Source organism: Streptomyces sp. NPDC096012 (assembly GCF_040426375.1).
In the GTDB taxonomy this organism is placed as follows: Bacteria; Actinomycetota; Actinomycetes; order Streptomycetales; family Streptomycetaceae; genus Streptomyces.
Window position 1 is genome coordinate 186,736 of sequence record NZ_JBEOTD010000006.1, and the last position, 85,630, is coordinate 272,365.

The 85,630-nt window shown below is 72.1% G+C and carries 76 protein-coding genes and 4 pseudogenes (1 of these 80 cut by a window edge); 26 read left to right on the forward strand and 54 right to left on the reverse strand.

The annotated features are described in order from the left end of the window. From ABVB68_RS09375 to ABVB68_RS09400, 5 genes are all read right to left on the reverse strand, one after another. A protein-coding gene (locus ABVB68_RS09375) for an amidohydrolase family protein (RefSeq protein ID WP_353600416.1) crosses the window boundary here: on the reverse strand, positions 1 to 363 show its 5' portion. 303 nt of this gene lie to the left of the window's left edge; 363 of the gene's 666 nt are visible here — the first part of the coding sequence; it begins with the start codon at positions 361 to 363; its stop codon lies beyond the left edge, outside the window. A gap of 7 nt (positions 364 to 370) precedes the next feature. Further along, positions 371 to 1,570: a cyclic dehypoxanthinyl futalosine synthase gene (gene mqnC, locus ABVB68_RS09380; protein ID WP_353600417.1), complete on the reverse strand. Its 1,200-nt coding sequence runs from the start codon at positions 1,568 to 1,570 to the stop codon at positions 371 to 373. Positions 1,571 to 1,642: 72 nt separating this feature from the next. Further along, positions 1,643 to 2,374, reverse strand: a complete 732-nt coding sequence (locus tag ABVB68_RS09385; protein ID WP_503006055.1) for a prepilin peptidase — start codon at positions 2,372 to 2,374, stop codon at positions 1,643 to 1,645. Between the two features lie 435 nt (positions 2,375 to 2,809). Next, positions 2,810 to 4,999, reverse strand: coding sequence for a serine/threonine-protein kinase (locus tag ABVB68_RS09395; protein WP_353600418.1), 2,190 nt, complete (start codon positions 4,997 to 4,999; stop codon positions 2,810 to 2,812). A gap of 50 nt (positions 5,000 to 5,049) precedes the next feature. Next, a complete protein-coding gene (locus tag ABVB68_RS09400; protein WP_353600419.1) occupies positions 5,050 to 5,898 on the reverse strand; it encodes a menaquinone biosynthetic enzyme MqnA/MqnD family protein in 849 nt (282 codons plus the stop codon). Positions 5,899 to 6,184: 286 nt separating this feature from the next. Here ABVB68_RS09400 and ABVB68_RS09405 point away from each other — a divergent pair, with 286 nt between their 5' ends. Then, the gene (locus tag ABVB68_RS09405; protein WP_003998944.1) at positions 6,185 to 6,388 is read left to right on the forward strand and encodes a cold-shock protein; all 204 of its coding nucleotides are present in this window, start codon (positions 6,185 to 6,187) and stop codon (positions 6,386 to 6,388) included. Positions 6,389 to 6,751: 363 nt separating this feature from the next. On the opposite strand, the pseudogene ABVB68_RS09410 reads toward ABVB68_RS09405, so the two are convergent. The 3 genes and pseudogenes from ABVB68_RS09410 to ABVB68_RS09420 form a co-directional block, all read right to left on the reverse strand. Then, positions 6,752 to 7,484, reverse strand: a pseudogene (locus tag ABVB68_RS09410) (serine/threonine-protein kinase); the annotation flags it as partial. A gap of 125 nt (positions 7,485 to 7,609) precedes the next feature. Continuing rightward, positions 7,610 to 7,861 carry a DUF397 domain-containing protein gene (locus ABVB68_RS09415; RefSeq protein WP_353600420.1) on the reverse strand — a complete coding sequence of 84 codons (252 nt, stop codon included), beginning with the start codon at positions 7,859 to 7,861 and terminating at the stop codon, positions 7,610 to 7,612. Next, positions 7,858 to 8,712, reverse strand: coding sequence for a helix-turn-helix domain-containing protein (locus tag ABVB68_RS09420; RefSeq protein WP_353600488.1), 855 nt, complete (start codon positions 8,710 to 8,712; stop codon positions 7,858 to 7,860). Before ABVB68_RS09420 ends, ABVB68_RS09415 begins: the two co-directional genes overlap by 4 nt. A 110-nt stretch (positions 8,713 to 8,822) precedes the next feature. Here ABVB68_RS09420 and ABVB68_RS09425 point away from each other — a divergent pair, with 110 nt between their 5' ends. Continuing rightward, a complete protein-coding gene (locus ABVB68_RS09425) occupies positions 8,823 to 9,311 on the forward strand; it encodes an ATP-binding protein (protein ID WP_353600421.1) in 489 nt (162 codons plus the stop codon). Here the strand turns inward: ABVB68_RS09425 and ABVB68_RS09430 are convergent. The 3 genes from ABVB68_RS09430 to ABVB68_RS09440 all read right to left on the reverse strand — a co-directional run bounded on the left by ABVB68_RS09430 (position 9,241) and on the right by ABVB68_RS09440 (position 13,957). Continuing rightward, complete coding sequence (locus ABVB68_RS09430; protein ID WP_353600489.1) at positions 9,241 to 10,143, reverse strand: LysR family transcriptional regulator; 903 nt, start codon at positions 10,141 to 10,143, stop codon at positions 9,241 to 9,243. The two genes, ABVB68_RS09425 and ABVB68_RS09430, sit on opposite strands and share 71 nt — an antisense overlap. 141 nt (positions 10,144 to 10,284) lie before the next feature. Next, positions 10,285 to 12,252: an AMP-dependent synthetase/ligase gene (locus ABVB68_RS09435; RefSeq protein WP_503006053.1), complete on the reverse strand. Its 1,968-nt coding sequence runs from the start codon at positions 12,250 to 12,252 to the stop codon at positions 10,285 to 10,287. A 418-nt stretch (positions 12,253 to 12,670) separates the two neighbouring features. Continuing rightward, the gene (locus ABVB68_RS09440; protein WP_353600491.1) at positions 12,671 to 13,957 is read right to left on the reverse strand and encodes an acetyl-CoA C-acetyltransferase; all 1,287 of its coding nucleotides are present in this window, start codon (positions 13,955 to 13,957) and stop codon (positions 12,671 to 12,673) included. Between the two features lie 128 nt (positions 13,958 to 14,085). Here ABVB68_RS09440 and ABVB68_RS09445 point away from each other — a divergent pair, with 128 nt between their 5' ends. Then, complete coding sequence (locus tag ABVB68_RS09445; protein WP_353600422.1) at positions 14,086 to 15,387, forward strand: 3-oxoacyl-ACP reductase; 1,302 nt, start codon at positions 14,086 to 14,088, stop codon at positions 15,385 to 15,387. Continuing rightward, the gene (locus tag ABVB68_RS09450; RefSeq protein WP_353600423.1) at positions 15,387 to 16,367 is read left to right on the forward strand and encodes a MaoC/PaaZ C-terminal domain-containing protein; all 981 of its coding nucleotides are present in this window, start codon (positions 15,387 to 15,389) and stop codon (positions 16,365 to 16,367) included. Before ABVB68_RS09445 ends, ABVB68_RS09450 begins: the two co-directional genes overlap by 1 nt. 382 nt (positions 16,368 to 16,749) lie before the next feature. On the opposite strand, the gene ABVB68_RS09455 is transcribed toward ABVB68_RS09450, so the two are convergent. From ABVB68_RS09455 to ABVB68_RS09495, 9 genes are all read right to left on the reverse strand, one after another. Then, the gene (locus ABVB68_RS09455; protein WP_353600424.1) at positions 16,750 to 17,400 is read right to left on the reverse strand and encodes a TetR/AcrR family transcriptional regulator; all 651 of its coding nucleotides are present in this window, start codon (positions 17,398 to 17,400) and stop codon (positions 16,750 to 16,752) included. A 46-nt stretch (positions 17,401 to 17,446) separates the two neighbouring features. Further along, on the reverse strand, positions 17,447 to 17,746 hold the full coding sequence (locus ABVB68_RS09460) for a DUF4229 domain-containing protein (protein WP_353600425.1): 300 nt from the start codon (positions 17,744 to 17,746) through the stop codon (positions 17,447 to 17,449). A gap of 102 nt (positions 17,747 to 17,848) precedes the next feature. Beyond that, positions 17,849 to 18,373, reverse strand: coding sequence for a GNAT family N-acetyltransferase (locus tag ABVB68_RS09465; protein ID WP_353600426.1), 525 nt, complete (start codon positions 18,371 to 18,373; stop codon positions 17,849 to 17,851). A gap of 502 nt (positions 18,374 to 18,875) precedes the next feature. After that, positions 18,876 to 19,805 carry an amidohydrolase family protein gene (locus ABVB68_RS09470; protein ID WP_353600427.1) on the reverse strand — a complete coding sequence of 310 codons (930 nt, stop codon included), beginning with the start codon at positions 19,803 to 19,805 and terminating at the stop codon, positions 18,876 to 18,878. A 259-nt stretch (positions 19,806 to 20,064) separates the two neighbouring features. Continuing rightward, a complete protein-coding gene (gene mqnE, locus ABVB68_RS09475) occupies positions 20,065 to 21,228 on the reverse strand; it encodes an aminofutalosine synthase MqnE (protein WP_353600428.1) in 1,164 nt (387 codons plus the stop codon). Positions 21,229 to 21,266: 38 nt separating this feature from the next. Beyond that, on the reverse strand, positions 21,267 to 21,722 hold the full coding sequence (locus ABVB68_RS09480; protein WP_353600429.1) for an Lrp/AsnC family transcriptional regulator: 456 nt from the start codon (positions 21,720 to 21,722) through the stop codon (positions 21,267 to 21,269). Between the two features lie 73 nt (positions 21,723 to 21,795). Next, entirely contained in the window at positions 21,796 to 22,470 is a 675-nt protein-coding gene (locus tag ABVB68_RS09485) for a UbiX family flavin prenyltransferase (RefSeq protein ID WP_353600430.1), read from the reverse strand. A gap of 91 nt (positions 22,471 to 22,561) precedes the next feature. Next, the gene (mqnP, locus tag ABVB68_RS09490; protein WP_353600431.1) at positions 22,562 to 23,464 is read right to left on the reverse strand and encodes a menaquinone biosynthesis prenyltransferase MqnP; all 903 of its coding nucleotides are present in this window, start codon (positions 23,462 to 23,464) and stop codon (positions 22,562 to 22,564) included. Beyond that, positions 23,461 to 24,918 carry a menaquinone biosynthesis decarboxylase gene (locus ABVB68_RS09495; protein WP_353600432.1) on the reverse strand — a complete coding sequence of 486 codons (1,458 nt, stop codon included), beginning with the start codon at positions 24,916 to 24,918 and terminating at the stop codon, positions 23,461 to 23,463. The genes mqnP and ABVB68_RS09495 overlap by 4 nt, the downstream gene beginning before the upstream one ends. Positions 24,919 to 24,994: 76 nt before the next feature. On the opposite strand from ABVB68_RS09495, the gene ABVB68_RS09500 reads away from it, so the two are divergent. Continuing rightward, positions 24,995 to 25,300 (forward strand): PLD nuclease N-terminal domain-containing protein, encoded by a 306-nt coding sequence (locus ABVB68_RS09500; protein ID WP_353600433.1) that lies wholly within the window; start codon positions 24,995 to 24,997, stop codon positions 25,298 to 25,300. Positions 25,301 to 25,369: 69 nt separating this feature from the next. Here ABVB68_RS09500 and ABVB68_RS09505 read toward each other — a convergent pair whose 3' ends face one another. After that, the gene (locus ABVB68_RS09505; protein ID WP_353600434.1) at positions 25,370 to 26,113 is read right to left on the reverse strand and encodes a carbonic anhydrase; all 744 of its coding nucleotides are present in this window, start codon (positions 26,111 to 26,113) and stop codon (positions 25,370 to 25,372) included. Positions 26,114 to 26,453: 340 nt separating this feature from the next. On the opposite strand from ABVB68_RS09505, the gene ABVB68_RS09510 reads away from it, so the two are divergent. The 3 genes from ABVB68_RS09510 to ABVB68_RS09520 all read left to right on the forward strand — a co-directional run bounded on the left by ABVB68_RS09510 (position 26,454) and on the right by ABVB68_RS09520 (position 31,599). Beyond that, positions 26,454 to 27,860, forward strand: a complete 1,407-nt coding sequence (locus ABVB68_RS09510) for a condensation domain-containing protein (RefSeq protein WP_353600435.1) — start codon at positions 26,454 to 26,456, stop codon at positions 27,858 to 27,860. A 71-nt stretch (positions 27,861 to 27,931) separates the two neighbouring features. After that, a complete protein-coding gene (locus tag ABVB68_RS09515) occupies positions 27,932 to 30,052 on the forward strand; it encodes a hypothetical protein (RefSeq protein WP_353600436.1) in 2,121 nt (706 codons plus the stop codon). Continuing rightward, positions 30,052 to 31,599, forward strand: coding sequence for a type 1 periplasmic-binding domain-containing protein (locus tag ABVB68_RS09520; RefSeq protein WP_353600437.1), 1,548 nt, complete (start codon positions 30,052 to 30,054; stop codon positions 31,597 to 31,599). The genes ABVB68_RS09515 and ABVB68_RS09520 overlap by 1 nt, the downstream gene beginning before the upstream one ends. On the opposite strand, the gene ABVB68_RS09525 is transcribed toward ABVB68_RS09520, so the two are convergent. From ABVB68_RS09525 to hemL, 8 genes are all read right to left on the reverse strand, one after another. Beyond that, entirely contained in the window at positions 31,596 to 32,039 is a 444-nt protein-coding gene (locus ABVB68_RS09525; protein ID WP_353600438.1) for an SRPBCC family protein, read from the reverse strand. The genes ABVB68_RS09520 and ABVB68_RS09525 overlap by 4 nt on opposite strands. Before the next feature lie 56 nt (positions 32,040 to 32,095). Next, positions 32,096 to 33,193 (reverse strand): c-type cytochrome biogenesis protein CcsB, encoded by a 1,098-nt coding sequence (gene ccsB, locus ABVB68_RS09530; RefSeq protein WP_353600439.1) that lies wholly within the window; start codon positions 33,191 to 33,193, stop codon positions 32,096 to 32,098. Then, positions 33,190 to 35,097, reverse strand: a complete 1,908-nt coding sequence (gene resB / locus ABVB68_RS09535; protein ID WP_353600440.1) for a cytochrome c biogenesis protein ResB — start codon at positions 35,095 to 35,097, stop codon at positions 33,190 to 33,192. Before resB ends, ccsB begins: the two co-directional genes overlap by 4 nt. A gap of 4 nt (positions 35,098 to 35,101) precedes the next feature. Continuing rightward, positions 35,102 to 35,866 (reverse strand): cytochrome c biogenesis CcdA family protein, encoded by a 765-nt coding sequence (locus ABVB68_RS09540; RefSeq protein WP_353600441.1) that lies wholly within the window; start codon positions 35,864 to 35,866, stop codon positions 35,102 to 35,104. A gap of 1 nt (position 35,867) precedes the next feature. Next, positions 35,868 to 36,458: a TlpA family protein disulfide reductase gene (locus ABVB68_RS09545; protein WP_353600442.1), complete on the reverse strand. Its 591-nt coding sequence runs from the start codon at positions 36,456 to 36,458 to the stop codon at positions 35,868 to 35,870. Between the two features lie 115 nt (positions 36,459 to 36,573). Further along, entirely contained in the window at positions 36,574 to 37,866 is a 1,293-nt protein-coding gene (locus ABVB68_RS09550; RefSeq protein WP_353600443.1) for a polysaccharide deacetylase family protein, read from the reverse strand. A 149-nt stretch (positions 37,867 to 38,015) separates the two neighbouring features. Then, on the reverse strand, positions 38,016 to 38,675 hold the full coding sequence (locus ABVB68_RS09555; RefSeq protein WP_353600492.1) for a histidine phosphatase family protein: 660 nt from the start codon (positions 38,673 to 38,675) through the stop codon (positions 38,016 to 38,018). A gap of 59 nt (positions 38,676 to 38,734) precedes the next feature. Then, positions 38,735 to 40,051: a glutamate-1-semialdehyde 2,1-aminomutase gene (gene hemL / locus ABVB68_RS09560; protein ID WP_353600493.1), complete on the reverse strand. Its 1,317-nt coding sequence runs from the start codon at positions 40,049 to 40,051 to the stop codon at positions 38,735 to 38,737. Positions 40,052 to 40,631: 580 nt separating this feature from the next. Between hemL and ABVB68_RS09565 the strand changes: the two genes are divergently transcribed. Both ABVB68_RS09565 and ABVB68_RS09570 read left to right on the forward strand, forming a co-directional pair. Next, complete coding sequence (locus ABVB68_RS09565; protein ID WP_003974483.1) at positions 40,632 to 41,069, forward strand: hypothetical protein; 438 nt, start codon at positions 40,632 to 40,634, stop codon at positions 41,067 to 41,069. A 549-nt stretch (positions 41,070 to 41,618) separates the two neighbouring features. Next, entirely contained in the window at positions 41,619 to 41,888 is a 270-nt protein-coding gene (locus ABVB68_RS09570) for a hypothetical protein (RefSeq protein WP_353600444.1), read from the forward strand. A 370-nt stretch (positions 41,889 to 42,258) separates the two neighbouring features. On the opposite strand, the gene ABVB68_RS09575 is transcribed toward ABVB68_RS09570, so the two are convergent. From ABVB68_RS09575 to ABVB68_RS09590, 4 genes are all read right to left on the reverse strand, one after another. Continuing rightward, positions 42,259 to 43,728 (reverse strand): sensor histidine kinase, encoded by a 1,470-nt coding sequence (locus ABVB68_RS09575; RefSeq protein ID WP_353600445.1) that lies wholly within the window; start codon positions 43,726 to 43,728, stop codon positions 42,259 to 42,261. Then, positions 43,729 to 44,481 carry a response regulator transcription factor gene (locus tag ABVB68_RS09580; RefSeq protein ID WP_503006057.1) on the reverse strand — a complete coding sequence of 251 codons (753 nt, stop codon included), beginning with the start codon at positions 44,479 to 44,481 and terminating at the stop codon, positions 43,729 to 43,731. Between the two features lie 349 nt (positions 44,482 to 44,830). Next, positions 44,831 to 45,403, reverse strand: a complete 573-nt coding sequence (locus tag ABVB68_RS09585) for an FMN reductase (protein ID WP_353600447.1) — start codon at positions 45,401 to 45,403, stop codon at positions 44,831 to 44,833. Further along, positions 45,400 to 46,485, reverse strand: a complete 1,086-nt coding sequence (locus ABVB68_RS09590; protein ID WP_353600448.1) for an LLM class flavin-dependent oxidoreductase — start codon at positions 46,483 to 46,485, stop codon at positions 45,400 to 45,402. Before ABVB68_RS09590 ends, ABVB68_RS09585 begins: the two co-directional genes overlap by 4 nt. A gap of 174 nt (positions 46,486 to 46,659) precedes the next feature. Here ABVB68_RS09590 and ABVB68_RS09595 point away from each other — a divergent pair, with 174 nt between their 5' ends. Together ABVB68_RS09595 and ABVB68_RS09600 are read left to right on the forward strand one after the other, a co-directional pair. After that, on the forward strand, positions 46,660 to 46,998 hold the full coding sequence (locus ABVB68_RS09595; protein WP_353600449.1) for a YnfA family protein: 339 nt from the start codon (positions 46,660 to 46,662) through the stop codon (positions 46,996 to 46,998). A 58-nt stretch (positions 46,999 to 47,056) separates the two neighbouring features. Beyond that, positions 47,057 to 47,833 (forward strand): SDR family NAD(P)-dependent oxidoreductase, encoded by a 777-nt coding sequence (locus ABVB68_RS09600; RefSeq protein ID WP_353600450.1) that lies wholly within the window; start codon positions 47,057 to 47,059, stop codon positions 47,831 to 47,833. A gap of 332 nt (positions 47,834 to 48,165) precedes the next feature. Here the strand turns inward: ABVB68_RS09600 and ABVB68_RS09605 are convergent, their stop codons facing one another. Continuing rightward, positions 48,166 to 49,359: an RtcB family protein gene (locus ABVB68_RS09605; protein ID WP_353600451.1), complete on the reverse strand. Its 1,194-nt coding sequence runs from the start codon at positions 49,357 to 49,359 to the stop codon at positions 48,166 to 48,168. Between the two features lie 229 nt (positions 49,360 to 49,588). On the opposite strand from ABVB68_RS09605, the gene ABVB68_RS09610 reads away from it, so the two are divergent. The 3 genes from ABVB68_RS09610 to ABVB68_RS09620 all read left to right on the forward strand — a co-directional run bounded on the left by ABVB68_RS09610 (position 49,589) and on the right by ABVB68_RS09620 (position 52,873). Further along, positions 49,589 to 50,458: a DUF3558 domain-containing protein gene (locus ABVB68_RS09610; protein WP_353600452.1), complete on the forward strand. Its 870-nt coding sequence runs from the start codon at positions 49,589 to 49,591 to the stop codon at positions 50,456 to 50,458. Between the two features lie 128 nt (positions 50,459 to 50,586). After that, entirely contained in the window at positions 50,587 to 51,492 is a 906-nt protein-coding gene (locus tag ABVB68_RS09615; protein ID WP_353600453.1) for a DUF3558 family protein, read from the forward strand. A 121-nt stretch (positions 51,493 to 51,613) separates the two neighbouring features. Beyond that, complete coding sequence (locus ABVB68_RS09620) at positions 51,614 to 52,873, forward strand: DUF2637 domain-containing protein (RefSeq protein WP_353600454.1); 1,260 nt, start codon at positions 51,614 to 51,616, stop codon at positions 52,871 to 52,873. A 98-nt stretch (positions 52,874 to 52,971) separates the two neighbouring features. Here ABVB68_RS09620 and lysS read toward each other — a convergent pair whose 3' ends face one another. Further along, complete coding sequence (gene lysS, locus ABVB68_RS09625) at positions 52,972 to 54,714, reverse strand: lysine--tRNA ligase (protein WP_353600455.1); 1,743 nt, start codon at positions 54,712 to 54,714, stop codon at positions 52,972 to 52,974. 127 nt (positions 54,715 to 54,841) lie between these two features. Here lysS and argS point away from each other — a divergent pair, with 127 nt between their 5' ends. After that, positions 54,842 to 56,614: an arginine--tRNA ligase gene (argS, locus tag ABVB68_RS09630; protein WP_353600456.1), complete on the forward strand. Its 1,773-nt coding sequence runs from the start codon at positions 54,842 to 54,844 to the stop codon at positions 56,612 to 56,614. A 208-nt stretch (positions 56,615 to 56,822) separates the two neighbouring features. Next, positions 56,823 to 57,533 carry a chaplin gene (locus tag ABVB68_RS09635; RefSeq protein WP_353600457.1) on the forward strand — a complete coding sequence of 237 codons (711 nt, stop codon included), beginning with the start codon at positions 56,823 to 56,825 and terminating at the stop codon, positions 57,531 to 57,533. 497 nt (positions 57,534 to 58,030) lie between these two features. On the opposite strand, the gene ABVB68_RS09640 is transcribed toward ABVB68_RS09635, so the two are convergent. Continuing rightward, the gene (locus ABVB68_RS09640) at positions 58,031 to 59,008 is read right to left on the reverse strand and encodes a helix-turn-helix transcriptional regulator (protein WP_353600458.1); all 978 of its coding nucleotides are present in this window, start codon (positions 59,006 to 59,008) and stop codon (positions 58,031 to 58,033) included. Between the two features lie 72 nt (positions 59,009 to 59,080). On the opposite strand from ABVB68_RS09640, the gene ABVB68_RS09645 reads away from it, so the two are divergent. After that, positions 59,081 to 59,467, forward strand: a complete 387-nt coding sequence (locus ABVB68_RS09645; RefSeq protein WP_353600459.1) for a VOC family protein — start codon at positions 59,081 to 59,083, stop codon at positions 59,465 to 59,467. A 249-nt stretch (positions 59,468 to 59,716) separates the two neighbouring features. Beyond that, positions 59,717 to 60,535 carry a DUF4253 domain-containing protein gene (locus ABVB68_RS09650; RefSeq protein ID WP_353600460.1) on the forward strand — a complete coding sequence of 273 codons (819 nt, stop codon included), beginning with the start codon at positions 59,717 to 59,719 and terminating at the stop codon, positions 60,533 to 60,535. A gap of 112 nt (positions 60,536 to 60,647) precedes the next feature. On the opposite strand, the gene ABVB68_RS09655 is transcribed toward ABVB68_RS09650, so the two are convergent. Beyond that, positions 60,648 to 62,210 carry a transcriptional regulator gene (locus ABVB68_RS09655; RefSeq protein WP_353600461.1) on the reverse strand — a complete coding sequence of 521 codons (1,563 nt, stop codon included), beginning with the start codon at positions 62,208 to 62,210 and terminating at the stop codon, positions 60,648 to 60,650. A 214-nt stretch (positions 62,211 to 62,424) separates the two neighbouring features. Between ABVB68_RS09655 and ABVB68_RS09660 the strand changes: the two genes are divergently transcribed. Beyond that, the gene (locus ABVB68_RS09660; RefSeq protein WP_353600462.1) at positions 62,425 to 63,174 is read left to right on the forward strand and encodes a DUF4232 domain-containing protein; all 750 of its coding nucleotides are present in this window, start codon (positions 62,425 to 62,427) and stop codon (positions 63,172 to 63,174) included. Between the two features lie 35 nt (positions 63,175 to 63,209). Here the strand turns inward: ABVB68_RS09660 and hemB are convergent, their stop codons facing one another. Next, positions 63,210 to 64,202, reverse strand: coding sequence for a porphobilinogen synthase (hemB, locus tag ABVB68_RS09665; RefSeq protein ID WP_353600463.1), 993 nt, complete (start codon positions 64,200 to 64,202; stop codon positions 63,210 to 63,212). A 262-nt stretch (positions 64,203 to 64,464) separates the two neighbouring features. On the opposite strand from hemB, the gene ABVB68_RS09670 reads away from it, so the two are divergent. After that, the gene (locus ABVB68_RS09670) at positions 64,465 to 65,457 is read left to right on the forward strand and encodes a phospholipase D-like domain-containing protein (protein WP_353600464.1); all 993 of its coding nucleotides are present in this window, start codon (positions 64,465 to 64,467) and stop codon (positions 65,455 to 65,457) included. 53 nt (positions 65,458 to 65,510) lie between these two features. Here the strand turns inward: ABVB68_RS09670 and ABVB68_RS09675 are convergent, their stop codons facing one another. Further along, positions 65,511 to 66,485, reverse strand: coding sequence for a helix-turn-helix domain-containing protein (locus tag ABVB68_RS09675; RefSeq protein ID WP_353600465.1), 975 nt, complete (start codon positions 66,483 to 66,485; stop codon positions 65,511 to 65,513). A 265-nt stretch (positions 66,486 to 66,750) separates the two neighbouring features. Further along, positions 66,751 to 66,906 (reverse strand): annotated as a pseudogene (locus ABVB68_RS36875) (ATP-binding protein); the annotation flags it as partial. A gap of 18 nt (positions 66,907 to 66,924) precedes the next feature. On the opposite strand from ABVB68_RS36875, the pseudogene ABVB68_RS09680 reads away from it, so the two are divergent. Together ABVB68_RS09680 and ABVB68_RS09685 are read left to right on the forward strand one after the other, a co-directional pair. Continuing rightward, positions 66,925 to 67,050, forward strand: a pseudogene (locus ABVB68_RS09680) (transcriptional regulator); the annotation flags it as partial. Beyond that, positions 67,047 to 67,223, forward strand: a complete 177-nt coding sequence (locus ABVB68_RS09685) for a DUF397 domain-containing protein (RefSeq protein WP_353600466.1) — start codon at positions 67,047 to 67,049, stop codon at positions 67,221 to 67,223. The pseudogene ABVB68_RS09680 and the gene ABVB68_RS09685, both read left to right, overlap by 4 nt. A 165-nt stretch (positions 67,224 to 67,388) precedes the next feature. On the opposite strand, the gene ABVB68_RS09690 is transcribed toward ABVB68_RS09685, so the two are convergent. From ABVB68_RS09690 to ABVB68_RS09710, 5 genes are all read right to left on the reverse strand, one after another. Beyond that, positions 67,389 to 69,098: a bifunctional uroporphyrinogen-III C-methyltransferase/uroporphyrinogen-III synthase gene (locus ABVB68_RS09690; RefSeq protein ID WP_353600467.1), complete on the reverse strand. Its 1,710-nt coding sequence runs from the start codon at positions 69,096 to 69,098 to the stop codon at positions 67,389 to 67,391. After that, positions 69,095 to 70,099 (reverse strand): hydroxymethylbilane synthase, encoded by a 1,005-nt coding sequence (gene hemC, locus ABVB68_RS09695; protein WP_353600468.1) that lies wholly within the window; start codon positions 70,097 to 70,099, stop codon positions 69,095 to 69,097. The genes ABVB68_RS09690 and hemC overlap by 4 nt, the downstream gene beginning before the upstream one ends. Beyond that, positions 70,096 to 71,811 (reverse strand): glutamyl-tRNA reductase, encoded by a 1,716-nt coding sequence (locus tag ABVB68_RS09700; protein ID WP_353600469.1) that lies wholly within the window; start codon positions 71,809 to 71,811, stop codon positions 70,096 to 70,098. Before ABVB68_RS09700 ends, hemC begins: the two co-directional genes overlap by 4 nt. Beyond that, a complete protein-coding gene (locus ABVB68_RS09705; protein ID WP_353600470.1) occupies positions 71,808 to 72,572 on the reverse strand; it encodes a redox-sensing transcriptional repressor Rex in 765 nt (254 codons plus the stop codon). The genes ABVB68_RS09700 and ABVB68_RS09705 overlap by 4 nt, the downstream gene beginning before the upstream one ends. A 280-nt stretch (positions 72,573 to 72,852) precedes the next feature. Then, positions 72,853 to 73,134, reverse strand: a complete 282-nt coding sequence (locus tag ABVB68_RS09710) for a glutaredoxin family protein (RefSeq protein ID WP_353600471.1) — start codon at positions 73,132 to 73,134, stop codon at positions 72,853 to 72,855. Positions 73,135 to 73,262: 128 nt separating this feature from the next. On the opposite strand from ABVB68_RS09710, the gene ABVB68_RS09715 reads away from it, so the two are divergent. The 3 genes from ABVB68_RS09715 to ABVB68_RS09725 all read left to right on the forward strand — a co-directional run bounded on the left by ABVB68_RS09715 (position 73,263) and on the right by ABVB68_RS09725 (position 77,068). Beyond that, positions 73,263 to 74,192, forward strand: a complete 930-nt coding sequence (locus ABVB68_RS09715) for an HAD family hydrolase (protein WP_353600472.1) — start codon at positions 73,263 to 73,265, stop codon at positions 74,190 to 74,192. Positions 74,193 to 74,805: 613 nt separating this feature from the next. Beyond that, positions 74,806 to 75,585 carry an ECF subfamily RNA polymerase sigma factor, BldN family gene (locus tag ABVB68_RS09720; protein WP_353600473.1) on the forward strand — a complete coding sequence of 260 codons (780 nt, stop codon included), beginning with the start codon at positions 74,806 to 74,808 and terminating at the stop codon, positions 75,583 to 75,585. 247 nt (positions 75,586 to 75,832) lie between these two features. Then, positions 75,833 to 77,068, forward strand: coding sequence for a DUF5667 domain-containing protein (locus tag ABVB68_RS09725; protein WP_353600474.1), 1,236 nt, complete (start codon positions 75,833 to 75,835; stop codon positions 77,066 to 77,068). A 150-nt stretch (positions 77,069 to 77,218) separates the two neighbouring features. Here the strand turns inward: ABVB68_RS09725 and ABVB68_RS09730 are convergent, their stop codons facing one another. From ABVB68_RS09730 to ABVB68_RS09770, 9 genes and pseudogenes are all read right to left on the reverse strand, one after another. Then, on the reverse strand, positions 77,219 to 78,304 hold the full coding sequence (locus ABVB68_RS09730; protein ID WP_353600475.1) for a lysophospholipid acyltransferase family protein: 1,086 nt from the start codon (positions 78,302 to 78,304) through the stop codon (positions 77,219 to 77,221). A gap of 14 nt (positions 78,305 to 78,318) precedes the next feature. Next, a complete protein-coding gene (locus ABVB68_RS09735) occupies positions 78,319 to 79,380 on the reverse strand; it encodes an NAD-dependent epimerase/dehydratase family protein (RefSeq protein WP_353600476.1) in 1,062 nt (353 codons plus the stop codon). A 217-nt stretch (positions 79,381 to 79,597) separates the two neighbouring features. Next, positions 79,598 to 79,696 (reverse strand): 30S ribosomal protein bS22, encoded by a 99-nt coding sequence (locus ABVB68_RS09740; protein ID WP_003948845.1) that lies wholly within the window; start codon positions 79,694 to 79,696, stop codon positions 79,598 to 79,600. A gap of 133 nt (positions 79,697 to 79,829) precedes the next feature. Then, positions 79,830 to 80,042, reverse strand: coding sequence for a helix-turn-helix domain-containing protein (locus ABVB68_RS09745; protein ID WP_046417307.1), 213 nt, complete (start codon positions 80,040 to 80,042; stop codon positions 79,830 to 79,832). Between the two features lie 129 nt (positions 80,043 to 80,171). Next, positions 80,172 to 80,987 carry a phosphatase gene (locus ABVB68_RS09750; protein ID WP_353600477.1) on the reverse strand — a complete coding sequence of 272 codons (816 nt, stop codon included), beginning with the start codon at positions 80,985 to 80,987 and terminating at the stop codon, positions 80,172 to 80,174. Between the two features lie 383 nt (positions 80,988 to 81,370). Beyond that, entirely contained in the window at positions 81,371 to 82,543 is a 1,173-nt protein-coding gene (locus tag ABVB68_RS09755; RefSeq protein ID WP_353600478.1) for an acetoin utilization protein AcuC, read from the reverse strand. After that, on the reverse strand, positions 82,494 to 83,711 hold the full coding sequence (locus tag ABVB68_RS09760) for an MFS transporter (protein ID WP_353600479.1): 1,218 nt from the start codon (positions 83,709 to 83,711) through the stop codon (positions 82,494 to 82,496). Before ABVB68_RS09760 ends, ABVB68_RS09755 begins: the two co-directional genes overlap by 50 nt. A gap of 342 nt (positions 83,712 to 84,053) precedes the next feature. Beyond that, positions 84,054 to 84,776, reverse strand: a pseudogene (locus ABVB68_RS09765) (VC0807 family protein); the annotation flags it as partial. Positions 84,777 to 84,869: 93 nt separating this feature from the next. Continuing rightward, positions 84,870 to 85,514 (reverse strand): HAD family hydrolase, encoded by a 645-nt coding sequence (locus tag ABVB68_RS09770; protein ID WP_353600481.1) that lies wholly within the window; start codon positions 85,512 to 85,514, stop codon positions 84,870 to 84,872. Between the last annotated feature and the right edge of the window lie 116 nt (positions 85,515 to 85,630).

Genomic DNA, 85,630 nt, shown 5'->3' on the forward strand with positions numbered 1-85,630 from the left:
CGCGGTCGTGCCGTAGCGGAGCATCCGCTGCAGACCGCGCCGGACGCTGCCCGCCCAGCGGGTCTCGGTGAGGTCGCCCAGTGCGGCCAACCGCTCGCCCCACAGGGGCAGTTCACCGAGTTCGCCGGCCTCGCGCGGGTCGGGGTGGTAGCACTGGCGCAGCAGCCACAGCGGGTGCCACTGGCGCAGCCCGGGTGTGAGCACGCCCGGCCAGCGCCGCGTCCGCGCGCCCGGCGCACCGGCGGCGACCTGCTCGTACGGCCCGACCGCCGTGATCCGGTCGCCGTCCACCAGGACCGCTCCGTCCGCCACGGGTGCCGTGCCCACCGGCAGGACCAGTGGGGCGGCGTGGATCGTCAGCACCGTCGGCTCAGTCGGACACGAGCAGCTTCAGTTCGGGGTGGGCCGTGCCGCCCTCGATCGCCGTGGAGGAGATGTGGGAGACCACGCGGTCGTCGACGGGGTCGTTCGCCGGGTCGTCGTGCACGACGAGGTGCTCGTACGTCGTCGCGCGCTGCGCCGGTACCCGGCCCGCCTTGCGGATCAGGTCGATGATCTCCAGGCGGTTGGAGCGGTGCTTGGCGCCGGCCGAGGAGACCACGTTCTCCTCCAGCATGATCGAGCCGAGGTCGTCCGCGCCGTAGTGCAGGGAGAGCTGGCCGACCTCCTTGCCGGTGGTGAGCCAGGAGCCCTGGATGTGCCGGACGTTGTCGAGGAAGAGGCGGCTGATCGCGATCATCCGCAGATACTCGAAGATCGTGGCCTGGGTGCGGCCCTTCAGGTGGTTGTTCTCGGGCTGGTAGGTGTACGGGATGAAGGCGCGGAAGCCGCCCGTGCGGTCCTGTACGTCCCGGATCATGCGCAGGTGCTCGATGCGCTCGGCGTTGGTCTCGCCCGTGCCCATGAGCATGGTGGAGGTGGACTCCACGCCGAGCCGGTGCGCGGCCTCCATGATCTCCAGCCAGCGCTCGCCGCTCTCCTTCAGCGGGGCGATGGCCTTGCGGGGCCGCTCGGGGAGCAGTTCCGCACCGGCGCCGGCGAAGGAGTCCAGACCGGCCTCGTGGATGCGGGTGATGGCCTCCTCGACCGACACACCGGAGATCCGGGCCATGTGCTCGACCTCGGAGGCGCCCAGCGAGTGGATCACCAGCTGCGGGAAGGCGTCCTTGATGGCCTTGAAGTGCTTCTCGTAGTACTCGACGCCGTAGTCCGGGTGGTGGCCGCCCTGGAACATGATCTGGGTGCCGCCCAGTTCGACGGTCTCCGCGCACCGGCGCAGGATGTCGTCGAGGTCGCGGGTCCAGCCCTTCGCGGTGTCCTTGGGGGCCGCGTAGAAGGCGCAGAACTTGCACGCCGTGACGCACACGTTCGTGTAGTTGATGTTGCGCTCGATGATGTACGTCGCGATGTGCTCGGTGCCCGCGTACATGCGGCGGCGTACGGCGTCGGCGGCGGCGCCCAGGGCGTGCAGGGGCGCGTCGCGGTAGAGGACGAGTGCCTCTTCCGGGGTGATCCGCCCACCGGCTGCGGCACGGTCGAGGACAGACTGGAGGTCGGCCTGCTCTGTCACCAGGGCGTCCCTTTCGTCAAGGGGTGTGGACGGACCGAACCAGCCTACGCCAGCCGTTTCGCACCGAAGACGTCAGGCCGTGTACGCGCCGACCAGCAGCCCGGCGAGGGCACCGGCCAGCAGGAACGGGCCGAACGGGATCGCCGTCTTACGGCCCGCCCGCCGGACGACGACGAGCGCGCCGCCGTAGAGGGCGCCGAGCAGGAACCCGGCGAAGGTGCCGAGCAGGACGGTGGACCAGCCGTACCAGCCGAGTACGGCGCCCGCGCCCACGGCCAGTTTCACGTCGCCGAAGCCCATGCCCGCCGGGTTGACGCGGAACAGGACGTAATAGCCGGCGCCGAGGGCGAGGGCGCCGTAGAGCGCGGTGAGCCAGTGCCCGGCGTGCTCGGGCAGCAGCGCGGCGAGGCCCAGCAGTGCGAGCGCGGCCGCGGCGAGCGGCAGGGTCAGCGGGTCGGGCAGCCGCTGCACCCGGACGTCCACCACGGCCAGCAGGACGCCGACCGGCGCGAGCAGCAGCCAGACCGCCAGCTCGGGCCGGGTGCCGGTGGCGGCGGCGAGCGCGGCGCAGATGAGTGCGGTGACGGCGGCCGGCAGGAGCGGGGTGGTGCCGTACGGCGTGCTGAGGCTGTCGCGGTACGGCGCGGAAGGCGCGCTACGCCGAAGGCCGGCGCCGGCGTGCGTGCCGCCGTGCACGTCGACTTCCGCGGCACCGTGCGCGTCAACTTCCACGCCGCCATCCGCAGCACCCCCCACGGCACCCCCAGCGTCGGCCTCCGCGCCGCCATCCGCGGCACCCCCCACGGCACCCCCAGCGTCGGCCTCCACGCCGCCATCCGCAGCACCCCCCACGGCACCCCCAGCGTCGGCCTCCGCGCCGCCATCCGCGGCACCCCCCGCGTCGGCCTCCGCGGCACCGTTCGCGTCAGCGTCGGCGGCACCGTTCACGTCAGCCTCCGCGGCACCCCCCGTCTCGGCCTCCGCTCCACCATCCGCCGCGCCGTCCGCGCACGCACCGCACCGCGTGCCACCCAGCCATCCCCGGATCGGGTGACCGGCCGGGCACCGGTCCCGCCAGGGCTCGCCCGTCGGTACGGCGAACCGGAGGGCGGCGCGCGGCAGCAGGGCTCCGGCCAGCGCGCCCCACAGCCCGGCGACGGTCACCAGCAGGCTCGTGCTCGTCTCGACCGTGCTCATCGGGTCACGCCTCCACTCGGCATCGCCGCACCCCCGCCGTCGCTAGTGGACCCTCGACATCCGCGAAACCGGTTTGCCTTCGTCCGAACTGTCCGATGTGTACCGCAGATCGTGGCCGACCGGTGTCAACTCCACCTGGTGCGGGGAGGGGTTGCAACCGGCGTGGTTGCCGGGGGCGCCCACCGAGGTCGCGAGGATCCGGGTCCCGGTCACCTTCTTCAGGAGGAGCGTGTCGTCGCAGACGGCGCCGATCTGGTCGGTCTGCCGCAGTCGCCCCATCTCCTGGCCCACGCGCGCCTGCCGCACGGTGAGCCGGAAGGTGCCCATGGGGAGGGCGCCGCCGAGACCGGTGGCCTGCCCCTCCCAGGTACCGAGGTAGCGGGCCGGAACGGCGCCCGGCTGGTCGTCCTTCCCTCCGGGACTGCCGTCGGAGGCGGTCGGTGCCGGGGATTGGGCGGCGCCCCCCGAGGTCGGGTCCGACGAACGGGCGGTGCCGCCCGAGGTCGGGGTCGAGGAGTAGGCGGAGCCGCTTCCCGCCTGGGTGTCGTCGCCGCCCGCCTGGAACCACGGCCGCATCAGCATGCCGAGCCCCAGGGTGGCCACGGCCAGCGCCCCGGCGACGGCCACCGCCACCGTGCAGCTCAGCCGGCGCCCACGGTCGCCTTCCACGGGCCCGGAGGCCGCGGCCACGCTGAGGGAGACGCGGCCGGGAGGCGGCACATCCCACGGCACGGGCACACCCGCCGACGCCCCGGAGGCGGCTGCGGCGTCCGCCCCGGGGCCGGTTCCGGCCGCAGACCCGGAAGGCACCCCGGCTGGGGACCCGGAATCGGCCCGGGCCACCCCCGAAGCGGTTTCGGCGGCCGCCCCGGGGCCGATTCCGGCCGCAGACCCGGAAGCCCTCCCGGCCCCGGACCCGGAAGGCCCCCCGGTCGCGGACCCGGACCCGGAAGCCCTCCCGGCCGCAGACCCGGGATCGGCTCCGGCCACCCCCGAAGCGGTGTCGGCGGCCGTTCCGGACGGGGCCGTCACCGGCGCGCCCGTCGGCATGACGGGTGCCGGGCCGAACACACCGGCCCACGCCGGCGCGACGCGTCCGGCGGATCCGGCGCTCCCCGCGCTGTCGGGCCCGGACCCCCGCGCGCTGTCGGGCCCGGACCGCCCCGAACTGTCCGGCCCGGCCGGCCCGGCGAGGTCGGCCCCCGCCGCCTCCGCAGCGCCCGGCCCCGCCGCCTCCGCGGCGCCCGGCCCCGGCTCCCCCCTGCCGTCGGCGCCTCGCTCCCCCACGGCGATCGACAGGCCGCTGAAGTCCACCGGGCCCGAGTGGGGCGGCTCGCTCGTGTCCAGGTTGAGGAGATGTACGGCGCTGCGGCTGACCTGTTCCACCAGTGGGCCGGGCAGCCAGCCGCCCGCGATCAGGCGGGCGGTGCCTTCCGGGGCGAGTCGTCGGGCCAGCTCGGCGGGGGCGGGCCGGGCCGCCGGGTCCTTGGCGAGGCAGGCCGCCACCAGCTCTCGCATCTCACCGTCGAGGGAGCCGAGTTCGGGCTCCTCGTGGACGACCTTGTAGAGCAGGGCAGCGGAGGAGTCGCCCCGGAAGGGCGGTTCACCGAGAGCCGCGCAGGCGAGGACGGCGCCGAGGGAGAAGACGTCGGCGGCGCCGCTGACGCCCCTGCCGAGGACCTGCTCCGGCGACATGTAGCCCGGCGACCCGATGGAGACGCCGGTGGAGGTCAGGGACGCCGTCGCGGCCATGGCCCGGGCGATGCCGAAGTCGATCAGCAGGGGGCCGTCCAGGGTCAGCAGGACGTTGGACGGCTTCACGTCGCGGTGGACGAGACCCAGTTCGTGCACCGCCGTCAGCGCCTCGGCGAGGCCCGCGCCCAGGGCCCGTACGGTGTGCGCGGGCAGTGGGCCGCCGCCGGTGACGGCCGCCGCGAGGGACGGGCCGGCCGCGTAGGCGGTGGCGACCCAGGGGACCGGCGCGTCCGGGTCCGCGTCCAGCACGGGCGCGGTCCAGGCACCGCCGACCCGGCGTGCGGCCGCCACCTCGCGCCGGAAGCGGGCGCGGAACTCCTCGTCCCGGGCGAAGTGCGGGTGCACGATCTTCACGGCGACCGTGCGGCCCCCCGCACTGCGGCCCAGATAGACCCGGCCCATGCCGCCGGAGCCCAGCCGGCCGAGCAGCCGGTAGGGCCCGATGCCGGCCGGCTCGTCGGCTTCCAGCGGCTGCATGGCGCACTCTCCCCCCAACGCCTTGTGCGCAGCAGCCTAGTGACTCGCCATCAGGGCCGCAGCAGGTCCACCTTCACGTCCGCGGGGAAGCCGGTCGTCGGGCCGACCCGGCGGGCGAACTCGGCGACGGCCGCCAGCTGCGAGGGGCCGAAGCTGAAGTCGAGGGTGGTGAAGTACTGCGCCAGGGTCGCCTCGTCGAACGCCTCCCAGCGGGCGGCCTGTTCGGCGACCTTGCCGACCTCCTCCAGGGAGAGGTCGCGGGAGGCGAGGAAGGCCTCGTGGACCTGCCCGGTGATGGCCGACTCGCGCTCCAGGTAGTCGCGGCGGGCCGCCCAGACCGCGAAGACGAACGGCAGGCCGGTCCACTCCTTCCAGAGCGCGCCGAGGTCGTGCACCTGGAGGCCGTAGCGCGGCCCGTCCAGGAGGTTCGCGCGCAGGGCGGCGTCGCCGATGAGTACGGCGGCCTCCGCCTCCTGCATCATCAGGCTGAGGTCGGGCGGGCAGGTGTAGTAGTCGGGCCGCACGCCGTAGCGGTCGGCCAGCAGGAGCTGGGCCAGCCGGACCGAGGTGCGGGAGGTCGAGCCGAGGGCGACCCGGGCGCCGTCCAGCCGGTCGAGGGGCACCTGGGAGACGATCACGCAGGACATCACCGGGCCGTCGCAGCCGACGGCGATGTCCGGGAAGGCGACCAGCTCGTCCGCGTGCTTGAGGAACTCGACCAGGGTGATGGGCCCGATGTCGAGATCGCCGCGCACCAGCTGCTCGCTGAGCTTCTCCGGGGTGTCCTTGGTCAGCTCGAAGTCGAGGAGCGTGCCGGTTCTCGCGAGCCCCCAGTAGAGGGGCAGGCAGTTCAGGAACTGGATGTGGCCGACGCGCGGCCGGGTGCGGGAATTGTCCACATCGCGAGGCTAGACCCCGTGCGGTGGCGCGCGCGGACCGACCCCACCGCCGGACGGGCTAGCGAACGTTCAAACATCCGGGTGAAGTGATCTTGGCCTCTATTGCTTTCGGGTCCCTGCATGCTAGGCTCGCCGCAAGTTGCAGTTTGGTTTCCCTTGCAGTACAGAGCCTGCGGAGCATGTGACCGCGGGCTCTCGTCGTTTTCAGACGAATGCAGTTGTGCAGCACCGTTTCGCACGTGCAGGTTCTGGAGCAGGGCAACCCTTTTGGGCCCAAGGAGGGCTTATGGCTACCGGAACCGTGAAGTGGTTCAACGCCGAAAAGGGCTTTGGCTTCATCGCCCAGGAGGGCGGCGGCCCCGACGTCTTCGTTCACTACTCCGCGATCAACGCCAGCGGCTTCCGCTCCCTCGAGGAGAACCAGGCCGTTAGCTTCGACGTGACGCAGGGCCCGAAGGGTCCTCAGGCGGAGAACGTCACCCCCGTCTGATCACTGCCTGATCGCAGAACCTGAGAGCAGTACCCAAGGAGCCCCGCGCCTCACGGCAACGGGGCTCCTGCCTTTTCCGGCCCCTTTCCGGCACCTTCCGGCGGCCTTGCGGCCGGCCCTTTATGTGAATTCCCGGCGAATTCTCTCCGTGCGCCGCACGACGGGGGCAAAGGCCGTGCCCGGCACCAGCGCCCCGTACGAGTGAGCCGCGTTTGACGGCGGGTCGTGTCGGCGCGCTCGGCGGCACCGGCCGCCGGTCCCGCTCGCCCTCGCCGGCCTGTTCCCGCCCCGCCGCCCGGCCGTCCTCGGAGCCGCCGTGTCAGGCGGCCCCGCGCCAGATCGTCAGCTCCCCGTCGAGGAAGGGAGCGTCTCGGGCAGCGGGGACAGATCGGGCTCGGAGTGAACGATCCGGTACAGCAGGTTGACTCCGGAGCCCTCGCCGTACAGCGGCCTGCCCAGCGCCGCGAACGCCGCCGTCTGAGCCAGCGCGAAGACGTCGGTGGCCGCCGTGACCTCGTCCCCGGACGCATGTTCCGGAGCCATGTACGCGGGCGTGCCGATCGTGTTGCCCGTCGCCGTGTACGACGTCCCGTCCGCCGCCAGCGCGATACCGAAGTCGATCACCGCGGCCCGTCGGCGGCCAGCAGCACGTTCGACGGCTTCAGGTCCCGGTGCACGATGCCCTCGGCGTGGATGGCCTGCAGCGCCTCGGCCACGCCCGCCATCAGCCACAGCACCGCGGGCACCGGCAATGGCCCGCGCCGTGCGACGGCCTCCGTGAGGGACGGCCCCGGCACGTACAGCGTGGCCAGCCACGGCGGTACGCCGTCCGCGTCCGCGTCGATCAGCTCGGCGGTGTACGCCCCCGCACCCGCCGGGCCGCCTTGATCTCCCGGCCGAGCCGGCGCCGGAAGTCCGGGTCGTCGGCCAGCTCCGGCCGCACCACCTTGATCGCCACGGGACGGCCGCCCTGGGTGTGCGAGAGGTAGACGCGTCCCATGCCGCCGGCGCCCAGCCGGGCCGCGAGCCGGTACCCCGCCACCACCGGCGGATCGTCCGCCTGAAGTGGCTGGAAGACGTCCGTCGCACGGTCCATCGGCCCACTACCCCCCGTTTGGATGCTCTGGCCAAGAGCAGCAGCCTAAACGGAGCGCCGGTGCGGCCCGCCACGGTCCATCCCCATGACCGACGCCGAGGTTTTCCCGGCCGCCGAACGCCGAGTCAGCCCCGCGGTTCCTTCTCGCCCAGAAGGAACGCCGACCAGGCGGCGGGGGCGACGGTGAGGTGAGCGGCGGCCGGCTGCTTCGAGTCGCGGATGTGGATGGCGGTGGGGTGGGGGGCGACCTCTACGCACTCGCCGCCTCCGCCGCTGCTGTAGGTGGACTTGCGCCAGGTGTAGGCCAGTTCGAGGCACTGGCCGCCCTCGCCACTGCTGTGGCTGCTCTTGAACCAGCTGAGTTCGACACTACTCATAGCCGTCCCCGCAGTTTCTCAATCAGGTCCAGCGACTCACTGGGACGCAGGGCCTGCGCTCTGAGGAGCCCATAGCGTTCGGCCAAGACGCTCACTTCTTCCGCGTCGGTGATGAGCCGTGGATACGTGTGGATCTCCACGTACGCTACCTGCCCTCCTTTGCGGACCGTCAGTAGGTTGAACGGTCCGTCCAGGCTGGGCTGTTCCGAGCGCTCCATCGGCATCACCTGAAGCTCGACAGTCCGCAAGCTGCCGATTCGAAGCAGGTTCTGGAGCTGGTCCGCCTGTACCTCCCGGCCCCCCAGGGGGCGCAGCAGCACACTCTCATCCAGCAGGAAGCTGAAGGTGGCGGATGGCCAGATGTCGAACTTCCGCTGGCGGGCCATTCGGTCGGCCACCCGCTTAGCGATCGTCTCCTCACTCAGCAATGGTCGCCACTGGGCGAACACCGCCTCGGCGTAGCCCTCGGTCTGAAGAAGCCCCGGCACCAACAGGTTGCTGTAGACGTGCAGGGCCGAGGCCTGCTCCTCCAGCGCCGCATAACCCCGATACCACTCCGGATGCCGCGTCCGAGCCCTGCTCATCGCCTCCTCGACCTGAGAGATGACCTCGGTGAACAGCCCGCCGGCGTCGAGGACTTCGTCCGCCTTGCGCAACAGCTCCGGCCTCGGCGTCCGCACCCCCCGCTCCACGGCCGAGATCAGATCGGGGCCGTACCCCACCAGGGTGCCGAACTCCTTCTGTCCCAGCCCCGCCTTCTCCCTCAGTAACTTCAGCTGCTTGCCGATGACGACGAAGACCGCCGCCGCCCCGTTCGCCTCCGCCGGAGTCTCCGGCCTCCGCTCCTCCAGCACGCCACCCTCCCGACACCCGTACTCCAGGCATACCGCACCCGTACGACTACGGACAGTCGCCGAGTCGCCCCTGGTCAGCGTAGAGAGACGCCGCCACGCTCGGTGACGTGAACGTACGAATCTCCACCCCCCGAAGTGCCGAACTCGTCCAGCGGCTGAGCGCGACGCCCCGCGGTGCCCGGCTGGCCCGGCGGCTCACCGGTAGCGCGCTCGACGGCTGGGGGTATCCGCACGACGGCGACCTCAGTCACGCCGCTCAGCTGGTCGTGGCCGAACTCGCCGCCAACGCCGTCACCCACGGTCGCGTCCCCGGGCGGGACTTCGAGCTGCGGCTGATCCTGCTCCGGGACCGGGACACCCTGCGTATCGAGGTGAGCGACGCCCGCGGCGACCGCACTCTGCGGTTCCTGGACGGGGGCCTGCTGGACGAGCACGGCCGGGGTCTCGTCGTCGTACAGGTGCTGGCCGCGCTCTGGGGTGTCACGCCGAGGGAGGTCGGCAAGACCGTCTGGGCGGAGTTGCCGCTCAGCCCGAGGCGGGCGCGGCGACCCGGCACTCCACGACCGTGTCCGCGAACGCCCGCGCCGGAGGGCTGAGCGCGTCCCAGCGGCGGACCGCCCAGCCGACGGGGAGGGGACGGAGGCCGGGCAGCGGGATCAGCCGCAGGGAGCTCTCGCCGGGGACCGGCAGGCCGGGTACGGCGGGTACGACCGCCCGCCCCACGCCCAGCTCGGCGAGCAACAGTGCCGTGTCCCAGTCGGCCACGCTCGGCTCGTAGGCGAAGCGGACGCCCCGCTCGGCGCACGCGGCGTCCAGGTGGGCGGCGGACGTGGAGTTCGGCGGGAGGCGGATGAGCCGGACCTCGGCCAGTTCGGCGGGATCCAGGTGCGGGCGGCCGGCCAGGGGGTCGGTGGCGTGCACGGCGAGGAGCCACGGCAGCTCCACGACCGTACGCTGCTCGATGCCCCGCACCGGCGGGCCGATGGTGATCCAGGCGAGGTCGAGGGTGCCGTCGGCGAGGGCGTCGAAGGTGCCCCGGCCCGAACTGACCGTCCGGAACTCCAGGTTCACCTGGGGGTGGCGGCGGCGGAAGGTGACGACCGCGTCGGACATGAAGTGCCGGACGGTCGTCGCGCCGGTGGCGACGCGGACGTGGCCGCTGTGGCCGTCGAGCAGGTCGCGCAGCTGCCGTACGGCCAGGTCGAGACCGGAGATGCCCTCGGCCGCCGCGTTCTCCAGGAGCCGCCCGGCCTGGGTGGGGACGACTCCGCGCGGCCGGCGTTCCAGCAGGGCCACGCCGGTCTCCCGCTCCAGCCGTCTGACGTGCTGGCTGACGGCGGACTGGGTGCAGCCGAGGTCGCGGGCGACCGAACTGAGGCTGCCGGCCCGGCACACGGCCACGAACACACGGAGGTCGTCCAGAGTCACAACACCCAAGCTACTCCTTGGGTTTGGCGAGCGAACCCAAGGATTGACTGGGTCCGAGGGCCGTACGAGGATCGTGTGCGGGCCGCGACCGACCCAGGCGGCAACCCGCTCCACGCCCCGCCGAGTCCGGACGACGTGGGATCAGCGAGGAGCGGGTGCCGACCCCTCGTGCCGCTCGTACAGGGCCGACACCTGCGTGGCGAAGTCGCTCAGGATCTGGTCGCGGCGGAGCTTCATCGACGGGGTGAGGTGGCCCGACCATTCGGTGAAGTCGACCGGCAGTACGGCGAAGCGGCGGATGGACTCGGGGCGGGAGACCAGCCTGTTCGCCTCGTCCACCGCCCGCTGCAGGACCGCCGTCAGCTCCGGGTCGCCGATCAGGAGTTCCGGCGGCACGGGATGCTTGCCGATCATCTGGCGCCAGTGCGTGATGCCGTCGGGGTCGAGCGTGATGAGGGCCGAGATGTAGGGGAGGCCGTCGCCCACCAGCATCACCTGGGAGATCAGCGGATGCTGGCGCAGCCAGTTCTCCAGCGGGGCCGGGGCGACCGACTTGCCGCCCGCCGTGATCAGCAGTTCCTTCTTGCGGCCGGTGATGGTCAGGTAGCCCTCGTCGTCCAGCGCGCCGAGGTCGCCGGTGGGCAGCCAGCCGTCGCGGGTCGCGGGGACCACGCCGCCCGCCTGCGGGTCCCAGTAGCCGCGCAGCACGTGGTCCCCGGCCAGGAGGATCTCGCCGTCCGCGGCGATCCGCACGCGCGTGCCGGGCATCGGCCAGCCGACCGTGCCCAGGCGGGGCTTGAGGGGCGGGGTGACCGTGGCGGCGCCGGTGGTCTCGGTGAGACCGTAGCCCTCGAAGATCTCGATGCCCGCGCCCGCGTAGAAGGCGGCGAGGCGCCGGCCGAGCGGGGAGCCGCCGCAGATCGCGTGCCGGACGCGGCCGCCCATGGCGGCGCGCATCTTGCGGTAGACGAGCGGGTCGTAGAAGGTGCGCTGTGTCTTCAGGGCCCGGCTCGGTCCGTGGCCGGTGCCGGTCTGACGGGCCTCCAGCGCCTCGCCGTAGCGCTCGGCCACGGCCGCCGCCCGGTCGAAGGCCGCCGCCCGACCGCCCGCCTCCGCCTTGGCCCGCGCGGAGTTGTAGATCTTCTCCAGCATGTACGGGATCGTCAGCAGGCAGGTCGGCTGGAACGCGGCCAGGTCCGGCAGGAGGTCGGCCGGGGCGAGGCTGGGGGCGTGGCCGAGGCGTACCCGGGCGCGGACGCAGGCGATGGCCACCATCCGGCCGAAGACGTGGGACATGGGGAGGAAGAGGAGGACCGACGGCTCGTCGCCCTTCGCCTTGAAGACCGGGTGGAGGAGTTCGATCGCGTTGTCGACCTCGGCGAAGAAGTTGCCGTGCGAGAGGGCGCAGCCCTTGGGGCGGCCGGTGGTTCCCGAGGTGTAGATCAGCGTGGCGAGCGTGGCCGGGCCCATCATGCCCCGGCGTACGCCGATCTCGCCGTCCGGCACCGGGTCGCCCGCGTCGGCGAGCCGGGCCACGTGGTCCTTCTCCATCACCCACAGGTGGCGCAGCCCGGGCAGGTGCGGGAGTTCGGGGCCGATGGCGGCGGCCTGGGCGGCGGTCTCCGTGACCAGGGCGACGGCGCCGGAGTCGTGCAGGATCCAACGGGTCTGGAAGACGGAGGAGGTGGGATACACCGGGACCGTGACCAGACCGGCCGCCCAGGCGGCGAAGTCGAGCAGGGTCCACTCGTAGGTCGTGTTGGCCATGACGGCGATCCGGTCGCCGGGCATCAGGCCTTCGGCGATCAGCCCCTTGGCCACGGCCTGGACCTGCTCGGCGAACCCGGCGGCCGTCACGTCCGTCCAGCTCCCGTCGGACAGCTTGCGGCTGAGGACGACCGCGTGGGGAGCCGTCTCCGCGTTGTCGTACGGCAGGTCGGCGAGGGAGCCGTGGGTGACCGGGGGCGCGAACGGGGGGACCGACGCCTCCCGTACGGCGCCGTCCAGCCGTCGTACCTCGGGGGCGACCAGGACCGGGCGGCCGTCGTAGTCGGTGGCGTGGACCGGGGCCCCGGAGGAGACGGGGGTGTTCGGGTACGGGGTGGACACGGGCGGCTCCTCTGGCGTGCGTGCACCTGCGGTGGCCCCCGGGGCGGCAGGGGTTACCGCAGGTTAGGCAGGTGATCGTACGGCTCCGCTGTGAGGGGGTTGTGCGGGTATGGAGTTGATCCGGGGCCACTGATGTGCAGGCACCCGCGCACACTCGTACGGACCGTCGGGAGGGGGGTGTTCAGCGGCGTTGATGGTCGTTCAGGAGTGTTGAGGGGTGCGCCCGGGGGGTGTTGACGGGTGTTCAGCGGTGTCCGGACGCGCGAGGGCCGTCAAGGGCCCGTGGACTTCGGGCACTTCAGCACCCCGGAGACTTCCGGCTCACGAGCTCACGAGCTCACGAGCTCACGAGCTCAGGGGCGGAGGGGCGCCGGGGCGCCCGCGTTGAGGGGGTGAGGCGCTCAGGGGGGTGAGGCGCTCAGGGGCGTTCCAGGATCGCCGTCACTCCCTGGCCGCCCGCCGCGCAGACCGAGATCAGGCCGCGGGCCGGGCCCGGTCGTTCCGCGAGGAGCTTGGCCAGGGTGGCGACGATGCGGGCGCCGGTCGCGGCGAAGGGGTGGCCCGTGGCCAGCGAGGAACCCGCCACGTTCAGGCGGGAGCGGTCCAGCGGGGGCAGCCCCCGCTTCTCCCAGGCCGCCAGCGTGGCCAGCACCTGGGAGGCGAAGGCCTCATGGATCTCGACCAGGTCGAAGTCGGCCAGGTCCAGGCCGGTGCGCTCCAGCAGGCGCGGGACCGCGTACGCCGGTGCCATCAGCAGACCGTCCTCGCCGTCCGCCGCGTCACCGTGGACGAAGTCGACGGCGGCCGTCTCGTACGCGGTCAGGTAGGCGAGGGGTTCCTGGCCGTGCGCCTCGGCCCACTCCTCGCTCGCCAGCAGGACCAGCGCCGCGCCGTCGGTGAGCGGGGTCGAATTGCCCGCCGTCATGGTGGGGTCCGGGTGACCGAGGCCGAACACCGGCTTCAGGGCGGCCAGTTTCTCCGGGGTGGAGTCCGGGCGCAGGTTCTGGTCCCGGTCCAGGCCGCGGAAGGGGATCACCAGGTCCTGGAAGAAGCCCCGGTCGTAGGCGGCGGCCAGGCGCCGGTGGCTGCCGGCCGCCAGTTCGTCCTGGGCCTCGCGGGTGACGCCCCAGGCCCGGGCGGTGACCGCCGCGTGCTCGCCCATCGACAGACCGGTGCGCGGCTCGGCGTTGCGCGGGATGTCGGGGACGAGGTGCGCGGGGCGGACCCGGGACAGGGCCTTCAGGCGGGCGCGCGCCGACTTCGCCCGGCGGACCTCGAGCAGGATGCGGCGCAGGTCGTCGTTGACGCCGAGGGGCGCGTCGCTCGCGGTGTCGGCGCCGCCCGCGACGGCCGACTCGGTCTGGCCGAGGGCGATCTTGTTGGCGGCGGCGATGACGGCCTGCAGTCCGGTGCCGCAGGCCTGCTGGATGTCGTACGCGGGGGTGCGCGGGTCCAGCCGGGAGCCGAGGACGGTCTCGCGGGCGAGGTTGAAGTCCCGGCTGTGCTTGAGGACGGCACCGGCGACGAACTCTCCGACCGCGCCCGGCGCCCGCAGGCCGTGGCGGTCGGCCAGGCCGTTCAGGGCCGCGATGAGCATCTCCTGGTCGGAGGCGGTGGCGTAGGGGCCGTCGGAACGGGCGAACGGAATGCGGGTGCCGCCGAGCACCGCGACCCGGCGTACGCGGGGTGGCTCCAGGGGACTCATCTCGATCTGCTCCTCACCCACGTCGGTGGTCCTCGGCGATGGACCGCCCACAGTGGCCCACCTTGACTTACCTCCGGTAACCTTACTGCAGAGTAAGCAATTTCGACCGAGTCGCACGGGAGTTGGACATGGCCGACCGCTACCTGAGCTTCACCGGCACGACACCCGGCCGTTTCCTCACCCGGCGCCTGGGCCTGCCGCAGCCGGCCGAGCTGGTCCGGTGGTCGCAGGCGCGGCCCCTGCTGTCCGGCCCGTTGCTGCACCTGACCGCCGGGGCGTCCACCCTGGAACTCGGGCCCGTCCTCGCCCGCACGGGGCTGACGGCGGGCGACCGGGAACCCGCCGCGGTCGTCCTGGACGCCACCGGGGTGCGGGACGTCGACGCGCTCGCCGAGGTGCACGCGGCCCTCCACCCCGTCGTGCGGTCCGTCGCCCCGAGCGGCCGGGTGCTGGTGCTCGGCGCCCCGCTGGACCCCGCCGACCACCACCAGTCGGCCGCCCAGCAGGCGTTGGAAGGCTTCACCCGCTCGCTCGGCAAGGAGGCCGGACGGGGCCGGACCGTGAACCTGGTGCGGCTGACGGACGCCACCGCCGCCGAGTCCACCCTGCGGTTCCTCCTCTCCCCCAAGTCCGCCTATGTCAGCGGCCAGGTGATCGAGACGGGCGGCGGGGAGGTGACGGCCCCGGCCGACTGGGACCGGCCGCTCGCCGGGCGGACGGCACTGGTCACCGGGGCCGCGCGCGGGATCGGGGAGGCCGTCGCCGGGACGCTGGCGCGGGACGGCGCCCGGGTCGTGGTACTCGACGTGACGGCCGCCGAAGCGGACGCCCGCCGGGTCGCCGAACGCCTCGGCGGCACCGCCCTCACGCTCGACGTCACCGCCGCCGACGCGGGCGAGCGCATCGCCGCCGCCCTCCCCGACGGCCTGGACGTCCTCGTCCACAACGCCGGCGTCACCCGGGACCGGCGGCTGGTCAACATGCCCGCGGAACGCTGGAGTTCCGTCCTCGACGTCAACCTCGCGAGCGTGCTGCGCACCACCGACGCGCTGCTCGCCAAGGGCACCCTGCGCCCCGGCGGGCGGATCGTGGCCACCGCCTCCATCGCCGGGCTCGCGGGCAACGCGGGGCAGACCAACTACGGCGCGAGCAAGGCCGGTGTGGTGGGGCTCGTACGGTCCCTGGCGCCCCGCGCACTGGCCGGGCACGGGGTGACCGTCAACGCGGTGGCGCCCGGGTTCATCGAGACGAGGATGACGGCCGCGATCCCGCTGTTCGTGCGGGAGGCCGGGCGCCGGATGAACTCCCTCGCCCAGGGCGGGCGGCCGATCGACGTCGCCGAGACCATCGCCTGGCTGGCGCACCCGGCCTCCGGCACGGTCAACGGCCAGGTCGTCCGCGTCTGCGGCCAGAGCCTGCTGGGGGCCTGATGAACGCCGTCACGCTGACCGTCGCGCCCGCGCTCGGGCCGCTGCTGGCCCGGGGCGCCCTGCGCTCCCCCTTCAAGCGCCCGGCCCCGGACGCGGTGTTCCCGCGCACCCGGCTGGTCCTGCCCGGCCTGCGCGTGGACCTGGCCGGGCTGGCCGCCTACGAGCGGGTCTGCGGCTTCCCCACCGGCGAGCCGCACCTCCCGGTCACCTACCCGCACGTCCTCGGCTTCCCGCTGGCCATGCGGCTGATGAGCGACCGGGACTTTCCGCTGCCGCTGCTGGGGCTGGTCCACACCTCGGTCGAGATCGTCCGGTTCGCCGCGCTGCCCGCCGACGGGGAGTACGAACTGGCCGCGTGGGTCGAGGGGCTGGCACCGCACCGGCGCGGCACGGAGGCGACCGTGGTGACCGGGTTGCGGCTGGACGGGGACGTCGTCTGGGAGTCCCGCAGCACGTATCTCGCCCGGCACCGCACCGACAGGCGTCCGGCGTCGTCAGGGTCGGCCGAGTCCGTGGAGTCCGCGGAGCCGGCCGAAGCCGTCGAGCCCGTGGTGTCCGCCGAGTCCGTGGTGTCCGCCGAGTCCGTGGTGTCCGCCGAGTCCGCCGAGTCCGCCGAGTCCGCCGAGGCGTTGGAGGACGTCGTGCTGCCCGTCGTCGCCGAGTGGAGGATCGCCGGGGATGTGGGCCGGCGGTACGGTGCCGCGTCCGGGGACCGCAATCCGATCCATCTGCATCCGCTCACCGCGCGTCTGTTCGGGTTTCCGCGGGCCATCGCGCACGGGATGTGGACGGTGGCGCGGTGTCTGGCCGCGCACGGCACGCCCCCTGCGGCGGTCGTCCGGGCGCGGTTCCGGGCGCCGGTGCTGTTGCCGGGGACGGTGACGTACGGGGCGGACGGTGCCGGTCGCTTTGCCCTGCGGGGGGCGGGCGGCAGGCTTCATCTGGATGGTGAGGTGCGGGGGTTGTCGGGCGGGGGGTGAGGTCGCCGTCGTTTCGGTGCGGGTGCGTGGGGGTGTGGGGGCGCGGGTGGGTGGCTCGGCGTTTTCGGGTGCGGGTGCGTGGGGGTTTTCGCGCAGTTCCCCGCGCCCCCGAGGAGGGGGTGGGTGCCTCGCCGTTTCCGGGTGCGGGTGCGTGGGGGGTTTCGCGCAGTTCCCCGCGCCCCTGAAGTGGGGGTGGGTGCCTCGCCGTTTTCGGGTGCGGGTGCGTGGGGGTTTTCGCGCAGTTCCCCGCGCCCCTGAGGTGGGGGTGGGTGCCTCGCCGTTTTCGGGTGCGGGTGCGTGGGGGTTTTCGCGCAGTTCCCCGCGCCCCTGAGGTGGGAGGGGTGGCTCGGGGTTGCCGGGTGTGGGCCTGTGGGTTGGGGGGTCAGGTGGTGTCGGGGGGCGGGGTCCAGGGGTGGTTCTGCATGAGGTTGGACAGGCCTGACCAGGCGAAGTTCATCAGGGTGACCGCGGCTTGCTGAGCGGTGATGTGCGGGGTCGTGTTGGCCCAGGCGGCCAGGGACTCGGCCGCGCCGACCAGTGCCTCGGCCAGGCCGGCGACCTCGCGGTCGGGCAGGTCCGGGTCCCGGTGGGCCTCCCGGGCGGCGACCGCGATCAGCCGGGTCACGAACGCGACGATGCCCTCGCGCATCGCGGCGACCTCGGCCGCGAACGGCTCACCATGGGTGCGGGCCTGCAGGTGCAGCACGGACCAGGCGTCGGGATGCTCGGCGGTGTGCGCGAAGAACGCCCGCAGCCCCTCCCACAGTTGCCGGTCCGCGGGCAGTTCCGGCCGCGCACCGGCGTGCACCGCCTCGGCCAGCGCGGCGGCCTCGCGGCGGATGCAGGCCGTGAAGAGGTCTTCCTTGGAGTTCAGGTACAGATACACCAACGGCTTGGACACGCCCGCCAGTTCGGCGATCTCGTCCATCGACGCGGCCATGTACCCCCGCCGGCCGAAAATCCGTACGGCGGCGTCGAGCATCTGCTGCTCCCGCACCGCACGCGGCATCCGCTTGGTCTTCACGGCACCCATGGGGCAAGACTAATCGGGCCTGGCGCGCCGGGAGCCGACCGCTCGGTCAGGAGGTCTGCCCCTGCGCGTGAGCGGTGTCGTCGACGCCGTCCTCCACGCTGCGGTTGGCGTCCAGGTTGGCCTTCATCCGGTCGACCTTGCCGGCGACCTGCGCCGAGGCCCGGTCCCGCTCCTTGCGCAGCACCACCCAGCTGATCGGCGCCGAGAGCACCATGGCGAGCAGCAGGAGCCACAGGAAGTTGGCGTTGCCGTAGCCGCGCGGGAAGATGCCGGAGTAGACGGCTCCCCAGACGACCACGAGGCAGCCGGCGAAGATGCCGAGGCGCATCAGCGTGTAGCGGAGCATCTCAATCCACTCTTCCGTGTCGTACGTGTGGTCGGACAACCCATATCGGGCATCGTCCAGTGAAGCACGCCCGCCGCTCGATCTTGGCGGCGGGTGGACCCGTCAGACGAGCGGCAGCAGCATGGTGACGTCGTCACGGTGGTCGCCGGCGGACACGCGGATGGCGCCGGGCACCCTGCCGACCTCCTTGTAGCCGCAGGAGGCGTAGAAGTGCTCCAGGCCGAGGCCGCCGCGGCAGCCGAGCCGGATCGCGTCGATGCCGTCGAAGGTGCGGGCCGCGTCCGCGGCGGCGGCCATCAGCTCCCGCCCGTAGCCCTTGCCCTGGTGGCGGGGGTGCACCATCACCGTGTAGAGCCACAGCCAGTGCCGCCGGAGCCGGTGCTTGTTGAAGGAGAAGAAGGCGGTCGCGGCCACCTCGCCGGCCTCGTCGTGCCCGACGAGCAGGCGGTGCCGTCCCTCGGCCATGGCGACGAAGTGGTTCACCAGGTCGGGGCGTATGTCCTCGCGGGTGACGGGGGCCACGAAGCCGACGGCTCCGCCCGCGTTGGTGACGTCGGCCCACAGGTCGAGGATGCCGTCGCGCAGGGCGGGGGTGATGGCGGGGTCGAGCGTGAACGTAAGGGCCATGCGGGCATAGTATCTATTACACAAGAGTCCGTGCAGACAGCATCCGCATCCTGGTCATCGTCCGGGCGCGTGTGCGTGCAGCCGTCTTCCGGACCCCGGTCGTCACCCGTGAGCGAGCGTACGTGTGACCGTCTCCGCGAACGCCGCCCCGAGCGGGGTCGTGCAGCCGTCTTTCGGACCCCGGTCGTCACCCGCGAGCGAGCGTACGTGTGACCGTCTCCGCGAACGCCGTGCCGAGCGGGGTCGGGCGGCCGCCGGGGCCAAGGGCGGCAAGAGCGGACGCCGCCCCGCCATCCCAGCCGCGAAGACCGACGCCGTGCGCACCGCGTACCCGCCCTCGACGGCGCCCCGGGCACCCAGGCGATCCCGGCGCAGCGCAAGGCCCGCCGCGCATGCGGGAACCGCGTCGACACGCTCGCGACCGCGGCCCCTGACCGACTCCCCTACCGCCAAAGCCGGGTCCGATACCGCCCGAGGGCCCCTTGGGAGCCGAGTCCTGTCATCACAGTCCGAACAACGTTGCCGCGTTGTCGTGGCACACGGCTCTCAGCCACTCCGGCCCGAGGCCGAGCCGCTCCAGAGCGTGGAGCTGGTGTACGTACGGGTAAGGGATGTTGGGGAAGTCGGAACCGAGCAGGACACGGTCGCCGAGCGCGGCGAGCCGAGGCAGGGCATGGCGGGGGAACGGCATGAATCCCTCGGTGAAGTCGGTGAACGTCATGGTGGTGTCCAGCCGGACCTCCGCGTACTGCTCGGCGATGCCGAGGAAGTCCTCGTACTCGGGCATCCCCAGGTGCGCGACGATCAGCCGTAGCTTCGGGTGTCGCGCCAGCACCTGTGCGATCGGCTCGGGGCCGGTGTGTTTGCCTGGAGCGGGACCGGAGCCGCAGTGGATCACCACGGGGACCTGGGCCTCGGCCAGCACCCCCCACGCCCGCTGGATGAGTTCGTCGGCCGGGTCGTAGGCCCCTACTTGTACGTGCGCCTTGAACACGCGCGCGCCCGCTTCGACGGCCTCTCGGACGTACGTCTCGACACCCGGCTCGGGGTAGAGGGTGGCGGTGTGGAGACAGTCGGGGTTGCGGTGGGCGAAGTCGGCGGCCCAGCCGTTGAGCCAGCGGGCCATGCCGGGCTTGTGCGGGTAGAGCATCGAAGTGAACGCCCGCACACCGAACCTGCGCAGCACGGCAGCGCGTTCCGCCTCCTGCTGCCGGTAGCTGATCGGCCACTCCAGTCCGCCGGTCAGCGGCCCCTGCGCGTCGAAGTATTCCCAGACCTTGTGCAGGACGCGCTCGGGCATGAAGTGCGTGTGGACGTCGATCAGTCCGGGAAGGCCGAGCCGGTTCCAGAAACGGCGGACCTCACCGGCCTCTTCGTCCAAGGCCACATCGCTTGTCGCGCCTGGCGAACTTGTGCGACCGACAGGTGCCATTCGGTGATCGTTCACGTCTCCCACGATCAGCCCTGGCGACGGGGCGGGTCCAGCCCTTGTCCTCCTGACGGCGTGAGTGATCGGTCACCAGGGCCACTGATCTCGTGGGCGATGGCACGGACCGACGCAGTCGGCACCGAGCCGGACGCGGCATGCTCGGGCCGTGTCCGGCTGCGGGGCGGGGCGGGGTGGGCCCGTCGCGCGGTTCCCCGCGCCCCTTCGGGCCCCCGCAGCCGGGCGGTGCGGGAATCCCGGCCGCTCAGACCCGCATCGGCTGGGGGGCGTCCCTGCGGGTCGGGTCGGTGCCCTCGTACTCGCGGATGATCTCGTAGCGCGTGTTGCGCTCCACCGGGCGGAAACCGGCGTCCCGGATCAGGTCCAGGAGGTCCTCGCGGGTCAGCTTGTTCGGTGTGCCGTAGTTGTCCGCGTCATGGGTGATCTTGTACTCGACGACCGAGCCGTCCATGTCGTCGGCGCCGTGCTGCAGGGCCAGCTGGGCGGTCTGCACGCCGTGCATGACCCAGAAGACCTTCACGTGCGGGACGTTGTCGAAGAGGAGGCGGGAGACGGCGAAGGTCTTGAGGGCCTCGGCGCCCGTCGCCATCTGGGTGCGGGCCTGGAGGCGGTTGCGCACCTTGCCGTCCTGCATGTCCACGAAGTCGTGCTGGTAGCGCAGCGGGATGAAGACCTGGAAGCCGTTCGTCTCGTCCTGCAGCTCGCGCAGACGCAGGACGTGGTCGACCCGGTGCCTGGGCTCCTCGATGTGGCCGTAGAGCATGGTGCACGGGGTCTTCAGGCCCTTCTCGTGCGCCAGGCGGTGGATGCGGGACCAGTCCTCCCAGTGGGTGCGGTGGTCCACGATGTGCTGACGGACCTCCCAGTCGAAGATCTCCGCACCGCCGCCGGTCAGGGACTCCAGACCCGCGTCGATCAGCTCGTCGAGGATCTCGCTCGCGCTCAGCCCGGAGATCGTCTCGAAGTGGTGGATCTCCGTGGCCGTGAAGGCCTTCAGCGAGACGTGCGGGAGGGCCGCCTTGAGTTCCCTGAGCGAGCGCGGGTAGTACCGCCACGGCAGGTTCGGGTGCAGGCCGTTGACGATGTGGAGTTCGGTGAGGTTCTCCGACTCCATCGCCTTGGCGAGCTTCACCGCCTCCTCGATGCGCATCGTGTACGCGTCCTTCTCGCCCGGCTTGCGCTGGAACGAGCAGTACGCGCAGGACGCGGTGCACACGTTGGTCATGTTGAGGTGGCGGTTGACGTTGAAGTGGACGACGTCACCGTTCTTCCGCGTCCGCACCTCGTGCGCGAGGCCGCCCAGCCAGGCCAGGTCGTCCGACTCGTACAGCGCGATGCCGTCCTCGCGGGTCAGCCGCTCACCGGAGCGGACCTTCTCCTCCAGCTCGCGCTTGAGTCCGACGTCCATGCCCACACCTTTCTCCGACAGCCCGACCAACGGTATCCCTAGACCTCTTCGGGCAGTTCCCCGACCCGGTTCTCCCACTTCGTGGAGAGCACGATCGTGGTACGGGTCCGGGAGACGCCCTTGGTCCCGCCCAGCCGCCGGATGGTCTTCTCCAGGCCGTCCACGTCCGTCGAGCGCACCTTGAGCATGAAGGAGTCGTCGCCGGCGATGAACCAGCAGTCCTCGATCTCCGAAAGGTCCCGCAGCCGCTGTGCCACGTCCTCGTGGTCGGCGGCGTCCGAGAGCGAGATGCCGATGAGGGCGGTGACGCCGAGGCCGAGGGACGGCGAGTCCACCGTGGCGCGGTAGCCGGTGATGACACCGGCCGCCTCCAGCCGGTTGATGCGGTCGGTGACGCTGGGTCCCGACAGGCCGACGAGGCGCCCCAGCTCCGCGTACGAGGCCCGGCCGTTCTCCCTCAGGGCCTGGATGAGCTGCCTGTCCACCGCGTCCATGCGATCGAAGCCTTCCGCTGAAGAGTTCCGAGGAGTGAAGAGTGATGAGGTACCGCGCCTTGCTCAGCGGGCTCTACCGGTCCGGTCCGCCACCGCCCAGTTCGCCCCGCCACCGCCGGTACAGGCCGTGCCCGACGCCGGCCGCGTCCAGCACCCGCCCGGCGACGAAGTCCACCAGATCCTGGATGTGCGTGGCACCCGCGTAGAAGGCGGGCGAGGCCGGCACGACCGTGGCTCCGGCGTCGTCCAGCGTGACCAGGTGCCGCAGGGTCTGACCGTTCAGCGGGGTCTCCCGGACCGCGACCACCAGCGTGCGCCGTTCCTTGAGGGTGACACTCGCCGCCCGCTGGAGCAGGTCCTTGGACAGGCCGAGCGCCACGCCGGCCACGCAGGCCGTGGAGGCCGGCACGATGAGCATCCCCTTCACCGGGTACGACCCCGACGACGGCCCGGCCGCGAGGTCGCCCGCACCCCAGTACCGCACCGCGCTGACGTCCACGTCGAAGGTCCCGGGCTTGCCGTCGGCGCCAAGGGCCAGCCATTGCCGCAGGTCGTCCCGCCAGTGGGCGTCCCGGAACGAGATCCCCGTCTCGTCCAGCAACGTCAGTCGCGAGGCCCGGCTGACCACCAGGTCCACCGCTTCCCCCGCCGCCAGCAGTGCCCGCAGCACGGCAGCCGCGTACGGCGTTCCGGAAGCTCCGGACACCCCCACGATCCAAGGCGCGCGCTGCGTTTCTCCTGCGTTCACACCTTGAGCGTACCGGCGGGTCGCCCAGGACTCAGGCCGGGGCGGACGCGCCGGGGGCGGCGGGGGCCACCGGGGTGGCGGCCCGGGCCGCTCACGCGGTCAGGCCACGCACCACGAGGTCCAGCAGCGCGCACACGAACAGGGCAATCCCGATGAAGCCGTTGACCGAGAAGAAGGCCCGGTTCAGGCGGGACAGGTCGTGCGGGCGGACGATGCGGTGCTCGTAGACGAACGCGCCCGCCACGATGGCGAGGCCCAGCCAGAAGAAGGGGCCGGCATGGGTGGCCAGGGCGTACCAGACGAACAGGGCCGTCGTCACCGTGTGGCAGGCGCGCGCGCCCCAGATCGCGGCCGGGACGCCGAACCGGGCCGGGACCGACAGCACGCCGATCTCGCGGTCGGTCTCGACGTCCTGGCAGGCGTAGATGAGGTCGAAGCCGCCGATCCAGACGCCGACGGCGAGGCCCAGGATCACCGCCTCCCAGGACCAGGAACCGGAGACGGCCAGCCAGCCGCCGATCGGGCCCATGGCCTGGGCGAGGCCCAGGATGGCCTGCGGGAAGTTGGTGAAGCGTTTCCCGTAGGGGTAGACCACCATCGGGATCACCGCGACCGGCGCCAGGGCCAGGCACAGGGGGTTGAGCAGGGCGGCGGCGCCGAGGAACACCGCCAGCGCGACGAGGGCGCCCGTCCAGGCGTGGCGGACGGACATCGCGCCCGTCACCAGTTCGCGGTGGGCGGTGCGCGGGTTACGGGCGTCGATCTCGCGGTCGATGATGCGGTTGACCGCCATCGCGAACGTCCGCAGCCCGACCATGCAGATCGTGACCAGCAGCAGCCGGGCCCAGTGGATGTTCTCGTCCCACCGGTACATCGCGGTCAGCGAGGCGATGTAGGCGAAGGGCAGCGCGAAGACCGAGTGCTCGATCATGACCAGCCGCAGGAACGCCTTGGTGCGTCCGGGCTGGGGGATGGCGGCGGACGCGGAGGTCACAGCCCGTACTCCTTCCAGCGGCGGTCCACCAGGGCCGCCGTATCCGGGTCCGACAGGACCATGTCCGGCCATCCGCCGTCGCGGGTGTAGCCCTCCTCGGGCCACTTCCGGGTGGCGTCGATGCCGGCCTTGCCGCCCCAGAACTGCTGGTAGGAGGCGTGGTCGAGATGGTCGACGGGGCCTTCCACGACCGTGAGGTCACGGGCGTAGTCGGTGTTGCCGAGGGCCCGCCACGCCACCTCGTGCAGATCGTGGACGTCGCAGTCGGCGTCCACCACCACGATCAGCTTGGTCAGGGACATCATGTGGGCCCCCCAGATCGCGTGCATCACCTTCTGCGCGTGCTTGGGGTACTTCTTGTCGATCGAGACGATCGCGCAGTTGTGGAAGCCGCCGGCCTCGGGCAGGTGGTAGTCCACGATGTCCGGGACGATGATCTTGAGGAGGGGCAGGAAGAAGCGTTCCGTGGCGCGGCCGAGGGGGCCGTCCTCCGTGGGCGGGCGGCCGACGACGATGGACTGCAGCAGCGGGCGCCTGCGCATCGTCACGCAGTCGATCGTCAGCGCGGGGAACGGCTCCTGCGGCGTGTAGAAGCCGGTGTGGTCGCCGAACGGCCCCTCGGGCAGCATCTCGCTCGGCTCCAGCCAGCCCTCGACGACCACCTCGGCGTTGGCCGGGACCTGGAGCGGGACCGTCTTGCAGTCCACCATCTCGATCCGCTTGCCCGCGAGGAACCCGGCGAAGAGGTACTCGTCGATGTCGCCGGGCAGCGGGGCGGTGGACGCGTACGTCACGGCCGGCGGGCAGCCGAAGGCGATGGCGACCGGCAGGCGTTCGCCGCGGCGCGCGGCGACCTGGTAGTGGTTGCGGCTGTCCTTGTGGATCTGCCAGTGCATGCCGATGGTGCGCCTGTCGTGGCGCTGCAGCCGGTACAGGCCCAGGTTGCGGATGCCGGTCTCGGGGTCCTTGGTGTGGGTCAGGCCCAGGTTGAAGAAGGAGCCGCCGTCCTTCGGCCAGGTGAACAGCGCCGGGAGCCGGTCGAGGTCCACCTCGTCACCGTGCAGGACGACCTCCTGCACGGGCGCGCCCGCGGACTTCACCTTCTTCGGCGGCACGTGCGCCATCGCGCCGAGCTTGCCGAAGGCCTCGCGGACACCGACGAAGCCGTGCGGCAGTTCGGGCCGCAGCAGCCCGCCGATCTTCTCGGAGATCTCGCCGTACGACTTCAGGCCCAGCGCCTTCAGCAGCCGCCGGTCGGTGCCGAAGACGTTCATCGCGAGCGGCATCGCGGAGCCCTTGACGTTCTCGAAGAGCAGCGCCGGGCCCCCGGACTTCTGCACCCGGTCGACGATCTCCCCGACTTCCAGGTGGGGGTCGACCTCGGCCTTGATGCGCTTGAGGTCGCCCTCGCGCTCCAGCGCCCGGAGCAGGGAGCGAAGATCGTCGTAAGCCATGCGTCCCAGTATCGGCCACCCGCTACCCTGGCCCGGTCACCGGGGCCGTCTCACACCGTCGGGAGAGCGCACGACCATGCTCAGGTATCTGCCGTTCCTGCTGGTCCTCGCGCTGTGGATCTATGCGTTCGTGGACTGTCTGAACACCCCCGAGGAAGAGGTGCGCCACCTGCCGAAGGTGGTGTGGGTGATCATCATCCTGCTCTTCGGCGAGGTCCTGGTCGGCCCGGTCGCCTGGCTGCTCACCGGCAGGAGGCGACAGGCCCGTGCGGACGGCACCGCGCCGGGGCGGCGGGGCGGCGCCGCCGGCTGGGTGGCCCCCGACGACAACCCCGACTTCCTCAGGTCCCTGGACCGGGACGACCCGAGGAACAACGACTGATCCGGCCGAACTCCGGCCGGTCGTCGCGTTGGAGAAGGGCGGCGGCCCCGCGGAGGAGCGGCGGCCCGATCAGGCGGGGGCGCCCGTCAGCACCTCCACCTTGCCGGTGTCGAGCGAGTAGTAGGCGCCGACGACGGCCAGGGAGCCCTTCCTCACGAGCGGGGCCAGGTCCCGGTTGGAGCGCAGGTCGTCCGCGGTCAGCCTCACCTGGGCGCGCGCCATGGTCTCGACCGGGTCGCCGCCGTGCTTCCGGGCCGCCTGCTCGTACGCCGGCCGCAGCGCCTCGGCGATCGCCTGCAGATTGCCGGGCAGCGGTTTGCCGGCGCGGAGGGAGTCGTAGGCGGCCTTGACGGCGCCGCAGCGCTGATGGCCGAGGACCACGATGAGCGGGGTGCCGCTCGTCATGGGCCCGTACTCGACGGAACCCGTGACCACCGGGCCGATCGCCTCCCCGCCCGTGCGCATCACGTAGAGGTCGCCCAGGCCGGTGTCGAAGAGGAGTTCCGGCGGCACGCGGGAGTCGATGCACGCGAGGACCGAGCCGAACGGCTGCTGCTTCTGGGCCAGGAACTGACGCCGGTCCGGATCCCGGTCGGGGTGGTGGAGGTCTCCGCTCACCCAGCGCTTGTTGCCCTCCAGCAGCCTCGCGAACGCCGCGGCGGGCGTGCCCGGCGGGGTGGACCGCGGTTCCGGCGAAGCGGCGGCCGACGCCGGGACGGCCCTCGTCGGCGCGCAGCCCGCGAGCGCGAGCGTGGCGCCCGCGAGTCCGCCGGCGAGCAGCACTCTGCGGTCCGGACGTCCGGCTGTGCCCATCGGTCGGTCCCCTCGACGTCGCCCGGACACGGTGCCGTGTCCTGATCGGCCCGATTGTGCCGCGGGGTGCGGGTGTTCCGGCGGCAGGCACCAGCGGGAGCGGACCGGATTGCCGCGGACGGCCCAGAGGAGGTGTCCGGACCCCGTCTCAGGGCTTCCGGGCCGGGGATCACGGTGCCGGGCTCGGTCCGTTCCCGTCACCGTCGGTTAATCACATCCGCGTTCGGCCTGCCACCCGTTCCGTTGAAATGGACCGGACGGGCATGTCCCGGCCGCGTCCCACGGCATTGCCTTGAAGGGGGCCCGCATCCATGGGCCCCCTTTCTGTGATGGGAGACGCGTGCGAATCACTGACATCCAGCGCTGCGAGGTCCGGCCGGGACGGCTCGTCGAGTGGACGCTGAGCCCGGCGACCGTCGAGGTGGCGACGGGACTGCCGGAGGACTCCAGGCCTCCGGCCTACATCCAGGAGTCGCACATCCGGACGGCCAAGTGCGTCCGCGAGGACGGCCTGTTCGTGCCGACCTGGCTGGGTACGGCCTTCGACCTGCCCGGTCCGGTCGACCTCGACGTGCTGCAGGAGGCGCTGCGCGCCTGGACCGTGCGGCACGAGACGCTGCGCAGCGGCTTTCGCTGGGTGGGCGAGGAACTGCGCCGGTTCACCCTCGACGCCGCCGACGTCTCCCTGAGCCGGGAGGACGCCGGGGACTTCCCGGACGCGGACGATCTCGTCGGCCACCTCCAGGACCGCTTCGACACGGTCGCGGACGCGCTGCGCTGGCCGAACCTGATCTACACGGCGGTCGTGCGGGACGACGGCGCGAGCGTGTACCTGGCCTTCGACCACAGCAACGTCGACGCCTACTCCCTGACCCGGGCCCCCGCCGAGATCCACGAGCTGTACGCGGCGGGTCTCGCCGGAACCGAGCCCGGCCCCCGAGCCACGGCGGCCAGCTACATCGACTTCTGCGAGATCGAGCGGGCGGACGCGGACGGCATCGACGGCCGGCACGCGATCGTCGGCCGCTGGCGCGAGTTCATCCACCGCTGCGACGGGGTGCTGCCGAGCTTCCCGGTCGACCTGGGCCTGGAGCCGGGCGGCCCGCTGCCCCGGCAGCAGATGTTGTGCGAGCCGCTGGCGGACGCCGCCGAGGCGGCGGCGTTCGAGGCGTACTGCAGGCCCTACGGCGGCAGCCTGGTCGGTCTGCTGGCCGCGACCGCGCTGATCGTCCACGAACTGGGCGGGCAGCCGGTGTACCGGACGGTGGTGCCGTTCCACACCCGGGTGAAGTCCCGGTGGAGCGAGTCGGTCGGCTGGTACGTGGGCGGCGCCCCGATCGAGGTGCCGGTGGAGCGCAACCCGGGCTTCCCCGACACCCTGCGGACGGTGCGCGCCCAACTGCAGGCGAACCGGCCGCTGGCCCGGATGCCGCTGGCCCGGGTGCTGAGCCTGCTCGGCGCGGACTTCCGGCCGACCTCGCCCGACCTGTACTCGATCGTCTCCTACGTCGACGCCCGGGGCATCCCCGGCGCCGAGCGCTGGGCCGAGCTGAAGGCGCACGGGCTGCTGCGGGTGTCGTACGGCGACCAGGTGTGCGTGTGGGTGAACCGGCTGCCCGAGGGGCTGTGGGTGGCGAGCCGCTACCCGGACACGGACACGGCGGCGAAGAACCTGCGGCTGTACGTGGAACGGCTGCGCGACCACATCGCCTCGGTGGCCCACGGGAGCCTTCCGGCCGTCTCATGACACATGGGACACCATTGACCCTGGCCCGAAGCAACTCTCCCTTCCTACACTGTCGTTGAGGGGGAGATGCGGTGCACAGACGGTTGCACGGGCGTGGGGCGCTGTTCGATGTCGATCCGGCCGGTCTCGCACCGCGCCTCGTGGGCCTGCGCCCCCATCATCACCGCGGTCATCCGCTGGAACACGCGGAGGAGCCGCCGTTCGTGGTGCTGACCGGGGCGCGCGGGCTCGGCAAGAGCGCGGTCCTCGGCGAGCTGCGGGAGGGCTACAAGGGGCACACGCCGGTCGCCCTGGTCGACTGCGCGGAGGACCAGTTCCTGCTGCCGCCCGCGGACCGGCCGGCCGATTCCTGGTCGCCGCTCGCGCAGGCGCTGCTGGTGCTCGCCGAGCAGCTCGCGGAGCCGGTGACCGGCGCCGGGCGGATCACGTTCCCGCGGCTGATGTCGGGGCTGGTCGCGGTGGCCGCGGGCGGCTGGGGCGACGCCGACTCCGAGCGGATCCGCCGCGAGGTCGAGCGGATCCTGCTGCTGAACGAGAGCGGCACCTGGATCAGCGGCTTCGCCGGGCGCTGGGCCGGAAAGGTGGCGGCCAAGGTGGTCGCCGCGGCCACCGGCACCGGGCAGCTGCTGCAGGGGGCGATCGAGGCGACCCTGGAGTCCGTCGCCGAGGGGTTCGCCAGCCGCCGGCAGCAGAAGGCGTCCGTCTGGTACCGGACGTATCCGAACGCGGGCGGCAACGCCCAGCGCGGACTGATCCTGCTGGCCCGGCACTTCCAGGCGGGCGGCAGCCCGCGGGAGCACGCCGAGCGGTATCTGGTGCGGGCGCTGCTGGCCGACCTGACGGAGGCGTACACGGGCGTGCTGCCGCGGATGCGGCGGCTCGGCCGGCCGCTGGTGCTGCTGGACAACGCGCAGTCGGCGCCGGGCCCGGGGCTCGTCTCGGCCGTGCTGCGCGACCGCGCCGAGGGGATCGCCGACCAGGTGGCGTTCGTCGCGGCCCGGCGCGGCGAGGGCCGCGACGAACTGCGCAGCGCGGTCCGGCGGGAGCTGCCGGAGGTGGCCCGGCGCTGCGACTGGACACCGGACGCGGCGCCCTCCTCGCGGGCGCTGCTGGTCGCGCTGCCGCCGCTGAGCGCGGACGACACCCTGCACATCGTCGGCGCCCTGTGCGCGCAGACCCCGGTGCCGCCCGGGCTGCCGCCCGCCGTGCACCGGCTGACCGGCGGGAACCCCCTGGGTGTCGTGCTGCTCGCCGAGGCGGCCGCACAGCGGCTGCCGGGGGCGTCCGCGCTGGGCGAGCTGCTCACCGCGGAGTTACGGCCCGCCGAGGACGGGCCCGGCCGGCCCGCCTACGAGACGCTGCTGGACCGGCTGGTGCCGGCCGAGTACCTGGAGGAGCTGACCGTGCTGGCCGCCGCCCACGATCACGACTCGGCCTGCGTGCTGGCCGCGGCGCTGCTCCCGGACACCTTCGGCCCGGCGAACGTACGGGCCCTGCAGACGCTCCTCGCCGAGGAGGGGCTGCCCGCCGTGCCGGGCCGGTTCGTGGGCGACCCGTTCGTGCGCACCCTGCTGCTGCTCCGGCTGCACCTGCGCGACGCGGACCACACTGCCTGGCGTACCGCGCACGAGACGCTGACCACCCACTACTCGGGGGCCGCGCACGCCCGTTACCGGTTGCACCACGAACTCGCCCTGGGCGTGGAGGAGCCGGCGGTGGCCCACCTGCGCGACAGCTTCCCGGCCTCGGACACCCGGACCTGGCTGCGCACCCTGCGGTTCATCGCGTCCGCGCCCTACTTCCACGCCCACGACGCCGAGGGCCACGACCGCGGCGGCCACGGGGACCGGCGGACCGCGGTGGCGCTGGGCCGCACGGACGCCGAACAGGCGGTGCCGGACGGCGTGGACGCCGTACTGCACCTGCGGGTGCGGCGGTTGCTGCACGCGGTGTGGCAGCTGGCGGATCCGCTGGTGCTGCCCGACCCGCGGGTGTGCGACCGGCTCCGCTTCGAGCTGGAGCAGCTGTCCAACCTGCGGCCGGCGGGCAACGCGCTGCTGTGGCGGGCCTCGCGGGACTGGCCGGCGGCGGCGCTCGCCGGGCGCCCGATGGACGGCCCCGGCACCACCGGCGACGCCGGCACCCCCGACGACACGGACGACGGCCCGGACGAGCGCAGCGGGGAGGCGTGATGGCGCGCAGGAGTGTGGGGGCGTGGATACGGGAGGGCGTGTGGGAGATCCCGCTGCGCCGCTATCTCGCCCTGCTGGTGACGGCGGCCCTGGTGACCGGCCTGGTGTACGGGGTACGGGCCCTCGCCCACGAGGACCGCTCCTGTGCGCCTGGGGTGAGCCGGCCGCAGGACGGCGACGAGTGCGTGGGCGTGGCGACCGGCCCGTACGACTTCGGGCAGGCCCGGCTGCGGGCGGTCGTCGCCGCGATCGGGCGGGAGAACGACCGGCTGGAGCCGGGCGGCTTCGTGACGGTGGCGCTGATGCTGCCGTACACCTCGACCTCGCCGACCAGCCTGAGCGACATCCAGCACCAGCTGCAGGGCGCCTATCTGGCGCAGTACCAGGCCAACCACGACTCCAACGGGGAGGCGCCGCAGATCCGCCTGGTGCTGGCCAACCCGGGGGCGACGGGCGACCACTGGCGGCAGGCGGTGGACCGGCTGACGCGGATGACCACGAGCGCGGACCGGCTGCGCGCGGTCGCCGGCATCGGCCAGAGCACCGACACCAACAAGAGGGCCGTCGAGGAGCTGACCCGCCGCCACATCCCGGTGATCGGCTCCTCCATCACCGCCGACGACCTCGCCAACGGGCAGCGGGGCAGGGACCCCTTCCCGGGCCTGGCCCGGGTCTCGCCGACCAACACCGACGAGGCCCGCGCGCTGGCCTCCTTCGCCAAGGTGAGCGCGGGCAAGGCGCTGCTGGTGTACGACAGGCCCGGTGACCCGTACACCCGGACGCTGCAGAAGTCGTTCGCCGCGCTGATCAAGGGTTCGCCGTACGAGCCGCAGCCGTTCACCCCGCCCGCCGACCGCAGTGCGGAGGGCACGACCGCCAACACCTTCCGGCAGATCACGCACCTGGTGTGCGACACCTCCCGGCAGACGGACACGCTGCTGTTCGCGGGCCGGCACACCCAGCTGCGGCAGTTCGTCAACGCGCTCGGCGGCCGCGGCTGCCAGGACCGGAGGTTCACGGTGCTGACGGGCGACGAGGCCTCCTACCTGACCCACGAGAAGAAGCTGGACCGGTCCGCCCTGGAGCACAACCTCTCCGTGCGCTACACCTCCCTGGCCCACCCGGACGCGTGGACGAAGGACCCGGCGCCGACGGGCGGCTCGGCCGCGGACTTCGCCGCGCTGCGGGAGCTGCTGACGGCCGCCGGCCGGGAGCCGATGGGCCCGATCGGAGCCACCGCCCTGGACGACGGCCAGCTGATCATCGGGTACGACACCCTGCGGCTGGCCGTGCACGGCATCCGGGAGGCGGTGCCGGGCGGCGGCAGCGTGCCCGCGCTCGGGGACGTGGGCCTGCAGTGGCCGCAGGTGAAGGGGTCGCTGCGGGTGGACGGGGCGGCCGGCTGGATCTGCCTGGACGTGCACGGCAACCCGTACGACAAGGCCGTACCGATCGTGGAGCTGACCCCGCGCGGCGGCTCCCGCTTCGTCCGCATCGCCTGGCCGGAGGGCAGGCCACCGGGCAAGGAGTGCCTGCCGCCGTCCTAGGTGAGCTGACCGGGCAGCGGGTCCTGGCCGGCGACGTCCGCCGGGGACTGCAGGCGCTCGATCAGCCGTTCGAATCGGGAGTGCCAGCCGGACTGGGTCGCGCCCTCGCCCTGGAACTCGTGGGTGAAGCGCAGCACGCTGCCGTCGTTCCCGTCCCGTTCCAGATGGAAGCGGAGGCGGCCGCCGCTGTCCAGGGTGTACTCGGCGACTCGGTCCACGTCCCACGCGGTGATCCGCCCGGCCCCCAGGTCACGCAGGGTGACCGGGCCGTCGAGGCGGGGTTCCAGGACCTCGACGGCGGTGAACCAGCGCCCGATGCCCTCGGCGGTGGCCACCGCCGCCCAGACGTCCTGCATCGGCCGCGGGATCCGCACCAGGAGATGGAGTATGTGCGTGTTCCCGTGCGTCTGGCTGGTGCCCTGTTCGATGGAACCGCTCATGACACCAGTGTGACCGACCGGGCGACTCCACGCCCGCGTAGCAGTCGCCGGGGCGACTACACGCCCGCGTAGGAGTGCTTGCCGCTGACGAAGATGTTGACGCCGTAGTAGTTGAACAGCCAGCATCCGAAGGCGAGCAGCGCCAGGTAGGCGGCCTTGCGGCCCTTCCAGCCGGCCGTGGCGCGGGCGTGCAGGTAGCAGGCGTAGGCGACCCAGGTGATGAACGACCAGGTCTCCTTCGGGTCCCAGTTCCAGTAGCGGCCCCAGGCGTCGCCCGCCCAGATCGCGCCCGCGATGATCGTGAACGTCCACAGCGGGAAGACGGCCGCGTTGACCCGGTAGGCGAACTTGTCGAGCGAGGCGGACGCGGGCAGCCGCTCCAGCACCGAGGTGGCGAAGGAACCCGGCTTGCCGCCCGCCTGCAGCTTGCTCTCGTACGCGTCCTTGAAGAGGTACAGGAGCGTGGCGACCGCGCCGACGTAGAACACCGCCCCGCAGAAGATCGCGGTGGAGACGTGGATGTACAGCCAGTACGAGTGCAGCGCGGGGACCAGCTGGTCGCTCGCGGTGTACAGCACGGTGACGGCGAGGCCGAGGTCCAGCAGGACCGTGGTGATCAGGAACAGCCCGAGCCAGCGCACGTTCTTCTTCAGGGCCAGCAGCGCGAGGTACACGCCGACGGCGACCGTGGAGAAGGTGATGTTGAACTCGTACATGTTGCCCCACGGCGCCCGCTGCACGGAGGCCGCGCGGGAGGCCACCCCGGCCAGCTCCACGAGGAAGGCGAGCGCGGTGAGCGAGACGGCGATCCGTCCGTAGAGGTCGCCCTGCGCGTCACCGCCGTGCGCGCCGGGGCCGTCCGGCACGTCCCGGGCGCCGGACGCCGAGCGGACGACGACCTTCGGCCGCTCCAGCACGGCGGTGCCGCCGGCCTGCTTGACCGTGACCGCGGGCGCCGCGGCGGTCGTGGGCCGCGCCGTCAGCGCGGCGGCCGTCCGGGCGACCTTGCTGCGGCTGCCGAAGAGCCATTCGGCGATGTACGCGAAGAAGGCCAGGGTGTACACGGCCATCGAGGAGTAGATCAGCGTGTTGCTGATGCTCGCCAGGTGCTCGTTGGTCGCGGAGGCGAGGTCGGTTGCGGCGGCGAGAGTCACTTCTCAGCCCCTTCGGCAGGTACGGCGGAGGATTTCGCGGAGGCGCCGGCGGAGGCGCCGGTCGAGGGGTCGGCGGAGGCGCCGGTCGAGGCGCCGGCGGAGGCATCGGTCGACGGGCCGGCGGAGGCACCGGTCGAGGCGCCGGCGGAGGCATCGGTCGAGGGGCCGGCGGAGGCGCCGTCGGGGTCCCGGGGCGATCCGTCGTCGGGGGCGGCACCCTCGGTGTCGTCGGGGGCGGCCGCAGCCGGTGCCCGGTCGTAGAGGACGCCGGCCAGGTCGCCCAGCTCCTCGGGCAGCCTGGCGGACTCGCTGCGGCCGAGCCCGGCCATCTCGACGACCGTCACACCGTCGGCGCCGCGCACCGCCCGCACCCACACGCGGCGGCGCTGGATGAACAGGGACGCGGCCAGACCGAAGATCGCGGCGAAGGCACCGCCGAGCGCCCAGCCGCCGCCCGGCTCCTGGACGATCTCGAAGCCGGCCCACTCCTTGATGTCCTTCTCGAAGGTGATGGACCCGGCGCCGTTCGGCAGCCGCATCGAGTCGCCCGGCTTGAGCAGCTTCTTCAGCAGCTGGCCCTTGGCGTCCTTGAACGGCTTCATGTGCTTGGTGTTCAGCTGGTACACGCTCTGTGGGATGCCCGAGTCGACGCCCAGGTCGCCGTGGTAGGCGTTCACCGCGAGCAGCGGGTTCACCAGCGCCGGGAACTGCGAGAGCATCGTGCCGCTCTTCGCGTCGAAGGTCGGGACGAAGAAGGCCTGGAAGCCGAGCTGGTCCTTTTTGCCCTGGGCGTCGCGGTAGCCGTCCATCACCTTGACCACGCCGTTGGAGCTGACGTTGCCGTCGAGCGGCAGCAGCGGTACGGCGTCGTGGTAGACGACCTTGCCCTTGCCGTCGCGGACGGTGACGACGGGCGCGTAGCCGTGGCTGACCAGGTAGACCTTGGAGTCGTCGATCTTCAGCGGCTGGTTGACCTTGACGGTGGTCGACCGCTCCTTGCCGTACGCGCCCCTGCTGTAGGTGATCCTCGCCTCGAAGGTGCGCGGGGTGCCCCGGTTGGGGCCGCTGACCTCGTAGGTGCCCTTGAAGTCCTTGAGGTCGAAGCTGAACGGCACGAGGTCGTCGTTGCGGAACAGGCTGCCGGACTTGAAGTCGTCGTACATCGGCAGCGCGTTGGAGAAGCCGTCGCCCTCCACCATCAGCTTGGTGCCGTCGGACTTGAACATCTGGCCCGAGGCGAAGGCGACCAGCAGCACGATCAGCGCGATGTGGAAGACGAGGTTGCCCACCTCGCGCAGATAGCCCTTCTCGGCGGCGACGGCGTCACCGGCGACATGGGCGCGGAAGCGGCGCTTCTTCAGCAGGGCGAGCGCGGCCTCGCGGACCTGCTCGGGATCGGCCTGCGTGTGCCACGTGGTGTACGCGGGCAGCCTGGTCAGCCGCTGCGGGGCGCCCGGCGGCCGGCCGCGCAGCTGGCCGACGAACTGCCAGGTGCGCGGGATGATGCAGCCGATGAGGGAGACGAACAGCAGGATGTAGATCGCGGAGAACCACACCGAGCTGTAGACGTGGAACAGGCCGAGCTTGTCGTAGACCGGCGCCAGCGTCCCGTGCGTCTTGCGGAAGTCCTCGACCTTGGCCGCGTCGGCACCGGTCTGCGGGATCAGCGAGCCGGGGATGGCGCCGAGCGAGAGCAGCAGGAGCAGCAGCAGCGCGACCCGCATGGAGGTCAGCTGCCGCCAGAACCAGCGGGCCCAGCCGATCACGCCGAGGCCCGGCAGGCTCACCGGCTCCTCCCGGGGCGCGGTGGACAGCTGGGAGCCCGCGGCGCCCAGCTCCTCCTGCTCCAGGCTTTCGGACGCACCCGGGGAGTCGCCGGGCTGGGTCCTGGAAGTCGTGCTCATCGAGTCAGATCCCCACACTGAAGCCGTTGGACCAGGTCTGCATCTGCTGCACGAGACTGTCCCACGCCCCGGTCAGCAGCAGCACACCGGTCAGGATCATCATGCTGCCGCCGATCCGCATCACCCAGACGTAGTGGCGCTTGACCCAGCCGAAGGCGCCGAGCGCCTTGCGGAAGGCGACCGCGGTGAGCACGAAGGGAACACCGAGGCCGATGCAGTAGGCCGTCATCAGCACGGCACCGCGCGTCGCGCTCGACTCGTGGATGGAGAGGGTGTTCACCGCGGCGAGCGTCGGGCCGATGCAGGGCGTCCAGCCGATGCCGAACAGGGCACCCAGTACGGGCGCGCCCAGCAGGCCGGTCGTCGGCCGCTTGTGGAAGCGGAACTCGCGCTGGGTGAACCAGGGCATCAGCCCCATGAAGAACACGCCCATGAGGATCATGAGCACGCCGAGCACCCGGGTCAGGGTGTCCTTGTACTCCTGCAGCGTCCAGCCGAAGAAGCCGAACAGCGCCCCGCTGGAGACGAACACGGCACTGAAGCCGAGGACGAACAGGGAGGCGCCGCCGACCATCCGGCCCCGCCGGGCATCACCGAGATCGGTGCCGGCGACCCCGGTGACGTAGGAGAGGTATCCGGGCACCAGGGGCAGGACGCACGGGGAGAAGAAGGAGACGAGGCCGCCGAGCAGGGCGATCGGCAGCGCGACCAGCAGCGCGCCGCTCTTCACGGTCTGGTTCTCCGCGGCGAGCGTGAGGAGTGCGCTCACGTCACTTCTCCGCCAGAACCGGCTTGACCATCTTCAGCAGGGCGGTGTCGTCGAGCGGCTCCAGCGCACGCGCCGCGACCTTCCCCTCCTTGTCGATGACGAGCGTGGACGGGACCAGCTGCGGGTTGAGGGTGCCCTTGCCGAAGCGGAGCATCAGCTTGCCCGTGGGGTCGTACAGGCTCGGGTAGCCGATCCCGTGCTCCTTCTCGAAGGCGACCGCGGGGGTGGTGCTGGTGTCCCGGGTGTTGATGCCCACGAACTGCACACCCTTGCCGGCGTAGTCCCCGGACACCTTGGCGAAGTACGTGGCCTCCTCGCGGCACGGCCCGCACCACGAACCCCAGACGTTGACGACGACGACCTGCCCCTTGTAGTCGGCGACGTCCAGGGTCTTGCCGTCGATGGTCCTGCCGGACAGGTCCGGTGCCGCGGCCCGCTTGCCCCGGGGCGCGGTGTCGACGCCGTTGTGGCCGGTGACGAAGTGGGTGTCGCCACCGCCGCCGGACGTACCGCCCTCGCCGCACGCGGACAGGGTCAGGGCGGACAGGGCGGCCACGGCGCTGAGCAGGACGGCGCGGCTACGGGTACTCATGTGAAAAGTTTCGCATGCCTGTTCCGGCGATCTCGCGCGCCCCCCTGCCGGGCGGAAAACCGCATTTCAGGGCGTATTTACACGGGACATTTCGGGCGCTACGCCCGGACCGCGCTCAGGCGGCGTTCGAGGAGGCCGACTTGGCGTCCCGCAGGAACTCCTTCCAGCCGCCGGTGGGCCGCTGCCCGACCTCCAGCGTCCGGAGCCGGGCGAGCACCTCGGGCTTCTGCACGTCCATCCAGTCCACGAACTGCCGGAAGGAGACCAGACGCACGTCCGCGCCCTTCTCCTTCTCCCGGGCGATGTGCGTGAAGGCCTCCTCGACGGAGTCCATGTAGATGCCGCCGTTCCACTGCTCGAAGTGGTTGCCGATGAAGAACGGTGCCCGGTTTGTCTCGTATGCCCGCTGGAATCCCTGGATGTACGCCTGGGCGGACTGCTTCCGCCAGCCCGGGTAGTTGTAGGCGGGAGCCTTGGTCGAGTTGACCGACTGGTTGGCGAGCATGTTGTAGTCCATGGACAGGACCTCGAAGGAACGTCCGGGGAAAGGTATCTGCTGAAGCGGCAGGTCCCAGATGCCCATCCGCTTCACCGGCCACGTCTGACGGCCGCCCGGCGAGGAGGCGTCGTAGCGCCAGCCCAGCTCGCGGGCGGTGGGCAGCAGGTTGTTCTGGCCCAGCAGACAGGGCGTGCGGCCGCCCACCAGTTCCTTGTCGTAGTCGAAGGGCAGCGACGGCAGATCGGTCCAGCCGCTGTTGGTCCGCCACTCCTTCACGAACGCCTTGGCCTGCCGGATCTCGCTCTGCCACTGCTGCGGGGTCCAGTTGCCGACCGTGCCGCTGCCGGCGCAGAAGTGGCCGTTGAAGTGGGTGCCTATCTCGTGGCCCTCGAGCCAGGCGCGGCGGACGTTGGCCAGCGTGGCCTTGATGTGCTCGTCGGTGAGGTAGCCGATGTCGGAGGCGCCGCGCGGGTTGTTCGGGGGCTCGTACAGCCGCTTCTTCGACTCCGGCAGCAGATACAGCCCCGAGAGGAAGAACGTCATGCTCGCGCCGTGCCGCTTGGCGAGGTCCAGGAAGCGCGGGAAGAGTCCGTTGCCGACCTCGCCGGCGCCGTCCCAGGAGAAGATCACGAACTGCGGCGGGGTCTGCCCCGGCTCGAGCGGCTCGGGCTTGGCCGGCTGGTGCGGCTGCCTGCCGGTGAAGGAGGTGGAGCCGTCGCCGATGGGCCGGGCCGGGCGCGTGCCGTTCTTCCCGTCCGGCTTGCCCCCGCCCTTGCCGGAACCGTCCGGATGCCCCGCGCCGTCCGAGGACTTGAGGCCCCCGCAGCCGGCGAGACCGGCGGCGGTCGCCGCGCCCGCGCCGAGGCCGAGTACGCCTCGCCGGGAGAGGGTCCGGGAGATGGTGGGCATGGAGATCCCCGATCGTCGCGCCTGCTGCTGGTCACCCACTGAGAGGGCGCGACGATCGGGAAGGTTCCGTTCATTTGTGTGCTTTTCGTAACGGCTACCGTAAAAGCCCGTCAACCCTTGCCAAACGGGCCGTCAGAAACGGTCGTCCGTCAGGCTCCGAAGGCCTTTCCCTGGGCCGTGCCCCGGCCCTTCTGCGGCTTGGCACCGGCTCGCAGATGGGCCGGGACGAGATCGATGGCGGGCTCGCTGTAGCCCACCGACACGATCCTGTCGCCCTGGTAGGTGAACGTCGTCAGGGAGGCGAGCGTGCACTGCCGCTTGCGCGGATCGTGCCACAGCCGCCGCCGCTCGACGTACGACCGCACGATCCAGATCGGCAGCTGATGGCTGACCAGCACGGCCTCGCGCCCGCGCGCCTGGTCCCTGGCCGCGTTCAGCGCGCCCATCATCCGCACGACCTGGTCGACGTAGGGCTCCCCCCAGGACGGCCGGAACGGGTTGACGAGGTGCTTCCAGTTGTCCGGCTTGCGCAGGGCGCCGTCCCCCACGCCGAAGGTCTTGCCCTGGAAGACGTTCTCCGCCTCGATGAGCCGCGCGTCGGTGTCCAGGTCGAGACCGTGCGCCTTGGCGATCGGGGTGGCGGTCTCCTGCGCCCGCTCCAGCGGGGAGGCGACGACGTGGGTGACGTCCCGGGAGGCGAGGTGCTCGGCGACCCGGTCGGCCATCTGCCGGCCCAGCTCGGACAGGTGGTAGCCGGGCAGCCGGCCGTAGAGGACCCCGTCCGGGTTGTCGACCTCGCCGTGCCGCATCAGGTGGACGACCGTGACGTCCTTGCGGCCGGCCTCGCCGGTGTTGCCGGTGCTGTTGCTCACGCGGTGGCCTCCGCAGCCGCCCGGGCCGCCGCCGGAAGGGCGTCGGCGATCGTCTGGATGGCCCGCTCGTCGTGGGCCGTGGACACGAACCAGGACTCGAACGACGACGGCGGCAGGTAGACGCCGTTCGACAGCAGCGAGTGGAAGAACGCGGTGAAGCGGAACGACTCCTGCCGCTTGGCGTCCTCGTAGTCGCGCACCTGCCGGTCGGTGAAGAACACCGAGAACATGTTGGAGGCGGTCTGCAGCCGGTGCGCGACGCCCTCCTTGCTCAGCGCCTCGGTGACGAGGGACTGGATCTGCGCCGAGACGACGTTCACCTTCTCGTAGGCGGCGTCGTCGAGGAGCCGCAGCTGGGCGAGCCCGGCGGCGGTGGCGACCGGGTTCCCGGAGAGGGTGCCGGCCTGGTAGACCGGCCCGGCCGGGGCGAGGTGGGCCATGACGTCGGCGCGGCCGCCGAAGGCGGCGGCGGGGAATCCGCCGCCCATGACCTTCCCGAAGGTCATGAGGTCGGCCGCGACCCCGTCGACCCCGTACCAGCCGCTCCTGCTCGTACGGAACCCGGTCATCACCTCGTCGGAGATGTACAGGGCGCCGTTCTTGTGGCAGGCGTCCCGCAGCCCCTGGTTGAACCCCGGCTCCGGCGGCACGACGCCCATGTTGCCGGGCGAGGCCTCGGTGATGACACAGGCGATCTCGCCCGGGTGCCGGTGGAAGGCCTCCTGCACGGCCTCCAGGTCGTTGTACGGCAGCACGATCGTGTCGCCGGCCTGGGCGCCGGTGACTCCCGGGGTGTCGGGCAGCGCGAAGGTCGCGACACCGCTGCCGGCCGCGGCGAGCAGCGAGTCCACGTGTCCGTGGTAGCAGCCGGCGAACTTGATGACCTTGGTGCGCCGGGTGAACCCGCGGGCCAGGCGGATGGCGGACATGGTGGCCTCGGTCCCGCTGCTGACCAGCCGGACCTGCTCGACCGGGGCCACCCGGGCGACGATCTCCTCGGCGAGCGCGACCTCGCCCTCGCCGGGTGTGCCGAAGGACGTGCCGCGGGCCACCGCGTCCTGCACGGCGGCGATGACCTCCGGGTGGGAGTGTCCGAGGATCATGGGACCCCAGGAGCACACGAGGTCGACGTACTCGCGCCCGTCGGCGTCCGTGAGCCAGGCCCCCTTTCCGGACACCATGAAGCGCGGGGTGCCGCCGACGGCGCGGAAGGCGCGCACCGGGGAGTTCACGCCACCGGGCGTGACCACGGAGGCACGGTCGAAGAGCGCCTGGGAGGCGGGCGCATCGTAGGGATAGGGCGTTTCGCTCAGGGCACTCATGGCGTGCGACTTCTCCGACTTCTCGGACTCCGGTTGCGTGGTGACCCCCTCAGGGTAGGCCGCACCCGGCTGGACAGCGGTCGGCCTCGGGGTCAAAGCGGTGCCATCCGCCATCTGCGAGACTGAGACCTGATACACACGGCTCGTACGCACGTAATGATCAGGGGCCGGTGGTTCCCCGTGGACTGTTGTTCCACCGCACGTTTCGGCGGGCGGCCGTGGGGGAGGTCACTGACACGATGATCGGGTTGCGCGGCGGGGGCCACGCGTCCTAGAAAAGCAGTCGGGTGGAGATATGCATCGCGGTGGCGGACTGGGCGAGGGGACCGATGACCTGGGTCCTCGGCGTGCCCGGCGGGGAAGGCACCGGCGCGACGCGGAGGAAGCGACCGAAAAACGTCAGACTGACGCACGTCAGACACAGGGTGTACCGAGTGAGCCCGAGCGGTACGACCGGCAGCTCGACCGCGAGACCGACCAGCAGCTGGAGCGCCGGCTGGACCGACCGGTCGACAGCCGGCTCGACCAGCGGGTCGATCGCCTCCGGGCGGGGAGCAGGAATGGTGGTCGGGTGGGGGTGACGTACAAATACTTCGGCGCGCCGGACGGCGCGACCGCGGCCCGGGTCCCCATCTCGATGCGCCCCGAGGAACTCGGCGGCGACGAGCTGGGCATGAACGGCATGTTCACCAAGATCAAGCCGGAGACCATGGCCGCGATGGTGCTGACCGGCATCGAGGGCGTGCCCCTGCACAAGGTGCCGCCCCTCGAACTGGTCGTCCTGCACCCCGACTACGCCGTCGTCAAACTCCCCATGACGGTCGTCGACCCCCTGCGCGGCATAGGCGAGGAGGCGGTCGGCGCGGCAGCCTTCATCTGGTCGACGGTCCCGGACCGGGGCGGCCCACGGGACGCGTTCAACGTGTACCAGCTGCTGCACGAGTGGCAGGACTTCTCACACCGGCTGCATGAGGCGGGGCATCAGCCGTATTGCCTTGTGTGGCCCTGAGCTGGGGTTTCGTGAGGGGCGGGCGGGGTCTTCGGGCCTCGCCCTTTTCCGTGCCGGGGAACGACCGCCCGGCGGCCCGGGCACATCGAGGGCACACGGGTCCTGCCGGGGCACTGGCATGTCCTGAGCCTCTGCTGCCGGGGCCGCCCGGAGGTGTCTCGCCCCGCGCTCGCGGGGTGACGTCGGCCGCCGATCACGGCGGCGCGGGAACAGCACCGTGACGCCGGCGTCGTCGTCGCCGGCCCGCAAGGACTCGGGGCCGCGCCCAGGCCGCACAGACCACGATCAGTAGCGCGGGTGATGGGGGTACCGGCGACGGCCGCGGTACGGCAGAACGGGGCCCGACGGTCAGTGGGAGCGGCGGCCGCGGAACGGCGCCCGACGACCCGCGCGGGGCGGTCGGTGGGGAGCGGCCGCCGTGGGGCGGTCGGCACCGCGCCGCCCCGCATGTCACGCTGGTACGGATCCGCACGGCGCCGACATCATCGACCCTACGTATTGTAGGGTTCCCAACCGCCAGCGACCACACGTCCGTTCATCGGGGGAGCCATGCAGGACACGGAAGCGGAGCCCACTGCGCGGGTCGGTGTCCGCAGTCTCGCCCCGACGCTGACCGTGCTGGTCGTCAGCCTCGTGATCGCCGCCGTCGGGGTGTACGAGCTGTGCGGCTTCGGGCTGCACAGCCTCGACCGGCGCCCGCACCTGTTCAGCGACGGCCTCGCGACCGGCGGGGTGATCGTCGCCGTGGTGGCGGCCGGCGCGGCGGTGGGCAACCTGGCCTGGTCCCTCTCGGCGGCCCGGCGCCGTTCCGACCTCTGACCCGCGACGGCCGACGGCGACTGACCTCTGACGGCTGCCGAGGACCTCTGACCTCTGACGGCTGGCCTCTGACGGCTGGCCTCAGGCGGCCGCCGGGGACCTCTTACCCTGACGGCTGGCCTCAGGCGGCCGCCGAGGATCTCTGACCTCTGACGGGTGGCCTCTGACGGCTGCCGAGGACCTCTGACCTCTGACGGGTGGCCTCTGACGGCTGACCCCAGGCGGCTGCCGAGGATGTCTGACCCCTGACGGCTGACCCCAGGCGGCCGCCGAGGACCTCTGACCTCTGACGAGTGGCCTTTCACGGCTGGGGGTGACCTCTGACGGGTGACACGCGGCCCGAGACGGCCGCTGATGACCCGGACCTTCCTCAGCCACCACCGGTCCCCGCGAAACCACCGTTCCCCGAGGACCCGTCGCTCACCCCGAAACCGCCGCTCACCGTGAATCCGATGACCGCGCCGCCGCCCTCGCGCCGGTAGGCGAACGGTGCTCCGCCATGGGCCATGGCGACCTCGCGGACGATGGACAGGCCGAGCCCCGAGCCGGGCTGGGAGCGTGCGTCGGCGGCCCGGTAGAAGCGGTCGAAGATGCGGATGAGGTCGCCGTCGGCGATCCCCGGCCCCCGGTCCAGCACCTCCACGCGCACGGTTCCCGGCCGCGCCGGCCCGGTCACGGCGACCTCGATCGGCGCGTGGCCGTCCCGGTCGAACTTGGCCGCGTTCTCCACCAGGTTGGACAGGGCCCGCTGGAGCATCCCGGCCCGCCCGTCGGCCGTCGTGTCACCGCTCGCCCGCAGCACGATCTCCCGGCCGGTGCGCCGCCTGGCCAGCCCCACCACGTCCTCGGCGATGTCGGCGAGGTCCACTCGCTGCGGCGGCTCGGCGTCGGACTCCCCGGCGGCGAGGTCGACCAGCTCGTTGACCAGGTCGGTCAGTTCCCGGGCCTCCTGGGTGAGGTCGGCGACCAGTTCCTCCCGGGTGGCCGGCGGCAGCTCGTCGATCCGGCGCAGCAGCGAGATGTTGGTCCGCAGCGAGGTCAGCGGCGTACGCAGTTCGTGCCCCGCGTCCTGGACGAGCCGCCGCTGGTCCTCCTCGGACTGGGCGAGCCGGCCCAGCATGCGGTCGAAGGCGCGCCCGAGCCGCCCCACCTCGTCCAGCCCCGCGACCGGCACCTGGATGCCCAGTTGCCGGGTGCGGGCCACGTTCTCCGCGGCGGACGTCAGGATCACCAGCCGCCGGGTGATCCGCCGGGCCAGCCACCAGCCGAACAGGCCGGCACCGACCACGACCGCCGCCATCAGGATCAGCGTGCGCTGCTGCAACGCCCGCAGCAGGTCCTCGGTGTCGCTGAACTCCTGCGCCACCTGGACCGCGCCCCGGCCGTCGCCGAGCGAGACGGTGGCGATGCGGAACAGGTCCTCGCCGACCCGTACGTCCTTGTGCTCGACGACCTTCCCGGCCGGCTGCGCGAGGGCCATGGCCCGGTCGCGGGAGGTGACAGGCAGCGCCGGGCTGCCGTGGTCCACGATCTGTCCCCGCGCGCCGAGCACCTGGACGTCGGTGCGGGCGGGCCGGACCAGGTCGTGACCGGGACGGGAGGAGGAGAAGTCCTCCGGGACCATCTCGTGCTGCCGTACCTCGTCCCGGACGTCCTGCGTGACCTGTGTGAACACCGACTGCTGGTCGACGCGGACCAGGCGGGCGGCGGAGCTGTAGGACAGGATGCCGACGAGGATCGTGACGGCGGCGGTGACGGCCGCGAAGGACACGGCGAAGGTGGTGCGCAGGGAGACGAGCTTGGGACGGCGCGGGATCGGCGGCCGGCGCGGGCGGCCCACTCAGTCCTCCCGCAGCACGTAGCCCACGCCCCGGACGGTGTGGATGCGCTGCGGGGCGCCGGGCTCGTCCAGCTTGCGGCGCAGATAGCCGACGTAGACGGCGAGGTTCTTGGAGCCGGGCCCGAAGTCGTAGCCCCAGATCCGGTCGTAGATCGTCGCGTGGTCGAGCACGATGCCCGCGTTGCGCACGAGCAGTTCCAGCAGCTCGTACTCGGTGCGGGTCAGTTCCAGCTCGCGCCTGCCGCGCCAGGCCCGGCGGGCCTGCAGGTCCATGCGGATTCCGGCGGCCTCGAGCTGCCGGCCGGAGACCTGGCCCTCGGGCCGGCCGGACTCCGTGACGCCGCCGCCCGTGCCGTGACCACCGCCGTCGGCGGCGTCGCCCGCCTGGGCCGGCACCGGGCTGGTGCGGCGCAGCAGGGCCCGCAGCCGGGCGAAGACCTCTTCCACGTCGAACGGCTTGACCACGTAGTCGTCGGCACCGGCGTCGAGGCCGGCGATGCGGTCGGCGGTCTCCACGAGGGCGGTGAGCATGAGGATCGGGGTGCGATCGCCCTCGGCGCGCAGCACCCGGCAGACCTGCAGGCCGTCGATGCCGGGCATCATCACGTCGAGCAGGAGCACGTCCGGCGGGTTCTTGTGCGCCTGCGCCAGCGCCTCGACGCCGTCGGCGACCGCCGTCACCTCGTACCCCTCCAGGGTCAGGGCACGCTCCAGGGCATGGCGGATGGCACGGTCGTCTTCGGCGAGCAGCACAGTCTGGGACACGCCTCCAGTCTGCCAAGGCCTACGGCGCTCCGGCCGGGGCGGGCGAACCTGCGATCACCCTTTTTACCGCCCTCTCACCGTCACACCGCCACCGGCGGGCCACGGCGTCCGCCCGCCCGGGACGGCACCCTCGACCGGCAGCGGCCTCCGGCTCCGCCCGGGACGGCACCCTCGACCGGCAGCGGCCTCCGGCTCCGCCCGGGACGGCACCCTCGACCGGCAGCGGCCTCCGGCTCCGCCCGGGACAGCGCCCCGGGCCGCCGGCGACAGCACCCTCGACCGGCGGCGCACCGGCGGCACCGGCAGCCCTGGCCGCCCTGGCTCCGCCCCGGGCGGATCACGGCCGCAGCGCCGCCAGCCGCTCGGCGAACGGGACGACGGAGGCCTCGGCCCGCCGCGGGGCCCTCGCCAGGGCGGAGGACAGTTCCTCCGCCGCCCGCTCGATCCGCTCGGCCAGGCCCGCCGCGCCCCAGTCCTCGGACGCGGCGTAGACGCCGGTGGGCATCACGACGGCCCGCAGATAGGCGAACAACGGCCGCAGCGCATGCTCCAGCACCAGCGAGTGCCGCCCCGTACCCCCGGTGGCCGCGACCAGCACCGGCTTCCCGGTCAGCGCGTCCTTGTCCAGCACATCGAAGAACGACTTGAACAGTCCGCTGTACGAGGCGCTGAACACCGGCGTGACGACGATCAGGCCGTCGGCCCCCGCCACCGCTTCCTGCGCGGCGGACAGGGCCTTCCCGGCGAACCCGTTGGTGAAGTTGTGCGCGATCTCGACGGCGAGGTCACGCAGTTCGACCACCTGGACGTCCACCGGCGTCCGCCGGTCCACCGCGGCGGCCAGCCGGTCGGCCAGCAGCCGGGTGGAGGACGGGACGCTCAGTCCCGCGGACACGACGACGAGCTTCATACGGTGGTCGCCTCCTTCGCGGCGAGCAGTGAGCGGTGGGTCGGGGCCTCGGGCGTGTCCGCCGGGCGCCCCTTCGCGAACTCCTTGCGCAGCACCGGTACGACCTCCTCGCCGAGCAGGTCGAGCTGCTCCAGCACGGTCTTCAGCGGCAGCCCCGCGTGGTCCATCAGGAACAGCTGGCGCTGGTAGTCGCCGGCGTACTCGCGGAAGGCCAGCGTCTTCTCGATGACCTGCTGCGGGGAGCCGACCGTCAGCGGGGTCTGCTCGGTGAAGTCCTCCAGCGAGGGCCCGTGGCCGTACACCGGCGCGTTGTCGAAGTACGGCCGGAACTCCCGTACCGCGTCCTGCGAGTTCTTGCGCATGAACACCTGGCCGCCCAGGCCGACGATCGCCTGCTCCGGTGTGCCGTGCCCGTAGTGGGCGTACCGGGACCGGTAGAACTCGACCATCCGCCGGGTGTGGTCGGCGGGCCAGAAGATGTTGTTGTGGAAGAAGCCGTCGCCGTAGTACGCGGCCTGCTCGGCGATCTCGGGCGAGCGGATCGAGCCGTGCCAGACGAACGGCGGTACGCCGTCCAGCGGGCGGGGCGTCGAGGTGAACCCCTGCAGGGGCGTGCGGAACTTGCCCTCCCAGTCGACCGTGTCCTCGCGCCACAGGCGGCGCAGCAGCGCGTAGTTCTCGACGGCGAGGTCGATGCCGTCCCGGATGTCCTTGCCGAACCAGGGGTAGACCGGTCCGGTGTTGCCGCGGCCCATCATCAGGTCGACGCGCCCGTCGGCCAGGTGCTGGAGCATCGCGTAGTCCTCGGCGATCTTCACCGGGTCGTTGGTGGTGATCAGGGTGGTGGAGGTGGACAGGATCAGCCGGTCCGTCCGGGCCGCTATGTAGCCGAGCATGGTGGTCGGGGAGGACGGCACGAACGGCGGGTTGTGGTGCTCACCGGTCGCGAAGACGTCCAGGCCGACCTCCTCGGCCTTGAGCGCGATGGCGACCATGGCCTTGATCCGCTCGCGCTCGGTCGGAGTGGCCCCCGTGGTGGGGTCCGGCGTGACGTCGCCGACCGTGAAGATCCCGAACTGCATGGTCGCTCACCCTCCATGTTGTTGACGGTTCAACTATACCGCCAACGGTCCCCCTCTCCCGCATATTCCGGCCCGCCCGGACAGAGAGGAAACGGCCCCGCCCCGGTATGCCCCGCGAGCCACACGCCGGGCGCCCTCCAAGAGGTGACACGGCCGCGTGCGAAGCTGCCCCCCATGCCGATCCTCCGCTCAGCCGCCCTCTTCGTCGTCGCCGCACTGTTCGAGATCGGCGGGGCCTGGCTGGTCTGGCAGGGCGTGCGCGAGCACCGCGGCTGGCTGTGGATCACGGGAGGTGTCCTCGCCCTCGGCGCGTACGGCTTCGTCGCCACCTTCCAGCCGGACGCCCACTTCGGCCGCATCCTCGCCGCCTACGGCGGGATCTTCGTGGCCGGCTCGATCCTGTGGGGCGTGGTCGCCGACGGCTACCGCCCGGACCGCTGGGACATCGCCGGAGCGCTGATCTGCCTCGCCGGCATGGCCGTGATCATGTGGGCGCCGAGGAACGGCGCCTGAGGCTCGCCTACGCTGGGAGGAGCCCGACCCGACCGCGTTCCGACCCCAGGAGCAGCCCATGGCCGCCGCAGTCCCGTCCGCCGCCTCCCGCATCGCCGTCGTCACCGGTGCGAGCAGCGGCATCGGCGCCGCAACCGCCCGGCAGCTCGCCGAGTCCGGCTACCGCGTCGTCCTGACCGCCCGCCGCAAGGACCGCATCGAGGCGCTCGCCGAGGAGCTGACCCGGGCGGGCCACTCGGCGGTGGCGTACCCGCTGGACGTGACGGACCGCGCGGCGGTCGACGAGTTCGCCACGGCCTTCGAGACGGTCGGCGTCCTCGTCAACAACGCGGGCGGCGCCCTGGGCGCCGACCCGGTGGCCACCGGCGACCCGGCGGACTGGCGCACGATGTACGAGACGAACGTCATCGGCACCCTGAACCTCACCCAGGCCCTGCTGCCGAAGCTGGAGGCGAGCGGCGACGGCGTGGTCGTGGTCGTCTCCTCGACCGCGGGCCACGGCACGTACGAGGGGGGCGGGGGCTACGTCGCCGCCAAGCACGGCGCCCATGTGCTCGCCGAGACCCTCCGTCTGGAGATCGTCGGCCGGCCGGTCCGGGTCGTCGAGGTCGCGCCCGGCATGGTCAGGACGGAGGAGTTCGCGCTCACCCGCTTCGGCGGGGACACGGAGAAGGCGGCGAAGGTCTACGAGGGCGTCGCCGAGCCCCTCTCCGCCGACGACGTGGCCGAGACGATCACCTGGGCCGTCACCCGCCCCAGCCACGTCAACATCGACCTGCTCGTCGTCCGCCCCCGGGCCCAGGCCTCCAACACCAAGGTGCACCGGGAGCGGTGACGGCCGCGCGCCCCGGACGCGAGGGGTGACGGGACGGGCGCCAGTGGTGCGGGGAGCGCGTCACGTGCCGTGTCCGCTCCCGGCCGGACCGTGTGCCCGAAGGCCGGCCGGGCCGTGCCGTCATGCCCACGGCCAGGGCGGCCACGAGGGCGGTCACGCACGGTCACGCGGGCGGGCACGAGAACGATCAGGACGGTCGTCGGGACCCTCGCCCGCCTTCCACCGCACGGCTGCCGGGACCGGCAGCGGGGCGGCCCGGTGCCGGGCCGCCCGGCTGCCGTGGCCAGCCCGCCGGCGTGGCCAGCCCGGTGCCGGGCCGCCCGGTGCCGTGGCTAGCCCTTCACGCAGACGACCTGCTTCAGCTTCGCCACCACCTCGACCAGGTCCCGCTGCTGGTCGATGACCTGGTCGATCGACTTGTAGGCGCCGGGGATCTCGTCGACGACACCGGAGTCCTTGCGGCACTCCACGCCCCGCGTCTGCTCCTCCAGGTCCTTCGTCGAGAAGCGCCGCTTGGCCGCGTTCCGGCTCATGCGCCGACCGGCGCCGTGCGAGGCCGAGTTGAAGGACCTGTCGTTGCCGAGGCCCTTCACGATGTACGACCCCGTGCCCATCGAGCCCGGGATGATCCCGTACTCACCGGACCCGGCCCGGATCGCGCCCTTGCGGGTGACGAGCAGGTCCATGCCCTCGTACCGCTCCTCCGCCACGTAGTTGTGGTGGCAGGAGATCTCCGGCTCGAAGGTCGGCCGGGCCTTCTTGAACTCCCGCCGGACCACGTCCTTCAGCAGCGCCATCATGAGCGCGCGGTTGTGCACGGCGTACTCCTGCGCCCAGAACAGGTCGTTGCGGTAGGCCGCCATCTGCGGGGTCTGCGCGACGAAGACGGCGAGGTCCCGGTCGACCAGGTTCTGGTTGTGCGGGAGCTTCTGGGCCACGCCGATGTGGTGCTCGGCGAGTTCCTTGCCGATGTTGCGGGAGCCGGAATGGAGCATCAGCCACACCGAGCCCTCCGTGTCCGTGCACACCTCGACGAAGTGGTTGCCGCCACCGAGTGTGCCCATCTGCTTCGACGCGCGCTCCCGGCGGAACCTGACCGCCTCGGCGACCCCGTCGAACCGCCCCCAGAAGTCGTCCCACCCGCCGGTGGCCAGCCCGTGGAAGCGCTTCGGGCCGATGGGGTCGTCGTGCATCCCGCGCCCCACCGGGATGGCCTGCTCGATCCCGGAGCGCAGCCGCGACAGGTCGCCCGGCAGGTCGTTCGCCGTCAGCGACGTGCGCACCGCCGACATCCCGCAGCCGATGTCCACGCCGACCGCCGCCGGGCACACGGCGCCCTGCATCGCGATGACCGAGCCGACCGTCGCCCCCTTGCCGTAGTGGACGTCCGGCATCACGGCCAGGCCCTTGATCCACGGCAGGGTGGCGACGTTCTGCAGCTGGCGCAGCGCCACGTCCTCGACCGTCGAGGGGTCCGTCCACATCCGGATCGGGACCTTCGCGCCCGGCATCTCCACGTACGACATACGTTCCTCATTCCCCCGACAAAGACAGCAGATGGCTCAAAAGCGGCAAAACGCAAATACGGCGCCAAGGTCCAGGAAAGAGACAAGGGACCGGCGTCCACGGCAGTGCGTGCGATACACATTGTCTGCAGGGGGCGCCCCACCCCGGCAAGCGAATAACCAGCGGGGACACTGGAGCACCGGGCGATCGGCCACCACCGGGTCGCACCCCGCCGAGAGGAGACCGACCGTGCAGCGCAAGGCGTACGTATCCGGCACCGCCGCCCTCCTCGCGGCGCTGCTGGCCGGATGCACCGGCGGCTCCGGGGGTGGCAGCCCGACGGACGACGCCAACCCGGGGGACGCCGGCACGGCCGTGGCCACCGCCCAGCCCGGCAAGTACCGCACCCTGCCCGAGCCCTGCGCCGCGGTGGGCCACGACACGCTCGACGCGCTGCTGCCCGGTGCCCGGCAGATCACCGACCCGGCCCAGCGGGAGAAGGCCTACCGGGGCGAGGCCGCGCTCACCTACGACACCGACCGCAAGGTCGGCTGCCACTGGAAGGTGGAGTCGGCCACCGCGACCGACCGCCTCTCGGTCGACTTCGAGCGCGTGGTGTCGTACGACAACGCGGTCAGCGACGACGACCAGGCGGGGAAGCTGTTCCAGGAGGCGGAGACGGCGGCCGACCTGCCCGAGCCGAGCGGCACCGGCACGGCGCCGGGCACCCCGACCGCCTCCCCGTCGCAGTCGGGCCCCGCGAGCGACGGGGCGACGCCCTCGGGCTCCCCCACCGGATCTCCCACCGCCTCCCCCTCCGGCTCGGCCTCCGGCTCCGACTCCGCCGCGGGTCCCCCGGCCGGCGCCGGCCCGGCCGAGCTGCAGCCGCGCACCCTCCCCGGTCTCGGCGACGAGGCGTACCTGGACGACCAGCTGAGCACCTCCGGTTCGACGGCCGAACCGCGGACCGTGACTGTGGTGTTCCGCACGTCCAACGTCATCGTCACCATCCAGTACGAGGAGCAGCCGACGGCCACGGGAACGGCCCCCGACAGCAAGGAAATGCAGGACAGGGCCCGTAACCTGGCCTCTCAACTGGCCGACGCACTAGGCGGCTGACGCCTCCCGCGGTCCCCGCCGGCCCCAACCGTGAAGCAGTCGAACGGAAGCCGCACATCTCCTTCACCGCGTACCGTGGGGCCCCGCAGGAACCCGCACGAACACCGAGCGTCACGAGTGAAGGAACCATGCAGCGAGCAGCCCAGCGAGACGACCGTGCCCAGCGAGACCAGCGAGCCAAGCGCCTTCGCCGCGCGCTTGTCTGCGCGGCGGCCGTTCCCGCCGTACTGATCACCGCCGCCTGCTCCTCGGGCTCGGGCGACTCCAAGGCCATGAGCGGCGACGGCTCCGTCCAGCAGTCCGCGGGCGGCTCGGACCAGCCCTCCGCCAGCGCCTCCCCGACCGTGCAGGCGGCCGCGTACAAGAAGCTCCCGGACCCGTGCGGGGTGCTGTCGAAGAAGACCCTCACCGATCTGGTGCCCAAGAGCGGCAAGGCGGGCAAGAAGGGCGGCTCGGACAACCCGTCCTCCCGTGCCTCCTGCGCGTGGAGCAGCCTGGACAACAACGGCGTCAAGGGCTCCCAGTTCCGCTGGCTGAACGTCTCCCTGCTCCGCTTCGACTCGGACGCCACGCGGGGCTCCGGCGACGCGCAGGCGCACGCGTACTTCACCCGGCAGGTCAAGGACGCCCAGGCGGTGGACGGCGCCAGGAGCCCCAAGGTGGTCCCGCTGTCCGGCACGGGCGCGGAGGCGACCGCGGTGCGCTACGACCTGAAGAAGAAGGAGGGCCTCTTCAGGCAGCAGACGGTCGTGGCCCGGGTCGAGAACGTCGTCGTCACCCTCGACTACAACGGCGCCGGCCTGGCGGGCGAGAAGACCCCGGGCGCGAACGACCTGGCGAAGGCCGCGGAGAAGGCGCTCAAGGAGGCGGTCGCGTCCGTCTCGGCGGCCAACGGTGAAGGTTCCGGGCAGAGTTCGTCCCCGACGGCTGCCACCTCCCCTTCCGCGGCGGCCTCGAAGTCGCCGTCCGGGCCGGCCGCCAAGTCGCCCTCCGCCCGGGCCTCCGCGTCCAGGTCGGCCGCCGGCAAGAACTGAGGCGGCGGGCCGGAAGGCCCGACCGGCACCACGTTCGCCGCACACGTGTGCCACTCTGTTGCGCGCAACAACACGCAATGGGAGGGGAGTACGAGTGGCCGCGCCACTGCAGCTGACTCGGATGCACCGCATTCTCATCGGTGTGGTCGTGACCGGCGCGCTGATCATCGCCGGCATCGGCTTCGCCGGTTCGTACGCGGCCGTCCGTGAGCTGGCCATCAAGAAGGGCTTCGGGAACTTCTCCTACGTGTTCCCGGTGGGCATCGACGCGGGCATCTGCGTCCTGCTGGCCCTGGATCTGCTGCTGACCTGGATCCGCATCCCCTTCCCGCTGCTGCGCCAGACGGCGTGGCTGCTGACGGCGGCCACGATCGCCTTCAACGGCGCCGCCGCCTGGCCGGACCCGCTGGGCGTCGGCATGCACGCGGTGATCCCGGTCCTCTTCGTCGTGGCCGTCGAAGCGGCCCGCCACGCCATCGGCCGCATCGCGGACATCACGGCCGACAAGCACATGGAGGGCGTCCGCCTCACCCGGTGGCTGCTCTCCCCGGTGCCGACGTTCCTCCTGTGGCGCCGGATGAAGCTGTGGGAACTGCGCTCCTACGACCAGGTCATCAAGCTGGAGCAGGAACGTCTCGTCTACCAGGCCCGGCTGCATTCCCGCTTCGGCCGGGCGTGGCGCAGGAAGGCCCCGGTGGAGTCGCTGATGCCGCTGCGCCTGGCCCGCTACGGCGTCCCGCTGGCCCGGACGGCCCCGGCGGGCCTGGCGGCGGCCGGCATAGAGCCGGAGCTCCTGCCGCCCGCGCCCGAGCTGCCCCGGCCGGCCGCGGCCACCGCGCGGCTCGCGTCCGGAGCGGCCCCGGCCCCGAGCGGCCGTGCCGAGGGGGCGGCCGCCGTCCCGCGGCAGGCGGCGCCTCCCGGCGGGCAGCCCCCCGAGCCGCCCGAGGACGAGCAGAGCCCCTGGTTCCAGGCTCCGCGCGAGATCGAGTACCACGGCGGCTACGACCCCGCCTACGAGCCGCCCCCGGAGCCCCAGTACGAGCCCGAGGAGCAGTACGAGGACTGGTACGAGGAGCAGCCCCCGGGGCAGTTCCAGCAGCCCTCCCCCGAGGAGACCGGCAGCTTCCCCATACCGGTGGGCCCGAACCGCACCCGGGAACTCGGCGGGGGCGGCGGCCTCCCGGAGGTGGAGCCGACCGAGGAGGACTTCTACCTGGTCTTCCGCAAGTCGATCGACGGCAGCTACCCCACCGCCGCCCAGCTCAGGGACGACGTCGAGGCGACCTTCGGCGTGGCGCTGCCCAAGGGGGAGGCCGAACGGATGGTCAACCGCTTCACCAACCGCCACACGGCGGAACTGCAGGAAGACCACATCGCCTGAACCACGCGCACAGGAGCCCGCGCGCGGACACGCGCACCGGCACATGAGGAAGGGGCCCTCCGGCAGGAGGGCCCCTTTCCCGTACCGCTCACCCGCTCCTACTCGCCGAGCAGCTTGCGCACCCGCTCCTGGCCCACGGCCAGCAGCAGCGTGGGCAGCCGGGGCCCGGTGTCCCGGCCCACCAGCAGGTGGTAGAGCAGCGCGAAGAACGAGCGCTGGGCCGTCTTGATCTCCGGCGGCAGCTCCTTCGGCGTCGCGTCGGCCGGGAACCCGGCCTGCACCTTCGGCACGCCGTAGACCAGGTGCGTCAGACCGTCCAGCGACCAGTGCTCGGCGAGCCCGTCGAGCAGCAGCCGCAGCGACTTGCCGGACGCCTCGTCGAGGGACTTCAGCAGCTCGGCGTCGGGCTCGTCGCGCACGATGGTCCGCTGGTCGGCGGGCACCTGCGTGTTGATCCACTCCTCGGCCCTGTCGAACCGCGGACGGACCTCGTCGAGCGAGCCCAGCGGCTGCTCCGGGTCCAGCTCGGAGAGGATCCGCAGCGCCTGGTCCGTGTGTCCGGCGGTGATGTCGGCGACGGACGCGAGCGTGCGGTACGGCAGCGGTCGCGGCGTCCTCGGCAGCTCACCGGCGGCCGTGCCGACGGCGCGGGTGTACGCGGCGACGTCACCGGGCAGCGCGGAACCCTCCGCGACCTTGGCCGCGAGCTTGTCCCACTCGTCGTAGAGCCGCTGGATCTCCTGGTCGAAGGCGATCTTGAAGGACTGGTTGGGCCTGCGGCGGGCGTACAGCCAGCGCAGCAGCTGCGGCTCCATGATCTTCAGCGCGTCGGCCGGGGTCGGCACGCCACCGCGCGAGGACGACATCTTCGCCATCCCGGAGATGCCGACGAAGGCGTACATCGGGCCGATCGGCTGCTCGCCGCCGAAGATCCCGACGATCTGGCCGCCGACCTGGAAGGAGGACCCCGGCGAGGAGTGGTCGACCCCGCTCGGCTCGAAGATCACGCCCTCGTACGCCCACCGCATCGGCCAGTCGACCTTCCACACCAGCTTGCCGCGGTTGAACTCGCTGAGCCGGACGGTCTCGGAGAAGCCGCAGGCGGTGCAGGTGTACGCCAGCTCGGTGGTGTCGTCGTCGTACGAGGTGACCGTCGTCAGGTCCTTGCCGCAGCCGCCGCAGTACGGCTTGTACGGGAAGTAGCCCGCGGAGCCGGAGCTGCCGTCGTCCTCGGCCGCGGCGCCCGAGCCCTCCGCGGCCTCCAGCTCGGCCTCGTCGACCGGCTTCTGCTGCTGCTTCTTGGCGGGGGCCTTCTTCGTCCGGTACTGGTCGAGGACGGCGTCGATGTCGCCGCGGTGCTTCATCGCGTGCAGGATCTGCTCGCGGTAGGCACCGGAGGTGTACTGCTCCGTCTGGCTGATCCCGTCGAACTCGACGCCCATCTCGGCCAGCGCCTCGGTCATCGCGGCCTTGAAGTGCTCGGCCCAGTTCGGGTACGACGAGCCCTTCGGCGCCGGGACCGCGGTCAGCGGCCTGCCGATGTGCTCGGCCCAGGAGTCGTCGACGCCGGCGATGCCCTTCGGGACCTTGCGGTAGCGGTCGTAGTCGTCCCAGGAGATCAGGTGCCGGACCTGGTACCCGCGGCGGCGGATCTCGTCGGCGACGAGGTGCGGGGTCATGACCTCACGGAGGTTGCCCAGGTGGATGGGTCCCGAGGGGGAGAGGCCGGACGCGACGACGACCGGTTTGCCCGGGGCCCGGCGCTCCGACTCCTCGATGACCTCATCCGCGAAACGGGAGACCCAGTCGGTGGTCTCGGTGCTCTGAGCCACGATCGGCACGTCCTTCTTTCTGAACGGGTGACACTCCATTGTCACAGACCCACTTGCGACCGGGAAAACGGCTTTACCCCCCATGGGATACTGGCTGGGACTATCCATCCCCACGAGGAGAACGGCACCCCTTCCTATGGCCTCGGTCACGTCCCTCAGCGACAGCGTCCAGCAGCACCTCGCGTCCGCCCTCTCGGCCACCCTGCCGGAGGCCGCCGGTGCGGACCCGCTGCTGCGACGAAGCGACCGGGCCGACTTCCAGGCCAACGGCATCCTGGCCCTGGCCAAGAAGGCGAAGGCGAACCCCCGGGAGCTCGCGGCCCAGGTCGTCTCCCAGGTGGTGACGGGTGACGTGATCAAGGACGTCGAGGTCTCCGGCCCCGGCTTCCTCAACATCACGGTCGCGGACCGGGCGATCACCCGGAACCTGGCCGCGCGGTACGCGGACGACACCGGCCGCCTCGGCGTGCCGTACGCCGAGCACCCCGGCACCACGGTGATCGACTACGCGCAGCCGAACGTGGCGAAGGAGATGCACGTCGGCCACCTGCGCTCCGCGGTGATCGGCGACGCGGTGGTCCAGCTCCTCGAGTTCACCGGCGAGAACGTGGTGCGCCGCCACCACATCGGCGACTGGGGCACCCAGTTCGGCATGCTCATCCAGTTCCTGGACGAGCACCCGCACGAGCTGGACCACAGGGAGGGCCAGGTCACCGGCGAGGAGGCGATGTCGAACCTCGACCGCCTCTACAAGGCCGCGCGCAAGAAGTTCGACTCCGACGAGGAGTTCAAGACGCGTGCCCGGCGCCGGGTGGTCGACCTCCAGGCCGGCGAGCCGCAGACGCTCGCCATGTGGCAGAAGTTCGTCGACGAGTCGAAGATCTACTTCTTCTCCGTCTTCGAGAAGCTGGACATGGAGATCCGGGACGCCGACATCGTCGGCGAGTCCGGTTACAACGACATGCTGGCCGAGACCTGCCGACTGCTGGAGGAGTCGGGCGTCGCGGTCCGCTCCGAGGGCGCGCTGTGCGTCTTCTTCGACGACATCAAGGGCCCGGACGGCAACCCGGTCCCGCTGATCGTGCAGAAGTCCGACGGCGGCTACGGCTACGCGGCGACGGACCTCTCGGCGATCCGCGACCGTGTCTTCAACCTGAAGGCGGACACCCTCCTCTACGTGGTGGACGCCCGCCAGGCCCTGCACTTCCGGATGGTCTTCGAGACGGCGCGCAGGGCGGGCTGGCTGGGCGAGGACGTCACGGCGCACCAGCTGGCCTTCGGCACGGTCCTCGGCAAGGACGGCAAGCCGTTCAAGACGCGTGCGGGCGAGACGATCAAGCTCCAGGACCTGCTGGACGAGGCCGTCGAGCGGGCCACGGCGGTCGTGCGGGAGAAGGCCGAGAAGGTGGGCCTGACGGAGCGGGAGATCGTCGAGAACGGCACCCACGTCGGCGTCGGCGCGGTGAAGTACGCCGACCTGTCCACGTCCGCCGTGCGGGACTACAAGTTCGACCTGGACCAGATGGTGTCCCTGAACGGCGACACCTCCGTCTACCTCCAGTACGCGTACGCCCGGATCCAGTCGATCCTGCGCAAGGCCGGCGAGGCCCGCCCCGCCGCCCACCCGGAGCTGGACCTGGCCCCCGCCGAGCGCGCCCTCGGCCTGCACCTGGACCGGTTCGCGGAGACGGTCCTGGAGGTGGCGGCGTCCTACGAGCCGCACAAGCTGGCCGCGTACCTGTACCAGCTGGCGTCGCACCTGACGACGTTCTACGACCAGTGCCAGGTGCTGTCCGCCGACAACCCGGCCGAGGTCGTGGAGAACCGCCTGTTCCTGGTCGACCTCACCGCCCGCACGCTGCACCAGGGCATGGACCTGCTGGGTATCAGGACGCCCGAGAAGCTCTGAACAGAGAAGCCCTGAACAGACCCCCCTTCGGCCCGTGGAGCACACCTCCGCGGGCCGAAGGTCTGTCCGGCGCCGGGCGGCGAGGATTCGAGTGAAGATTCACCCTGCACCGGGCGAAAGGTGGATAAGCCATAACTCAGACGCTTTCCCCCGCGTTTGACGGGGTGCGGGTGGAGTGCCCGCGTCCATGTCTGGGAGGCAGGGAGCCATGAAACGGGTTACCCGGAACAGTGTGATCGCCATCGCCGCCGCGTCGGGTGCGATGGCCGTGGGAGGTGCGGCGCACGCCGACTCCACCGCGGGCGCCGCCGCGGCCGGCTCGCCCGGCCTGATCTCCGGCAACGCGCTGCAACTACCGGTGCACGTCCCGGTGAGCGTGTGCGGCAACACCGTCAACGTGGCAGGGCTGCTGAACCCTGCCATGGGCAACAGGTGCGCCAACCAGGGCGGCGGCACGGCCGTGAGCGACCGGCCCGCCGCGTCGAGCGGGGCCACCGCCGTCGCCGTCACGAAGGACTCCCCCGGCGTGGTGTCGGGGAACGGGATCCAGTTGCCGGTCGACCTGCCGGTGAACGTCAGCGGCAACACCGTCGACGTCGTGGGCATCGGCAACCCCGTCTTCGGGAACACGTCCACGAACACCTCGACGGACCGCCCCGAGGAGCCCGCTCCGCCGACCCCGCCGCGGGTCACTCCGCCGCCCCGCGCCGTGCCGCCGGCCCGGCCGCACACCCCGCCCAAGGAGCACCCGGTGCCGAAGCCGGCGCCCACGGTCGAGAGCCCGCGGCCGGTGGGCACCCTCGCCAGCACCGGCATCGACGGCACCTGGACGGCCGGCGCCGCGAGCGTGGCCTCGCTGCTCGGCGGGACGGTGCTGTACCGCCGCATCCGCTCCAGGATGCTGCGCGGACAGGGCTGACCCGGGGGACGGGGAACGGCTCCACGGGACCCACCGGACCCAACGGACCCAACGGACCCACCCGGCGGAGCCGTTCCCCGTCCGCCCCGCAGGCGGACGACCTACCTGAGCGCCTGCGCCGGCTGTGCAACGGAGTTTTGCCGGGTGCCGGTGGTCGCCGGTCGTCCGTCGTGGTTCGCCGGGTGCCGGTGTATAGCCGGTCGCCCGTCGTGGTTCGCCGGGCGCCGGTGCATCGCCGGTCGTCGGCGGTGGTTCGCCGGGTGCCGGTGGTCGCCGGTTACCCGTCATGGTTCGCCGGGCGCCGGTGCATCGGCGGTGGTTCGCCGGGTGCCGGTGGTCGCCGGTTACCCGTCGTGGTTCGCCGGGCGCCGGTGCATCGCCGGTCGTCGGCGGTGGTTCGCCGGGCGCCGGTGCATCGCCGGTCGCCCGTCGTGGTTCGCCGGGTGCCGGTGCATCGCCGGTCGTCGGCCGCGGCTTCGCCGGGTGCCGGTGGTGCCTCAGCGTGCGGGCCAGGCGGGGTCCACGTCCGCGTTGTGCTGTCGCAGGGCCTCGACGCGGCGCAGCAGGGCCTGCCGTACGGAGTCCGGAGCGAGGACGCGCAGCGGGGTCGCCAGGCCGAGGAGATAGCCGGCGAGGGCGTCCGCGTCGGGTCCGCCGATGTCGACGAGAGTGGCGCCGGGACCGTCGGCGCGGTGCGTGCCGACGGTCGCGGGGACGAGCCGCAGCGCCCGGTCCACGGCCACCGGGAGACGGACGGTCGCGGTCAGCGGATAGGGGCCGTTCGCGATGTTGCGGGAGACCAGCAGCGCCGGGTCGGGCGGGTCGGTGATCTCCACCGGGTGGCCGGTCGGCCGCAGCCGTTCGACCCGGTCGGCCCGGAACGTCCGCCACTGCCCCCGGGCCACGTCCCGCGCGACGAAGTACCAGCGCCGTCCCGTGTGCACGAGGCGGTACGGATCGACGTCCCGCACCGTGGAAGTCCCCTGTCCGTCGCAGTACGCCAGCCGGGCGCGTTCGCCCCCGCGGCAGGCGGCGGCCAGTTCCAGCAGCATGCCGGGCCTGAGCCCCGGCTCTCCGGACCCCGGCAGCCGCACGAAGGCCTCGTCCCACTCCCCCAGCCGCTCCGCGATCCGCCGGGGCAGCACCTGGCGCAGCTTCAGCAGCGCGGAGAGCGCGGCCTGGTCGCCGCCGAGCGCACCGCTGCGCGCCGCCTCCCGCAGCCCGAGGGCCACGGCGAGGGCTTCCTCGTCGTCGAGGATCAGCGGCGGCACCCGGGAACCGGCACGCAGCCGGTAACCGCCCCAGGGGCCCGCGTCGGAGTCGACGCAGTAGCCGAGTTCCCGGAGCCTGGCGACGTCCCGGCGCACCGTGCGGTCCGTGACGTCCATCCGGTCGGCGAGTTCGGCGCAGGTCCAGGAGGGCCGGGCGGCCAGCAGCGCGAGCAGTCGCAGCAGGCGGGCGGACGCACTGATCACGTCGCGCAGTTTTCCACACGGCTCCCACGACCAGGACCGGAACTGTCCTGGTCGTGCCCTAGCGTCCCGCCCATGAGCACAGAGACCACCGCCAAGCCCGCGTTCCGCTATGCCGCCGTCACCTTCGACTGCGCCGACCCGGCCCAACTGGCCCGCTTCTACGGCGAGCTGCTCGACTTCCCGGTCCTCTTCTCGTCCGACGACTTCGTCATGGTCGGCCGGGAGGGCGCGGCCGGCCTCGGCTTCCACCGCCTGGCCGACTACCGTCCGCCCACCTGGCCGGACCCGGCCCAGGAGAAGCAGGCGCACATCGAGCTGGGCGTCGACGACCTGGAGGCCGCGGAGGCCCGGCTGCTGGCCCTCGGCGCCCGGAAGCCGGACTTCCAGCCGTCCCCCGACCGCTGGCGCGTCCTGCTCGATCCCGCGGGCCACCCGTTCTGCGTGACCACCCTCGTCTGAGCCGGAAGAAGCGCGCCCCCCATCCGAGTTCGCCGGGTGGGGGGTGCGCCCCGAACGTCGCACGACGGTCGGCCTCGGTGCCTCGAAGCCGACGCGCTGCCGGTGGCCGGTCCCGGCCGGGCCCGTAGCCGGCGCACTGCCGGTGAGCGGCCCCGGCCGGACCCGTACCCGGCGCACTGCCGGTGAGCGGCCCCGGCCGGACCCGAGGCGGGGCAGCCACTGTCAGTGGCTGCCCCTACAGTCACGTCCATGGCGACTCTTCCCAACCCGCTGCCCGAGCTGGCCGGTGACCCCAGCGGGCGTTCCCTCGGACTGCGGCTCCCGCCCGGCAAGCTGATCGACACCACCGACGACGGCCCGTGGCAAGAACCACTGCTGTGGCATGCGGAGAAGGCGGCCGCGCCGGGCACGTGGAAGGCGCTGGGCGCGCCGGCGGCCCGTGTCGGCCTGCTTCCGGTGCTGGTGGACCTGGACGACTCCCAGGGCGGCCCGGAGGACTGGGGACTGCTGCCCGGGGAGACCTCGTACCCCGGGGACCACGACGCCGACGACGTCCTCGCGGAGTACTGGGAGGAGGAGACGGCAGACGGCGACATCGCGGAGGAGATCGAGCCGTTCGGACCCGACTGGCCCGGTCTGGCCCCGGGCGGCGTCCTCGTGGCCGACCCGGACACCCGTGCCGCGCAGGTGGCCGACGCGCTGCAGGACGACCCGGACTCGTACGTCGAGCAGCCGCACCTCGCCCTGGTCCCGGCCCGCCGCTCCGCCGACATACCGGCCGCGATCGGCTGGAGCGGCCCGGTGAACTACGAGGACGACGTCGCCCGGCTCTGCGCGGTGCTGCGCTCCTGGGAGGACCGGTTCGGGATCCGGGTCGTGGCCCTCGGCCTGGACACCCTCGTCGTGTCCGTGGCGGCCCCGCCGGCCGGCCTCGCGGAAGCCGAGGCCGTGGCGGCGGAGCACTTCGCGTTCTGCCCCGACAACATCCTGCAGGGTGACCACGACACGCTGCGCGGGTACGCGAAGGACCTTGTGGGGCAGACCACTTGGACCTTCTGGTGGGACTGACCCCGGCCACCGGCCCGGTGACCCGATGGCCGCGTTCGAGGACGGCGGTGCGGGAGCGGGTGGGCACCGGCACCGTGGCGAGGCGACGCCGGGCGGCCCGGGGCGTGGTCGTTCAGGGCACGGTCGTGCCCTCCTTGACCCATCCCGAGCCGCCGAGCGGGAACTCGTACGCCGGGCGGCCGGCGGCGCCGCTCGTCTGGAACGGCCTGCCGTGGTCGCCGACCCGCAGCACGCCCTGGCGTGAGCCGCTGGACCAGGCCAGCTCCAGGTACCAGCTCACGTCGTACGCGGAGGCGGCGGCCTCGACGTGGAACTCCTCGGGGTCGGACTCGCTCACCTTGAACGGGAAGTCGCGGTGTCCCGCCTCGGGTACGACGGCCGGGCGGGCCGCGTCGAGGGCGACGGTGAAGGAGCGGGTGGGCACGCCGCCGCCGCAGCCGACGCCGGGGTAGCCCATGGCGTAGTCGTTCCAGGCGAGCGGGGCACGCTTGGCGGCCGTGACGACCGCCATGCGCTTGATCACCACGGTCTCGTCCCCGGTCCCCTGGACGGTGAGCGTGACGTTCTGCTTTCCGGAGGAGACGGCGCCGTGCGCGGCCACCCAGGCCGTCGCATCGGACTCGGTCGGCGGCGGGGCGACCCGTGCCGGGGACCGGTCGATCAGATAGCGCGCTGTGCACGGACTGGCCCAGGTGTACGGGTCGGTGGAGACGGTCAGCGGAGCGGCGGCGGCAGCGCCGCCCGGCGAGGCGCCGTGCCCGCCGCCCGGCTTCGGCTCGCCCACCGCGGGCGCGGAGGCCGAGGCCGACAGCGGCGCGGAGGCGGACGGGGACGCCGACGGCGAGCCGGTGCGGCTCGGCGGCACCGAGGCCTGCCCGGGGCCCGACGCCCGGTCCGGCACCCGGGCCGCTCCACCCGCCCCGAGGGGTTCGCCCCCGCCGTCGGCCGAGTCGCCGGAGGGAAGGCCCGCGGCCAGCGCGACGGCACCGAGGACGGCGGCGACGGCGACACCGCCGACGAGCACGGCCCGACTACGCCGACGGCCACCCGCAGCCCCCACCAAGCCCTTGCGCTCGGCTGCCGCTCCCGCCTCCGGTCCGTGGCCCGGCGCCGGGGAGACGTCCGCCGGCCCGGGCACGGCCGCCCCCGCCGCCGACGCGCGCACGGTCGGCGTCTCCGGACCCGGACCGCCGGCCGCCGTTCCCGGCACGGGCGCGCCGGCCGGGGTTTCCGGGGCCAGATCGTCAGCCGGCGTTCCCGGCACAGGCGCGCCGGCCGGACCTTCCGACGCCGGACCGTGAGCCGCCGTCTGCGGACCCGGACCGTCGGCCGACGTCTTCGAGCCCGGCCCGGCCACCCCTTCGGGACCCGGCGGACGATCGGCCGGTTCCGTGACCGGCCGGGTCTGGGCGTCCGTCCTGCGCCCGCGCATCGCATCCGCCAGCACCCACCGGCGGTGCAGCTCGACCAGTTCCTCCGGACTGGCCCGGCAGATGCGGGCCAGCCGCTCCACCGGTGCGTAGTCCGCCGGTACGGCGTCCCCGTTGACGTAGCGGTGCAGCGTCGAGGTGCTCGTGTGGAGCCGCTTGGCGAGCGTGCCGTAGCTGAGTCCCGAACGGTCCTTCAACTCCCGCAGCAGCGCCGCGAAGAGGTCACCCGTAGTGCCTTCCGACACCCTTTCCCCCACCTTCCGTTCCATTCCCCCGTTCCATGGACGGCACGTCTTCCCAGCTCAGAGCCGGTATCAGCGTTCCAGCGTCCCTGATCACCCGCCGGCCGTGGCGGACGGGACGGATCGTCCCACAGGCTGTGGACAGCCGAGCACGCCGCTCCCGACGACGGTCGATGCGGCCCGGCGGCCCCATCGACTCGCACAAGAAGGATCCGACATGCGTACACGCCGTACCTCCCTGCTCGCCGCCACCGGCGTGTCCCTCGCCGCCCTCGCGCTGACGGCGTGCGGCGGCGGAACGGGAACGAAGGACGAAGGGGCCTCGCCCGTGTCCACCTCGTCGGCCGCCGCGTCCGCCGGTACGGCCGCGAGGCCCGCGGCCGACCGCGGGACGGGCTCCGCCGGCTCCACGGGCACGAGCGGCACGGCGGGCACGACCGGCGCGAAGAACGGTTCGGGGAGCGGCTCCGCGTCGGGCAGGGGCTCCGGCACCACCGGCACCGCGAAGGCGTCCGGCTCCTCCTCCGGCCAGGGCCGGTCGTTCGTTCTCTGCAACGGCTCCAACACGACGGTCAGCGCGAAGCCGGTGTCCCGGCCCCTCAACCACATGCTGCTGACGGTCACCAACACCGGCGGCAGGACCTGTCAGCTGACGTACTACCCGATCGTGCGCTTCGACGAGATGCAGTGGGTGCCGCAGGCGGCCGAGGAGACCCAGCCCCAGGCCGTGGTGAGCCTGGCTCCCGGCGAGTCCGGCTACGCGGGTGTCCTGCTGTCGGCCGCCGACGGCAGCGGCAGCGGCGGCATGACCGGCCACAAGCTGACGGTCGGTTTCCAGGGCCGCACACCGAACAGCGGCGGCGGCCCCGTCGCGACCCCGTCCCTGCCGGCCAAGGGCGTCTGGTACGACAGCTCGCTCGATGTGACGTACTGGCAGCAGAACGCCGCCGACGCGCTCGGCTGGTGAGCCCCGGGGCGCCGCTCGGCACGGCCGGGCGGCGCTCAGCGCAGCTTCTGGGCCACCTCGGTCGCCCAGTAGGTGAGGATGTTCCGCGCCCCGGCTCGCTTGATGCCGGTCAGGGTCTCGAAGACGGCCCGGTCCCGGTCGATCCAGCCCTTCTCGGCGGCGGCCTCGATCATCGAGTACTCGCCGGAGATCTGGTAGGCGGCGACCGGGACGTCCACGCTGTCCGCGACCCGGGCCAGGACGTCCAGGTAGGGTCCGGCCGGCTTGACCATCACCATGTCGGCGCCCTCGGCGAGGTCCTGTTCCAGCTCCCGCAGGGACTCGCGCCAGTTGGCGGGGTCCTGCTGGTAGGTCTTGCGGTCGCCCCGCAGCGAAGAGGCGACGGCCTCGCGGAACGGGCCGTAGAAGGCCGAGGAGTACTTGGCGGTGTAGGCGAGGATCGCCACGTCCTCGCGGCCGATCTGGTCGAGCGCGTCGCGGATGACGCCGATCTGCCCGTCCATCATGCCGCTGGGGCCCACGACATGGGCGCCGGCGTCGGCCTGCACCTGAGCCATCTCGGCGTACCGCTCGAGGGTGGCGTCGTTGTCGACCCGCCCCTCGGCGTCCAGCACGCCGCAGTGCCCGTGGTCGGTGAACTCGTCCAGGCACAGGTCGGCCATGACGAGCAGGTCGTCGCCGACCTCGGCCCGCACATCGCGCAGCGCGACCTGAAGGATCCCGTCCGGATCGGTGCCTACGGTGCCCTGGGCGTCCTTCTTGGACTCCTCCGGCACGCCGAAGAGCATGATCCCGGAGATCCCGGCCTCCACGGCCTCCAGCGCGGCCTTCTTCAGGCTGTCCCGGGTGTGCTGCACGACCCCGGGCATGGCGGCGATCGACACGGGCTCGCTCACGCCCTCCCGGACGAACGCCGGGAGGATGAAGTCGGCCGGGTGCAGCCGCGTCTCGGCGACCATGCGGCGCATGACGGGCGAGGTGCGCAGCCGCCGGGGACGCGTACCGGGAAAGGATCCGTACTTCGTCATGCGTTCTACGCTACGCCCGCCGCGCCCCCTCCTTTGCCGACGCCCTGTCGGCCCGGTGACGGGAGTCACAGTCAGCCCGGTGACGGGCCCATAGGGAGTCCACAGACAGCCCATTCACGCCATTCGCGGGCATAACGGCGCGCGGATACGAAGTCTTTGCGCTCCCCTGGGCATCCCTGGATCCTCCGTCCTCCCCAGCGTTCTACGCGCGTGGTGTCATGTACGCGCCACCCCCTCCCGGTGCTCACCCCAGGAGTCACGCATGCTGCGGAAGGCCCTCACCCGTGCGGCCGTCGTCGTCGCCGCCGGCACCGCCGTCGCCGTCACCGCCGTACCCGCGAACGCCGCGAGCTACTCGGCGTTCGCCTTCTCCCAGACCGGCAGCCAGCCCACGATCTACGACTTCGTCAACTCGGCCACCAGCACGCTCGACATGACCATGTACGAGCTGGAGGACACCACAGCCGTCAACGACCTCATAGCCCTGAAGAACAAGGGCGTCACGGTCCGGGTCATCCTCGACCGCCAGCACCAGAGCGCCGACAACCCGGCGTACACGTCCCTGAAGAACGCGGGCATAGGCGTGGTCTGGTCGTCCTCGGCCTTCGTCTACACCCATCAGAAGACGATCACGGTGGACGGCGTCAAGTCCCTGGTCATGACGGGCAATCTGACGTCCCAGTACTACACGACCAGCCGGGACTACGGCGTCTTCACCGACGACACCCGCGACGTCGCCGCCATCGAGAAGGTCTTCAACGCCGACTACACGGCGACGTCCGTCACCCCCACCGACGGTGACCACCTGCTGTGGTCCCCCACCGACTCCCGCAACCGCCTGGTGTCCTTCATCAACTCCGCGACCAAGACGTTGGACGTGGAGGAACTGGAGTTCAGCGACAGCACGGTGGTCAACGCGATCGTCGCCCGCGCCAAGGCCGGCGTGAAGGTCCGCGTGGTCCTGGAGAACCCCTCCAGCTACTCCAGCGAGGTCTCCGCCGTCAAAGCCGCCGGCGGCACCGTCGTCGGCTACTCCGACCCCAACGGCTTCTACATCCACGCCAAGGCGATGGTCGCCGACTACGGCCTGTCCACCCAGGAGGTGGAGGCGGGCTCCATGAACATCAGCAGCAACTCGCTCAGCAACAACCGCGAGCTGGGCATCATCCTGACCGGCACGGGCGTGGCCCAGCCGGTCGCCCAGACGGTCGAGACGACGTTCAACGGCGACTATGCGGGCGGTACGGGGGCCTGACCTCCACGAGCGGCAGGCGAACACCACCGACACCCGCCTGCCGCTCAACAGGCTCACGCAACGCACACACGCTCCTCCGGCACCGTCCAAGCGGTGCGGCAGTCACGGCAGCGGCCGGGGTGTGGGGCGCGGAAGGCGCGATCGCAGCCGTCGCAGTTCTGCAGGGGGGCGGACCGACCGCCGGCCCCGACCGGCTTCGCGGTGGACGGCGAGGCTACGGGGCCCGGGGGAAGCGGTACCGGCCGCATCGCGTCGAGCCGATAAGCGAGCACACCGGCCGGGTGCGGCATGTGCACGGGAAGACCGGCGCTCAAGGCGTGGTGAACAGCGGCCTCCGTGGCCCCCACCTCGAACCACGCGGCGACGGCGGGAGCGAGTCGGTCCACCTGCCGCTGGGAGAGGATGAGGCGGTGGTCGGTACGGCGCAGGCCCGCGAGGAGGGCTGCGGCCCGGTCATACCGGGGGTCGCGTGGTCCGCTCGCCGTGGGCGTCGGCGTGGGCCTCTGCGCGGGCGGTTCGGGCTCGGGCGGCTGCCGGGGAGGGACTTGGTCGTCCTCCTCGGGCGCTGCCTGGACGTCCGCACCTGCCATGGGCCGACGGTCATGGATACGGGGCGGGCGCCCGGCGAGGCGAAGCGGTGTGGGAGAACCGGCATCTGCGGCAGGAGCAGGTGTGTGGTGGACGTACGTCCGCGTCACCAGACGACCCGACTCCGTGTGCTCGCGAATCCGCTCCAGATAGCCGTGCGCCTCCAGCTCGCGCAGCGCCGACGCGATCCGCTCCCGCCCTTCCGGGAAGCGGTCGGCGAGAGTGCGGATGTCGACCGGCGTGCCCTCGGGCACCGACAGGATGTGGGTCGCCAGGCCGATGGCGGTCAGGGACAGTTCGCGGTGCTGGGCGAGGTGGTTGCCGACGACCACGTACCGGCCGGAGTGGTACGTGCGTACGTGGATGACACCGGAGGGGGTGGTGGATGCTCGAACACCCTGAATCGGGCGCGGGGCGGCGTTAGGCTTCTTCTCAGCCATGGGGAAGGTCCGTTCTTCCTCGTTGGTCAGGCCCTCGCACTGGGATTGCCGTCCCGGCGGGGGCCGATGCATGTGTGGACTTGTGGCGTGGTGAAGCGCATATGCCTCGGGGTGAGACTGCACGCCCGAGGCGCCGACGCGCCAGCCAGATCAACCGCATTCACCCGCCCGGGTGACCTACGCGGGGTTTGGTTTGGTTGGTTGGTTTTTTTCCCGGGTTCTTTGGTCTTTTACGGCCCGAAGCCCCGGCCGCGGTGCCACCGCGTCACGCATTTCCCGGCTCCGGTGCGAGGTGCGCCGATGGCCCGGCCGTATCGATCTCGGCCCACACCGTCTTGCACGGCACCGGCCCCTGCCACACCCCCCAGCGGTCCGCCAACTCCGCGACCAGTAGCAGGCCGTAGCCGCACTCGGCCGGCCCGGTGGCCGCGGTCCGTACAGCCGAGTGATCGTCGATCCGAAAGAGGTGCAGCTACTCGATATGCGTTATCGGATCATCCGGGCACAGGCTCTCGACCCACGGGAGTCGACGGTCCTCATCGAGAAGGTGCTGGGAGAGACATGAAGCTGGAGTGGATAAAGAGCAGCTACAGCACGGACGAGGGCCCCGACTGCGTCGAAGTGGCGACCATCCCCGACCAGATCCTCGTCCGCGACTCCAAGAACCCCACCGGCCCCCGCCTCGCCCTCACCCCCAGGGCCTGGGCGACCTTCCTGCCGTACGCCTCACAGCGCTGACCCACGATCGACGGTGCCCTCGCATCCGACCACGGCTGCGAGGGCACATTCCTGTGGATCACAACTGGCCCTCTGGGGGGTGCGTGCCCCACGCGAACGCCCCGCCGTCTCCCCAGTGCAGGGACGGCGGGGCGTCGGAGTTGCCCCGTAAACCGCTGAGCGGGACTACGTCGTGGAGCGGCGCCTTCGCGCCCCCGGCCGGCGTTCGCTCGGCCGGGTCACCGGGTCGCCGGCCTCCAGGGCCGCGGCCCGCCGCTTCAGGCCGAAGTCGGCCAGTGCCTCCGCCAGCCTGTGCACGGACGGCTCGGGAGCCATGACGTCCACCCGCAGCCCGTGCTCCTCGGCCGTCTTCGCCGTGGCCGGGCCGATGCACGCGATCACCGTGACGTTGTGCGGCTTGCCGGCGATGCCGACCAGGTTCCGGACCGTGGACGACGACGTGAAGAGCACCGCGTCGAAGCCGCCGCCCTTGATCGCCTCCCGCGTCTCGGCCGGCGGCGGCGAGGCGCGCACCGTCCGGTAGGCCGTGACGTCGTCGACCTCCCAGCCGAGTTCGATCAGACCGGCGACCAGGGTCTCCGTGGCGATGTCCGCGCGGGGCAGGAAGACGCGGTCGATCGGGTCGAAGACCGGGTCGTAGGGCGGCCAGTCCTCCAGCAGGCCCGCGGCCGACTGCTCACCGCTCGGCACCAGATCGGGCTTCACGCCGAAGGCGATCAGCGCCTTGGCCGTCTGCTCGCCCACCGCGGCCACCTTGATGCCCGCGAAGGCACGGGCGTCGAGGCCGTACTCCTCGAACTTCTCGCGTACCGCCTTGACCGCGTTCACCGAGGTGAAGGCGATCCACTCGTAACGGCCGGTCACCAGGCCCTTGACGGCCCGTTCCATCTGCTGCGGGGTGCGCGGGGGCTCCACCGCGATGGTGGGGACCTCGTGCGGCACCGCTCCGTAGGACCGCAGCTGGTCGGAGAGCGACGCCGCCTGCTCCTTCGTCCGCGGCACGAGCACCTTCCAGCCGAACAGCGGCTTGGACTCGAACCACGACAACTGGTCACGCTGGGCGGCGGCGGAGCGCTCGCCGACCACGGCTATCACCGGCCGGCCGCCCTCGGGGGAGGGCAGCACCTTCGCCTGCTTCAGGGTCTGCGCGATCGTGCCGAGCGTCGCCGTCCAGGTGCGCTGACGGGTCGTCGTACCGGCGACCGTGACCGTCAGCGGCGTGTCCGGCTTGCGGCCCGCCGCCACCAGCTCACCGGCCGCGGCCGCCACGGAGTCCAGCGTCGCGGAGACGACGACCGTGCCGTCCGAGGCGCCCACCTCCGTCCAGCAGCGGTCGGAGGCGGTGCGGGCGTCCACGAACCGGACGTCCGCTCCCTGCCGGTCCCGCAGCGGGACACCGGCGTACGCCGGCACACCGACCGCGGCCGCCACACCCGGTACGACCTCGAAGGGCACACCGGCGGCGGCGCAGGCGAGCATTTCCTCGGCCGCGTACGTATCAAGTCCCGGGTCCCCGGACACCGCCCGGACGACCCGCCTGCCGCCTCGCGCGGCCTGCATGACAAGATGAGCGGCATCCCGAGCAGCAGCCGGGGCGGCGACGGGTGTTGACGTGCCGTCGACGACCGTCAGCTGGGGCGTGCCCGTGCCCGGCGGTGACACCGAGGAGGAGTCCGCGTCCATCGGCACGACGGAGACGCCCTGTCGGGCGTGCGTCCGGATCACGTCGAGCACCTCGTGCTCGGCGACCAGGACGTCCGCGGTCGACAGCGCCTCCACGGCGCGCAGAGTCAGCAGTCCCGGATCCCCGGGTCCGGCACCGAGGAAGGTGACGTGACCGTGTTCGAGGCCGGCGGGAAGAGTGGTGGGGCTCACTGTGCTCGCTCCCCCATCAGACCGGCCGCGCCCTGGGCGAGCATCTCGGTGGCGAGTTCGCGCCCGAGTGCCGATGCCTGGTCGTGCGTCTGGGGCACGGGACCGGTGGTGGACAGCTGCACCATGCGGGTGCCGTCGGTCGTGCCGACGACGCCGCGCAGGCGCATTTCCTTGACAACCTGCTCGGCCTGGGGGTCCCCCCGCTCGAACGGAGCCGAGAGTGGGGGAAGGTCGGCCAGCGCACCCACAGGGGCGCTGCAACCGGCCTCCAGGGCGGCGAGCAGTGACCGTTCGGCGGTCACGGCGGCCCGAGTGTACGGGTCGTCGAGTTCGCCGAGCGCCGCGATGAGGGCAGTGTCTTGGGCGGTGTTCCCCGCCCTGCACTCGATCGCCAGGGCCCCCTGGCCGGGGGCGGGCAAAACCGTGTCGACCGACAGGAAGTCGGTCACTTCGTCGATCCGGCCGATCCGGTTCAGTCCGGCGGCGGCCAGGACGACCGCGTCCAGCTCGCCACCGTGGACGTACCCGATCCGGGTGTCGACGTTGCCGCGGATCGGGACCGTCTCGATGTCCATGCCGTGGGTCCGGGCGTACGCGTTCAGCTGCGCCATGCGGCGGGGGGAGCCGGTTCCGATCCGGGCCCCGCGCGGCAGGTCGGTGAACTTGAGCGCGTCGCGCGCGACGACCACGTCCCGCGGGTCCTCGCGCGGCGGTACGGCGGCCAGGACCAGTTCCCCGGGCTGGGTGGTCGGGAGGTCCTTGAGCGAATGAACCGCGAAGTCGACCTCGCCGCGGACCAGTGCGTCGCGCAGCGCCGTCACGAAGACGCCGGTGCCGCCGATCTGCGCCAGCTGCTCGCGGGAGGTGTCGCCGTACGTGGTGATCTCGACCAGCTCGACGGGCCGCCCGGTCACCTGCTGGACGGTCCTCGCCACCTGCCCGGACTGGGCCATGGCGAGCTTGCTCCGCCTGGTCCCCAGTCGCAGTGCCTTCTCAGTCATGCCGGTCGGTCCTTCTCCTCCGTGCTGTCCCCGGCCCGTGAGACGGCGGCGACCGTCTCGGGGTCGAGGTCGAACAGGGTGCGCAGCGCGTCCGCGTACCCGGCGCCGCCGGGCTCGGCCGCGAGCTGCTTGACCCGTACGGTCGGCGCGTGCAGCAGCTTGTCGACGACCCGGTGCACGGCCTGCCGGATCTCGCCGCGCTGGCGCTCGTCCAGGTCGGGCAGGCGCCCGTCGAGCCGTGCGATCTCACCGGCGACGACGTCGGCGGCCATGGTGCGCAGCGCGACCACGGTCGGCGTGATGTGCGCCGCCCGCTGTGCCGCACCGAAGGCCGCGACCTCGTCGGAGACGATACGCCGGACCTGGTCCACGTCGGCCGCCATCGGCGCGTCGGCCGAGGCTTCCGCCAGCGACTCGATGTCCACCAGGCGCACCCCGGCCAGCCGGTGCACGGCCGCGTCGATGTCGCGGGGCATGGCCAGGTCGAGGAGGAAGACGGAGGGCGCCGGGCGCGGGATCACGGCGACGGGTTCGGGCCTGCGCCGCTCCGGGACACGGCCGATGGTGGCGGCGGTCGCGGCGAGCGCGGTGATCAGCTCGGCGTCCGCCTCGGGCGTACGGCGGTCCCGGCGGTCCAGCGTCCCGCCGGCGACCCAGGCCGCGTGCTGCTCCAGCGTGGCCGCGTCCAGGCCGGCCACGGCGGCCTCGCCCATGACGGAGAAGCCCGGCTGTACGGCGGCCAGGTCGAGGGGGCAGTTGTCGTCGTTGCCGGCGCCGCCGGCCGGCTGCGGCGCCTTCGGCTGTGCGCTCGCCGGTGCGCTCTCGGCGATCTCGGCGGGCTGCCCGGTGCGGCCCTCGACCGCGTGCGCGACCGCGTCCGCCGTGAGCACCAGGCCGGTCGCCCCGGTACAGGAGACGACGACGTCGGCACGTGTCAGCTCGTCCGGCACGGCGTCCATCCGTACCGCGCGGGCCGTCACCGCCGTGCCGTCGCCCTCGGTCAGGCGTGCTCCGTACTGCTCCTGGATCAGCAGTGCGAGGCGCTCGGCGCGCTCGAAGGTGCGGTTGGCGACGACGATCTCGCCGGCCCCGGCCCGCGCGAGGGTGGCGGCGGCCAGGGACGACATCGACCCGGCGCCTATGACCAGCGCCGTGCGGCCGGTCGCCCATTCCCGCACGTCACCGCCCGCGGCCAGCTGCTCGAGGCCGAAGGTGACCAGTGACTGTCCGGCGCGGTCGATGCCGGTCTCGGCGTGGGCACGCTTGCCGACCCGCAGGGCCTGCTGGAACAGGTCGTTCAGCAGCCGCCCGGCGGTGTGCAGGTCCTGCGCCCTGGCCAGGGAGTCCTTGATCTGGCCGAGGATCTGCCCCTCGCCGACGACCATCGAGTCGAGACCGCAGGCCACCGAGAACAGGTGGTGGACGGCCCGGTCCTCGTAGTGCACGTAGAGGTAGGGGGTCAGTTCCTCCAGGCCGAGCCCGCTGTGCTGGGCGAGCAGGGTGGACAGCTCGGCGACACCGGCGTGGAACTTGTCCACGTCCGCGTACAGCTCGATGCGGTTGCAGGTGGCGAGCACCGCGGCCTCGGTGGCGGGCTCGGCGGCGACCGTGTCCTGCAGCAGCTTGGTCTGCGCGTCCGCGTTCAGCGCGGCCCGCTCCAGCACGCTGACCGGGGCGCTGCGATGGCTGAGGCCTACGACGAGGAGACTCATGCCGGCATCACGGCGGGTACGTCCCCGTCGGGCCCCTGGTCGGCGGATTCGTCGCGGGTGGCGGCGGCGGTGGGCGCGCCCTCGCCGGCCGCGCTCTCCTCACCGGCCTTGCGCTGCTCGTGGAAGGCGAGGATCTGCAGCTCGATGGAGAGGTCGACCTTGCGCACGTCGACGCCGTCCGGGACGGTCAGCACGGTCGGCGCGAAGTTCAGGATCGAGGTGACTCCGGCGGCCACGAGCCGGTCGCAGACCTGCTGGGCGGCACCGGCGGGAGTCGCGATCACGCCGATCGAGACGCCGTTGTCCTTGATGATCTTCTCGAGCTCGTCGGTGTGCTGCACCGGGATGCCCGCGACCGGCTTGCCGGCCATCGCCGGGTCGGCGTCGATGAGGGCGGCGACCCGGAAACCACGGGAGGCGAACCCGCCGTAATTGGCGAGCGCCGCGCCGAGGTTGCCGATACCGACGATGACAACCGGCCAGTCCTGGGTCAGGCCGAGTTCGCGGGAGATCTGGTAGACGAGATACTCCACGTCGTAGCCGACACCGCGGGTTCCGTACGAGCCCAGGTAGGAGAAGTCCTTGCGCAGCTTGGCGGAGTTGACGCCCGCCGCCGCGGCCAGCTCCTCGGAGGAGACCGTGGGGACCGAGCGCTCCGACAGTGCGGTCAGTGCGCGGAGGTACAGCGGAAGCCGGGCGACGGTGGCCTCGGGAATCCCTCGGCTACGGCTCGCCGGTCGGTGTGTTCGGCCAGTTGCCACGGTGCTCCTGCGGGTAGAGCGGGGCTGCAGGCGGTCATACGTCCCCAGACCGCCCCGTCGACAGCAGGCTATGTCTTTGTGAACGCGTGCACAAAGATGGTGTCCGATTTGCCCGGCAGAAGTGACCGGGGTCACGCACCTGCTGTGCCATCGACGGGAACCGGCGCATACGGACCGCCGCTCCTTCGTTACTGGGGGCAAAACCGCACACTCTCCTCACGAATCCCGCCCCCGAGACCAAACCGCCGTCGATCCTAAGCGACTTTCAGGCCGGTTTGGACTACTCGGTCAGTGCACGGCGCAGTCGCTGCTCGTTCACGCGCCAGAAGGTGTGCTGTTCACCGTCGATCAGTACGACCGGGATCTGCTCCCAGTACCGGTCGTGCAGGGCCTGGTCCTCGGTGATGTCCTTCTGCTCCCAGGACACGCCGAGATCGCCGCAGACCTTGCCGACCACCAGCTCGGCGTCGTCGCACAGATGGCAGCCGGGCCTGCGGACGAGTGTCACCAGCCGCTCGCGCGGCTCGGCCTTACGTCGGAAGAGGGGACTCATACCGGCCATTCTCGCGCTTCCGCCGCCACCGCCACGGTCGTTTCCGGGCACTTCCTTAACGGCGCGGTCGCGGAGAGTTCACACCGCGCCAACCTCCGGACTCCGGAAGCACCGGCCGAACTGGCTATGCTCACGACATGGCCGCTCTCGGATGGCTCACTCCCCGTAGGCGCTCCGCCACGGCGCGGAGCGTGTTGGCAGGCGAGGCCTCGGCGGAGGCCGCCCGCAAGTCCTCGCAGGAGGCGCAGGAGACCCGGCAGGTCGCCGTGGCGGAACCGGTGTTCCCGGTGTTCGGCGACGACCGGGCGGCCGCGTTCTTCGACCTCGACAACACCGTGATGCAGGGCGCCGCCCTGTTCCACTTCGGCCGGGGCCTGTACAAGCGGAAGTTCTTCGAGACGCGCGACCTGGCCAGGTTCGCCTGGCAGCAGGCGTGGTTCCGGCTGGCCGGCGTCGAGGACCCCGAGCACATGCAGGACGCCCGTGACTCGGCCCTGTCCATCGTCAAGGGCCACCGGGTCGCCGAGCTGGAGACGATCGGCGAGGAGATCTACGACGAGTACATGGCCGACCGCATCTGGCCCGGCACCCGCGCCCTGGCCCAGGCCCATCTGGACGCGGGCCAGAAGGTGTGGCTGGTCACCGCCGCCCCGGTGGAGATCGCCCAGGTCATCGCCCGCCGCCTGGGACTGACCGGCGCGCTCGGCACGGTCGCGGAGTCGGTCGACGGCGTCTACACCGGCAAGCTCGTGGGCGAGCCGCTGCACGGCCCGGCGAAGGCGGAGGCGGTCCGCGCCCTGGCCGCGGCGGAGGGGCTGGACCTCTCGCGCTGCGCGGCCTACAGCGACAGCCACAACGACATCCCCATGCTGTCCCTGGTCGGCCACCCCTACGCGATCAACCCGGACGCCAAGCTGCGCAGGCACGCCCGCGAGAAGGACTGGCGCCTGCGCGACTACCGCACCGGCCGCAAGGCGGCCAAGGTGGGCATCCCGGCGGCGGCCGGCGTCGGCGCGGTCGCCGGCGGCACCGCGGCGGCGATCGCCCTGAGCCGACGGCGCCGCTAGCACCACGCGGGCGCGGACACGGGCGCGGGCGCGGAGACACGCGGGCGCGGACGCCGAGAACGGCACCCGGAGACCACCGGCCACCGCCACGCACGGCCCGGCCACGCCCTCTCGTCCACGAGTCCGCCGGGACTGACGCATACACATCCGCCCTGACCGGCGGCGCGGATCCGCCGCGCCCTCTCGCGGATCCGCCACGACCGTCGGCGCGGATCCGCCCGACCGTCGGCGCGGGTCCGCCACGACTGCTTGCGACGGTCCGCCACGACTGCACACGCGGGCCCGATTTCGCCGCCCCGCGCGGTTCCCCGCGCCCTCCCGGGCCCCTTCGCGGCCACCTTCCCGCGCGCACGAATTATGCCGCGGCCACTTCAACTCGCCCCGTACTTCGCCGAAAATCGCCTCTTTCCGTTCAACAATCGATCACTCTGTGGCTCGTGATAGGGCGTCAACCGGTTACAGAAGCGACGCAATCGATGATTTGAGCAACTCGGTGTAGCAGTGCCTGCACGAAGCGTTATTCTCCTCAGACGCAATCCGGTACCCCTCCGTCGCTACGACGGGTGAACGGTCCCGCACTGCACGTGATGAAAGCTCTGCCTCTGGGAGTCCCGTGTACCCACACGTCGGGGTTGACGCCTCGGGCCTGGCTACGCTGCGCGCAACGGTCGCAACGGTCAAAGAGACGCTGCGCGGCTTCGTCCCCACCGCGTACACCGTCCCCGCCTTCGCCGCCGCCGCGCCCGTCGGCCCGTGCTACGCACTGGCCGACGGCGGCGCCGCGGTCGGCAGACGTGGGCGCGCCGGCGGCGCCCCCACCGCCCGCCGTCCCGCCGCGGACAGCGACAGCGCCCGCATGATGGACCTGGTCGAACGCGCCCAGGCGGGCGAGGCCGAAGCCTTCGGACGCCTCTACGACCAGTACAGCGACACCGTCTACCGCTACATCTACTACCGCGTGGGCGGCCGGGCGACCGCCGAGGACCTCACGAGCGAGACCTTTCTGCGGGCCCTCAGAAGGATCGGCACCTTCACCTGGCAGGGCCGGGACTTCGGGGCCTGGCTGGTGACGATCGCGCGGAACCTCGTCGCCGACCACTTCAAGTCCAGCCGCTTCCGCCTCGAGGTCACCACCGGCGAGATGCTGGACGCCAACGAGGTCGAGCGCTCCCCGGAGGACTCCGTGCTGGAGTCCCTGTCGAACGCCGCCCTCCTGGACGCCGTGCGCCGGCTCAACCCGCAGCAGCAGGAGTGCGTCACGCTCCGCTTCCTCCAGGGGCTCTCGGTCGCCGAGACCGCCCGGGTGATGGGCAAGAACGAGGGCGCGATCAAGACCCTGCAGTACCGCGCGGTACGCACCCTCGCCCGGCTGCTGCCGGACGACGCGCGCTGAGTGAGCGCCCCGGGCACGCCACCGAGGGCGACCGTCAACTCACTCTTCGTGAAAGCTCGTTGCCTTTCCGAGCCGATCATCCGCCGTCCGTAACCCAAGTGCCGCGCCAGTCGTTGTGCGGGATACAGGCTCCCTGTGGTCACGTCCTGGCCGACCCTGATCGCTCGATCGTGTGAAGTGCTCGTGGGCGTGCAACCCTCAGGACCCCCTGGGGAGTCGACCGTCATGACGAGAGGAGGTGCCGCCAGTGATCGCGAACGTATCGGCGCACCGGCGGGCGAACGCCTTCGCCCAGGCCCTGGAGGAGCAGTCCGGCCAGGACACGGCGGCCGAGCAGTCAGCAGCAGCGGCGCAGTCGCCGCCGACCGCCGAGGAACGCACCGAACAGGGCCCGCTGCTGGCCCTGGCGGCGGATCTCGGCGCGCTGCCGAAGCCACAGCTCGACCCCGAGGTCAAGGTCGTCCAGCGCGCCCAGCTGGTGGCCGCGATGGAGGCCATGCTCCAGGAGGGGACCGGGGCGGTGGACGCGTCCGTACCGGAACAGCGCTCCCACCGGGCCAAGGGCGCGCACCGGGCCAGCCCGCTGGGCAAGCTCCGCCCGCGTTCCAGACTGACCAAGGGGCTCGCCGCGGGCGGGCTCAGCGTCGGCGTGGCCGCCGGGGCCTTCGGCGGGGTCGCCGCCGCCAGCTCCGACGCCCTGCCCGGCGACTCGCTGTACGGCCTGAAACGCGGCATCGAGGACTTCAGGCTCAACTACCTGACGGACGGGGACGACCAGCGCGGTCAGACCTACCTCGACCAGGCCTCCACCCGGCTCAGCGAGGCCCGTCGGCTACTGGACCGCGGCCGCAGCGGCCATCTCGACCACGAATCGATCGGTGAGATCCGCCGCACCCTGTCCGGGATGCAGCACGACGTCACCGAGGGCCACCGCCTGCTGCACGCCGCCTACGAGGCCGACCCCGACTCCCTGGGCCCCATCCAGGCGCTGTCCAGCTTCTCGCGGTCCCACCGCGAGATGTGGAGCGCCCTCAGCGACAAGCTGCCGGTGCAGCTCGGGGACGTCAAACAGCAGGTGTCGTCGGTCTTCGACGCCATAGACGAAGAAGTGGCCCCGCTGCAGTCCCTGCTCCCGCAACCGTCGTCCCGGCCCGGCGACGGTCAGCGGCGGAAGGGCTCCGGTCCGGCCTCCTCCGGCTCCTCCTCCGGCACCCACCGGTCCACCACCCCCAGCGGGAGCGGCACCCCGTCCGCCGGACAGCACACGAACGCCGGGACCCCGAGCGGCTCGGCCACCGGCAGCAGCGGTGACGGCCTCATCGGCGGCGACACCGGCGGCCTGCTCGACCCGCCCAGGACCGGCACCGGCAGCAGCGCGCCGTCCGTCGTCAAACCCCCGACGAGCGCACCCGACGTCACCCTGCCGCCGCTCCTGCCGGGCCTGCTGCCCGGCCTGGGAATCAACGGCGAGGACGCCGACTGACGCCCTCGGGCCATGAGAACGGGGGCGCCCCTCCCGAGCGGGGCGCCCCCGTCGTCGTTCTCCGCACCCGCACGGGATGCCGGCCCCGACCGGACGTCGGAAACCGGACGCGAGAAGCGGGACGCGAGAAACGGGCCTGGAAACCGGGCGTCAGAAGAAGACCGACCTGCGCTGCACCAGGAGCTTGTACAGCGTGTGCTGGATCTGCTCGCGGACCTGGTCGGTCAGGTTGAACATCAGCATCGGGTCCTCCGCCGCCTCCGGCGGATAGCCGTCCGTCGGGATCGGCTCACCGAACTGGATCGTCCACTTCGTCGGCAGCGGGATCGCCCCCAGCGGCCCCAGCCACGGGAACGTCGGCGTCAGCGGGAAGTACGGGAAGCCCAGCAGCCGGGCGAGGGTCTTCGCGTTGCCGATCATCGGGTAGATCTCCTCCGCCCCGACGATGGAGCACGGGATGATCGGCGCGCCCTGGCGCAGTGCGGTGGAGACGAAGCCGCCGCGGCCGAACCGCTGGAGCTTGTAGCGCTCGCTGAAAGGTTTCCCGATGCCCTTGAAGCCCTCCGGCATCACCCCGACCAGCTCACCCTGCGCCAGCAGCCGCTCCGCGTCCTCCGCACAGGCCAGGGTGTGCCCCAGCTTGCGCGCCAGCTCGTTCACCACCGGCAGCACGAAGACCAGGTCGGCCGCGAGAAGCCGCAGATGCCGGCCGGCCGGGTGGTGGTCGTGCACCGCGACCTGCATCATCAGGCCGTCCAGCGGCAGCGTCCCGGAGTGGTTGGCGACGATCAGCGCCCCGCCCTCGGCCGGGATGTTCTCGACGCCCTTCACCTCGACCCGGAAGTACCTCTCGTACACCGGCCGCAGCAACGACATCAGGACCTGGTCGGTCAGCTCCTCGTCGTAGCCGAAGTCGTCGACCTCGTACTCCCCGGTCAGCCGGCGCCGCAGGAAGGCCAGCCCGGCCGCCACACGCCGCTCGAGGCCGCTGTCGTGCCCGTCGGCCTCCGGCCGGTCCAGCGGCTCCTCCTCGCGGCCCACAGCTGCGTCCTGCTGCGCCTGCGCCCGGCCCGGCAGGGGCTGGACCTCGCCCATCTCCCCGGGCTCCCCGACGCCGCGCACCGTGCTCTCGCCGCCCTTGCGCCGGCCGGCCGGACTCCGGCGCCGCGCCGGGCGCTGCGCGCCGTTCCCGCGGGAGCGGTCGTCGTCGAACGGAATGACCTTGGCGTCCGCCATCGTTGCTGCGCTCCTCAGTTGGCGCTGTGCGTCGTGGGCCGGCCGCTGCCCGGCTCGGCCAGCGCGGCGATCCGGTCGACGGCCCCCGCGAGAGCCTCGGGCGGCAGCAGCCCGGGGCCCTGGCCGCGGGCGAAGTCCGCGAACGTCTCCGCCGTGGTGTACCTGGGCGTGAAACCCAGCGTCTCGCGCATCTGGACGGTGTCCACCACCCGTCCGTGGGTGAGCAACCGGATCTGCTCGGGCGAGAAGTCCGTCATACCCAGCGTACGGACCAGGGAGCCGGCCCAGGTGACCGCGGGCAGCAGCAGCGGCACGGTGGGCCGGCCCAGGCGCCGGGAGCACTGCGAGAGCAGCAGCGCACCGTCCCCGGCGATGTTGAAGGTACCGCTGTTGAGGGTGCCCCGGCGCGGCTCGTGCGAGGCGATCCGCAGCACCTCGATGACGTCGTCCTCGTGCACGAACTGCAGCCGCGGATCGTAGCCGAACACGGTCGGCAGGACCGGCAGGCAGAAGTACGAGGCGAGCGGGGTGTCCGCGGCCGGCCCGAGGATGTTGGCGAACCGCAGCACGCACACGGCGACGTCCGGCCGCCTCCGCGCGAACCCGCGCACGTACCCCTCGACCTCGACGGCGTCCTTCGCGAAACCGCCGCTGGGCAGCGACTTCGGCGGAGTCGTCTCGGTGAAGACGGCCGGATCACGCGGCGCCGAACCGTACACGTTGGTACTGGACTTCACCACCAGCCGTTTCACCGTCGGCGACTTCTGGCAGGCGCCGAGCAGCTGCATGGTGCCGATGACGTTGGTCTCCTTGACCGTGGCCCGGTTGCCGCCGCCCAGGGCCGTACCCGTCACGTCCATGTGCACGACCGTGTCGGCGCCCGTCTCCGCGAGCACCCGGGCGATGGTCGGCTGCCGGATGTCGGCCTGGATGAAGTCGGCCCCGCCCAGATGGTGGGCGGGCGGCACCGCGTCGACGGCGACCACGCGGTCGACCTCGGGGTCCCGCTGGATCCGCCGCACGAACCGGCCGCCCAGCTGCCGGGCGACTCCGGTGACGAGCACGACCTTCGCCAAGATCAGCGCCTTCCTTCCCGCGTTACCGGTATCCCGGGTTCCCCGTGTGCGGCCAACTTAGCGGTTCGTCGTTGCGCTGTGATGACCGCCCGATGCAGGAGGTGACCGAATGTCCCCCATCGGAATGTGCCGGGTGACCGGAACCTGCCGGCTCACACGCCTGTGGCCCCCCACCAGTCCTGGTGGGGGGCCACAGGTCACGCCTCGGCGGCGCCGCTTACTTCTTGTTGCGACGCTGAACGCGCGTGCGCTTGAGCAGCTTGCGGTGCTTCTTCTTGGCCATCCGCTTGCGCCGCTTCTTGATAACAGAGCCCACGACTACCCTCGCTCACTTCTCATCACTCGGTTGTTTGGGCGCCATGGGCCCACACGACCTACGAGGGGCTAGCCTACCCAACCGGGCGCCGAGGTCGTAATCGAGGGTGCTCCGGGGTCGCCCGGGGGCGCCGTCAGGCCGTTTCCACCCCCACATAGCTGTCGCGGAGGTACTCGTGTACCGCTTGCTCCGGGACACGGAAGGACCGTCCCACCCGGATCGCGGGCAGATGACCGCTGTGCACCAGCCGGTACACGGTCATCTTGGACACTCGCATCACCGTGGCGACCTCCGCCACGGTAAGGAACTGAACCTCGTTCAGAGGCCTCTCGCCAGCTGCAGCCATGACACACCTGAACCTTCCGCACTCGACGGCCACCGGCTTCCCCTTCCGGTGACTCTTCGTCGCTGCGTGCTCACTCCCCAATGTAGGGGCGGGTGATGCGAGTGGGGAAGAGGTGCACCCATCTCTGCCCTACTGTGACAGACGCGCCCGTTTGAGCACGTAGCGGGTGAGAGGGCGGTAGTACGCCGATCGCACGGCATCGTCAACCGGAACGACGACGGACACGCACCCCTCCGCCTCCCCCACGAACAGCGCGGGATCGTCGGTGTCGGCCAGCCCGATCGCCTCGAACCCCAGCTGACCAGCACCGCAGACCCACCCGTGGTCCCCGACGACCAGCTCCGGCAGCGGTCCCCCGCACTCCGCGGCGGCCTCGAGCGCGACCCGAACCGGGAGCGGGGAATGGCTGTGGACACCCGGCTCACCACCGGGGCGCACGGCTCCCGGTTCCCGCACCAGGGCAACACCCCGTACGTAGTCGAGGTCGTACGTGCGTAGACCGAACCGGGTCAATATGTCGATACAGCGACCCTGCGCAGGGGTGAGTACCTCACATCCCGCCGCCGAGAGCGCGTCCGCGAGGCCGGCGTAGAACCCGAGCAGCCGCTGCGGGTGCCCGGTGCCGAACAGCACGGGTGCGCCGCGCCCGGCGACCTCGTGGATCCGCTCCGCGAAGGCGTCCAGGGCGGCCAGTGTCCGCTCCGGATCGATCACGTCGGGACCGGAGGTGTGCCGGGGATCGGCGGAGACGCCGCACCTCCGCGCCATCAACGCGAGCAAGTCCCGCTGGCTCCAGGGCCCTTCGGGGTCGATTCCGATCAGCGCCCGGGGATCCCGTGCCGCGAACAGCCGGTAGCTGCGCAGGCTCCGCTCCCGCGAGGTCCCCACGACCCCGGCCAACCGGACGGCCAGGAGATGCTCACGAAGCTCGGCGCGGGTCGGCACGGGTGCGATGGTGACTCATCGCCGCTGAGGGCGAGGCGCAAACGCGGGGAATTCCGCACGGTTGGCGTAACGGGCGGACACCGAGGCCCACCGCGACACCCGGCCCGGCCTCGGCATCAACTTCGGCTTCGGCTTCGGCTTCGGCTTCGGCTCACGCTTCGGCTCCGGTGCCGGCATGGGCGTCGAACTCGGTGCCGGCCTCGGATTCGGTGCCGGCATGGGCACCGGCCTCGGATTCGGCCTCAGTGCCGGCCTCGGCATCGGCATGGGCGTCGGCCTCGGTGCCGGCCTCGGATTCGGTGTCGGCATTGGCCTCGGCCTCGGCAGGGGCGCCGGCCTCGGCCTTCCGTCCCGGCCCGCAGCAGCGCCGGACTGCGCCCCCTCTAGGGCAGCAGGCCCCGCAGCGGAAACGCCGCGCGGCGCGTGGCGAGCACGGCCTGGTCCAGGCGGTCGGCGGGGTCGTACCCCGCCTCCCAGGACGCCCAACTCACCGGCCACCGGCCGTCGGTCATCCGCTGCGGCCCCAGCTGCCGGGTGCGGGCGAACACCTCCTGCCGCCAGGCCTCGGGAATCACGGCCTCAGGGGCGACGGGCCGGCCCGCCGCGATCCCCACCAGGTGCGTCCACGAGCGCGGCACGACGTCCACCACCGCGTACCCGCCGCCACCCAGCGCGACCCACTTGCCCCCGGCGTGCTCGTGCGCCAGTTCGTGGCACGCCACCTGCACCGCCCGCTGCGCGTCCAGCGAGACGGCGAGATGCGCCAGCGGATCCTCGAAATGCGTGTCGGCCCCGTGCTGCGACACGAGCACCTGTGGCCGGAAGTCGGCCAGCAGCTCCGGCACCACCGAGTGGAACGCCCGCAGCCACCCGGCGTCGGCCGTCCCCGCCGGCAGGCCCACGTTCACGGCGGCACCCTCGCCCTCGCCCGCCCCGGTCTCCTGCGGCCATCCGGTCTGCGGGAACAACGTACGAGGATGCTCGTGCAGCGAGATCGTCAGAACCCGTGGATCCTCCCAGAACGCCGCCTGCACCCCGTCCCCGTGATGGACGTCGACGTCCACATAGGCGACGCGCTCGGCCCCCAGCTCCAGCAGCCGGGCGATCGCCAGGGCCGCGTCGTTGTAGACGCAGAACCCCGAGGCACCCCCGGGCATCGCGTGATGCAGGCCCCCGGCGAAGTTCACGGCGTGGTCGGCGTCCCCGCGCCACACCGCCTCCGCGGCCCCCACCGACTGCCCGGCGATCAGCGCGGACACCTCGTGCATCCCGGCGAACGCGGGATCGTCGACCGTGCCGAGCCCGTAGGCCCCCTGGGCCCCCGCCGGATCCGCGGACGCGGCCTTCACGGCGTCGATGTAGTCCTCCCGGTGGACCAGCCGCAGCGTCGACTCCCCGGCCGGCTTCGCCGCGACGACCGCCATCTCCCGGTCGAGCCCGAAGGCGCCCACCAGCTTCCTGGTCAGCGCCAGCCGGACCGGATCCATCGGATGGTCCGGGCCGAAGTCATAGCCCGTTACTGCCTCGTCCCACATCAGCTGTGCGCGGCCGCTCATGCCCGCCACCGTATCGGTCCGGTTGAGCGGCGAACGACCTGGCATACACCAACGTCAGCAGCACCAACACCATCGGCACAAGCATGGCCCCCCGGTAGCTCCACGCGTCCCCGAGCGCCCCCACCAACGGGGAACCGACGAGGAAGCCGACGTAGTTGAAGATGTTGAGCCGGGCTATCGCCGCGTCCGACGCGCCGGGGAACAGCCGCCCCGCGGCTGCGAACGTCTGCGGGACCAGGACACACAGGCCGAGGCCCAGCAGGGTGAACCCGAGCATCCCCACCCACGCGTCCGGCGCCACGGCCACGACGGCGAACCCCCCGGCCGCCACCAGCGTGCCGAGCCGGACGACCGCCACGGCCCCGAACCGCCGCACCCCGAGGTCCCCGATGCCCCGGCCCACCAGCGTGGTCACCATGTACACGTTGTACGGAACGGTCGCCAGCTGCTCCGAACCGCCCAGTACGTCCTTCACGTACTTCGCGCTCCAGTTGGAGACGGTCGAGTCCCCGATGTACGCGAAGGTCATCACCAGGCACAGCGGCAGCAGCAGCCTGAACACCAGGCTCCCGCCCGGCTCCCGGTCCTCCGCCACCGGCGCCGGATCTCCGTCGACGTACCACCGGCTGCCCACCAGCGCCGCCGGCAGCAGCACGGCCACCACCGGCAGGTACGACACCCAGAGCGCGAGGTGCCAGTGTGCTCCGGCCCAGGCCAGCGAGGCGCCCACGATCCCGCCCAGACTGTAGGCGGCATGGAAGCTGAGCATGATGCTGCGCCGGTACGCCCGCTGCAGGCTCACCCCGAGCATGTTCATGGAGGCGTCCAGCACCCCCACGGCCAGCCCGAAGGCACCCAGCGCCACCGCCGCCGCGGCCACCTGCCCGTGCCCGCCGGCACCGGCTCCGAGCAGCGCCAGCAGGACCAGCGGCTGGGACCAGCGCAGCAGCCGGCTCGGCCGTACCCGCTTCACGAGGTGCTCGGTGGTCACGCTGCCGGCACCGGCGAGGATCGGTACGGCGGCCAGGAAGACCGGCAGCAGCGCGTCGGAGATGCCGTAGCGGTCCTGGACGGCCGGGATGCGCGTGACCAGGAGGGCGAAGGCGACGCCCTGGGCGAAGAAGCTGAACGCCAGCGAGGCCCTACCGCGCCGCAGCACATCAGTCATGGCGGCGAGCGTAGGGCCCCTGGCTACCTGTGGGTAGATCCAGCCAAAGATGAATTTCCCTCAGGTTTACCCGAGTTCGGCACCGCGCGAGCGGCCCGGCGTCGGCCGGACGCTCTCGCGTGGCCGGACGCTCTGGCGTCGGCGGGTGTTGTGGCGTCGCCGGGCGGGAGGCTTTGCCCGGCGGACGGCATGGTCCGAGCGGAAGGCTCAGGCAGCGACGGTGACGGCGACCGCGGGCTTCCCGCCCCGGCCACCGGCTTCGATCTGCCGACCGGCTTCGTCCTGGCCGGCAGCTTCGCCGTGACGGACGGCTTCGCCGTGACCGGCGGCTTCGCCCTGGCCGGCGGCCACTGCCTCCCCCTCCGCGGGCACGGCCTCGGTGCGGACCTCGGCGGCCAGCATCCTGTCCATCGGCCCGACGGCCAGGCCACCCGAGACCACGAAGGCGACGGCCATCGCACCGATCATGATGACCGTGCCGAGCCACACCATGGTGTCCACCGGGACGGTGTACGCCCCGACGGCGCGCGCGACGCACTCCGCCAGCAGCGCCAGGCCCCAGACGGCGGAGAACACGTTCTCCTTGCGACGGAAGTCCGCCGACCCGGAAGCCAGCCGCTCCCAGGCGGCCTCCTTCGCGGCGTCGCCCTTGATGAGCAAGGGCTTCATGCCGGCGGTCATCATCGGCTTGCCGAGCCGGACCGAGACCAGGATGCCGATGGCGACCACGCTGCTGACGCCGCTGTCCTTGGCGAGCATGAGCCGCGGGTCACCCGAGACGAAGCTCAGCAGCAGCGACACCACGTTCACGACGAGGATGAGTCCGGCCAGCGCGTTGGTCCTCCGCTCCCTGACCAGTCCCCATGCGGTCCGCACCGCCGGGACCACGCTGCTCCAGGCGAGCGCGGCGAAGATGCTCATCCCGAGGCCGTCCTTCAGGACGTAGTACGAGCCGAGCGGTACCGCGACATCGACGAGCAGCGGCTTGAAGTTGTCCAGCACGCTCGGGTTCTGCTTCTGCTTCTGGTGCCTGCTCCGGCCCCGGGCCCCCGTGTTCTTCTTCATGCCCCAAGCTTCGCGGCCGGCGAGGGCCCTCGGGTAGGAACGTTCGTCCGCAGGACCGGATGACAATTGTCAGGCTCCGACCGGTGGCCCGGGTCATACCAGCAGGTCGGCCAACTCCCCCATGCCGGAGAAGAGTTTGTTCGCCCCGGCGAGTCTGGAGGCGGGCGTCATCGCGGTGAAACCGTACACGTCCATCCCGGCCGCCAGGGCCGCCTGGACGCCCAGTGGCGAGTCCTCGATCACCAGGCACCGCTCGGGGGCGACCCCCATCCGCTCGGCCGCGTGCAGGAAGAGGTCGGGCGCCGGCTTGCCCCGCCCGACGTCCTGCGAGCTGAAGATCCGCCCCTCGGCGAACCACCGGTCGAGTCCGGTCGTCCGGTGCCCGACCCTGATCCGCTCGTGGCTTCCCGAGGAGGCCACGCAGTACGGCACCCCGCTCGCGGCCAGCTTCTCCAGCACGTCGCCGACGCCGGCCACGGGCTTCAATTCCCGTGCGAAGGCGGCGAAGACGCGCGCGTGGAAGACGTCGTCGAAGTCGTCGGGCAGCCGCCGTCCGGTCCGCTCCAGGACGAGCTCATGGATCCGGTGCATCGCCGACCCCATGTAGTCCCGTATGGACTCCTCGTACGACGTGGGGTGCCCCAGTTCGGTCAGATAGGCGGCAAGGAGCCGGTTGGAAATGGGCTCGCTGTCCACCAGGACACCGTCGTTGTCGAAGATGATGAGGTTGTGGCGCATGCCATGAGTCTAAGAGACCCGGAACGCAGAAAACCCCCGCATCTTTCGATGCGGGGGTCTCCCTCAAATTTTGTTCGGCGGTGTCCTACTCTCCCACAGGGTCCCCCCTGCAGTAC

What these genes read in the sequence shown, in the direction of transcription:
- ABVB68_RS09550 (WP_353600443.1), bottom strand. Translation starts at nt 37,866, where the DNA reads ATGCCCACCATCTCCCGGACCCTCTCCCGGCGAGGCGTACTCGGCCTC.
- ABVB68_RS09455 (WP_353600424.1), bottom strand. Translation starts at nt 17,400, where the DNA reads ATGGGTGCCGTGAAGACCAAGCGGATGCCGCGTGCGGTGCGGGAGCAG.
- ABVB68_RS09620 (WP_353600454.1), top strand. Translation starts at nt 51,614, where the DNA reads ATGCACCGCATTCTCATCGGTGTGGTCGTGACCGGCGCGCTGATCATC.
- ABVB68_RS09685 (WP_353600466.1), top strand. Translation starts at nt 67,047, where the DNA reads ATGAAGCTGGAGTGGATAAAGAGCAGCTACAGCACGGACGAGGGCCCC.
- ABVB68_RS09730 (WP_353600475.1), bottom strand. Translation starts at nt 78,304, where the DNA reads ATGGCGGACGCCAAGGTCATTCCGTTCGACGACGACCGCTCCCGCGGG.
- ABVB68_RS09745 (WP_046417307.1), bottom strand. Translation starts at nt 80,042, where the DNA reads ATGGCTGCAGCTGGCGAGAGGCCTCTGAACGAGGTTCAGTTCCTTACC.
- ABVB68_RS09440 (WP_353600491.1), bottom strand. Translation starts at nt 13,957, where the DNA reads ATGAGTCCCCTGGAGCCACCCCGCGTACGCCGGGTCGCGGTGCTCGGC.
- resB (WP_353600440.1), bottom strand. Translation starts at nt 35,097, where the DNA reads ATGAGCACGACTTCCAGGACCCAGCCCGGCGACTCCCCGGGTGCGTCC.
- ABVB68_RS09545 (WP_353600442.1), bottom strand. Translation starts at nt 36,458, where the DNA reads ATGAGTACCCGTAGCCGCGCCGTCCTGCTCAGCGCCGTGGCCGCCCTG.
- ABVB68_RS09570 (WP_353600444.1), top strand. Translation starts at nt 41,619, where the DNA reads ATGCAGGACACGGAAGCGGAGCCCACTGCGCGGGTCGGTGTCCGCAGT.
- ABVB68_RS09465 (WP_353600426.1), bottom strand. Translation starts at nt 18,373, where the DNA reads ATGGCCCTTACGTTCACGCTCGACCCCGCCATCACCCCCGCCCTGCGC.
- ABVB68_RS09595 (WP_353600449.1), top strand. Translation starts at nt 46,660, where the DNA reads ATGCCGATCCTCCGCTCAGCCGCCCTCTTCGTCGTCGCCGCACTGTTC.
- ABVB68_RS09600 (WP_353600450.1), top strand. Translation starts at nt 47,057, where the DNA reads ATGGCCGCCGCAGTCCCGTCCGCCGCCTCCCGCATCGCCGTCGTCACC.
- ABVB68_RS09700 (WP_353600469.1), bottom strand. Translation starts at nt 71,811, where the DNA reads ATGAGTCTCCTCGTCGTAGGCCTCAGCCATCGCAGCGCCCCGGTCAGC.
- ABVB68_RS09495 (WP_353600432.1), bottom strand. Translation starts at nt 24,918, where the DNA reads ATGGCTTACGACGATCTTCGCTCCCTGCTCCGGGCGCTGGAGCGCGAG.
- ABVB68_RS09460 (WP_353600425.1), bottom strand. Translation starts at nt 17,746, where the DNA reads ATGCTCCGCTACACGCTGATGCGCCTCGGCATCTTCGCCGGCTGCCTC.
- ABVB68_RS09505 (WP_353600434.1), bottom strand. Translation starts at nt 26,113, where the DNA reads ATGGGCACAGCCGGACGTCCGGACCGCAGAGTGCTGCTCGCCGGCGGA.
- hemB (WP_353600463.1), bottom strand. Translation starts at nt 64,202, where the DNA reads ATGACGAAGTACGGATCCTTTCCCGGTACGCGTCCCCGGCGGCTGCGC.
- ABVB68_RS09605 (WP_353600451.1), bottom strand. Translation starts at nt 49,359, where the DNA reads ATGTCGTACGTGGAGATGCCGGGCGCGAAGGTCCCGATCCGGATGTGG.
- ABVB68_RS09520 (WP_353600437.1), top strand. Translation starts at nt 30,052, where the DNA reads ATGGCGCGCAGGAGTGTGGGGGCGTGGATACGGGAGGGCGTGTGGGAG.
- ABVB68_RS09715 (WP_353600472.1), top strand. Translation starts at nt 73,263, where the DNA reads ATGGCCGCTCTCGGATGGCTCACTCCCCGTAGGCGCTCCGCCACGGCG.
- ABVB68_RS09585 (WP_353600447.1), bottom strand. Translation starts at nt 45,403, where the DNA reads ATGAAGCTCGTCGTCGTGTCCGCGGGACTGAGCGTCCCGTCCTCCACC.
- ABVB68_RS09760 (WP_353600479.1), bottom strand. Translation starts at nt 83,711, where the DNA reads ATGACTGATGTGCTGCGGCGCGGTAGGGCCTCGCTGGCGTTCAGCTTC.
- ABVB68_RS09615 (WP_353600453.1), top strand. Translation starts at nt 50,587, where the DNA reads ATGCAGCGAGCAGCCCAGCGAGACGACCGTGCCCAGCGAGACCAGCGA.
- ABVB68_RS09500 (WP_353600433.1), top strand. Translation starts at nt 24,995, where the DNA reads ATGCTCAGGTATCTGCCGTTCCTGCTGGTCCTCGCGCTGTGGATCTAT.
- ABVB68_RS09670 (WP_353600464.1), top strand. Translation starts at nt 64,465, where the DNA reads ATGCTGCGGAAGGCCCTCACCCGTGCGGCCGTCGTCGTCGCCGCCGGC.
- hemC (WP_353600468.1), bottom strand. Translation starts at nt 70,099, where the DNA reads ATGACTGAGAAGGCACTGCGACTGGGGACCAGGCGGAGCAAGCTCGCC.
- ABVB68_RS09525 (WP_353600438.1), bottom strand. Translation starts at nt 32,039, where the DNA reads ATGAGCGGTTCCATCGAACAGGGCACCAGCCAGACGCACGGGAACACG.
- argS (WP_353600456.1), top strand. Translation starts at nt 54,842, where the DNA reads ATGGCCTCGGTCACGTCCCTCAGCGACAGCGTCCAGCAGCACCTCGCG.
- ABVB68_RS09755 (WP_353600478.1), bottom strand. Translation starts at nt 82,543, where the DNA reads ATGAGCGGCCGCGCACAGCTGATGTGGGACGAGGCAGTAACGGGCTAT.
- ABVB68_RS09445 (WP_353600422.1), top strand. Translation starts at nt 14,086, where the DNA reads ATGGCCGACCGCTACCTGAGCTTCACCGGCACGACACCCGGCCGTTTC.
- ABVB68_RS09710 (WP_353600471.1), bottom strand. Translation starts at nt 73,134, where the DNA reads ATGGCCGGTATGAGTCCCCTCTTCCGACGTAAGGCCGAGCCGCGCGAG.
- ABVB68_RS09480 (WP_353600429.1), bottom strand. Translation starts at nt 21,722, where the DNA reads ATGGACGCGGTGGACAGGCAGCTCATCCAGGCCCTGAGGGAGAACGGC.
- ABVB68_RS09395 (WP_353600418.1), bottom strand. Translation starts at nt 4,999, where the DNA reads ATGCAGCCGCTGGAAGCCGACGAGCCGGCCGGCATCGGGCCCTACCGG.
- ABVB68_RS09555 (WP_353600492.1), bottom strand. Translation starts at nt 38,675, where the DNA reads ATGCGGCACGGCGAGGTCGACAACCCGGACGGGGTCCTCTACGGCCGG.
- ABVB68_RS09645 (WP_353600459.1), top strand. Translation starts at nt 59,081, where the DNA reads ATGAGCACAGAGACCACCGCCAAGCCCGCGTTCCGCTATGCCGCCGTC.
- ABVB68_RS09470 (WP_353600427.1), bottom strand. Translation starts at nt 19,805, where the DNA reads ATGGCACCTGTCGGTCGCACAAGTTCGCCAGGCGCGACAAGCGATGTG.
- ABVB68_RS09590 (WP_353600448.1), bottom strand. Translation starts at nt 46,485, where the DNA reads ATGCAGTTCGGGATCTTCACGGTCGGCGACGTCACGCCGGACCCCACC.
- ABVB68_RS09650 (WP_353600460.1), top strand. Translation starts at nt 59,717, where the DNA reads ATGGCGACTCTTCCCAACCCGCTGCCCGAGCTGGCCGGTGACCCCAGC.
- ABVB68_RS09450 (WP_353600423.1), top strand. Translation starts at nt 15,387, where the DNA reads ATGAACGCCGTCACGCTGACCGTCGCGCCCGCGCTCGGGCCGCTGCTG.
- ABVB68_RS09770 (WP_353600481.1), bottom strand. Translation starts at nt 85,514, where the DNA reads ATGCGCCACAACCTCATCATCTTCGACAACGACGGTGTCCTGGTGGAC.
- ABVB68_RS09415 (WP_353600420.1), bottom strand. Translation starts at nt 7,861, where the DNA reads ATGAGTAGTGTCGAACTCAGCTGGTTCAAGAGCAGCCACAGCAGTGGC.
- ABVB68_RS09675 (WP_353600465.1), bottom strand. Translation starts at nt 66,485, where the DNA reads ATGGCTGAGAAGAAGCCTAACGCCGCCCCGCGCCCGATTCAGGGTGTT.
- ABVB68_RS09635 (WP_353600457.1), top strand. Translation starts at nt 56,823, where the DNA reads ATGAAACGGGTTACCCGGAACAGTGTGATCGCCATCGCCGCCGCGTCG.
- ABVB68_RS09405 (WP_003998944.1), top strand. Translation starts at nt 6,185, where the DNA reads ATGGCTACCGGAACCGTGAAGTGGTTCAACGCCGAAAAGGGCTTTGGC.
- ABVB68_RS09660 (WP_353600462.1), top strand. Translation starts at nt 62,425, where the DNA reads ATGCGTACACGCCGTACCTCCCTGCTCGCCGCCACCGGCGTGTCCCTC.
- mqnE (WP_353600428.1), bottom strand. Translation starts at nt 21,228, where the DNA reads ATGGACGTCGGACTCAAGCGCGAGCTGGAGGAGAAGGTCCGCTCCGGT.